Source organism: Candidatus Cloacimonadota bacterium (assembly GCA_019429305.1).
Taxonomy (GTDB): domain Bacteria; phylum Cloacimonadota; class Cloacimonadia; order Cloacimonadales; family JAJBBL01; genus JAHYIR01.
Genome location: JAHYIR010000001.1, coordinates 230,685 through 346,027 on the forward strand (window position 1 = coordinate 230,685; position 115,343 = coordinate 346,027).

69 protein-coding genes and 1 tRNA gene (2 of these 70 cut by a window edge) are annotated in these 115,343 nt (G+C 38.6%); 28 read left to right on the forward strand and 42 right to left on the reverse strand.

What is annotated here, in order from left to right:
- Nucleotides 1–445 carry the beginning of a hypothetical protein gene (locus K0B81_01015; protein MBW6515180.1) on the reverse strand. It extends 1,286 nt beyond the left edge of the window, so 445 of the gene's 1,731 nt are visible here — the first part of the coding sequence; the start codon lies at nucleotides 443–445; the stop codon falls past the left edge of the window.
- 662 nt (nucleotides 446–1,107) lie between these two features.
- Between K0B81_01015 and K0B81_01020 the strand changes: the two genes are divergently transcribed.
- A complete protein-coding gene (locus K0B81_01020; GenBank protein ID MBW6515181.1) occupies nucleotides 1,108–1,410 on the forward strand; it encodes an antibiotic biosynthesis monooxygenase in 303 nt (100 codons plus the stop codon).
- Nucleotides 1,411–1,420: 10 nt separating this feature from the next.
- Here the strand turns inward: K0B81_01020 and K0B81_01025 are convergent, their stop codons facing one another.
- Genes K0B81_01025 through amrS form a run of 3 tightly spaced genes read right to left on the reverse strand, consistent with a single transcriptional unit; the run spans nucleotide 1,421 to nucleotide 3,377 of the window.
- Nucleotides 1,421–2,008, reverse strand: a complete 588-nt coding sequence (locus K0B81_01025) for a DUF192 domain-containing protein (GenBank protein ID MBW6515182.1) — start codon at nucleotides 2,006–2,008, stop codon at nucleotides 1,421–1,423.
- A 17-nt stretch (nucleotides 2,009–2,025) separates the two neighbouring features.
- Nucleotides 2,026–2,391 carry a NusG domain II-containing protein gene (locus tag K0B81_01030; protein MBW6515183.1) on the reverse strand — a complete coding sequence of 122 codons (366 nt, stop codon included), beginning with the start codon at nucleotides 2,389–2,391 and terminating at the stop codon, nucleotides 2,026–2,028.
- Nucleotides 2,391–3,377: an AmmeMemoRadiSam system radical SAM enzyme gene (gene amrS, locus K0B81_01035; protein MBW6515184.1), complete on the reverse strand. Its 987-nt coding sequence runs from the start codon at nucleotides 3,375–3,377 to the stop codon at nucleotides 2,391–2,393. The genes K0B81_01030 and amrS overlap by 1 nt, the downstream gene beginning before the upstream one ends.
- Before the next feature lie 762 nt (nucleotides 3,378–4,139).
- Between amrS and K0B81_01040 the strand changes: the two genes are divergently transcribed.
- Nucleotides 4,140–5,762 (forward strand): T9SS type A sorting domain-containing protein, encoded by a 1,623-nt coding sequence (locus tag K0B81_01040; protein ID MBW6515185.1) that lies wholly within the window; start codon nucleotides 4,140–4,142, stop codon nucleotides 5,760–5,762.
- Between the two features lie 484 nt (nucleotides 5,763–6,246).
- Here the strand turns inward: K0B81_01040 and K0B81_01045 are convergent, their stop codons facing one another.
- From K0B81_01045 to gltX, 9 genes are all read right to left on the reverse strand, one after another.
- Nucleotides 6,247–7,479: a 3-deoxy-D-manno-octulosonic acid transferase gene (locus K0B81_01045; protein ID MBW6515186.1), complete on the reverse strand. Its 1,233-nt coding sequence runs from the start codon at nucleotides 7,477–7,479 to the stop codon at nucleotides 6,247–6,249.
- Between the two features lie 40 nt (nucleotides 7,480–7,519).
- Complete coding sequence (locus K0B81_01050; protein ID MBW6515187.1) at nucleotides 7,520–8,983, reverse strand: T9SS type A sorting domain-containing protein; 1,464 nt, start codon at nucleotides 8,981–8,983, stop codon at nucleotides 7,520–7,522.
- A gap of 627 nt (nucleotides 8,984–9,610) precedes the next feature.
- Nucleotides 9,611–10,309: a PorT family protein gene (locus K0B81_01055; GenBank protein ID MBW6515188.1), complete on the reverse strand. Its 699-nt coding sequence runs from the start codon at nucleotides 10,307–10,309 to the stop codon at nucleotides 9,611–9,613.
- A gap of 274 nt (nucleotides 10,310–10,583) precedes the next feature.
- Nucleotides 10,584–10,883, reverse strand: a complete 300-nt coding sequence (locus K0B81_01060) for an integration host factor subunit beta (GenBank protein ID MBW6515189.1) — start codon at nucleotides 10,881–10,883, stop codon at nucleotides 10,584–10,586.
- Nucleotides 10,884–11,006: 123 nt separating this feature from the next.
- Nucleotides 11,007–12,263, reverse strand: coding sequence for a Zn-dependent exopeptidase M28 (locus K0B81_01065; GenBank protein ID MBW6515190.1), 1,257 nt, complete (start codon nucleotides 12,261–12,263; stop codon nucleotides 11,007–11,009).
- A 6-nt stretch (nucleotides 12,264–12,269) separates the two neighbouring features.
- Complete coding sequence (locus K0B81_01070; GenBank protein ID MBW6515191.1) at nucleotides 12,270–14,438, reverse strand: insulinase family protein; 2,169 nt, start codon at nucleotides 14,436–14,438, stop codon at nucleotides 12,270–12,272.
- Between the two features lie 2 nt (nucleotides 14,439–14,440).
- The gene (locus K0B81_01075; protein MBW6515192.1) at nucleotides 14,441–15,928 is read right to left on the reverse strand and encodes an insulinase family protein; all 1,488 of its coding nucleotides are present in this window, start codon (nucleotides 15,926–15,928) and stop codon (nucleotides 14,441–14,443) included.
- Between the two features lie 129 nt (nucleotides 15,929–16,057).
- Nucleotides 16,058–17,812, reverse strand: a complete 1,755-nt coding sequence (locus K0B81_01080; protein ID MBW6515193.1) for a glutamine--tRNA ligase/YqeY domain fusion protein — start codon at nucleotides 17,810–17,812, stop codon at nucleotides 16,058–16,060.
- 46 nt (nucleotides 17,813–17,858) lie between these two features.
- A complete protein-coding gene (gltX, locus tag K0B81_01085; GenBank protein ID MBW6515194.1) occupies nucleotides 17,859–19,313 on the reverse strand; it encodes a glutamate--tRNA ligase in 1,455 nt (484 codons plus the stop codon).
- A 254-nt stretch (nucleotides 19,314–19,567) separates the two neighbouring features.
- On the opposite strand from gltX, the gene K0B81_01090 reads away from it, so the two are divergent.
- Together K0B81_01090 and K0B81_01095 are read left to right on the forward strand one after the other, a co-directional pair.
- Nucleotides 19,568–22,204 carry a chitobiase/beta-hexosaminidase C-terminal domain-containing protein gene (locus tag K0B81_01090; protein MBW6515195.1) on the forward strand — a complete coding sequence of 879 codons (2,637 nt, stop codon included), beginning with the start codon at nucleotides 19,568–19,570 and terminating at the stop codon, nucleotides 22,202–22,204.
- Nucleotides 22,205–22,256: 52 nt separating this feature from the next.
- Nucleotides 22,257–25,643 (forward strand): choice-of-anchor D domain-containing protein, encoded by a 3,387-nt coding sequence (locus K0B81_01095; protein MBW6515196.1) that lies wholly within the window; start codon nucleotides 22,257–22,259, stop codon nucleotides 25,641–25,643.
- A 379-nt stretch (nucleotides 25,644–26,022) separates the two neighbouring features.
- Here the strand turns inward: K0B81_01095 and K0B81_01100 are convergent, their stop codons facing one another.
- The 9 genes from K0B81_01100 to K0B81_01140 all read right to left on the reverse strand — a co-directional run bounded on the left by K0B81_01100 (nucleotide 26,023) and on the right by K0B81_01140 (nucleotide 38,415).
- On the reverse strand, nucleotides 26,023–28,044 hold the full coding sequence (locus tag K0B81_01100) for a T9SS type A sorting domain-containing protein (GenBank protein ID MBW6515197.1): 2,022 nt from the start codon (nucleotides 28,042–28,044) through the stop codon (nucleotides 26,023–26,025).
- Between the two features lie 599 nt (nucleotides 28,045–28,643).
- On the reverse strand, nucleotides 28,644–30,536 hold the full coding sequence (alr, locus tag K0B81_01105; GenBank protein MBW6515198.1) for an alanine racemase: 1,893 nt from the start codon (nucleotides 30,534–30,536) through the stop codon (nucleotides 28,644–28,646).
- A 113-nt stretch (nucleotides 30,537–30,649) separates the two neighbouring features.
- On the reverse strand, nucleotides 30,650–31,996 hold the full coding sequence (locus K0B81_01110; GenBank protein MBW6515199.1) for a PhoH family protein: 1,347 nt from the start codon (nucleotides 31,994–31,996) through the stop codon (nucleotides 30,650–30,652).
- A gap of 122 nt (nucleotides 31,997–32,118) precedes the next feature.
- Entirely contained in the window at nucleotides 32,119–34,419 is a 2,301-nt protein-coding gene (locus K0B81_01115; GenBank protein MBW6515200.1) for a T9SS type A sorting domain-containing protein, read from the reverse strand.
- A gap of 70 nt (nucleotides 34,420–34,489) precedes the next feature.
- Nucleotides 34,490–34,873: a hypothetical protein gene (locus K0B81_01120; protein MBW6515201.1), complete on the reverse strand. Its 384-nt coding sequence runs from the start codon at nucleotides 34,871–34,873 to the stop codon at nucleotides 34,490–34,492.
- 40 nt (nucleotides 34,874–34,913) lie between these two features.
- Nucleotides 34,914–35,165 carry a hypothetical protein gene (locus K0B81_01125; GenBank protein MBW6515202.1) on the reverse strand — a complete coding sequence of 84 codons (252 nt, stop codon included), beginning with the start codon at nucleotides 35,163–35,165 and terminating at the stop codon, nucleotides 34,914–34,916.
- 217 nt (nucleotides 35,166–35,382) lie between these two features.
- Nucleotides 35,383–37,689, reverse strand: coding sequence for a T9SS type A sorting domain-containing protein (locus K0B81_01130; protein ID MBW6515203.1), 2,307 nt, complete (start codon nucleotides 37,687–37,689; stop codon nucleotides 35,383–35,385).
- A 61-nt stretch (nucleotides 37,690–37,750) separates the two neighbouring features.
- Nucleotides 37,751–38,152: a hypothetical protein gene (locus K0B81_01135; protein MBW6515204.1), complete on the reverse strand. Its 402-nt coding sequence runs from the start codon at nucleotides 38,150–38,152 to the stop codon at nucleotides 37,751–37,753.
- 41 nt (nucleotides 38,153–38,193) lie between these two features.
- Nucleotides 38,194–38,415 (reverse strand): hypothetical protein, encoded by a 222-nt coding sequence (locus tag K0B81_01140; protein MBW6515205.1) that lies wholly within the window; start codon nucleotides 38,413–38,415, stop codon nucleotides 38,194–38,196.
- A 450-nt stretch (nucleotides 38,416–38,865) separates the two neighbouring features.
- Here K0B81_01140 and rpsO point away from each other — a divergent pair, with 450 nt between their 5' ends.
- The 11 genes from rpsO (at nucleotide 38,866) to K0B81_01195 (ending at nucleotide 49,733) form a co-directional block, all read left to right on the forward strand.
- Nucleotides 38,866–39,135: a 30S ribosomal protein S15 gene (rpsO, locus tag K0B81_01145; protein ID MBW6515206.1), complete on the forward strand. Its 270-nt coding sequence runs from the start codon at nucleotides 38,866–38,868 to the stop codon at nucleotides 39,133–39,135.
- Nucleotides 39,136–39,271: 136 nt separating this feature from the next.
- Entirely contained in the window at nucleotides 39,272–41,554 is a 2,283-nt protein-coding gene (gene pnp / locus K0B81_01150) for a polyribonucleotide nucleotidyltransferase (protein MBW6515207.1), read from the forward strand.
- Between the two features lie 124 nt (nucleotides 41,555–41,678).
- Nucleotides 41,679–43,085 (forward strand): adenosylhomocysteinase, encoded by a 1,407-nt coding sequence (ahcY, locus tag K0B81_01155; protein ID MBW6515208.1) that lies wholly within the window; start codon nucleotides 41,679–41,681, stop codon nucleotides 43,083–43,085.
- Nucleotides 43,086–43,403: 318 nt separating this feature from the next.
- On the forward strand, nucleotides 43,404–44,702 hold the full coding sequence (locus K0B81_01160) for a nucleotide sugar dehydrogenase (GenBank protein MBW6515209.1): 1,299 nt from the start codon (nucleotides 43,404–43,406) through the stop codon (nucleotides 44,700–44,702).
- 47 nt (nucleotides 44,703–44,749) lie between these two features.
- Nucleotides 44,750–45,325 (forward strand): hypothetical protein, encoded by a 576-nt coding sequence (locus tag K0B81_01165; protein ID MBW6515210.1) that lies wholly within the window; start codon nucleotides 44,750–44,752, stop codon nucleotides 45,323–45,325.
- 64 nt (nucleotides 45,326–45,389) lie between these two features.
- The gene (gene hflK / locus K0B81_01170; protein MBW6515211.1) at nucleotides 45,390–46,364 is read left to right on the forward strand and encodes an FtsH protease activity modulator HflK; all 975 of its coding nucleotides are present in this window, start codon (nucleotides 45,390–45,392) and stop codon (nucleotides 46,362–46,364) included.
- A complete protein-coding gene (hflC, locus tag K0B81_01175) occupies nucleotides 46,364–47,293 on the forward strand; it encodes a protease modulator HflC (protein MBW6515212.1) in 930 nt (309 codons plus the stop codon). The genes hflK and hflC overlap by 1 nt, the downstream gene beginning before the upstream one ends.
- A gap of 67 nt (nucleotides 47,294–47,360) precedes the next feature.
- Complete coding sequence (locus K0B81_01180) at nucleotides 47,361–48,692, forward strand: UDP-glucose/GDP-mannose dehydrogenase family protein (GenBank protein ID MBW6515213.1); 1,332 nt, start codon at nucleotides 47,361–47,363, stop codon at nucleotides 48,690–48,692.
- 119 nt (nucleotides 48,693–48,811) lie between these two features.
- Nucleotides 48,812–49,198 carry a hypothetical protein gene (locus tag K0B81_01185; GenBank protein MBW6515214.1) on the forward strand — a complete coding sequence of 129 codons (387 nt, stop codon included), beginning with the start codon at nucleotides 48,812–48,814 and terminating at the stop codon, nucleotides 49,196–49,198.
- On the forward strand, nucleotides 49,179–49,640 hold the full coding sequence (locus K0B81_01190) for a nucleoside deaminase (GenBank protein MBW6515215.1): 462 nt from the start codon (nucleotides 49,179–49,181) through the stop codon (nucleotides 49,638–49,640). Before K0B81_01185 ends, K0B81_01190 begins: the two co-directional genes overlap by 20 nt.
- Before the next feature lies 1 nt (nucleotide 49,641).
- A tRNA-Ser gene (locus K0B81_01195) sits at nucleotides 49,642–49,733 on the forward strand.
- Between the two features lie 16 nt (nucleotides 49,734–49,749).
- On the opposite strand, the gene K0B81_01200 is transcribed toward K0B81_01195, so the two are convergent.
- The 6 genes from K0B81_01200 to K0B81_01225 form a co-directional block, all read right to left on the reverse strand.
- A complete protein-coding gene (locus K0B81_01200) occupies nucleotides 49,750–50,805 on the reverse strand; it encodes a hypothetical protein (GenBank protein MBW6515216.1) in 1,056 nt (351 codons plus the stop codon).
- Between the two features lie 179 nt (nucleotides 50,806–50,984).
- On the reverse strand, nucleotides 50,985–51,728 hold the full coding sequence (locus tag K0B81_01205; protein MBW6515217.1) for a slipin family protein: 744 nt from the start codon (nucleotides 51,726–51,728) through the stop codon (nucleotides 50,985–50,987).
- Between the two features lie 15 nt (nucleotides 51,729–51,743).
- Entirely contained in the window at nucleotides 51,744–53,006 is a 1,263-nt protein-coding gene (locus tag K0B81_01210; protein ID MBW6515218.1) for a nodulation protein NfeD, read from the reverse strand.
- A 251-nt stretch (nucleotides 53,007–53,257) separates the two neighbouring features.
- Nucleotides 53,258–55,198: a hypothetical protein gene (locus K0B81_01215; protein MBW6515219.1), complete on the reverse strand. Its 1,941-nt coding sequence runs from the start codon at nucleotides 55,196–55,198 to the stop codon at nucleotides 53,258–53,260.
- A gap of 225 nt (nucleotides 55,199–55,423) precedes the next feature.
- On the reverse strand, nucleotides 55,424–57,223 hold the full coding sequence (gene lepA / locus K0B81_01220; GenBank protein MBW6515220.1) for a translation elongation factor 4: 1,800 nt from the start codon (nucleotides 57,221–57,223) through the stop codon (nucleotides 55,424–55,426).
- Nucleotides 57,224–57,294: 71 nt separating this feature from the next.
- Entirely contained in the window at nucleotides 57,295–60,930 is a 3,636-nt protein-coding gene (locus K0B81_01225) for a T9SS type A sorting domain-containing protein (GenBank protein MBW6515221.1), read from the reverse strand.
- Between the two features lie 195 nt (nucleotides 60,931–61,125).
- On the opposite strand from K0B81_01225, the gene K0B81_01230 reads away from it, so the two are divergent.
- Nucleotides 61,126–61,929, forward strand: coding sequence for a phosphohydrolase (locus tag K0B81_01230; protein ID MBW6515222.1), 804 nt, complete (start codon nucleotides 61,126–61,128; stop codon nucleotides 61,927–61,929).
- Here K0B81_01230 and K0B81_01235 read toward each other — a convergent pair.
- The 14 genes from K0B81_01235 to K0B81_01300 form a co-directional block, all read right to left on the reverse strand.
- Nucleotides 61,924–63,765 (reverse strand): hypothetical protein, encoded by a 1,842-nt coding sequence (locus K0B81_01235; GenBank protein MBW6515223.1) that lies wholly within the window; start codon nucleotides 63,763–63,765, stop codon nucleotides 61,924–61,926. The genes K0B81_01230 and K0B81_01235 overlap by 6 nt on opposite strands.
- Nucleotides 63,749–64,495: a hypothetical protein gene (locus K0B81_01240; protein ID MBW6515224.1), complete on the reverse strand. Its 747-nt coding sequence runs from the start codon at nucleotides 64,493–64,495 to the stop codon at nucleotides 63,749–63,751. The genes K0B81_01235 and K0B81_01240 overlap by 17 nt, the downstream gene beginning before the upstream one ends.
- Nucleotides 64,496–64,779: 284 nt before the next feature.
- A complete protein-coding gene (ugpC, locus tag K0B81_01245; GenBank protein ID MBW6515225.1) occupies nucleotides 64,780–65,883 on the reverse strand; it encodes a sn-glycerol-3-phosphate ABC transporter ATP-binding protein UgpC in 1,104 nt (367 codons plus the stop codon).
- A 542-nt stretch (nucleotides 65,884–66,425) separates the two neighbouring features.
- Complete coding sequence (locus K0B81_01250; GenBank protein ID MBW6515226.1) at nucleotides 66,426–74,924, reverse strand: choice-of-anchor D domain-containing protein; 8,499 nt, start codon at nucleotides 74,922–74,924, stop codon at nucleotides 66,426–66,428.
- A gap of 470 nt (nucleotides 74,925–75,394) precedes the next feature.
- Nucleotides 75,395–75,568: a hypothetical protein gene (locus tag K0B81_01255; protein MBW6515227.1), complete on the reverse strand. Its 174-nt coding sequence runs from the start codon at nucleotides 75,566–75,568 to the stop codon at nucleotides 75,395–75,397.
- 911 nt (nucleotides 75,569–76,479) lie between these two features.
- The gene (locus tag K0B81_01260) at nucleotides 76,480–80,679 is read right to left on the reverse strand and encodes a choice-of-anchor J domain-containing protein (GenBank protein MBW6515228.1); all 4,200 of its coding nucleotides are present in this window, start codon (nucleotides 80,677–80,679) and stop codon (nucleotides 76,480–76,482) included.
- Between the two features lie 1,542 nt (nucleotides 80,680–82,221).
- Nucleotides 82,222–83,499, reverse strand: coding sequence for an ABC transporter permease (locus K0B81_01265; GenBank protein MBW6515229.1), 1,278 nt, complete (start codon nucleotides 83,497–83,499; stop codon nucleotides 82,222–82,224).
- Between the two features lie 2 nt (nucleotides 83,500–83,501).
- On the reverse strand, nucleotides 83,502–85,718 hold the full coding sequence (gene topA, locus K0B81_01270; GenBank protein ID MBW6515230.1) for a type I DNA topoisomerase: 2,217 nt from the start codon (nucleotides 85,716–85,718) through the stop codon (nucleotides 83,502–83,504).
- A 21-nt stretch (nucleotides 85,719–85,739) separates the two neighbouring features.
- Nucleotides 85,740–86,129, reverse strand: a complete 390-nt coding sequence (locus K0B81_01275) for a DUF494 family protein (GenBank protein MBW6515231.1) — start codon at nucleotides 86,127–86,129, stop codon at nucleotides 85,740–85,742.
- A 483-nt stretch (nucleotides 86,130–86,612) separates the two neighbouring features.
- Nucleotides 86,613–86,999, reverse strand: a complete 387-nt coding sequence (locus K0B81_01280) for a GxxExxY protein (protein MBW6515232.1) — start codon at nucleotides 86,997–86,999, stop codon at nucleotides 86,613–86,615.
- Nucleotides 87,000–87,218: 219 nt separating this feature from the next.
- Nucleotides 87,219–90,362, reverse strand: coding sequence for a preprotein translocase subunit SecA (gene secA / locus K0B81_01285; protein ID MBW6515233.1), 3,144 nt, complete (start codon nucleotides 90,360–90,362; stop codon nucleotides 87,219–87,221).
- A gap of 924 nt (nucleotides 90,363–91,286) precedes the next feature.
- Nucleotides 91,287–92,441, reverse strand: a complete 1,155-nt coding sequence (locus K0B81_01290) for a fused response regulator/phosphatase (GenBank protein ID MBW6515234.1) — start codon at nucleotides 92,439–92,441, stop codon at nucleotides 91,287–91,289.
- A gap of 178 nt (nucleotides 92,442–92,619) precedes the next feature.
- The gene (locus K0B81_01295; GenBank protein MBW6515235.1) at nucleotides 92,620–94,059 is read right to left on the reverse strand and encodes a TldD/PmbA family protein; all 1,440 of its coding nucleotides are present in this window, start codon (nucleotides 94,057–94,059) and stop codon (nucleotides 92,620–92,622) included.
- Nucleotides 94,060–94,069: 10 nt separating this feature from the next.
- The gene (locus tag K0B81_01300; protein ID MBW6515236.1) at nucleotides 94,070–95,404 is read right to left on the reverse strand and encodes a TldD/PmbA family protein; all 1,335 of its coding nucleotides are present in this window, start codon (nucleotides 95,402–95,404) and stop codon (nucleotides 94,070–94,072) included.
- A gap of 152 nt (nucleotides 95,405–95,556) precedes the next feature.
- Between K0B81_01300 and K0B81_01305 the strand changes: the two genes are divergently transcribed.
- The 12 genes from K0B81_01305 to K0B81_01360 all read left to right on the forward strand — a co-directional run.
- Nucleotides 95,557–95,733 carry a hypothetical protein gene (locus tag K0B81_01305; GenBank protein ID MBW6515237.1) on the forward strand — a complete coding sequence of 59 codons (177 nt, stop codon included), beginning with the start codon at nucleotides 95,557–95,559 and terminating at the stop codon, nucleotides 95,731–95,733.
- On the forward strand, nucleotides 95,718–96,182 hold the full coding sequence (locus K0B81_01310; GenBank protein MBW6515238.1) for a hypothetical protein: 465 nt from the start codon (nucleotides 95,718–95,720) through the stop codon (nucleotides 96,180–96,182). The genes K0B81_01305 and K0B81_01310 overlap by 16 nt, the downstream gene beginning before the upstream one ends.
- A gap of 1,013 nt (nucleotides 96,183–97,195) precedes the next feature.
- Entirely contained in the window at nucleotides 97,196–102,682 is a 5,487-nt protein-coding gene (locus tag K0B81_01315) for a protein kinase (GenBank protein ID MBW6515239.1), read from the forward strand.
- A 327-nt stretch (nucleotides 102,683–103,009) separates the two neighbouring features.
- The gene (locus tag K0B81_01320) at nucleotides 103,010–103,846 is read left to right on the forward strand and encodes a hypothetical protein (protein ID MBW6515240.1); all 837 of its coding nucleotides are present in this window, start codon (nucleotides 103,010–103,012) and stop codon (nucleotides 103,844–103,846) included.
- Between the two features lie 70 nt (nucleotides 103,847–103,916).
- On the forward strand, nucleotides 103,917–106,787 hold the full coding sequence (locus tag K0B81_01325) for a tetratricopeptide repeat protein (GenBank protein ID MBW6515241.1): 2,871 nt from the start codon (nucleotides 103,917–103,919) through the stop codon (nucleotides 106,785–106,787).
- Between the two features lie 3 nt (nucleotides 106,788–106,790).
- Nucleotides 106,791–108,347, forward strand: a complete 1,557-nt coding sequence (locus tag K0B81_01330; protein MBW6515242.1) for a TonB-dependent receptor — start codon at nucleotides 106,791–106,793, stop codon at nucleotides 108,345–108,347.
- A gap of 774 nt (nucleotides 108,348–109,121) precedes the next feature.
- On the forward strand, nucleotides 109,122–109,700 hold the full coding sequence (locus K0B81_01335; GenBank protein MBW6515243.1) for a nitroreductase family protein: 579 nt from the start codon (nucleotides 109,122–109,124) through the stop codon (nucleotides 109,698–109,700).
- 28 nt (nucleotides 109,701–109,728) lie between these two features.
- The gene (gene cls, locus K0B81_01340) at nucleotides 109,729–111,255 is read left to right on the forward strand and encodes a cardiolipin synthase (protein MBW6515244.1); all 1,527 of its coding nucleotides are present in this window, start codon (nucleotides 109,729–109,731) and stop codon (nucleotides 111,253–111,255) included.
- Nucleotides 111,256–111,281: 26 nt separating this feature from the next.
- Nucleotides 111,282–112,361, forward strand: a complete 1,080-nt coding sequence (locus K0B81_01345; GenBank protein MBW6515245.1) for a histidinol-phosphate aminotransferase family protein — start codon at nucleotides 111,282–111,284, stop codon at nucleotides 112,359–112,361.
- On the forward strand, nucleotides 112,358–113,203 hold the full coding sequence (locus K0B81_01350; protein ID MBW6515246.1) for a deoxyribonuclease IV: 846 nt from the start codon (nucleotides 112,358–112,360) through the stop codon (nucleotides 113,201–113,203). The genes K0B81_01345 and K0B81_01350 overlap by 4 nt, the downstream gene beginning before the upstream one ends.
- Nucleotides 113,145–113,999, forward strand: a complete 855-nt coding sequence (locus tag K0B81_01355) for an inositol monophosphatase (GenBank protein ID MBW6515247.1) — start codon at nucleotides 113,145–113,147, stop codon at nucleotides 113,997–113,999. The genes K0B81_01350 and K0B81_01355 overlap by 59 nt, the downstream gene beginning before the upstream one ends.
- 91 nt (nucleotides 114,000–114,090) lie before the next feature.
- Nucleotides 114,091–115,343: the start of a DEAD/DEAH box helicase gene (locus K0B81_01360; GenBank protein ID MBW6515248.1), read on the forward strand. The gene runs 2,047 nt beyond the window's last position; only the first 1,253 of its 3,300 coding nucleotides appear in the window; the start codon lies at nucleotides 114,091–114,093; the stop codon falls past the right edge of the window.

Genomic DNA, 115,343 nt, shown 5'->3' on the forward strand with positions numbered 1-115,343 from the left:
CATACTGCTCACAATCCCAATCGTTGTATAAGTCGGATTGAAACTGAAATTTTTCCCATAACTGAAACTTGAAGCTATTGAGTTTTTCGATCTTCAATCTTTTAACACCAACCAAAATCACCTCAACTTCTGTGCTCTGTGTTGGGTGTATTTCATCAAAGATCTTTTTTGTGCCATACACGATATCAATATTAGCATGATAACAGATATCATGTAACTGTGGATATTTTTCGTTTATCCCGTCTAATGAAGAAAAGAGGACATTTGCCTCTTTGCCTAACCTTTCCGGATGTAAACTGCTCTGATCATCGAAGAGAGGTCCGTAGAATATCGTTCTGGAAAAAAACTGCTGATATGATTCGGTATTACATATTCCGCTAAGAACTGAACCGATACCACCGATCTTTTTGGCAGCTTCATGACTTATATGAATTCCTATTTGCATCTATTATGACCAATTCTATTAATTTATTTCACTTTTCGGACGATAAATCTCCAGTCAATAAAAATCTTTCCTCTTAACGTGAATTAAGATAATCTCTATCAGAATTATTAGTAAAACTAGTTCATTTAGCGAAAATTTATCAGTAATGTATCAATGGGGAGTACACGAGTCGGCTAAAGCCGACTCGTAGAGTCCCTAAAGGTTGAAGTGAGGGAATCATACCCCGAAGGGGTATGTAGTAAAATAGCCAGACTCTTTAGTGTCTGGTATTGAAAGGAACTGAACCACCCGCCACCCAATGGATCTCCGAACCATACCTGAGGTTAAAAACTCAGGCTATAATATATCACCCCTTCACGGTGTATTCTAAGAAAAAAGCAAGAAATCATCATACCACTCGATATAATACCTACCAATGTCATCCTGAGTGATTGGCATAGCCAGTTGTATCGAAGGATGCAATATTCAGAGATTAGTATTGAATTGTCGCCCTGCGATACAATTCTTGGGTAGAGGTAGCAAGAAGCCATTCCAAGAATCACTCAGGGTGACAACTTATATTAAGAAAAAACATGAAAAAATTACTGCTTATATAACAGATATGTAACAGGTTAATAAGAAGTTAGTTAGATAGTTAACTATAAGTTGTTGGAGAATAGGATATGATAGTTAATGTTGTCACAATTTATGTGCTGAGCGAGTATTTGGAAGATTTTATCAGAGCAACGGCAAAGAATCATTACAATTCGGTGGAAGAGCCGGGCAATGTCAGATTCGATGTTTTACAGGGTGAAGATGATCCGACCAGATTTCTCTTAATTGAAGTTTTTAAAAGCGAAGAGGCGGTCATTGCTCATAAAAAGACAGAGCATTATCTGGAATGGCGTGAGACGGTAAAGGACTGGATGGCTAAGCCGAGAATGGGCTTAACCTACAAGATGCTCTATCCCGAGAGCAGTGAATAGATAAAAACTGCTAATACCAATCGATCATTTGACCAGGTTCAATACCATATCTTTCAGTGAAACCGGCATTGACCTCGATAACATATTTGACCGGTACCGGACAGTAGATAGTTTCTTCAAGAAAGGGGACTGTATTAGTTTCGATGTGAGCGATGGTCTTATCTTCTCTGACAAAGATCATGTCGAGTGGGATATAGGTATTTCTCATCCACATTTCGATATTGTGTGAAAATTCAAAGATAAAGAGCATCCCTCTATTCATCGCCATTGATTGGCGAAACATTAACCCTTGCATTCGAGAAGCAGTAGTATTAGCGATCTCAATTTCGATAGTAGTAATGAGAGTGCCGTCAAGTTTAAGAAAACTCAGTTCACTATCTTTGCGAAATACCGGTTCTCGGTCAGGTCGTTCGATAAAAGAATCCAATCTCGTTCTGTCAGTGCTTGTGTCCTGCATTCTGCCGACATTCGCCAGATAGAGATAGATGGCAATGATCACAGCGAGTGCAAAGATATAGATAATGATCTTTTTAAAATCTAAAGAAGCGGAACCTCTTTTAGTTACTACTTTTTTTCTGCTTTGTTTTTTCTGTTTCATTTTTTATCCTTCCTGAATTATCTTGTTATCATTATATCCGGTTTTTTCTTGTGTTTGATGATCAGGGCTATCCTTTCCGGTGCACAGATGACAGGGATAGTTTTACTATGACCCTGTTTAACACAGATCTGGTTTTTACAGACAGATTCTAACATACGAACCCGTCCATCTGAGATCTCTGCCGTGATACCATCTTTGATTGGTATGATCTGATCCTGTTGCAAGTTGTAAGAACCTATTAGTTCGTTATCGACATAGATCTCAAGCTGGGCATTATTAATTGATCCTCTTAGATAAAAGACAGAAGAAATGGAGAGAATGAGTAATAAGGCAATGAGGATCTTGTCGGGGATGGTGATTATCTGGAAAATCGAACGGATCATTAGGAGAATTTCCCATAGAGTGGGGTGGAGCAAATTTTGCAGCTATCGCCCTGCAGGTTATGGATGACAATATTATAATTCCTTCTCTCGATCAGGAGAGCTTGACAATTCGCACAATAGGTGTTTCCTTCCTTGTCTGTATAAACATTCCCCAGATAAACATGATGCAATTTCTCTTTTGCTAATTGATAAGCAGTTTCCAAAGATTTACCCGGTGTTGGTTGCGTATGTCGCTTAAAATGAGGGAAATATCTTGAGAAATGGAGCGGAATTTCGGGACTTATATCTGAAACAAAATTTATCAGATCCTGAATCATCTCTTTGCTATCATTCTCACCGGGGATAAGCAAGTTAGTGATCTCGATATGACAACTTTTAAAGGATGTCTTGATCGTATCCAAAACGGGTTGTAAGGTACCGGCACAGAGAGAGCGGTAGAAATCGTCCGACATCCCTTTCAGATCAATATTCATGGCATCAATGAAAGGGAGCAATTCAGTCAAGGGTTCCGGATTGATATAACCGTTAGTTACCAGTACGGATTTAATGTTATTCTGCTGCAGGAGCCGGGAAGCATCGAGAACATATTCGAACCAAGTCATCGGTTCGGTGTAGGTAAAGGCGACGAATGGAACATTATGCTTGATACATAATTTGTGAAGGTCTTGCGGGCTCAAATGGACAGTGCTGCTGTTCATCTGGCTTATGGCGTAATTCTGACAGAAATCACATCGTAAGTTACAGGAGTTGCTGCCAATAGAGAGAATATCTTTGCCGGGATAATAATGATAAAGTGGTTTCTTCTCCATAGGGTCAAGACTAATAGTAACGGTTTCACCATAGTTAAGGGTATAAAGGATACCATCAACATTTTTACGGACACGGCAGATACCTGTTCCTTCCGGAGAAATCAGGCAATGATGAGGGCAGAGAAGGCATTTGACCTTCTTGTTCTGTAACTTCGAATAATATTTGGCTTCAGTCATAACAAACTCCTACAAGAAAGCATCTCATGACTCGATAGTATAAGTCAAGGGAAAAGTGAGAAATGCGAGGGAGCGAGTGGGGGAGAGGGAGCGATGCCGGAGGGAGGAATAGCAGGTTTTTTCAAAGGAAAACAAAAAAGAAATATAACCACGGAGACACAGAGCACACAGAGTAAAAAAAGAGGACAAAAAGGAATTTTTTGACGCTCCAGCGGAAGGAACAGCTGGTGATGATCTAAAGAAAGACACTAATGATACCACAGATAGACACGAATAAAAAAAGTTGAAAAGAAGAATTGTGAGCATGAAATTAACATGCGTAAGAAAGTAGGAAGTAAGAGGCATTAACAGTATTAGATAAAGATTTGTCATCCTGATTGTTATACCGCTTGATTCTTGGTACTCTATTCGACTTACAACAACTCTGTCATCCTGAGTATTTTGCTGTTTACTTCATGCTTTTCTTTACAGCGAAATGTATCGAAGGAAGACCTCTTCTGATACGGTTTTGGTTTTCTATACCCTTCGATACAATTCTTTCTTATTTATTGATATAAGGTAGTCAGGTTGTTTGGAGTCCAAATACAAAAAATGGTAGAAATGTTGCATCGGGGATTTATTTCTACAAGCTTGAAGCTGGTAATCATTCACAAGTGAGAAAGATGCTCATTTTAAAATAATGGTCACAAGATTAAGTATTGACAAAAAGGGGTTACCTGTATAGTTAAAGTGTGGTGGTAATCCGATAATAAGGAGGAGAATATGTATAGATATTATATTGTAACTATCCTGCTGTTTTTAATCACCAATGTTTTTTCCCAGACCGCTGTTCCACCAATTGGAGACGGAACAGAGACCGACCCATATCAGATTGCCTCTTTGGAAAACCTTTATTGGTTAGCTCTGTTCCAAGATGAAAACTATACAGATAATCTATATTTTATCCAAACAGCGGATATTGATGCCTCGGAAACAGTGAACTGGTTTGACGGTCAGGGATGGGATCCTATCGGTGAGAACTATGACTTTCCAATGCCGTTAAATAATAAGGGAATCATACCAAGAAATGAACGCGATGCACCTTATAGTTTTAAAGGACATTATGACGGACAGGGGCATAAGATTGACGGTCTCTATATCAACCGACCCGACGGATGGGGGGTTGGTCTTTTTGCCAGTGTTAGTATTGGTTACACATATAGCTCCACAATAAGAAACTTAGGTCTAACCAATATTACGGTTTTTGGTGATGAACATGTTGGCGGTATTGCCGGTCAAGCTCATGATATGGATATTATAGATTGTTATGTGGAAGGTTATATAGAAGGTAACATCAGCGTTGGTGGTCTTGTGGGCTACAGTCTTGGATTGTTTTCGGGTTCATATACTAAAGGAATAGTTACAGGAGATTTGGATGTTGGTGGACTGTTTGGCACAAGTCGTCATTCTTATGTATCCAATTGTTACACTAAAGCTGAAGTAACAGGAACTAATTATGTCGGTGGATTATCCGGGTACTTAGCCTTTGTCAGTTTTAGCAGATGTTACAGTACAGGTCTAATCCAAGGTACAGGTGATTATGTTCACGCCTTCTACGGAGTTAGTTATTATAGTTCTTTTTTATTATGTTACTATGATTCTGAAACTAGTGGTTTCCCCACTGGATCTTGGGGCAGAACAACAGAAGAGATGACCTATCCTTATGCGGAGAATACATATATTAACTGGGATTTCGAGAACACCTGGGTGGAAGACATCTATATGTTCCATAACAATGGCTACCCTTATCTGAGCTGGCAGACTTTTCATTTCGAGTTCATTCCCCCTGCCTCTCTCTCTGCAATTGCCGGGGATGAGATAGTGAGTCTTTTCTGGAATGAACCTCCCGACAGTCTGCGAACTGTTTTGGGGTACAATGTCTATCGTGACGAACTACAGATCAACCCGGAATTGTTAGATATAACGGAATACATTGATACGGATGTTGTTAACGATGTAACCTACAGCTACTATGTAACAGCAGTATATGATGACGGAGAGTCCGGACCGTCCAATGTAGTACGGGCTACACCTTCCGTAAGTTCTTGTGAGCAAGAAATTGTTTCTTCTGCGACGGTTCTTAAAGAGAATTATCCGAACCCTTTCAATCCGGAGACTAATATTGAATTCTTTCTGGTAAAACCGGCTCAGGTCAGGATAACGGTTTATAATGTCAGAGGTCAGATGGTACGAGTTCTGACAGAGGGTTATTATGAACAGGGTGTTCATAATGTGCTCTGGGACGGAAAGACAGAGAGCGGCTCGAGAGCAGGAAGCGGAATGTACTTTTATAGTATGAAGAGCGGAGATTATACTTCTACAAAGAAGATGATTCTGTTGAAATAAACCCGTTGTCTTGTTAGACCTTGGTCAAAGGCAAGATGGGAGAGAGAGCGACTGAGAGATGGAGTGAGGGAGAGATGCCAAAGGGGGGAATATCAGGTTTTTTAACGGAAAACAAAAAAGAGATATAACCACGGAGGCACAGAGAACACAGAGTAAAGAAAATGACACAGAGGAATTATTTGACGCTCTGGCGGAAGGATCAGCAGGTGATGATCTAAAGAAAGACACTAATGATACCACAGATAGACACGAATAAAAAAATGGACTGAGACACACACATAGCGAAGAAAAAAGAGTGATTTCAGATGAAATGTGGGAACGATCACCTATCGTCATTACTATTAAATGATGTTTTTTTACTAAAAGAGGTATCAACTCTGTTCATCAATTTATTAATGTTAGCTATTTCTTCCTTAAGATTGTTATAAGTTTTTCTTTTCTCAGTGTACTCTGTGTCTCCGTGGTTATAAATTTAAAAACTGAGTTAAGGTTTGTTTAAGATCGAATTGAGGTGGTGTAAGTTCTCTTGGACACTATCAGCGTTTTCATCAATTGTTTTACGGGCATTTTTCCCGAGAGTTATACGTAACTCTTTCTGATCATAGAGTTGCAGGATATCATTTAGTAGCTTATCCCTTGAAGAGATAAGAATAGCACTGTTTTCCATTAGTGTTTTAACAATATGTTTACATGAGCTGTGGAAATTGCCGATAATGGTTGGTTTGGAATAATAAGCCGGTTCCAAGGGATTATGCCCGCCGAAGTCACAGAAACTACCACCTACGATAGCGAGATCAGCTATAGCATAAGCTTTGGTGAGAATGTTCATCTCATCTATGAGCAGGATATCATAGTCGGAGGTTATCTGGGATAGCAGGGCATAGGATGTTTTATTGAGGATGGAGGTAACCTGCTGTAACCTTTTAAGATGGCGGGGAGCAATGATTATTTTCAGAGAGGGGATATTTTTTTTTAATTCCGGTAAGATAGAGAGCAATAGTTCCTCTTCTCCCGGTCTGGAACTACCCCAGACAAGCACAAAGTCTTCTTCCTTAAGATGCCATTGATCTCTTATCTCTTGAGGGTTGTATTCAGGGAGTTGCAGGCAAAACTTGAGATTGTGGGTGTTGATGACATTGCGGAAGCCGAGAGCGGTAAATCTCTGTCTATCCAGATCTGATTGAGTACCGACAAAAGCAATGCTCTTGTTAATACCACGGAACAAGAAAGATAATAAGCGATACTTTTTATAGGAATAGTCGGAAATTCTGCCGTTAACGATAGAAACCGGAATGGATCTTAATTTTGCCAGATAGAGGAGAGAAGGCCATAATTCTGTCTCGATAAGGATTATCATCTTTGGTTGAAGTTTACGTAAAAAGTTATTGATCAGAGGCAGAAAATCGAGAGGGATCAGGTTAACTATATCAATCTCAGAGATAATTTTAGCAGTATTCAACCCATTTGTAGTCATTGTTGTTAAGAGGATCTTCTCAGTTGGATGACTCTTTTTGAATTCGATCAATAAAGGTTTAAGAGCATTGACCTCACCAACCGAGGCACAATGAAACCAGATGAACCCACTATGTTCGGATTTAACGAAACCTAACCGCTGTTTTAGTTCTCTAAATGGCAGAAAGATCAAGAGAAAGGGTAATGCTAATAGGAGTCCGATTCCGGTTAGCAGAGTGTAGAGATAAATAATGAAGTGGATCATTAAAAAATTTACCTGCCGGTTAATCTTTCATAATATCTCATTAACGGAGGTATAAAAATTTATCTATGATGATCTCTTTAGATTCTAACTGCTCATTCTTAACATCGAGTTTGATGAAATAGATGCCACTCGATGTCAGGGAGTTTTCGAACACATGATAAGGCAGGATGATACTACCGTCAATCACCGGACAATCTCTCTGGGAAAAGAGTTGCTGTCCTTTGAGGTTGTAGATCTTGATATCGGCGGATTTACTATCACCTACTTGCAGAAACAGGTTCTTTTCTTGATGAACCGAAGGGGCAAAGGGATTGGGATAGATCTTCATGGCGTGGGGAAGTGGTAATTCAGCATCAACACTACTGACATTGGAAATAGGCACTTCAACAAGATCAAACCCATTGTCACTAAAGATGATAGTACCTGTACTCCAGAAGTCGGTGAAAAGTGAACTAAAGATGACTGTGTCGGTATAATCAAAGGAATGAGGTATAAAATAAAAGGTATTACCTGAGTCTAACTGCACTTCACTGATCAAGGGAAAGTGACGGTCCGGGTCATAATAGTCTAAAGTGATCAGAAAACTACCTTGGTCTTCCTCTATCAATACATTATTTATTTGAGGTAGATTATTGACAAACGGTTCCAGCACTAGCTTCTGGAGATACACATGGTGGTCTTTTCCCTCATCCATAATGGTTATGGTTGCACCAAAATCCTCAATCTGCTGAGTCAAAGAACCAATGATCAGAACTTCATTGATGGCAAAGGCAGCGGCAAAATCGGGATCATTGATCAGATCGTCAATCAGACAGGAGATAAAGAGTGTATTGATATCAGGAACTGTTTGAGTGGAAACAGAGCCGATCTGAGTCATATCTTCCGTAGCAACATCGATTTTATATAGCCCGGAGTTTATGTATGGTGCTAAATTGATCGTATAAAGAAGAATATATACATAGTCTGGTGCTCCTGTAACTTGTGGCCAAATTGTAATGGCATAAGTGTAAAATGGTCCATATGTACCACCACTGACCGGAAAACCACCACCGAAATTAGTAAAAGCGAAAAAGAGCTGGTCATCCGAGAAGAGCATCTTTTCACCGGCTATATTGAGATGATCAGGAATATCATTGTTCCTGGGATATTCGGAGAGTGTAGTCATTTCCTGTAAAGTAAGCGGTTGTTGAGAACTGAAACCGGGAATGAGATAAGTTTCTTCTTCAATATCTATGCGGAAACTTAAGGGAAGGGAGGCATTATTATTGAAAGGTATAGTGCCTTGATAAGTGTTATTGTTGAGATTATTGGCGCTGTTGAAATGCCATTCATCGTCAAGATAATAGAAAATCCGGTGCTCTGAGTTTCCGGTTAAAGAACTCTCATATTGGATAAAGATCTCTTCTTCGGCAGTAAAAGAACTGTTTCTGATATCTGTCCATACAGAGTGCAGACTCAATGATGAGAAGAGAATAGCGACTAATAACCATGTTACTTTTTTCATACTATGTCCTCTTAGGGTCATTTATCAGAGTTTTTTATGCTGTATGATTTAGTCAATAAAATAATACTTGAGATATCGAGTGAGTGAGGGAGCGAGTGGGAGAGGGAGCGAAGAGGCAAGGGAGAGAGGAGTCGCAGGGGGGTAAAGAATAAGTATTAAGTAGAAGGTAGTAAAAACCGGAGGAAGGGATAGCAAGTCCATTGGAAGCTTAACAAGAAGTAAAATAGTTTCACCACGGAGGGCACAGAGGACACGGAGAAAAGATCATGATGCTCCAGTGGTAGCATAGAATAGTTATGATCATGCCCTAGATATATTTCATACCATTGTCATCCTGAGTGTTCTACCGCTAGCTACTTGCTATTCTTAACGGTAGAAAGTATCGAAGGAGAGAGATTTCGGAAATTAGTATGGTTTTGTCGCCTTTTGTTGACTTCGCCGAACTCGGAAGCAGCCACGAAGAAGCAAGTTCCTCGGTTCGATACAATTCTTGGGTAGAGTTAACAAGAAGCCATTCCAAGAATCACTCAGGGTGACATTGTTTGTTGTATCCAGCAGTAAATAAATGCCCCGCAGGGGTATGAAATATGATAGCCAGACACTTCAGTGTCTGGAATTAAATAAGATTTAGAAAAAGAGTCCTAAGGAGATAGAATAGGATTGGTTTCTCAGTTTTACTCTGCTCCCTTCCGGATCCTCTTCGAATATATCTTCAGTAGTGGGCAATTCAATGAAGGGAATACCAAAGTTGATGCGATAGTCGAGAGAGAAATGCTTATTGATAAGTGAAAATTCAACACCACCGCCCGTTATGATGCCAAAATCGAATTGATCGATATTGGTCATTCTTTTATCAATATTTAGTTCATAAGGATCATCACCAGCCATTATGTTGCCTTCCAGTTTATACCTGCCATAGATAAGATAGGACATACTGAAGCCGGATTGATAAAAGAGAGCAAAACTATTTCTGCGGTAATAGTGGAGAAGAAAAATGGTCGGGAATTCTAAATAATCAGTTTGATAAGAAACATCTAATTTGATCTGATCATCAGCGATCTTGATCTTCTGTTTAGATCCTTTGGTTACATAGATAAATTCCTGACTGATAGAGAAAACATCTGTCACGGGAAAATCAAAAGCTACACCACCAGTTAAGCCGATTCGGAACCCTGTTTCTACTTCATACTCTTCATAACCATAATCAATGCCGTAGTGTTGTGAAATATTCAAGACGGTTTTAACTCTCGGATTGAGTGTTAAAGCTGAAATAGGCATGAAGAAAGCCAGTAACAGCGATATGATAAGAATCAGACGTATGATCATGGTTTCACGAAAGTTATAATTGTGAGTTCAGCTTAATCAAAAAGTACGGTTCTGATCTTGCTATCTGACAAAATGTTACCAGCAATATCAGAACCGGATCTATTAGTATCTCAGACTATGATTAGAAATCGCCTTGAAATCAGAGATGAGTATTAAACTCGATCTTTTATCTCAGCTTCTTCTTATGACGGTTTTTTCTTAGTCTTTTCTTTCTTTTGTGCTTTGATATTTTATGTCTCTTTCTTTTACGTCCGCAGGGCATCAACTCTCCTTGTTATTTTTTTATTTTCTTAGGATCGAGATTAAAGATCTCTTCCTTTACTGCTCTTGTATATTTAAAGGTTGGAACTACTCTTTCCGGAACAGGGACATTGACCCCAGTCTTGGGATTTCTTCCGTTCCTCGGCTTTCTGACTTTCAGATTAAAAGTTCCGAAACCTCTTAATTCTATATGATTTCCGTTTTTAAGACTCTCTTTAACTGCTTCTAAAAAAGAATCTACAACAATAGCTGTATCCTTTCTCAGTATGCCGGTCTCCTCAGAGATCATTTTAACTAATTCTGCCTTAGTCATTATGAACACACTCCTTGAGTATTTATGCTACACAATTTTTAACTGATTATTTGTCAAGCATATTGTAGTTTGAAGTAATAATCCACTATAATACATAGAACCGCTATTTGTAAGCCGGAATCTTTACTGCTTGTATTTCGGTGTCCATTTCAAGGTTGGTTCTTCATAGGTCAGGTTCCAGAAGTACTTTTCTATCTTTTCTCTGAGAGAAGAATCGATCTCTCTGTTCACCGGATAAATATAAGCATTAAGAATTCTGCTGAGTAAAAGGATAGCAGCATCTATCGGTGTTTTCAAACCTGCAGCAGAGATATTTTTATGATTATCTTCGGGAGTATGTATATTGAAAGAACCTTTACCGGCAAAACGGGCAATACTTAAACCGGGTAGTTCAAAACGGGTAAAGGGCATCTGATCACTGCTATAGATATCTAAAGAATGACCTATACAGTGATTTACTTCCTTTAAAATCCCTTCCGAATAACCTAATAGTTCTTTTGATCCGGTCACGACTACTCTATTGGAACCCATCGGGTCTCCTGAAACATCAACATTAATGACCAAAGAACCTTTTTTCATAACCTCTTCTTCATTTTTTGCCACATAATGCTGACTACCTAACAGACCAAGTTCTTCACCGGAAAAGAAGATCAATCTCAAATTACGTTTAGGTTGCTTTTTAACGAAATATTCAGCGATCTTGATCAATGAAACTGTGCCGCCGGCATTATCAGAGGCACCGGGAGAGCGTGCTACACTATCGTAATGAGCTACCAGATAAGTGAGATTATCATCAGGTTCAGAACCTTTAATGTCAACGATTAGATTTCTGGCTTTTCTGGTGGTCACTTTCTGCTTGATCTCCAACAGAACCTCTTGTCCGGAAAATTTTGACAATTTAATTCCATCTTCGTGAGAGATGGTTGCTGAATGAATGATACCATCAGTATAAGTCTTTTGACGATGTGATCTGCTTGGAGCTAAACGAAATGGTGGACCAATAGCTATAAAGGCGGCTAATTTCTGCTCCTGTATATATTCCTGAATATTTCTGCTGTACCCGTAGGTCAGAACAATTTTGCCTTTGTACTTACCTTTGTTATATTTCAATATCTCAGGATTTTCCAGAAATAATAGTTCTGCTTTAACATTGCAATCGGTATTCAATCCATAAGGGATAACCTCAAAACTCTTCTTTCCTGCTTTGATTGCTCCTGTTCCTGTGTCGAAGGTCTTAATCTCGAACTCATCAGGTTGGACTTTTAATCCTAAAGACTCGATATAATTGCTGATAATAGCAGCAGCTTTCTTCTCATTTTTACTACCGGCAAGACGTTCAAATGCCAGTTCTTTTATGATAAGGTAAGGTTCAATTTTCATAATCGGTTACTCCATTATTTCTTCTACTTTAAAGATATCTTCCGGTAGTTCAACATTGAAAAGGATCTCTGTAAAATCTACTTCAGATAAGATGTTGCCCCTTTCATCTCTTGTGACTATTCTGACAGGATATTTAATGCCGTCTATCTCATCATATATTTCATATATCTTGTAAACAGTTATCAGACCTTGCCAGCTCATTGTTTCCTGAACTGTTTGATATGGAAGCATCGTCTCTTTGTCTATGAACAGGAGAAACTGGTTAACTTCATCACTGAATGATAAGATGTAAAAAGTCTTGTCTGACATTTGTTTTTCTTCGACCAGATAGACAACAAATTCCTCTTTATAATTTTTTGCTAAAGAAATCGGATTAGAACGGAGATTGTACCGCAGATCTTCTGCCAATTCGGGAGGAAGATGCATCTTACGACCGGGAAATGTCATCATCGAGTTACCCTGATTATAGACCATCGATAGAAAGCCACGAGGAGTTGATATCAACTGTGTGATCTTATCGGGAAACTCGATATAGGCAGTCACTTCAACGGTTGATCTTTCTTCTCCTCGGTACTCAGTTGTTATCCCTCTCATTTTCATGTTATGAACATGATCGACATTGCCCATGCCTTCAAGATATTGATCGAATAAAGCTTCACCGATCTCTTTTTTCAAATTAGTCGGTTGAGTAATATCATGTCTGGGACGCCTGATACTGATATCAAGGAGATTGACTTCACCTAAAGTGCTGAGTGGCTGTTCAAATTCATTCTCGTTGCCCACTGCCAGAATTATAAAGTGTTCTGGGAATAGGTATTCATTAGCAACTCGATGGATATCTTCTACCGTAACGTCGTTAACTCTGTCTCTTACCTGTTCCAGAAAATCTAAGGGATAATCCCAAAATGTGTAATTAAGCTGACGTCGAACAATTTGTTCCGGAGTATCGTAATTAAAAACAAAGGAATTCAGAAAGCTCTCTTTGGCAAAAGAGAGTTCATCTTCTGTGATATACTCATTCTGGAGTTTGATCACTTCATCTATTAAGGCGTCTATCGCAGTTATCGTCTTATCAGAGACAGTTTGAGACATCAGGTAAAACACACCCGGGAAGTCGTAATAAACAGAATAATATGCCATTGGTGCATAAGCAAGGCCTAATTGGTTACGGATGCGCTGATAGATCCTGCCGGTAAAAGAACCACCTAAAACAGTGTTAAGAACTAACATAGGTACATAATCAGGATGCCTTTGAGTCATTTCAGTAACGTGTCCAATAGCTATCCAAGTTTGCTGAGCATCATCACGCTGGATGAGATTCACTGACGATTCATATTTAACGGGGTATCTTTTCAATTCGGGGAAAGTAACTTTCTCTTTTTTCCAGTTTCCGAATACTCTGTTGAGAAGTCGCTGCATATCTCTTGTGTGAAAATCTCCGGTAACTGATATAAGTGTATTTTGCGGATGAAAGAATGTCTGGTGATAATCGAGCAAATCTTGTTGGGTAATGTTGGCTATTGTTTCATATTCATAAGTTCTGGCATATGGATTATCTTTTCCAAAAACGAGTTTTACAAACTCACGACCTGTTATCTCTGAGATATCATCATTCCTGCGGGCTATTTGAGTGTTCATGTTTAGCTTCATCCTGTGGATACTATCTTCATTGAATGTCGGGTAACGAAGTACATCGTTAAGCACATTAAATGCTACCTCTACATCTTCGGAGAGGAAGCTCATATTGACAGCGAATGTATGAACACGACCACTGCTCGATAAAGATATTGCCATATCATCCAGCAGCATATCAATTTCTTCAGGGGTGTAATTCTTAGTACCACCGGTTCTCAAGAGTTCACCTAAAAGCTCTGCTAAACCGATCATTTCTAATTCCTCAAAGTAAGAACCTCCATTAACCAGCACAGAGACCGAAATAGTAGGGAAATCATGATTTTCAGAAAGCAAAAAGGTTAGTTCGTTTCTTAAACTGTACTCAGTTATTTCGGGCGTTCTAATGGGAGACAGTTGGGGAAACTCTATTCCAAAACGTGTTTCTGTATCTACGTTAGCAAATGATAAATTAACTATAGAAATGCTCAACAGTATTGTAACCAAGGTAAGTATCCAGGGCGAGTTTATTTTTTGTATCAATTTTTTGCTCTTACTTATCATCTTTACCTCTCTTTATTCTCTAATATTCCGATGATTCTATTCTCAGGAACGAAAGTCTCATTCATAACTCTTTTAATATCTTCCCTGGTTATTTGCTCAATCTTCTCCAAATCACGAAATAGTTCATTATAATCACCATATAGCGACTCGTTCATAGCAAGTTGAATAGATAATCCTAAACCCGATCTCAATCTATCGATAGAGCGTTTTAGAGTCCTTCTTTTTACACCAGCTAATTCATCAGCGGTAACTAAATCATTTTTCATAAGTTCGATTTGCAAATCTATTTCAAGTAAACAATTTTCGGTGTCTATACCTTGCAGAGGAAGAGCTGCTATAATAAAAAGATTGTCATAAATCCTGCCGGGAGCTCCTGCATAACTGTAGGAATAAGCAGCTAAGTTATTGTCTTCTACTAATGCTCTGTGTAGTCTTGATGTGCGTCCTTGTCCAAGAATATCAGCAATGACATTAAAAACAGGAAAATCGGGATGTGCTGCATGTGGGATATGATATCCTATCATAATGAACGGTTGACCTATGTCTTCATGAATATAAAGTCTTTCTGCTGTCTGGTCTGGTTCATTAAAAACGACCGGTTCATTCTTTGTTCCTTCAGGTATTGTGACCAGATAATCATTAGCCAAAGATAAGGCGACATCGGGGTCTACATCTCCTACAACAGTAAAGACAAGATTTTGGGCTCCGTAATATCTGTTAAAATAATCCCTTAATTTCTTTTCTGTTAGATTTCTGATATCTTCTTCAGTGCCAATTAAAACATTGCGGTAAGGGTTGGCAACAAAGGCATTTTGCATGAACTCTCTGGAGAACCTACCAATTGGAGTGCTTTCTCCCATTCTCTTCTCTTCCAGAATAACATCACGTTCCTGATAAAATTGACGAAAAACGGGATTAGTAAAACGATCTGCTTCCATTAACATCCAAAGTTCAAGTTTATTAGATGGCAAACTAACTGTATACATTGTCAGATCATAAGATGTACCGGCATTGAGATAATTACTACCATTAAGATCCATTATGCGACTGAATTCATTGTCAATAACGTATTCATTGGCAACATCAATAGCTTTGGCTAACTCTGCTTCTAATGATGATAATCTTTCGGGATCAGCTGCTGATCCTTTAGCTCTTTCTGCTAAGATCTCATCAAAAATGCGGTGACATTCTTTCAATGCTAATTTCTCAGCTTCGAAGTCATTAGTTCCAATAGTCTCTGTACCTTTAAATGCCATGTGCTCAAGATAATGAGAGATGCCCGTAATACCGGGCACTTCTCTAACAGCACCGACATCAACCAGAGTAACACAGTGAATGATTGGTGAAGTTGTACGAGGTAAAACAAGAAGTGTTGCTCCATTACTTAAGGTGAATTTTTGCACATCTTGCTGAATAGTGCTAAAACTCTGACTAAACAGCAGAAACACAATAGTTGTTAATACAATTGTTAAGAAAGTTCTTTTGAACATCCTTTTACTCCTTTGATTTTCTATATTTTGATCTTATATTTTGCAATAGTAAAGCTCTGCTTTATTTATCTATGATTTAGCGAAGAAACTTATTGTTCAGGATTTGAATATTGATCCTATGTAGTACTATCATGAAGTCGTTTCGGTTCCTCTTTTTAGTATTCTTGACCAAGTATCCTTTAAAGATACAATGCGGTTAAATACGGGATTACCCGGCTTGGAATCTTTGGGATCAACAAAGAAGTATCCCTGTCTTTCAAACTGATATCTGCTACCCGGTACTGCTTCTTTCAACATTGGTTCTAAACGACAGTCTTTAAGAATCTTTAATGAATCAGGATTGATCTGTTTTCTGAAATCTATGTTCTCATCCATGCCTGGATTGGGGACTGTGAAGAGATGTTCGTAAAGCCGAACTGGAGCAGAAAAACTCTCTTTGGTAGATACCCAGTGCAAAGTTGCCTTGACTTTGCGATTATCAGGAGCAGAACCACCTCTTGTTGCCGGATCATAAGTACAGTGTAACTCCTTTATCTCACCGGTTTGCTCATCTTTAATAACTTCTTCACAACGAATAAAATAGGCATATCGTAAACGAACCTCACTACCCGGAGATAAACGATAGAACTTCTTCGGTGGATTTTCCATAAAATCTTCTTGTTCGATATAGAGTTCTCTTGAGAATGGCACTTGACGTGAACCGGCATTAGGGTTTTCGGGATTGTTTAGAGCTTCTAAATATTCTGTTTCATTCACCGGATAGTTTGTGACAACAACTTTCAAGGGATTTAAGACAGCCATAGCTCTGGGGGCATTAGCGTTTAACTCTTCTCGCAGACAGTGCTCTAAGAGAGCTATATCCACGACGCTATCGCTTTTTGCTACCCCGACTTTCTCAGCAAATTGTCTGATAGAAGAAGGGGTATAACCACGGCGTCTAAAGCCAGCAATAGATGGCATTCTTGGATCATCCCATCCCTCTACATGTTTCTCTTCAACAAGTGTAAGGAGTTTTCTTTTGCTCATAACAGTATAATTGAGATTTAATCTGGCAAATTCTATCTGTTGTGGGTGATGTTTCACGGGAAGTTGATCTAGAAACCAGTCATAGAGTTCCCTGTTGTTATCAAATTCCAGTGTACAGAGTGAATGTGTTATCCCTTCAATTGAATCTGAAAGGCAATGAGCAAAGTCATACATCGGATAGATAGGCCATTTGTCTCCGGTCCTGTAATGATGTGCTTTTCTGATCCTATAAACCAAAGGATCACGCATTTTCATGTTAGGAGATGCCATATCGATCTTAGCTCGGAGAGTTAAACTACCATCGGGAAACTCGCCTGCTCGCATTCTGCGGAAGAGATCCAGACTCTCTTCCATTGGTCGGTTTCTATAAGGGCTCTCCTTTCCCGGCTCCTTGACAGTTCCTCTATATTTTCTTATCTCATCTTCATTCAGCTCACAAACGTAAGCTTTCCCTGTTTTGATAAGATGTTCGGCGTATTCATAAAATTGCTCGAAGTAATCAGAAGCATAATAGAGACGATCTTCCCAATCGAAACCAAGCCAACGAATATCTTCCTGAATTGAATCAACATATTCAGGACTTTCTGTTTGAGGATTAGTATCATCAAAACGAAGATTACAGAGTCCATTGTATTCTTTAGCTACACCGAAGTTGAGACAGATGGATTTGGCATGACCTATATGAAGATAGCCATTTGGTTCTGGCGGGAAACGAGTATGTACTCTGCCATCATTTTTGTTGTTTTTGAGATCCTCTTCAATGATATTCTTGATAAAATTCGAGGTTTTTTTGTTGTCTTTTATTGATTCTCTCTTCTCTGACTCATCTTTGGGGTTTAGATCATAAATCTCACTCATTCTTTCTCCTGTCATTTTAAAACCTGATATTGTTTCTTATATTTCATCAAAATCTTTTAGTATTGGAATTTATCAAAACTTTTTGGAATCTTGAGACGAAATCGTCTTTACCCAATAAACGATATAAAGTCGGTATGTTTGGTCCGTGAGCTTTTCCATAGAGTGCCAATCTCAACGGAAAATACAATTCCTTACCTTTTAAATTAAGCTCATTACTAGATTTCTTCGTTATTTCTTCAATCGTTTCTTCTGTTATGTTATCAAGCTTCGATAATTCTATGAGCCAATAAGAATATAGTTTTTGAGCATTCTCACTATCTATGATCAAATGATCTTCGTCGGTAAAACTCAGATCTTCATAGAACATTCTGGTTTGCTCAATGATCTCCGGCAGCAGAGTAATTCTCTCTTTAGCGAAGTCTATTACATTCAGGTACTTATCTTGATCGCTTATGTCGATACTCTCTAATTTGAAGTAAGTTTTCAATCGCGTTGCGAGATCTTCTAATTTCATATTTCTTAAATAGAAACCATTCATCCACTGTAATTTCTCCAGATCGAAAACAGCACCTGATTTTGTTATCCGATCTATGCTAAAGGTCTCTTCTAATTCCATCAGTGAGAAAATTTCACGATCTGTTTCATTATGCCAACCCAATAGGGCAACAAAATTGATCAATGCTTCCGGTAGATAACCTTTAGCAAGAAAATCTTCTACTGCCACATCACCTTGTCTTTTACTAAGCTTGCTTTTATCAGGATTAAGTAACAAAGGTAGATGAGCAAATTTAGGTTTTTCCCAACCGAAAGCATCATAAAGAAAAATATGTTTTGGAGTACTGCTTAACCATTCTTCACCTCTGATGACATGAGAGATCTTCATTAGATGATCATCGACTACATTGGCTAAATGATAGGTTGGATACCCGTCAGACTTAATCAAGACCTGATCATCTATCATATCCCAAGGAAATGTAACCTGTCCCCGAACCAAATCTTCAAACTCTAATGATCCTGACTCAGGGATTTTTGCCCTGATGACATGACTCTCTTTAGCTGCTAACCTCTTTTCAACCTCTCGGTATTCTAATAAACGACATCTACCATCGTAACGGATCATCTCCTTAGCTAATCTCTGTTTTTCTCGCATTTCAGCAAGAGTTTCAGGAGAGCAGAAACAATGATATGCTGCACCTTTGTCGAGTAGTTTTTTAACATGATCGAGATAGATATCAGTTCTCTGTGATTGATAATAGGGACCGAAACCACCATCTTTGTCGGGTCCTTCATCATAAGGGAGTCCGATCATTTCCATGGTTTTAAGCAGATTCTCAACTGCTCCTTCTATATAACGGGTACGATCTGTATCTTCAATTCTTAAGATAAATGTGCCCTTATTCTTTCTGGCAAAGAGGTAATTGTAAAGGGCTGTTCTCAACCCCCCGACATGCAGATATCCAGTTGGACTTGGAGCAAACCTTACCCTAATTGAGTTATTCATTGTAACCTCACCTCACTAAAAAAGTGTTCTCAATTTTTTGGTATTGTTCGTAATGTCAATGATTTAGTTCGATATCTTTGATGTCATGAGTCTGTACAGTTCCTAATGCTGCTATTTGTCCCAAAGATATTGCTTGTAAGTAGTTAGTTTTTTTCTGAAAATATTGATTGACTAAAGTAACAAGCTCTTCAGATTTAACTAAAGTTAGAGTATTGAATTAATGAACCAATAAATCATTAAAAGGGAGAATCACTATGAGAGTCAGAAGTATTTTATGCGTTTGTATTGTGTTATTTATTACCTTTTTTACCTTAATTACAGAAGCTTTCGCTAATGACTTACAATCAAGCGAGATTAATAATTGGTCGGTAGTTTATCAGCGAACAGAGTATTTTGTAGACTTTGAAGGACCGGGTGAAGTAAAAACGAGTTATGCTTCAGGAAATGTTATGCTAAGCGGTAAAGACTGGAATCTGGACAATGTTTTAATTGGTACGGCTGATGGTGACAGAAAATTTGGAGAGAGATCAGCCAGATTAAGACATCAGACAGCTTTAGCAGCTACTATGACGATGTTAGAAGACAAAGATAATGGTCTTGGAACTTTATCATTTTATTATGCCAGATCAGGTTTTTCTCAAGATAATCAACCAACAGCTCCAGTTTTTTTAGTTGAGTATAGCATCGATCAAGGAAGTAGTTGGATACAGATAGGTAACGATATTAATCTCGATGGGATAGATCAATTAACTCTTTTCTCACAGACAGTAAATATTGAAGGTAATGTAAGGATTAGATTCCGTTCTTTATCAGGAAGTGATGGGAGAAGATTCAATATTGATGATATACTGCTAACAGACTTTGGTGATCCTGATGCAGTGGCACCTCCTACTTTTAGCCCCCCCGGCGGTACTTATTATGGAGCAGTCTCAGTTACTATATCAACTACAACCCCCGATGCCACCATTCATTATACTACCGATGGTACTGATCCTACACAAAGTTCACCCATTTTCTCCGATCCGATAGATGTTGATGAATCAATGACTATAAAAGCTCGTGGCTATGCTGATGATCTGGAACCGAGCATAATCTCGACTGCCGTTTATACAATTAATTATCCCGTCGAAGTTTTTGATGTTGCTACATTGAAATCATCCCCTCAAGATGGAACGGTTTATACGTTGTCCAACGAAGTTATTCTGACTTTCCAACAGACGTTTAGAAATCAGAAGTTCATACAGGATAATACTGCAGGTATTCTAATAGACGATCTATCAGGAGTAATTACGACTACCTACCAAGTTGGTGATGGGATTTCAGGATTAACCGGAACACTGAATACTTATGGTAATATGATACAGTTAACCCCAATCCAGAACCCTGATCCGGCAACATCTAATAACAATCCGATCATACCCATAACTATCACTATGGCAGATTTTATTGATGATATAATGGATTATCAATCAAGAGTTGTGAAGATCAATAATGTTCATTTCACTACTGCAGATGGTAGTGCAACATTTGCCAACGGACAGGTTTATCCTATAAGTGATGGTATAGAAACGATCAATTTTCGAACTACCTTCTATGATGTGGATTACATTACTACTATTATTCCAACTGAAGTCATATCACTCCGTGGGATTCCTAACTCCAGAGCAGAAGGTCATTTCTTCACTGCCAGGAGTTTAGCTGATTTCTTGCCCGCAACAGGTGACATAGAACTTCTCATTCAACCTGAGTATGCAAATTTCGGAGATGTAATTGTAAATGAAGCTTCTACACCGGTCAATTTTACTGTAACAAATGATGGGACAGTAAATGTTACCATTGAGAGTTTAAGCTTAGTAGGGAACAATATTCAAGATTTCCTATTAGATGATCAAAATCAGTATCCTTTAGTCCTTCTGCCAGATGATACTTTTAGTTTTGCTGCTGTTTTTGCACCTCTTAGTACAGGTGCTAAACAAGCGATCATTGAAATAGAAGCGACTGATAATGTTACCTCTGTTTCTTATGAGATAATGCTTACCGGAACCGGAGTATTACTACTACCACCCACTCATCTAACTGCCGGAATAATCTATTGGCATGACGTGGAGTTGACCTGGTATGTTCCATTTCTTAGAGCTAATGATGGTAATAGAAATTTACTTGGGTTTGATGTTTATCGTAACGGAGTGCTGATCAGTCCAGAAACACCTCTACCTCCCACAGTTACATCATATATAGATGGTAACGTTTCTGCAGGGGAGTATGATTATTATGTCTCTGCTATATATTCAGTGGGCTCAGCGCCATCAGAATCTGTTGATATGGAGATTTTTGGGCCGATAGATCCGGTTGTGATGACACCTGAACCTGGCGAATATGTTGGACAGGTGGAAGTAACATTAACTCTTGATCCCTGGTCAGATGAGATCTTTTATTACACTCTGGATGGAACAGATCCAACTGATGAATCCTTATTATATGACTCACCGATATTGATCACTGAAGATACAATGATTAAAGCAAAAGCTTTCAAAGTAGGTTGGGAGTCGAGTGTTGTTACTACCGGTGAGTATACTATACTTGTTTCTGCTGATGATAATACTCTACAACCTCTAACTACAATGCTCAAACAAAACCGACCTAATCCCTTTAATCCGGATACTGTTATAGGATTCACTCTTAAAGAATCCGATAGAGTAAGAATAGATATCTATAACATCAAAGGGGAACTAATTAATACTCCTGTTGATGGTTATCTATCAAGCGGAGAATATAACATTGTTTGGGAAGGATTAGATAAGAGTGGTAAACAGATGCCGAGTGGTGTCTATTTCTATCGAATGAGTACAGACAGTTATGATCAGATACGTAAGATGTTATTGTTAAAATAGCTCAGATTATTATGATCTGAAGATACATGATTAAATAACATAGGAGGTTATTATGAAAGGTGTATTAATCACTATAATACTGTTATTTATAGCGTGTTCAGTATATGCTGAATGGACTATAGTAGCGACTTATACCATTACCGGAAAAGCTTCAGGATTAGCATATGATGGTACATATCTCTATTATGGTATCTACGGAGCTGATGGAGGACGTGTCTTTAGATTTGACCCCTCTACCGGGCAAGAAATACTACTCTTTAATAATCCCACGATAAATGACAGTTATGGTATGACCTATGATGGTCAATATCTCTGGATCACAGACCATACTTCACCAAGCTCGACCCCTGCTTATGCTATGCAGCTCGATTTTCAGGGCAATGTTATCTCTCAGTTTGATCTACCGGATCATTATATGTCTGGTATAGCATATGACGATGGCGATTTCTGGGTTATGACCTATTATCCTGATCCCGGAGTAGTTTATAAAGTTTCAAATACAGGTCAGATTTTACAACAATTTGTACCACCGAATGACCAACCATGGGATATTTGTCTGGAAGGTGATGATCTTTGGACCGTTGATTATTGGGCATATACAATCCATAAAGTGACTCAAACAGGCACAATATTAGAGAGTCAAATGTCCGAAATCCAAAGGCCTGCAGGCATTGTCTATGATGGGCAGTATCTCTGGTATCTAGCAGGTGCTGTCGGAGCACCTAGTACTCTCTATAAAGTCGATTTAGGGGGTACGGGAACACCAGTAATAAACGTCTCTTTTAATACGTATGATTTTGGAAATGTAATCATTGATGAAACTGCTTCAACAAATCTAACAATATCGAATAATGGTACTGGAGACCTGGTAATTAATGATATCACTTTTTTATCTGATGTCTTTGAGACTGATGCCATATTACCTATTACATTAGAGCAAAATGAAAATACATCTATTGAAATATCCTTCACTCCTGATAATTGGGGCGAGTTTATTGATACTATGACGATTCACTCCAATGATCCCATCACACCAGCAAAACAGATAAGTTTGTCGGGTTATGGCCTCTTTCCGGAAGCACATTTTGTAGCTACACCTGACAATCTTGATTATGGTTTAGTAAGAGTTGGTGCTGATACTGGAAGATTCTTCACTATCAGTAATCAGGGTATGACCAATCTGCAAATCAGCAATATTGGATTCTCGGATCAGAGTTTTTTCATTGATGATACAGTTCAATTGCCGATCAATTTAGCAGTCAGGGAAGAATATAACTTAAGAATATGGTTTAATCCAAGCACAACAGGACAAATAGTTGCCAATGCAACTTTCAGTACAAATGATCCGGATAACCCACAACCCAGCATAACAATTGTCGGCTCGGGTCAAACAGTTGATCTTTCATTGGGTGCAGTACTTTGGAGTTACCAGATTCAAGGTGGTGCTTCTAGTAATATTCGGGCGATTCAAGCCATACCCGATATTTGGGGTAATGGGTTAGATGATGTTATCGTCTGCGGCGAAGACAATTATGTCAGGGCATATAACGGGAACTCTAGTGGCACTGCAGATGTCATTTGGGAGCAGTTTATATATTCGGGTAATGTATATTCCTTCAGAGGTCTCTCCATAAGTGGAGACTTGAATGGAGATGATTATCACGATGTCGTAGTAGGCACTACAGGGGGAGATCGTTCTGTAAGAGCTTATTCTGGCAAAACGGGAGAACTCCTATGGCAATTCAATACCAATATCTACGGTAATGGTGGTTGGGTATATCAGGTAGATGCCCGTTTCGATTTCAATAGTGACGGAGTACCTGATGTTTTAGCTTCTACAGGTGACGATAATAACAATCAAGGTCCCAAAAGGATCTTTCTAATCAATGGAGCAACAGGTTCTATGATCTGGGAAAGATATGCTCAGGGTCCTGCCTTTTCTGTTATTGGTGTTCAGGATTTCACTGGAAACGGAATACCAGATGTTATTGCCGGAGCTTCTAACGAAGCAGAGTCTCAAGCTTTTGTTCACGGTATTAATGGTGCCACAGGAGCTATAGAATGGACTATGCAACCGGCTGGTACTTCAGTATGGGCTTTGAGCCAAATAGATGATGTCAATGGAGACGGAATTCCTGACGTGCTGATAGGATCATTTATGGGTGGTGGCAACTATTATGCTTTAGATGCAACAGATGGCAGCATCATCTGGTCCGGTTCAACCGGTGCCTCACTCATTATGCAATTTGAAGTGTTGGGTGATGTTAATGGTGACGGATACAATGACATAGCTATTGGGCATGTTTCTTCGCATGCAGCAGTTTTTAGCGGAGAAGACGGTCAATATATCTGGTCACAAAATGTTGCCGATAATGCCTGGTATATTGCCAATGGGGGAGATCTTACCGGAAATGGTATTAATGATCTATTTGTTGGAACGCTCTATCAAAGTAATTATGCCTATTTCATCGACAGCACGGATGGAGAGATACTTTTGTCTATAGCTACGGGAACTCCTGTTGATGCTATTGGCTCTATACCGGATGTAACCGGAGATAATTCAAGAGAGATGATAGTTGGAGGTAGAAATGGATCTATTCGTTGTTTTTCCGGAGGACCTGTAACTCTACCCGATCCGGGATATATCTCCGGTAATGTTGAGATAGCTGAAGGACCTGGGGTTGTAACCGAAGTTGTAATCTCAGCTAACGGTGAGAGTGTTAATCCAGATGAGAACGGAGATTACATTATTGCTGTACAACCTGGCACCTATACCGTAACTGCTTCATTACTTGGATACATATCACCATCTGTCAGTGGAGTTGTTGTACATGTTGGTGAAACTACTTCCGGAGTTGATTTCATCATGATGATGCTCCCTCTATTACCGCCCGTTGCTTTAGAGGTTGATGACTATACTGGTCTATTTACTTGGGAAGAACCTCAATCTCCGGATCAGTATTTTCCTGAGAGCTACAATGTCTATCTCGATAATGTTCTGATAGAGAATACTACTGATCTGGAATGGACGTATGAAGATTTGGTGTATAATACTACATATCTTGCTGGTGTTTCTGCTGTTTATTATACAGGAGAATCAGAAATTGTTACTATTGAGTTCACTTATACTGGTGTAGGGGTAGATGAAGAACCTCTTCCTATTGTCACTAAACTGCATGGTAATTATCCGAATCCCTTTAATCCAGATACAACAATACATTTCTCTCTCGAGACCTCTTCACATGTAATAATAGATATTTTCAATATCAAGGGTGAACGGGTAAAGCGGTTAGTAAACGAAGATTTAGAAAGAGGTAATCATCATAAGATCTGGGATGGTAAGAAAGAGTCCGGGAAGCAACTGGCTAGTGGGATATATTTCTATAGTTTCATTGCCGGAGAATACCGAGAAACAGGAAAAATGCTAATGCTCAAGTAGATGCTTTACATGATAAATTGACTTCTTACAAGAAGTGATAATACATATATAGAAAGGCGGGATCATTACCCGCCTTTCTTGTTTGTTGTATGATTACAGGATAATATTACATTGAGTAACTTATGTTTCTTTGTCATCTCGACTGGAGCGAAGCGAAATGGAGAGATCTTATTACTGACTATTTTTAAAAAAAGCAAGAAAAAATGAGATATCTCATTTTCTTGCAGATGACACAGAAATAAGATTAGCAAGTAAATTTGAGATATCTAGACTAAGTACTAACCGAGGGAGTTGCTTCTTCCTGGCTGCTCCCGAGCTCGAGGAAGTGCTCTGATAGAATATTAATAAGAGCGTCACTTAATTAGAAACTAATTTATAGTTATTTCAAGAGCAGCATCTTTCTAGTTTCTATGTGGGTGTCGGTAGTAAGTTTATAGAAATAGATCCCACTGCTGACCTCATGGTTGTTATGATCTCTACAGTTCCAGACAACAAAATTATTGCCGGCTGGTTGGTAACCATCAACTAAGGTCTTGATCAGCTGACCTTTAATATTGAATATTTCCAATGTGATCTTCATCTCAGCTGGAAGATAAAATTCTATGATGGTCTCCGGATTAAAAGGGTTAGGATAGTTTTGCAAAAGCATCTTTTCTGGGACGACAACTATATGACCTTCATCTACAGAGGTAGGAGTAAAATCTATATCAAGAGAAGTGTACATGATATTACCACCATAACCCGGGTCAATAATAGTATAAGCATCTTTATCTAAAAACATCAGATGTATTCTGTACCAGTTATCATACAGATGTTCCATGTGATCTGCTAAATACCAATAAGTAGGTATCATATTTGCTAATTCAGGAGTATTTTCGGAATCAAGAATTATTGGGTCCGACCAATTGACACCATAGTCATTTGATATCATTATATGGGTCTTTGGTATCATGTCAAAGGGCCAAAACATTTGTAATTCGCTACTTTGAAAGAGGGCTATAAGTCTATTTTCATCCTGAATTATACGGTGATAATTCTCGAAAAAGATATCGCCAGATTGATGCCACCAACAGGGCCAACTTTGGTTCAAGATTAGAAATCCATAATCATCATATTCTGGTGGAATATTCCAAGGTAGGTAAAATGTACCATCTTCATTGCGGGGATATAGATCTGTAACAATAAACTCTTCAGTGTTCCTCAAGAATTTTACATGTTTCTCTGTACTCATACTTGGGAACCAGGTCCAGTCTTCAGCAAATAAAGTATAGAATCCTACAAAATGAAAATTACCTTCCCTATCTATTACAGTATTATGACGATTACGATAAATTATATAACGCATGTCTTGAAACGGTTGATTTCCGTAGCCAGTAAAATAGCCATCGGGATTATCAACTTGTATTGATGAAGTTCCAGTGAAAAGTGTCCAATCCCCTTCACCGTAGCTATCATTTTCCAATAAAAAAAGAAAGTTATTGGTGTGATAGGGATCTACAGGACCGCATTGTTCAGTATGACCGAAGAGTGCAATTCTTCCTGAATTTTTCGAAACAATCGGTGCAAAAAATGGTCTGATATTTTCCTGCCGCCACTGGTCCATCTGCGGTATAGTAGTGTAAGTCCATTGATCAGGGTCATAGCTTTCCAAGTCTGATGGTTCTGAGAAGTCAGCGAAAGCGAGCAAGACATTCTCACAAGGATACCCGGAAGCGTTGAGTATATTATTATTAGCAGTTATATAGATCCTTCTCTGATCGGGATTGGGGGATGGACCTATAAAAACCAAAGGCCAGATAAACTCCTGAGCTTGTTCAGGACCAACATCATAAGGGTTAAGAATTACACCATAGGGTGTTTCCCAAAATCCCGGAATACCCAACATGTGATAAGCATCGAAAGTCAATGGACAGTAATAAAAATTCGGATTGTTCGGATTTGTTGCATGCCAAGATACAAAGGGATCACCGGTTTCCCAATCGATATCGATCCCCGGAAATCCTTCTGCTAAAGTAGCATTTCCGTCAATCAAGCCAGGTCCGCTTGTAATACTACCATCTTGAATGTAAACATAGTAAACTCGTCTGGTACCACCACCAGCCGGGGTAGCTTGAAAAGCGATATAAATTCCACCACCGGGATGCATGCCGGCTGGTGAAGGTTGAACTCGGATAGGGATAGAATGATAGTTTCCCGGAAAATAGTTATACCAAGAATGCATTATACTCATTGGTGCTATATTAAAAGAATAATTAGGATTGTTTTGCCTGTTTATCTCTCTACTAATTAAATAATTCTCATCAGTCTTTTCTGTCTGGATAGTAAGAGTTTCCGGGATTCGTCCGATTAAAGCACTAATAGCTAAAGTTATAGCACATAAGACTAATAGTAAGCTTCTCATAATTGTTCTCCCCTAGGGCGGTAGAAACCACACACTAAATCTGTACCAATTATAGATAATAAGTTTATTTGTCAAGATTTATATTCTATTTTCACATCCTTATGTTACTTAAACGGCAACTAAATATTGTCATCTCGACTGTTCAGTGAAGGTATAATACTTTCCTTGATAATCTCTTTACTTTGTCATCCTGAGTGTTCTGTCCTGTTCTTAATTGCTAAACTTCGGACAGAATGTATCGAAGGATAAACTGAAAAGACTCAGTATTAGATTTGCTTCTCCTTCGATACAACCCTTCACCAAATCTGATAGCAATATTGAAAGATGCTCTCAGCTTTGATGAAGGGTCACTCAGGGTGACACTTATAGGTATCATTAGCTATTGTTATTTCAACTGAACGATATAACTCTCACATAGTTGATCTCTCTGGAAACTAAAAGTTAATCTTACTCCTATTTCTAAAAAAACTTGTTTTCTGAGAGGGGGGGGGATTCTTTTAAAAGATCTTCATAACTAAACACCGTCATACCAACTAACGATAAAGCCATTCTGATACTATGTAAATAGATTATCGGGGAATGTGAAGTTGAATTAGTAATTATTTTTTATAGACGAAAACTACTCCGCTGTTCGGGTAAATCCATTCTTCTTCTCCCGTTTTGACCTCTAAAGTATCTTTCTGTTTATCAATAATCGGATATTTGCTCTGTCCTGATACAATACTGACTACTTCGATGTCTTCAAACTCTTTATCGGGATAGGAAAAACAGATTTTAACTCCGCGAGTGATCTCTGTAATATAGACAGTTAATTGCTGCGATTTTTTGGGATAATAGGTCTTAGTGGAGATAGAGAACCTGACCTCATTTCCAACCAAACCGGATAGCTCTGGATGGGAGCATTTGATTTCCATACATCCATCCCGCATCTCTTTTTGGAAAGATAAAGGGAAATCATTGATAGAGACATTTGTTACCTCAAAGAAATCTTCAGTAAGAGAGAACTTATCATCGAGTAGCCATCTATACTCTACATCACGTCGCCGGAAGTACTTTTCCAGATCTTCGTATCTGTTGGCGCAGGCAACATAAAAATATTCCTGTTGCAAGATCTTGGTAAAAGTCAGTTCTGTTGTTACCTCATAGTAATTCTCCAAGTTTTTCTCTCGAGGGATCGAAAACACAATACTATGCTGAAAATTCTTACGATAGTGGATATTCTGGTCTTTATCAACAAAGAAGCGGCGCAATATTTCACTGTATATGAGAGAGGCAATTTCTTTACTCTGCAATCTTTGACTGATGGCTGATTCGATGATCAGATTGAGTTTCTTATCGGAAAAGTCGTGAGAAACGAATTCTCTTCGGGAAAGTGGGGAAGTAGCAACGATTTTCCCATCTTGACGATAATACCGTCTGGCTCTTCTTCCGATTTGACAGAGCAGTTCATAAGAGAGACCTTCGTATAAGGCAACGATTTTTTCGGAACGTAAATCTCCGCTGTTCAACAGAGTTACCTCGTCACCACATTCGATCTCTTGTCCATCGGTAACATCCACTGTGATCATATCCATACTGATCCTGCCAAGCAGAGGATATAAATTACCGTTGATGATCACTTTTCCTCTGTTAGAAAGGAGAAAATCATATCCGTCTGCATACCCGACAGGGATGATGGCATATCTTATATCTCTTACGGCAGTGAAAGTCCTGTTATATCCGATAGTTTCGCCCTTTTTTGCCTCTTTTATCTGGCAAATTGCCGATTTGAAGGACATTACCGGTAGCAAATCTATCTTATCACACAGATCGTCATCAGTATAGACACCATAGGATAAGAGACCTATCCTCACTAAATTAGCAAATTCAGGGGAGCAGGTGATCACAGCAGTACTATTGGCGATGTGGATATATTTGATTGGAAGATCGAGTTGTTCGATGATCTTTTTAAATCTCTCGTTCTGCAAATTAGTGAAGCCAATATCCGATTCACTACTGCTGAAATGGCTGAAGATCCCTTCTATTTCGAGGTTAGGCAGCATCTTTATCTGATTTATCATAGAGAGAGCATTATCATATCTAATGCCGCTACGACCCATACCGGTATCTATTTCCAGATGTACTTTGATCTTTTGCATAGTGGATTTACTGTTCAGAGCTTCAGCAAAATCTAAAGTGGTTACTGTAGGAGTTAATTTGTTTTCTAAGATAAGCTCGATCTCTTCCTGAAAACTCGGTGATAGAATAAGGATAGGTGCTTCGATGTTCTGGTAGCGTAACAATGCTCCCTCTTCGGCATTGGCTACCCCTAAACTAACAGCCCCGAGCTGCAAGCTTTGCAAAGCAATTTCATAAGCTCCATGTCCGTAAGCGTCTGCTTTAACGATCTGCATGAATCCTGTATTGGCAGATAACCTGTTTTTCATTTGCTGCAAATTATGAGCAAAACTATCTAAATCTATCTCGACCCAACTTCTTTCGAATCCCTTCATTTCATACTATCTCATGATTGAATTGTTTTTATTAGTGTTTATACTTTTATTCGTGCTCATTAGTGCTCTTTTTTCGTGCCTATTCGTGGTCCCAATTCGTGTTCATTTCTTTTTCAAAAGTAACGTGCTGCTATATCTGCCAGTCGGGAGCGTTCTCCCTTTTCGAGAGTAATATGACCAACTATTTCTTCTTTCTTTAATTTTTCTACCGACATACTCAAGCCATTACTTTCCGAGTCTAAATAGGGAATATCAATTTGATAAGGGTCTCCGGTCAGGACAATTTTTGTCCCTTCACCTGCTCTGGTGATGATCGTTTTCATCTCATGAGGTGTCAGGTTCTGTGCTTCATCGATTATGATATACTGATCAGGCAAACTACGTCCTCTGATGTAGGTCAGAGGTTCAAGTTCGATAAAACCGTGATCGAGATAGTCGTTTATCGACGGTCTTTTCTTACTGAATATTTTACCGTTACGACTCTCTTCCTGTTCTCCGTGGCTATGAATCAGGATTTCCATATTATCATAGATCGGTTGCATCCAAGGGTCGAATTTCTCTCCTTTAGTTCCCGGTAGATAGCCCAGATCTTTGCCTAAGGGAGATATAGGACGGGAGATAACTAATCTGCTGTAACGATTTTCTTCTACTACTTTCTGTAAACCGGCAGCAATAGCTATCAGTGTCTTGCCTGTTCCTGCCTTACCGATCAAACTTACCATCTGCACCTTATCGTCTAAGAGCAGATCTATTGCCATTGTCTGCTCATCGTTTCTTGCTTTGATGCCAAAAACGATGCCTCCGGTATAATGTGTCAATTCGTTAAGAGTATTATCTTCGTGATTGAAACGAGTAATGATCGTTATTTCCGGATTATCTTTGTTGATCAGTTTCACAAACTGATTAGGAAAGAAACCCTCTTCAGGACTGGTGATCTTTTTTGTCTCTTGGAATGACTTGACTACAGATGAATCTACCTCTAAATCAGAATAACCGGTAAAGAGCTCTTCGAATTTCACTCTATCAGCTTCAAAGTCATTTGCTTCCAAACCTACAGCATCTGCCTTGATCCTGATATTGGCATCTTTGGAGACCATTATGACCCGGTCTTTCGGATTATTCTTCTGCATGTAGAGTGCAGTACCAATGATCAGATTATCATTCTCATCGGATATCATCAGATCGCTGGTTATACTTTCTATCTTTTTACTCATTACCACCTGAATGATGGTATCGTTTTCGATCTCTACTCCATTCTGCAAAGAACCATCTTTCCGCAATTTATCTAAATAGCGGGAGATCTGTCGGGCATTGCGTCCTATCTCATCAACACCCTTTTTAAAGTTGTCTATTTCTTCAATTACTGTCATCGGGATGACAATACGATCCCCCTTAAAGCTAAATAAGGCATTGGGATCATGAAGCAAGACATTAGTATCTAATACAATAATATTTGCCATCAATTATACTCCATCATTTGTAACTAATAAAAAAGTTAGTTGCTGCTGATGTCAATAGATTTGTTGGTGGCAGTCAAGATACTATCAGCAGGAAATTAAATCTTGATGACAAATCTTGAATACTATTTCAAAAATAACATCTTTCTCGTTCTTTCGTATCCATCAGTTCTTAAGCGGTAGAGATATACCCCGCTTGGTAAATCCTTCCCTTTGGCAGTCAGAGGATTCCAAACTATAGAATGTTCTCCTTGAGGTAATTTTTCATTAATTAGCTCAGTAATTCTCTGTCCTTTGATATTGTAGATTTCTAATAATACTACCCCCTCTCTCTCTAAGATGAATTTTATAGTAGTTTCGGGATTGAAGGGATTGGGATAGTTCTGCAATAATCTTGGACTTTTGGGTACTACGACAAGATCATCACCAACACTTAAATCATGACTATATTCGAAAACCCCTATACTTGTTGCGTATGAACATGCGAAAAGATACTTGAGATCATTCGACTCACGGAAAAATATCCAGTTACTGCGAACATTATGAAGGAAATAGGTGAATGGTGCGATTATTCCGTTAGGTTCGTTACTCAGATCGAACACAAAAATTGCTGAACCGGGACTTTGATACAAAAGATCATCTTTAATATAGGGAACACCGGGCATAGGGATTTGAAAGACTAATTCCGGATTTACCGGATCGGATAGGGAATAGAAATCTGTATTAGAATATCCACTACTGGAAGGATCATAGATAGTGAGATAATCACCCGTCATCTTAATCAGCGGATCTGGGTGAAACACGAAGTAATCAATCGTATTTTGCAGCAGAGGGGCATTATCATTCATTCCCGAAAATATACTTAGTCTATGCCAATTCAAGTTACCCCTTCTTGTTAGGCAGTACATATAGTCATTATCAATAACATAATATACATCGTTTTCTAAATAAGAGAGATCCATCTCAAAGAGTAACTCGTATTGACCCTCCTCACTGATATCATACTTACGCAGTATATTTTGATACCAGGGCTTGATGTATAATGCATCAGGATCTGACTCGTAACGGTTAACTAAAACATTTTGCCCCGACCAAAAACTAATATCTATACTATTTCTCAGATGAGGATTGAAAGGGTCCGAGACATCATATACCTCTATATCCCCGAACTCGTAATTGCTGCAATCTCTTAAGATCAAGAGATTATTTACAAGATAGTCCCGAAGTGAGACTGCTAACTTTGGTACACCCTCGAAAATTCTGGTGATCTCTATTATATTCAAGGGATTTGAGATATCGTGAACTCTGAAACCTGAGGTGACTTTATCACTTCTTACAAATACATGATTATCATTAAGATAGATGTAAGCATTCATACGGTGGTCGGATGTCGTATCGATATAATGAAATTCACTGTCTTCATAGCGAAATCTCTGAATCCCCTCACGCAGAACCGTAAAATATACATTATCTTCCCAATCGGCAGCATCTATCCCTTCACAGAAAAAGAAATCATCTTCAGAAATTTGCTGAATCGTATAATCGTTCATATCAATTGCTACTAAATTAAAAGGATTTAAATAGAGCAGATAATTGTTCATAATGTAAAAAGTGTCACCGAAGATAATCATCTCATTTTCGAGCCAGGGTATGTTATATAATAATTGCCAGTCGTTCAGATCAGTCACATCCCAAAAAGAGATTTCACGTGTATTATTGAAAATCAATGTTGAGTCCTCATAAGAACCTTGATGGTAAATACCGTAGTTATGTGCTTCTGATATGTTGCCCGAACCGACTACACTTACATTGTCAATATCGCTGATATCGTATATCAGATGATCAAAATGATCCACTCTCGATAAGATAAGAGTATCACTGAAAAGAAGGTGCGGGTATGTTGGTATCGGATTAGGATGTATTATCTCCAAAGCGGTGTTGATAAGAGGATTAAAGGGAGGCCACGCTACTGTGTTTACGATAAAATGGTCATTTAAAACGTTCAGATAGGGAACCCACGGTACATTATCATCAAATTCCAATGATTGGACAACAAAGGGTTCGGAAGGGTTGGTAACGTCGATCTTGTGGATCATAGCGTTGAAGGGATCATACTGTCTCGATGATGTTCCAATAAACAAATGGTTCCCTATCTTTTCCATTGTCCAGGGTTCAATGATAAGTTTTCTGGTCAGCAGCGTCAGACTTCCGTCAACTTCCATAGAATATACCTCCAATCCATATCGAGTCAGAGTGTATAGATAAGGATATTCGATGATAATGTTGTTGACTCGATTGGTTCCTATTCGTCTGTTCGCTATGGAAAACTCATTTACCTTCTCTATCTGAAAATCTACTGAAATTAGATCAAAGGTTATTAAGTATAACATGACCATTATTATCGGTACATATCTTGATTTATCCATAACCTTCTCCTTTTAATGTATCCCCTGAAGAGTAAAAAACTCTTCAGGGGATATTGGTAATCGATTATTATCATTCATCCCCGCCACAGGGAGGGTCTGAAGTTGGATTAACAGGTGGGCTCAAATCTATGAAGAAATAGTTATTATAACCCAAGTTAGTCCTGATTTCTCTAAATGATGCTCCGTGTGGAAAAGTACCGGCAGTCACTCTAACCGCATGTAATTGATTTCCGAAATCTAAAATCATAGAATGATAGCGTGTGTCCGGAAGAACTATGACTGTCCATTCTCTTTCTAGTTCCCATTGGCTCTGGTATGTTTCTTTAATTTCAAGTTTTAGCCAAGCTACTCCGACTCCAACCATATCAAATTCGAAGTTATACTGGATTTGGGCAAAGAGTTCAACACTACCTAATAGTATCAACACCACTACTAACATTATTAGACATTTCATTTCACACCTCCATTTATTTGATTTCCTCAATTGTCAGGTCTTACTCTCGAGTTGTAGTAAGACCGGTCTGCCTGATGAATTTGTTTCTCGGATTGGGAAAGAATCTCTGAAGGCAATTATTGTTAGAAATGTGATGTTTAGTGATACGATGAACATAGTTGTTAACACTCCTTGTATTTGTTGAGAAAATAACGTTGGCAGCTTTTATCCCGGAAATATAAAAAGAGTATACAGGATTATCTTTAGGTGTCTTTCTCTTATGTAATAAAGCGGTAAAAGATGTCGATAACATTTTTACACTCCAACCATTCATTACTGTCGTAATAAGAGAGATAGGTTTAAATTCTCTAAAGCAGGTACATTGTGACGACATGATATATCCCTTTTATCTTCTCGGTGTTGACTTCGTCGAGCTCGGAAGCAGCCACGAAGAAGTGATTTCCTCGGTTGGCATTTTTGTTTATCTCAAATCTCCATTAGTTTTATATATAGAATGAATAAGAAAGAACCTATTTTATGAGAGCGATTTTTCTAACTTCCCGATAGCCGCAATCTGTAATCATTTGATAGAAATAGATACCTGAAGGCATCTGCCTGTTCCTGTCATCGAGACCATTCCAGATTACTTGATGTTCACCGGCATCTCTTTGTTCATCAACAAGTGTTTTAACACGCTGCCCTTTGATATTGTAGATTTCTAATAATACTTCCCCCTCTCTCTCTAAGATGAATTTTATAGTAGTTTCGGGATTGAACGGATTGGGATAGTTTTGAGCCAGGGAAGTTTTTAATGGGATTTGAATGACATTTTCATCTGTTGATGAAGTAAACTCAAGGTTATATCGCCTAATATAGCTACTTGCAGCGTCTGCATCAGAAACATATAGTTTCGATAATTCAGGTATAAAATCGATATAATAGGCATATGTTGTATCAAATTGATAACTACCCAGATAGTGCATACCTGAATAATCGAAGGAATAAAAATCCCTCGATGTAAAAAGAAAATTAGCCATATAGAAGATATTCAAGTTGGTAAATTGATGGATAAATACCGGAGGAAAACTCAAGAATTCTATTTCCTCTATAAAATCCGGGAAGGAATGATGATACAGACCAACACTAACTGACATATCATGCCCAGTAGGTTGTTTATAGAGAACCAATAGATCTTCATGAAACATCAAGGAGTTATTATAATTGCCATAAAGGGAGATGTTGAACTCATGTAACAAATGATATGGAGCTTGATAGTCGAAAATTAGAATTCTGTTAGTAGTGAAACAATAAACATAGAGATAATCAGGAGGACCGACGTCTTTATGATTAAGAATTTTTGAAATGCTGCTGTTAGGTATGTATATTGTAGCTTCATCGATAAGTTCATATTCATCATTAATCGAAAGAACCCAGTATGATTCTTCCATATCTTTCCTTACCAACAAATAAGGATCTTTCCAATAAATCCATGGTATTGTTGGATGGATGTTTTCCAGAGAGTAATCCGAAATGTATTCTATACTATCATCATCATAACGATAAATCCTCAGGTTATAATTCTCCTCTGTTGATTCGATGTTCATTAGAACATTAAAAAACAGAGAATCATTTGCAGCATAGAATCTGTGGTGAAAAAGATCGTCACTGAGTTGGATTATTTCTGATTCCTCATTGATATCAAAATAGTACAGATCTCCATTAACGGTGAATAAAAAGTATTTATCCAGAAGAAATCTAGTGCCTATATGTTTATTCTTTAAAATGTCGTTTACAGTTATTGTATCGGGAAAATGATTCAAGTCTATTTTAGCTATTCCTTTCTTCTGACGTCCGAAATAGAGGTAGTTGTTATTTACTATTAGTGGCTTTTTTATACATTGAAGACTATCATCATCTATATATGTATTCAGCAGAACAGGAGAATAAGGGTTGTTGAGATCAAATACATAGAGCATGGAACTATCATTCATTATAATCAAATAGTCTTCGTAGATAAGAGCATTGTTAAAAGCATTGTGAGAAGGAAGATGCGGAAAATCTTCTATGATCGACAATATTACCGGATTGTCATGATCAGATATATCAACTAAAATAACTCTGGTGTTTTTCAGGATGATCAAGAGATCATCAACAAACTCATATCTGTTCAATTCGGTATCATTTGAGTATATACGACTCAATTCTACCGGATTGTTAACATCGCTGATATCTTGGATGGATACATAAGTAGAATCCGGATAGTTTATCATTTGCATAAAAAGCAGATCGTTGTTTACCGCGAAATAACCACCGGTTAGTAGATTATTGGTGATCGGTTCAAAGGTTTCTCGATCAATTACATGTGTATGAATTGAACCTGTCATATTATAGAAGATGTAATCGTCATTTAACTGTAGATTGAATATACAATGCCACGGATCGATGATTTCAAGAGAATTAGTTTCTATAATACTGTCGCCGGTTATCTCTAATGCTCTGATTATGCTTTTTAACGTAGAGCTAAGATCTTCAACATTTACCAGCACCTGATATATCGTATTTCCATAAGCAACGAGAGGAGTTACGGAGTAATTATAGTTATATATTTCGTAAGAAAGCAATTCCAATTCACCGTTATCATGTATCGAATATTCTTCAAATGCGTACTTACTGTCGATAAAGAGCCGATCATCTATTATTACGATAGATGATTCGTAATAAGAATTAACTCTGTATATATCACTGTGATACTCGATGGTGCTGATATCTGGTATGTCGTAAGTTAGCAAAGTTACCGCCAGATATAGCAGATAGATTACTAATAGTGTTTTTTTCATTATCTTCCTCCAATGAAATATTGCGGGTATCTTAAGATACCCGCAATATTTAACTATGTAATCAATAAGCTTGAACCCACCAGATGTCTATCCATGCGGCTCCGTCAAAATCAGCATAATAATCAGTACCTCTGAATTTTACTATTACCTCGCAATAGTCATCAATAGTGAAAGGATCTGGAATTGTGGTAAAATTATAATAGTATCCTCCAGTATATTGGCTGTAAACATTAAACTGATAAATCTGGGGAGCTCCTGATCCTGGAATAGGATTCAAAACAAATCCCAAATTTTGACCGGGAGGGGCAGGCTGCCAAATATTGAGGAAATGATTATAAAGCCATATTTCTCCTTGTACATGATTTGTTTTGGATCCCTGTTGTTCTTCAAAAGTTATGATGTCCGAGTTTAATAAAACACTAAACATGAGTAGTGTTAATGTAAGTAAAAGTACGCGTTTCATAACAGACCTCCTATTTATTTGATTTCCTCGATTGTTAGGTCTTACTCTCGAGTTGTAGTAAGACCGGTCTGCCGAATGAATTTGTTTTTGGGGTTTGGAAAAAACCTGTGCAATAGCAGTGGGAGAGTATCGGACTCAGAAGAGATGATATGATCATTTGAAACCAATACATATCTATAGGAGTGCAGACATCTTCTGACTATATCTATCAACAATAGTATAGATAGATAGATATCTTTCTTATTGGTTCTTTTGACTTCCATACGATATCCCCACACTGCAGTTCTTTGATATTACTTTCACATCCAACTAACCTTTATATAAAGTAGAGAGGTCTATTTGTCAATAAAAAATTATAGCGGATAAATATCTTTTCAATAATAGCATTGAAGCGGTATTTTTTTATAATGTAAAACTACGATGAGTTTCTTATAATCATTATTTATTGATTTTGCTCGATGTTATTCCAAGATAAATTTATTGCCAACCTATTGTGAGCACACGAGTCGGCTAAGGCCGACTCGTAGGGTCCCTAATGGAAAGATTAAGGAAATCCTAATCCCAATCCAATCATTTAATATGGTATTTAGTTAGTTTTATTGATTCTATAAGAATCTGAGTTATTTTCAAATTGAGAGAAGATACTGAAAAAAACACTTTACAAAATACTGGTAGTAAAAAAGATAAGCCGATATAGAAAAGAAGGAGGAAAAATGTCTTTAACTAGCGAAGCCAAAGAGGCTATCATGGCAGAGTTTAAACTCCATGATTCAGATACCGGATCACCGGAAGTACAGGTTGCTCTATTAACCCAACGGATAAAGCAGATAACCGAGCACCTGAAAATATATAAAAAAGATTTTCATACGCGCAGGAGTCTGTTGATTTTAATCGGACAGCGTAAGAGACTTTTAAATTATTTAGCCAAGAAAGATATCGAAAGGTATCGAACCCTGATAAAGAGATTGGGCTTAAGAAGATAAAGGGAAGCAAACTTCCCTTTTTTTATGTTTTAAAATTACATACGGGCAACAATAAATGACAATCCTCAAGCGATGTTATTAATACTATATATGTTGCTCTGAAGAAGAAGAAGATAGGAGAAAGAAGAAGAGAATTATGGAAGAACAGAAAATAATCAAGAAATCCACTATGTTAGCGGGTAGAGAATTAACCATCGAGACCGGGAAAATGGCGCGACAAGCGAACGGTTCGATATTTATGACGTATGGCGATACATCGTTATTAGTTACTGCCACAATGGCACCAACGGCAACTGAGGGAATCGATTTCTTTCCCTTAACAGTTGATTATGTAGAAAAGATGTTCGCTGCCGGTAAGATACCGGGTGGGTTCTTTAAGAGAGAGGCGAAACCATCGACTCAGGCAACCCTGTTATCCCGTTTAATTGATAGATCAATTCGACCACTGTTTCCGGAAGGTTTTCGTAATCCGGTGCATGTCGTCTTGACTACTTTATCATACGATGAGATGAATGATCCGGGTGTTTTAGGTATCTTAGGGGCATCTTTAGCATTGGGAATTTCCGATATCCCCTTTAGCGGACCTTTAGCCGGTGTCGGTGTTGGTTTGGTTGATGATCAGTTTGTTATCAATCCCTCAATGGATCAATTAAAAGAGAGCAAACTCGATCTGAGTGTTGCCGGAACAGGCACATCTGTTGTCATGATAGAAGCTGGTGCCTCGGAAATATCAGAAGAAAAAATGATGGAAGCGATTTATTATGGTCATGATGCGATCAAAGAATTGGTCGAATTCCAGAAAGAGTTTATTGCCGAATGTGGAAAATCCAAAATGGAAGTAACATTGAAAGTGATCCCCCAAGAATTGACTGATGAATTGAATAGTGAATTCGGGCAGGCGATAAATGAAGCAACAAAGATCGCCGGTAAACAGGAACGCAACGATCGGTTCGACGAATTACGCAATACCATGATCGAGAAGTATGTGGCAAAATACGATGAAAAGGAATTTGCCGAGAAAGAGCCACAGCTGAAAGAGGCATTAGAAAGTCTGATCTATAAATACTTCCGAGATGCGGTTCTAAATGAAAGCAGACGTGTTGATGGTCGTAGAGTAGATGAAATCAGAGATATTCGTTGTGAGATCGATGTCCTACCGCGAGTACACGGTTCTGCTCTATTTACAAGAGGTGAAACACAATCTATCGGAACAGTGACTCTGGGAACGGCTACTGACGAACAGATCATAGACGGTTTGGAAGAAGAGTATAAAAAGCCCTACTTCCTGCATTATAACTTTCCACCCTTCAGTGTTGGCGAAGCCGGTTTCTTAAGACCTCCGGGCAGAAGAGAACTGGGTCATGGTGCCTTGGCAGAAAGAGCTCTCAGCGCTGTTATGCCGACCCGCGAGGAGTTTCCTTATACTATTAGAATGGTTTCCGATATCTTGGAATCCAACGGTTCATCTTCGATGGCAACTGTATGTAGCGGTTGTCTGGCTTTGATGGCTGCCGGTGTTCCTGTTAAAAAGATCGTTGCCGGTATCGCTAATGGTTTGGTGATGGAAGGCGACAAATCGATCGTCTTGACCGATATTATCGGAATGGAAGATCATCTCGGTGATATGGACTTTAAAGTAACCGGTACAGTAGATGGGATCACAGCTATGCAAATGGACATCAAGATCGAAGGCATTACGAAAGAGGTTATGGCAGAAGCTCTGGAGCAAGCGAGAAAATCGCGACTGCACATCATCGAGATCATGAGAAACACTATTTCGGAATCGCGTAAAGAACTCTCTAAATATGCACCTCGTATTGAATCATTCAAGGTCGATGTTGATAAGATCGGAACAATTATCGGTCCCGGTGGTAAGACAATCAAAGCGATCATCGAAGAGACCAAAGTCGCAATTGACATTTCCGACGATGGTACAGTCAATATCAGTTCTGCAGACGGTTTTGCTATTGAGAAAGCTAAGCAAAAGATCAAGGAATTGACCGATGAGCCGGAGATGGGTGAGATCTATGAAGGTGTAGTTAGCAGAGTGGAACCTTTTGGAGCTTTTGTGAAGTTCATGGGTGGTTTCAAAGAGGGTCTGGTTCATGTTTCTCAACTACATTATTCGCGTGTGGAAAGTGCTCACGATTTTGTTAAGATCGGTGACGTAGTAAGAGTAAAATATACTGGCTCCGATAGAGGCAAGGTCCAGCTTACTATGAAAGGGGTTCCGGGTAATGAAGCTTACGGAACAAACCTTCCTCCAGCTGATGAAAGCAGATCACGTAGTTATGATCAAAACCGCTCGGGAGATAGACCTCGTTATGATCGAGATAGAAGAGACAGAAGCAGTTCATCAGGAAATCGACACAGAAGTGATAGACGCGATAACTACAGGAAAGATCGCGGAGATAGATAACATATTGATTTATGGGGGCAATTCATTCGATTGCCCCTTTTTTTCGCGAAAGATTTATTGACCTATTGATACCGATAGGTTTTTGTTTGCTTAAAATCAATCTCAATTAATAAAGGTTAGTATCATGGATTATAAGATCAAAGATATTCAATTAGCTAAATTTGGTAGGCAGGAGATACTGTTAGCCGAAGCAGAAATGCCCGGGTTGATAGCTCTTCGTGATAAATACCGAGCTACTAAACCACTTGCTGGTGCCAGAATCAGCGGAAGTTTACACATGACGATCCAGACAGCAGTTTTGATCGAAACTCTCAGGCAGTTAGGAGCTGAAGTACGCTGGGCAAGCTGTAACATTTATTCTACACAGGATCATGCAGCTGCAGCTATGGCAGAGTGTGGAGTTCCCGTCTTTGCCTGGAAGGGGGAGAATCTAGAAGAATATTGGTGGTGCACTCTTCAGGCACTCATTTTTCCCGATGGGGGCGGACCTGATCTCATTGTTGATGATGGGGGAGATGCCACTTTAGCAGTACATTTAGGATATGAACTGGAAGAAGAGCTTCATAAAACCGGAAAAATTCCTGCTCTTGAAATCAATGATAAAGAACGAACGATCCTTACTAAACTCTTGATCGAAGGTCTGGAGAAAGATCCTGATCGCTGGCATAATGTCGTTGCAAAAATGAAGGGTGTCAGTGAAGAGACTACAACAGGGGTTAATCGACTGTATCAGATGTTCAAAGAGAAAAAGCTTTTATTTCCAGCTATCAATGTCAATGACTCAGTGACAAAATCGAAATTTGATAATCTCTATGGTTGCCGAGAGTCGTTAGCAGATGGAATCAAGCGGGGAACCGATATCATGGTTGCCGGTAAGGTTGTTGTTATCTGTGGTTACGGAGATGTTGGCAAGGGTTGTGCTCAATCTATGCGAGGATTTGGTGCCCGAGTTATCATTACGGAAATCGATCCGATCTGTGCTCTGCAAGCTGCAATGGAAGGATATGAAGTTAGAGTATTGGATGATGTCGTCTCCGAAGCAGATATTGTGGTTACAGCAACCGGAAATTGTGATGTGGTAACTGTCGAACATGTTTTGAAGATGAAAAATAACACAATTCTCTGTAATATCGGACATTTTGATAATGAGATACAGGTGGATGAACTATATAATCTGGCTGGTGTGCGTAAAGAGAATATTAAACCTCAAGTAGATTTGATACATTTACCGAATGGGAGAGCGATCATCCTCTTGTCGGAAGGCAGATTGGTTAATCTCGGTAATGCTACCGGACACCCTTCCTTCGTGATGAGTAATTCCTTTACCAATCAAGTACTGGCTCAAATTGACCTTTGGCAGCATGATCATCAGATAGGTGTCTATACGCTGCCTAAGTTTTTAGATGAGGAAGTAGCCCGGCTTCATTTAGAGAAGATAGGGGTGAATTTAACTAAACTAACGCCAAAACAGGCAAAGTATATTGGTGTACCTGAGAATGGACCGTATAAACCCGATCATTACAGGTATTGATGAGTAATGAGATAAATTGTATTGTCGACCCTTTGTTGGCTTCACCAACCCTGTCCTGAGCTTGACGAAGGATCGGAAGCAGCCACGGAGAAGCGTTCCCTCGGTTCGATACAATCCGCAAAAGAGCGGATCACTCAGGGTGACAATAGTTGGTAGGACATAGTTGATAATACATACTAATGTCATCCTGAGTGTTCTACCGTATTCTGCTTGCTATTCTTAACGGTAGAATGTATCGAAGGATAAATTTTCAAACACTTAGTATGATATTCTATAAGATAGAAAATGAAATTGATTTGATAAAAGGAGAAATATTTAATGGCATTGTTAGAAAAGATTCAGAGTAAAGAGGCAAAAGTAGCAGTTGTAGGTTTAGGTTACGTTGGTCTGCCGATGGCAGTAACTGTAGCACGTAACGGTTATAATGTATTAGGTTTTGATATCCTGCAAAAGAGGGCAGATCAGATCAAAAGGGGAGAGAACTACATTGGTGATGTTGATTCGGAAGAATTAAAAGAGCTGGTAGAAAAAGGATTGATCTCAGCTACCACAGACTATTCACTAATAAAAGATATGGATGTTATCATGGTTGCAGTACCAACACCTCTCGATAAATACAAACAACCGGATTCATCTTACGTTATATCCTCAACAAAATCTATTGCAGAACATATTAAGAAAGACACACTTCTCGTTTTAGAAAGTACAACCTATCCCGGGACAACAAGAGAAATTGTTGCTCCTGAGATCGAGAAACGGGGTTTTGTAGTGGGAAGAGATATCTTTGTTGCCTTTTCACCGGAAAGGGTCGATCCGGGGAATAAAGATTATAAAACCGATAATACACCAAAAGTAGTTGGTGGGATGACAGAAGAATGTAATCGGATTTCTGGGGTTTTCTATAAAACCATATTAACAGCACCGGTATTTCTTGTCTCTTCACCGGAAGTTGCCGAGATGGAGAAAATCTATGAGAACACGTTTAGAAATATCAACATCGCTCTGGCAAACGAGATGACTATTTTATGCGAGAAGATGGGAATAGATATCTGGGAAGTTATTGAAGCTGCGAGCACTAAACCGTATGGGTTTATGCCATTCTATCCTGGTCCGGGGATCGGGGGTCATTGTATTCCGTTAGATCCTTTCTACCTGACTTGGAAAGCGAGAGAGTTCAATTATCATACGAGATTGATCGAGCTGGCAGGAGAGATTAACAATTCCATGCCCGATTTTGTTGTTGGTAAAGCTGCCTCTATTCTCAATAAAAGGGGTATCGCTCTTTCAAAGGCGAAGATATTACTCATCGGAGCTGCCTATAAAAAAGATATCGATGATATAAGAGAATCTCCGGTTCAGATGGTGATCCATCTCTTTGAGAAGCAAGGCTGTTACCCAGATTATAATGATCCCTTTATTCCTAGTTTTGTTAATGAGATTAATCATAAGCATTATCAGTCTGTTGATCTCGATAAAATTGGTGAATATGATCTAGTTGTTATTACAACAAATCATGCAATCTATGATTATAATGACATTGTCAACAGAGCAAAACTGATCCTCGATACAAGATTAGCAACTAACGGGATGAAATTGGAGAAGATCATCCGGCTCTGATTGCTAAGGGCTGAGGGCTAAGAGCATAGAGGTGAGAGTTTAGAGCTATGGGGATATTTGGATTGGCTGAAATAGAGAACGGTTTTCTTGAGTTATTTGGAGAGCTTGCTCCCTCAACTGATATGGATCATTGGTTTGTTATTTATACTAAGCCGCGCCGAGAAAAAAAATTAGCCGAATACGCCTATAAAAACAATATCGCTTACTATCTCCCTTTGATTGAGAGTGTTAAGTATTACGAGAGGAAAAAGGTTGTCTACACCAAACCGATGTTTACCAGTTATTTATTCGTCAGAGCTACTTTTGAAGAGAAAAAGCAATTGACTGTTTCCGGGCATACGGTCTCGTTTATCTTAGTCAAGGATGAAGATATTTTTTTGGAAGAGTTGAGATATATTCAACAGGTAAGAACGAAAAAGGTTGACATAGCAACTCATCAGTATTTAGAAAAAGGAACATGGGTGAGATTCAAAGAAGGTCCTCTGAAGGGGGTCACTGGTTTGGTGGCAGATGTAAAGAATATCAAGAAAGTTGTTCTACAAGTCAATATTCTTCGTAGAGCTATATCAGTTACAGCAGAGAGCAACATATTAGAGGTTCTTGCTGATTGCGAGGGAGAATAGTGGGATTTCTTAAGTAGTTAATCAATTTTTACTGTGTTCAAACATTGAACAAGGAGTGTCAAATATGACTGTTATCGAGTTTGATAAAAAAGTTAAAGGATTTTTAGGGAATCAGAAGAAGTTGATCGTTTGGATCATAATCCTGATCGGTATTTTGATCATTCTCAGCACTGGTCTCTATACGGTCAATCCAGAAGAGGTAGGGGTTATCCAGAGGTTTGGAAAGTATATTCAAACAACAGATCCGGGATTACGATTTAAGATACCATTTGGGATTGATAAACTGACCAAAGTAAGAGTGCGTTATGTTTTTAAAGAGGAGTTCGGTTTCCGGACTTTGGAAGTAGGGGCGCGAACCCGTTACTCGCAGCAGGATTTTTCTGATGAATCTCTAATGTTAACGGGAGATCTAAACATAGCAGATGTGGAATGGATCATCCAGTATCAGATAAAAGATCCGATAAAATACCTCTTTAATGTTCGCGATGTTACTGGTACTTTGCGTAATCTTACAGAATCTTCCATGCGTCAGGTAGTAGGTGATCATAGTGTAGATGAAGTTATCGTTCTGAGTCGTCAAGAGGTAGCATATCAAACAAGAATGATTTTACAACAGCATCTCGATGATTATGAAACGGGGCTGGAAATTCGGACAGTAAATTTGCAGAATGTGACACCACCACTACCGGTTCAGCCGGCGTTTAATGAAGTCAATGCGGCTCTACAGGAGGAAGAGAGAATAGTTAATGAAGCCCGACAGAGATATAATCAGGTTATTCCGGAAGCGAGAGGAAAAGCAAGACAGGTTATCGAGCAGGCAGAGGGTTATGCTGTCAATAGAGTCAATAGAGCAACCGGAGATGCCAATCGTTTTATCGATGTTTGGCGAGAATACAATCGAGCTCAGACAGTAACCCAGAAGAGACTGTATTTGGAAACAATGGAAGAGATCCTGCAGAAAGCTAATAAGATCTATATAGTAGATGAAGATCAATCAGGACTGCTGCCATTGTTGAACTTGGAAAGAGGAGGTAATTAATGAAAGCGACAACTCTTATTATACTGGGAATAATCCTTCTGATAGTTATTGTAAATGCATTATATATTGTTGATGAGACACAGCAGGCAATTATAACACAATTTGGTGAGCCGATAGGTGAAGCTAAACAAGAAGCTGGTCTTTACATTAAGACACCCTTTATCCAAAAAGTACACTATTTTGAAAAGAGAATACTCCAATGGGATGGTGAGCAGAATCAGATTCCGACTCAAGATAAGAAATTTATCTGGGTTGATACTTTTGCTCGCTGGCGTATTATTGATCCTTTACTGTTTTATCAATCCGTTCGTTCGGAAATATTTGCTCAAAGTCGGTTAGATGACATAATCGATGGTGTGACCCGTGATATCATTACTCTCAATCCTTTGATTGAGATAGTGAGGGATACTGATCGAGAGATGTCATTTGCCATCGATTTTGATGCCGATTATTATGAAGAAATTCAAGCTGATATTATGGTTGGTAGAAGAACCATTGCCGACTCTATCTATGCAATAGCCCATCCATTAATAGATCAGTTCGGAATAGAGTTGATTGATGTTCAGATAAAGCGGGTAAATTACATTGAAGATGTTCGCAAGCAGGTCTATGAAAGAATGAGTTCCGAAAGAAAGAAGATAGCTGACCGTTATCGTTCCAGTGGACAGGGTAGGGCGGCTGAAATTATCGGACGCATGGAAAGAGAGCTGCAACAAATAGAATCGGAAGCATATCGTACATCACAAGAAATCAGCGGTCGAGCAGATGCTGAGGCTACAACGATATATGCAGGAGCTTATAATCGAGATCCACAATTCTTTGAATTTTTGAGAACAATGGATGCGTATAAAAAGACCATGAATGAAAAAAATACTCTGATTATGACGACTGACAGCGATTTCTATAAATTCATGAAGAAGGGGAATTGATGTAAGTTTAAGTAGTATCTAAGAAGTTATAAGTTAGATATAAATAAAGTATGGTTTCGGAGGTTAGATGAATTTGACTGTCATTGGTAGCGGGTATGTTGGATTAGTAACCGGTACTTGTTTTGCTGAAATGGGAAATAGAGTGATCTGCGTTGATAACAACGAAGAGAAGATTAACATGCTTAATCAAGGAAAGATCCCCATCTATGAACCGGGGTTGGAAGAGATGTTGATGCGCAACAGTAAAGAGGGACGATTGAGCTTTACGACAGATTTACCAGATGCTGTTAAAAAATCTCTTGTCTGTTTCATTGCTGTTGGAACACCTCCTGATGAAGACGGGTCGGCAGATCTTTCCCACGTGCTTACTGTAGCCAGAGACATCGCCCAATATATGGATGAGTATAAAATCATAGTCGATAAATCTACTGTTCCTGTTGGCACTGCTGATCTGGTTGCGGGGGAAATGAAAAAGATCCTCTCACAAAGAAATATTGATGTGGAGTTTGATGTCGTTTCTAATCCGGAGTTTTTGAAAGAAGGTAATGCTATCGAAGATTTTATGAAACCGGATAGGGTGGTTATTGGGACAGATAGTATCAAAGTAGCTGAGTTGATGAATATTCTCTACTCGCCCTTTAACAGAACGAATGATCGGGTTATCACTATGTCAATTCGTTCGGCAGAAATGACCAAATATGCAGCAAATGCTATGTTGGCAACCAAGATATCCTTTATGAATGAGATCGCCCGGCTCTGTGAACTGACTGGAGCTGATATAGCGGAAGTTAGACATGGGATCGGTTCGGATACACGAATTGGGTATAAATTCATCTATCCCGGTGTTGGTTACGGAGGGAGTTGTTTCCCAAAAGATGTTAAAGCTCTGATCAATATGGGAAAGCAACAACAGCTTGACTTGCAGATATTGCAGGCAGTGGAAGATGTGAATGAGCGACAAAAAAGGGTTCTGGCAAAAAAAGTTAAGAAACATTTCGGAGAAAACCTCTCCGGGAAGACTTTCGCTATCTGGGGATTAGCTTTTAAACCACAAACCGACGATATGAGAGAGGCACCATCTATTGTAATAATTAATATGTTACTAGATGCAGGTGCAACAATCAGAGCTTATGACCCTGTTGCTTTGGAAGAGGCAAAAAAGGTATTTCATGAACGAGAAGGGATCAGTTTCTTTGCAGATGAATATCAAGTCTTAGATGGAGCTGATGCACTTTTACTGATTACTGAGTGGCATCAATTCCGTTATCCTGATTTTGAAAAGATCAAGAAATTGCTCAAGAATCCGGTAATATTTGATGGTAGGAATCAGTATAACCATCAAAAAATGAAAGAAATGGGCTTTATCCATTATTCGATAGGACGAACTGATAAAACCTAACAAAGATAGATTTTTCAGTTGGATATGCTACAGATTAAGCTTGACATTTTAAATGGAGAATCTAACTAGTTTGTTAGTATATAATTAAGGGTTAGTAAGGAAACTAGGGGAGAGAAAAAATGACTGTAATTCTATCAATGAAGACTTTTCAAAGATTGGAAGAAAAGCTTGGTGCTGAATCGGCAAAAGAGGTTTATGGTTTAGCAGAGGCAATTTACGAAGAGGTTGAAAAAAAGTTTGAATCAAAATTAGACCATTTTGAACTGTTGCTGCAAGATACAGAAAAAGAAGATTATACAACTAAAACAGATCTAATTGCTTTTCGAAGAGATATCACTAGTTTGATTAACAGCAACAAAGAAGAGATCATGAACTCATTACAGTTAAATATTGGGAGTATTCGAAGATCTCTGGGTAGATTAAGAGTTTTCCTGCTGATCAACTTTGTTTTGATCCTTCTGATAATAGGTTATCTCGTTAAACCCTTTGTTTTTAGTGGTGTATAAAGACTACTCTTATTGGATAGAATTTGCCCTTCAAGAGGCAGAAATAGCACTATCTGAAGATGAAATCCCTGTTGGTGCTGTATTAATAAAAGATAATAAACTAATACTCCGCAATCATAATCGAACTCGACAATTAAACGATCCTACAGCTCATGCTGAAAAACTAATTATCACTGAGATTATCTCCCAAGGTGAGAAATACCTAAACGACTATACTCTATTTGTCACATTAGAACCCTGCACTATGTGTGCTGGAATGCTAATCTTGGCAAAATTAGGAGTTTTGGTCTTTGGAGCTTATGATCCAAAGTCGGGTGCTGCAGGTTCTCTTTATAACATTCCTTTAGATCGCCAGTTAAATCATAATCCCCAAGTTATAGGTGGAATTCTTGACGAAAAATGTGGTGAGTTGTTAAAGGAATTCTTCCAAGCAAAACGATGAAGGAGAGTTGCCGGAGCGGTTGAACGGGGCGGTCTCGAAAACCGTTGAAGATGGTGACATCTTCCCAGGGTTCAAATCCCTGACTCTCCGCCATTTTCAAAGTAGCTGCTTACGGAAAATAGATACTGAACAATCCGATTAATATAACTACTAAGGGTACACAGAGAAGAGTTGACCAAGTTATTGCATGAGCAGTTGTTTTCTGATCCAAACCGTATGGAACAATAAAGATATTCGTACTTGTTATCGGTAGAGCAGCATTGATGACAATTACGGAGAACCAAGAAGCCGGAATAATATTAAAATGTAGTAGAATTCCCAGAATAATCGCTATTATTAATGGTGTAATAACTGTAGTTAAGACGATGATCTGCCTAACCCATGACCAATGTTCACTTGAATCTGTCTTTATCATGCCGACTAGTTTTTTTAACTCTGTAGTTTTTAAATCGTTGGGGTGAATTACTGCTCCGACGTAATATAGAGCTATCGGAATAGTTAGGGCAGTATAGAATCTGATCAATATCCCTAGATCTCCCAGATCCCTGGAAGTAATTCCGGTACTCTTTTGTAGCAATATAGCAGCAACAACGAAACATATAAAATACCAAGGGTAAATATTTAGGAACCAAGGAAGTTTGACACCTTCCTCCTTTGCTTTTCTCTCTTTGTTGTTGATATGGTAAAGTATGTAGGGTATCACAGCAAAGAGAGTTATACCGACTAAAGCCATAAATATCGCTGCCTGAACACCCCAACCCGGGATAGCTAACATCGCTCCACCAACAAAAGCTGAACTTCTCCCTTGATTAGTAATAATTGTCTTAAGGAAGATAGTTCTTTTCTCTCCGGATAACTGCTGTTTTTTTATCTGATAACGAGCATAAAAATAGGCAAGCAGATACATAAAAAGTATTGATAAGACAACAACAATAACAAAAACCAATTCTTTTGTACCGATTGGTGTATCCAGGAAGATCCTGAAGACTAAAGGTGGTATAAAGAAGTAGAGTATGATCAGTCCAATTCTTTTCATCATTCTATCGATCCTTTCTTGAGAAAAGAAGTGAACTAAAATGATCGTAAATATGAAACCAATAACTATCCAAGGCAAAGTGTATAAACCAGAAATGTAGGGAATAACATTCTGCATGAAATTAAACATGACTATGCTCCTATGTGGTAATTAGTTTTATGATCGATGATAATCAAGATAAAAAGGGGTTCGAATCAGATAGTTGATTCGAACCCTTGATTTTGTCGATATTAGTTAAATTAAACATCAGTTTTCGACAGCTGACTTTATCGCTACTCTAAAGTTAAGATACCATATACTGATAATAATTAGTCTTTTTTCTTAGTAGGGTCAGGGAAAAGATTCTTCAGTTCTACCGGGAAGGGGAAGGCAAAGATAGAACCTTTTTGACTGGCTATTTCAGTCAAAGTTCTCAATGTTCGTACAAAGAGAGCACCTTCTTCAGCAGACAAAATTTTTGCTGCTTCAGCTAACTTTTCGGCTGCTTGCATTTCACCTTCTGCTTGAACTATTATCGCTCTTCTCTCTCTTTCTGCTGTAGCTTGCCGTGAGATCGCTTTCTGTAACCCTTCGGGAATACCAACATCCTTGATCTCAACCGCAGTAACTTTTATACCCCAAGGATCTGTTGCCTCATCAAGTATTTTTTGGATCTGGACATTTAGTTTATCTCGAGCGGAAAGCAACTCATCCAAATCTGCTTGTCCAGCTACACTTCTAAGTGTAGTCTGTGCCAGCTGGGCAGTAGCATAACGATAATCCTCTACATTGACCACTGCTTTACTTGGATCAACTACACGATAATAAACTACTGCATTAACACTTCCGGTCACATTATCTTTGGTGATCACTTCTTGGGTAGGTACATCTAAGGTAACTATTCGGAGTGGAATGCGGATAACTCGGTCAACTATTGGGATTATTAAAACAATACCGGGTCCTTTCTCTTTTGTTAAACGACCGAGTCTAAAAACAACCAATCTTTCATATTCACGAACGATCTTTATTGCCGACATTATAAAAATAACGACAATAACAATAATTGGATACATAAATGTTTCCATAGTCTATTCTCCTTCTTTTTCTTTAAGCTTAACTATTAAGGTAAAAGATTCTTCTTTAACAACTTCAACTACTTCTCCAAACGATATAGGAGAACCATCTATACTACGTGCTTTCCACAATTCTCCTTTAGCTTTGATCATTCCTTCAGGAGCCAAAGCTTCAACTACTGTACCGGATTGCGGCAAAGCGAGGTTTAATCTATCAGTGGGTAGATGTCTACGAGAATAAATAATCTTCTGTATGACAAAAATGAGAATTATTGCCAGACCAATAATAACTCCTATTACTGTTCTGATGAATGTCCCATACCAATCAAAACCCATCAAAGGTTCATGAGGTAAGATGAGAGCTCCAATCAACAGCGAAATTATTCCCCCAATGCCCAAAATACCAAAACCACTGGTAAAAATTTCGGCTATTATTAGTCCAAAACCGGCAATTAAAAAGATTATACCCGCTGTATTAGTTCCAAACAATCCAATGCCATATATACCAGCAATTAGTAGAAGAGCCCCCAGAACCTCAGGAACATAAGTTCCAGGTGTACTAAGACCAAAGTATATACCCATTAAACCAAGCATTAAAAATAGAAAAGCAACTTGAGGATTGCTGATCCATTGTTGTATCTGTTCGGAAAATTTCATCTCTTGGTATACGATGTCTGCATCTAAAGTATTTAAAACGAAAACTTGTTCATTTTTCTCTATTGTGATCCCGTCCATTTGGTTCAATAGATTTGTTAATGAAGGAGCTATGTAGTCAATCAATCCTTCTTCCAGGGCTTCTGTAGCTGTTAAGGTTAGATTGTCTTCCACAAAGCCGGCTGCAATGTGTTCGGGACGATTATTTTGCTCTGCTAAACTTCTGGCATGGTTAGCTAAGAATTTAGAGGTCTTTTCTCCCGCTTCTTGTACACCTTCGGGAGTTATCGAAAGAGGTTGAGCTGCTCCAATTGTTGTTCCTGGAGCCATTGCTGCAATATCTCCTGCTAAAACTATGAAAGCTCCGGCAGAAGCTGCTATCGCTCCTGATGGTGAAACATATACTGCTACGGGCAGTTGGGCATTTAATATGGTCTCATTGATTTTGAATGTCACATCAACCAAACCACCCTGAGTGTTTAATCTGATAATGAAAAGTTCACTACCGTTTTGGTATGCTTTATCTAATTCACGTTCTAAAAAAGATAGTTGCCCTGCTGTGATCATCCCTTCCATATCAATGACAGATATTATGTTTGCGTTCAGAGAGAATATGCTTAACATTAAGATTAGTAAAACTATTGTACTCTTGGTCATATCAAATCCCTACCCTTATGTCTTTAATATGATTGTTAAAGCGCTTAATAACCTATCCACTTTGGATATCGTCTTGTTTATTTATAGTATAACACTTTCTAGTTGTATAGCAACTTTTAGTTTATCTGTATTGATGAGATGTGTTTAATTTTTCTTGATGTTATGTAATCTGATAGTCAGAAACTCTCTTTTCTGTTGAGTTAGTCAACCTCTGTATTTTAGCGATTTTCTTGTTCCAAAATCCTTTTGATTTCGTAAGATTCTACTCCCATCTCTTCTGCTATTGCTTCTACACTCCAGCCTAATCTAAATAGTTGGACGACTAGTTTTAGTTTTAGATCTTCAAAAATAACATTAGATGGTTCCAGATCAGGTTGAGTGATCGAAGGGGTTTCCTTCTCTTCTTCTTCAGTTTTGTGTTCTTCAACTGCAGTTATAACGTCTGTGGGAACTACTGGTTCTGCTATATCTTCAGTAACTTTCTTTAATTCATCTGGGATTTCCGTAATAGCTTCTTCTGGTGGTTGTTCACTCATTTCCGGTTCTTCACCAATAGGTTGCTGATCCGAAATACTCTCTTCTTGTTGTGGCTCTTCTACTGGTTCCTGTTTTTCATCCAAACTATACCTTTCTTCCTCGTTTGTTTCTGGCTCACTATAAGCTTTTTCTTCTATCTCTGGTTCATATTCTCTTGTGGGTTCTTCTTCTAATGATTCCTCATCTTGAAGAACTGCTTCCTGTTTCGGTTCCTCTTCAACGTATGATTCTTCAACTGTGGGAGGAATTTCATGTTGCGATGACTCTTGGTCCTTAAAAGGATTTTTCTCCAGATCTGTGTCAATTTCATTGGGTGGTTCTTGTTCTATGACTTGTTCTTCCTCGATTACTTCTTCTTTTTCTTCATTTTCTGGTTCTACATATAATAGCGAACGAGAAAGGTTCTTGTATTCTTTTTCGAATCCCGGAGCAACCTTGAGTCCTGTTTTTTCTTCTTGAGTTAGCTGTTCTTCTTCTTGACCAATAGTATCTTCAAGATCATTTAGCTCTTCCTCTACTAAGGATTCTTCCTTCTGAGGTTTTTTCACAGGTTGTTGAGCTAAGACCCGTTTTGTTCTTGTCAGTCTCTTCAGTCGGCTGCTCCATATTGCATTGTTAAATACAATAACAATTATAGCAGTAATGATTGCTGTTAATAATACTATTAGATACCAAGGAATAGGTAATGATCTTGCGGTAGTGGTTGTTGCAAGCAATGGTATAGATTGTTGTAATTCTCTATCTAACTGGAGATCTTGGTATACTTGATTTAAATTATTCAACATCTGGGTTAGTATGGGGTCATTATGATTCAATTGTAAAAGTAATTGTTTAGTTCTATCTATCTCACCAAATAGTGAACTTGATAAAGCAAGGAGTAGCTTCTGGCGGTTAAGGTCTTCAGCACGTAAGAAATAATCGCGATATTCAGAAAAAGTTTCCTCTGTCTCATCTGAAAATTCTGTTCTTATAATACCCAGATTGAATAGTTGGGCTTGTGCTCGCAAATACTCTTCTGCAAGGTAATTGACTTGGGAAAATCTTTCTATCGCAGCCTCTCTGTTGCTACGATTAAGCATCAATTCACCTAAGTAATAATTGGCTCCTGTAATTTCAGGACTTGATGCCAGTACCTCTCTGAAAAGATTCTCTGCACGCCGAAAGTTGCTAGTTGCATAATAGAACTTGGCAAAGATAAATTTCTCTGAATTATTCTCCGGATTCTGTTTGTTATAAATATCCAACACCAACTTGTATTCATTAGTAGCAATATCAAAAGAGCGGTGATAATAGCGTTGTTTGGTAGTTATTGTTATCAATAGATCATTTGTCCCCTCAGTTATACGGATTGATTCTAATACCGGACTGACAAAATTCTGATTATTAGGTACTAACTCGTTCTTAGAAGCATTGTCTATGTAGATCAAAATACGCTGTTCATTTCTTTGTGGATCTATCCTATAAGTTGTCCTTTCATTAAAAGTCAAGACAGTTCTGTTAATCATCTCATAATCTATTTGATATACTTCTTTTAAGATAATAGGGCTAGCTAATAGTCCTTGTGTTAATGAAAAAGCATATAATATAAGCAGTAAAACTAGTAAATTATTTCTAAGATTCATTTAAGATACTCCCTTATAATACTGCGAAATTTGTGTATAGAAATGGATTATTGACTATATTGTCATTCTTTTTTATCATACTTAAACTCTTCATATCTTGCTTGCCAAAACAATATCCAAGCATCTTATTTGTCAATAAATAGTTTGGAGAGCTGATCATTTCAATAGCAAAGAAAAGATGACAATTATACATATATACAATTATCTTTATTCAACAGATCAATATCAACTCTTATCTGCTTTCAGAACTGCTAGGAATGCCTCTTGAGGAACTGCGACCGAACCGATCTCTCTCATCTTCTTCTTACCCTCTTTTTGCTTTTCAAGAAGTTTTCTTTTTCTTGTTATATCTCCGCCATAGCATTTCGCAGTTACATTTTTCCGCATAGCAGTGATAGTACTACGGGCTATGATCTTAGAGCCGATAGATGCTTGCAAAGCGATCTTAAAGAGATGTTTGGGTATAACTTCAGAAAGTGTCTCAGTGATACTTTTACCCCAGCTATATGCTTTATCTGTGTGACAGATAAAGGACATCGCATCCACCTTTTCACCATTTATCAATACATCTACTTTGACGATACTGGCTTTGCGGAATTCTTTAAAACTATAGTCCAAAGAGGCATAGCCCCTGCTCACAGATTTCAATTTATCATAGAAATCAAATATGATCTCGATTAAAGGCATCTCATAGGAAAGTTCTACCCTTTTCGCATCTATATATTGTAAATTCTTCTGAATTCCTCTTCTATCCAGAGCAAGTTTCATCACATTGCCGATAAATTCTTCAGGCACAATAATCTCAACATCCATAATTGGTTCAAATATGCTTTCTATTGTTGCAGGATCTGGCATATCAGCAGGATTGTAAATAGTTACTGATGAACCCTTGGTCAGATTAACAACAAATTTTACACTTGGAGTAGTAGAGATGATAGGAACGTCGAATTCTCGTAACAATCTTTCTTTTACAATTTCCAGATGCAGCATCCCTAAAAAGCCACAACGAAAACCAAACCCAAGAGCTAAAGAGTTTTCGGGTTCATAAACAAGAGCGGCATCGTTTAACTTGTATTTGGCTATACTATCCCGTAGGTTTTCATAGTCATCGTTATTGATAGGGAATATACCGCTATATACCATCGGTTTTGGTTCTCTATAACCAGCTAATGCTTTTGAACAAGGTTTTATGGCACTTGTAATAGTATCTCCTACACGAGCATCAGCGACCTCTTTGATGTTTGCAATAATGTATCCTACTTCTCCGGCACTGAGTTGTGGACATTTCATCTTATCTAATGCCAGATATCCTAATTCTTCGATCTCGAATTCTCTTCCTGTGGACATTAGTCTGATCCGATCACCTCGTTTTAGCACTCCATCATATAGTCTGACATAGACAACAACCCCTCTGTAGCGATCAAATTGGGAATCAAATATCAGAGCTTGAACCGGTTCGTTCGTATCTCCTTCAGGAGCTGGGAAATGATCAATAATACCATCTATCAGTTCTTTGATGCCAATCCCCATTTTGGCACTAACTTTGAAAATGTTTTCTGAAGGGACTCCCAATATTTCAACAAGATCAGCTTCTGTTGTTTCGATTTCAGCATTGGGAATGTCTATTTTGTTAATTACCGGAATAATTTCAAGGTTGTTATCCAAAGCCATATAGAGATTACTCATCGTTTGTGCTTCAATCCCTTGAGATGCATCTACAAGCAGAAGTGCTCCTTCGCAAGAAGCCAAACTCCGAGAAACCTCATAAGAGAAATCTACATGACCGGGGGTATCTATTAAATTTAAGATATAAGTTTTACCACCTCTATTATAGGTCATTCTTACCGCATGGGACTTGATAGTTATACCTTTCTCTCTTTCCAAGTCCATATCATCGAGAATTTGGACAGCCCGTAAACTACGATCTATTGTGCCCGTTTCCTCAAGTAATCTATCGGCTAAGGTAGATTTGCCATGATCAATATGGGCAATAATACAGAAATTTCTTATCAGTTCTTGCTGCATCCTTTAGCGCTCCTTTCAATAACCCAATTTCTCTAGTCCCTAAACTTGTCCAGTATCTTCTTTGCTATAGTCTATTTGAGCAGCAGCATCTTTCTTACTTGTGTTGTTTTTCCAATGGTCATTTTAGTAAAATATATTCCGGAAGCAACGATCTTCCCCTCATCATTTCTTCCATTCCAGATTACCTCTCCATATCCTCGTTCAGCATGAGCATTATGTAGTTGTCTGATTTTCTGTCCCTTGATATTGTAAATACTTATGTTCAGAGTACCAGGACTTTTTATATGATAAGGAATAGTTGTTGAAATGTTAAAGGGATTAGGATAGTTTTGCATCAGTTCAGTATTTGGGGGTTCAGGAAGGTATTTGTTCTCACGGAAAATATTGTTGTCATTGTAGTAACCTGTTCTCATAGTATTTCCACGATATATTGACCAAGGTGTATCCTCTCCGGCATAAAATTTATAATCGAGCACACTAATCCCTAAATTGGTTCCAAATCCTATCTCAAAATCACCATCTCTGTCAATGTCAGCTATAAATAAGGGTGAAGTTGGTTGTAATCCTAAGGGAGCTGGAAGCATATCAATAATAGTAGCATCTGGATTAAGCCCGTAAATAAGACCACTATAGGATGCTACAATTAGGTTGATATGTCCGTCATTATTTACATCAACCGCTAAAGGTGGCTGATTAAATGCTTCAGATATTGAAAACGGATAACCAGCAAGTGTCTCTCCCTCCTGATTTATTATGTAAACTTTTCCGTCTGAAGTATTAAAAGCTATTTCTAATACATCATCTCCGGTGAAATCAGCTGCAATGGGCTCGGTTATTATTCTGTTAGGTAGTTGTTTTTCCCATAGCACCACACCGGTTGGGCTGATCATTTTTAATCTATTATTTTGAGTGCCAGTTACAATGTTTTTATTAACTAAAACTATTGGTGATAGATTTATCGGAGATTGCAGATCTACAGGAAAACCATCCAAGCTGTTTCCAGCCAGATCTATGACATCAAGTATGCCAGAAACATAGCCGATTATTAACTCAACTGAACCATTATCATTTATATCTGCAGCAGCTAACTCAACTAATACATTATAGTCCAGTTGTTTAGGATAATCGGGCAACAAATCTCCAGTTGCCGAGATAACAAAGAGCTTTCTATCTATACTATGGGTGACTATTTCCAGCAAACCATCACCTGTCATATCAGCTAATATTGGAGTATTGATAAACTGACTATCAGAATTGTAGGAAAATACTTCATTACCTTGCAGATCAATACCTGAAATCAATCCGCTTCTATTATTAAAGACAACTATAGGATTTCCGTTATTGAACAAGTCACCCATCGCAGCACTTTTCATCATATTGCCATCATAGCTGAAAGATGGAATTACATTTTCAGCCCTAAAGTCGAGATAATCAATATTATTGATGGCATCAATAGCGATAATCTTCGTAAAAAAAGGATCTTCCTCATGTATGAGTGGTGCACCTTGAATAGTAGTATTGGATTGCCAAGGCCAATATTGCTGCTTTATAGTTACAGGTAACAAAAAGTTGTAATCTTTGACAAACTCATGTTCGTCATTACCAAGAGCAGATACACGAATAGTAAATTCGTAATCACCATAGGGAACATCATGAGAAAGACTAATAACAAAGGGTGTTGAATTGAAAGCTTTATCACCTGCCGGAATACAAGGATATTCAGACTCACCGGTTATTACTTCGATTTCTTGGTCACTACCGGTAAAGGAAGCTCTTACTGCAAAAGCATCCGACCAATCTTCCCTGTTGGCTAATTCAAGATAAATTCTGATAGTCTCTCCCGGATTAACCATACCATCACCATCACCAAGATAATCATCATAACTCATACTAATAGGTTCTAAATATGGGAATTGACCACTTGCTGGTCGTAAATAAGCTGAAGGGTCTCCCAAGAGGATCTGATTATAGAAAGTCCATAACATGAAGCCATTCTGCCAAAGATGGTGCTGGAAATTGTTATCTATTGCTTCGTTAACTAACGTTTCTTTAGAATAGTTTAGTGTCTTCCCTATATGTCTGATGTCCTGTTCAAAAAGTCCTTTAAAAAAAGTTAAATCAAATAATTGAGAGGCACCCTCAGTACTTCCCGGCCAATACCAGCCATAGCGTGTATTTCCGATAAAAGCAAAAAACCCACCTTCTGCATTAACCATTCTCTGTCCTATAGCATCGGAATCCGGATTAGTTGCATTGTCAAAGGCAGCTGTATAACAACCTTGAGAATATGCTAGTCCATACTCACTATTTTGTAGCTGATTTACTTGATAGTTATTCATACCAAACACGGTGTTCTCATTAGAATGACCTAAGTGGTTAAGAATACCTAAACCATTTCTTACTGCTTCTCTAATTCCTTCACCACTATAACTGCCATCCTTCTCATAGAAAGTTGTAATATGATAATCATCCGGTAGAATAGGAATTATCTCATCTTTATAATCCCCACCCCAAGTAATGGCATCTAAATTCTGTCCGATCATTATTGCAATATCGTTGCTATAGGATGGAGAAGAACCGTAATGAATATTTTTCTGAAAGAAATTGTTAAAATCCTGTTCCGAAACAGCAGGGATTCTGCCTATTGCTATCTCAGCAAACCAGTCAATCCCATCGTCTAACTCACCGTAGATCCCGTTTCCATTAGCATCCCAATTACCATCCAAGTTACTATAGTAAACATCTGAGGGGATGTTATAATCCTCATAATCAGTCCAAAGACCACTAACAAAACAGTACATTCCTCTCACAGGAACAATAACGTCATCTCCGCCAAGTAACACGTATTCGAGAGGGGTTTCGGAAAGTGAGTAAGTTTCATAAGCATCAATGATAAAGTTGCGTATCTTCTCTTGATTATCAACCCCGGAATATGAGCTGTAAATATCTTCCAAAAGAAAGACCTTACTGGAGATATTATTATCGGTTTTCCAGCTTATGTAATTATCGAAGTAGGGAGCCCGAATTGCATCAGTTATAACAATCATTGAATAAGGGTCATTTTCGTTAGGGAGAATGCTGTTCCGATAAATCGGTGTTTTCACATAAGTATCGATAATTTCGGGATTGATGACCAATCTTCTAATTTCTTCTCGAGCAGATTGGTTATTTAGAAGAAACGTATTTTGCTGTGCAGCCAATTGACTATCATATTCTGTTATTATCTGCAAGTTAAAGCTGTCTTTTTTGTGTAACACTCTGTTATCAATATCATATAGATAGGGATATAGGTTCACAATTAAGATTTCATAACCCATTTTACGGTGCGTTCCGAACTCATTGTATAGATCAGATGGATAGATACCACTACTGTGATTTTCATCTTTCGAGAGTGCATCCAATATCGATTTTGATCTTGAGATTGGTGTCTGTTTACCGAAAAAGGGTATGTCGATATTGGAAATATTTTTGCCAGAATCACGAACTTCAATCTCTAAATCAATAAATCTTTCTCCTTGCGGTAATAATATTCGGAGAGGAATATGGGGTAGCATAGGTTCATCAGGTTTTTGCATGACCGGTAGATCAGTATCAAATCTACCTCGGGAATGGTCTATAATCGGTACTTCAATGAAGTAGCTCAAGTTCGACCATAAACTACTGATTAAAACTAACAATATCAAGCTAATAAGTAGTGTTCTGAACATTCTGTCTCCTCAAATTTGTATCTCAATTTTCTTCAACTAAAAGATTTACTCTGTCAGGTCAAGTATTTTCAATAAATTCTTTTAGGGATTTTAAGAGTTAAAAACAATCTTTTGAAGAGAATTTTACCTAAATTTAAGAAGTAGTTTGACAATAAAGTCGAATAGAATTACTAAAATTGTATCAACGAGGTGTATATGAAAAAGTCAACAAAACAGATTAGTCTTGAAAAATTGATCTATAAAAATGTAGAGGGAAAATCAGCGAAAGCTGCCGATTTGCTCTTTCATGACAAGGAATTGCAGGCATTACAAGATTATGCGAATATTGTATCGATAAAACGATTAGGGTTTAATGACCATGGTCCGGTTCATATGAGAAAAGCAGCCCTAAATGCCATTATTATGCTTGATTTGCTAACGAAAGCCAATATTAAACTTAATATGGAAAAAGAGAGATTAGGTACTGCTGATGACAGCAAAGTAGCTGTTCTTTTGGCTTCTTTACTGCATGATATTGGGATGACAGTTTCACGGGACAAGCACGAATTTATCAGTATCTCTTTAGCATTACCGATTATTGAGAGAATTCTTAAAGCGATATATAGAGATGATATCTCAAAGATAGTAATAGTTCGTTCGCTGACTATCGAAGGGATTTACGGTCATATGGCAACACAAACGATCAATACTTTAGAAGCTGGATTAGTACTTATCGGAGATGGTTGCGACATGGAAAATGGAAGAGCCAGAATACCACAACTTTTATCAGATAAACCAAAGGTTGGTGATATTCATCGCTATTCTTCGATGTCAATCCAGAGCGTCTCTTTTACTCCAGGTAGTGATAAACCGATCAGGATCCAAATAGATATGAGCCAGTCTGTAGGAATTTTTCAAGTCGAAGAAGTGCTCTTTCCCAAAATCCTCTCCAGCCCAGTAAAAAGATATATAGAGTTATATGCCGGAATAAAAGGAAAAGAGCTTTTAAGGTATCTATAATCGGTAGATGAACTGAGTGATCAAACTTTTCCCTTTACCTGAAAAGAAATAAGCTAATTTCCCCTGCAGTCTGATATCTTCTGTTATGTTAGTTCTGATTATCAGATAAGTATAAATATCGTCACCAACTAACGGACGGCTTTCCCACATACCATCGAGCGAATATTCGTATATATAATGGCTAATATCAGAACGAAAGACATTTATCTGATATAGAATCCTTAGTTGTCTATACCGCCAGTTGATGTTTTCAAAGAGGAGTATTCCCTTTTTGAAATCCTTAACTTCAGGGATATAGCGGCTAATATATTCGATACCACTTTTCTTTGATAGACTATTTGACAATTCATGTGTCCAATCTATCGCTAAAACAGTCTTTTTTTCTTCTCTGATTTTTGGAAGATTATCGAGTACTCGATATTTATCGCAAGTTTTATGATGCAGTTTTAATCGGACAACATCTCTTTGTCTTTTATGTATGAATTGTATATACTGTTCAGTTCTGGTAGTAGGCATTTTCTCGAAATAGCGGGTATCAGGATGTCTCCAGACATCGAAGAATACATTAATTGTCCAACGTCTGCTTGGTCTAATTCTCAGTCCATAATAGAGACCCTCTTCGTTAGCGAAATTTGCCTGAGAAGAAAAGGGGCTACCATGCCAATAAGGAAAATCTTTTTCATAATAACGATACAATAATAACTGCTGGAAAAGACCACGTCCCCATCTGATTCCACTCACTATACCTTTTTTATCACCAAGATACGCAAATTCTCCAAAAAGGTCAAAATCGCCTTCTCTATGATAAAAGAAAGTGCCGAGGCAGTCATACCTTTTGGAGAATGCTGTATTGACGAATTCTTTATCAAATCTGTTGTGAGAGTAATAGAGACCATAAGAGCTGTTCTTATGCCTGTACCTAAGGGCTACCCCGCCTATTCTCTCCTTAGCACTATTTCTTCGATCTTTATTGGTCGTGCCGTAAGGGTATATAGTAGAGATCTGATCGTCAATTAGAGAGGCATCAATTTTGGTCTGGGAGTAAAATGGTATCAAATCAAATGCACCGGTATTGATTATGGCTGCAAATCCTTCCAAAGACCAGTTTTTATATGGATTGGAGTGAGGTCTGAGGGGTGAGTAGTTCTTCACAGGATAGGTAGTAGCGGCGGAGCTTTTGGAAAACCCCGACTTCGGAGCGAATGCTACTCCCTGACCTAAAGATAACCTGTATTTCCCTAAAACTATTTGCTCAAAAACAGTCTCTGATTGTTGTGAAAAGTAATATGAATGATAACGGGTTAGATCCTTACTTCCATAGTCGTTCAGAGAAACAAAACCTAATTTGGTTCTTTTCCTTTGTAACTCTGTTTTCTGATAGAAACGGCTGACAATTTCTGAATCAGCAGAGCGCAGAAAATGTCTCTGACTATGGTAGAATGAGATCGGTTCTATTACTCTGAAAGATATGTAGGGGAGAATACTAAAGATCTTATCATCTGAAAAACCAACATTTCTCAAACTACTGATGTTAGTGATCTCTCTACTTCTTCTGAATTGTAGAATTTTCGTCACCTCTTCTTCCGTTAAACCTGGAATTCTTCTTAAATCATTTATTGTAGCACTATTTATGTAGATCGGATAGTCAGTAGAGCTTATAAGATCAATATCTACCTCAGCTTGCCAATTATCCTCATCGATTAGTAGATCTAAATCAACATTATCAGCAGACATCAGGGTAGTTTGAAAAGATAAAAAGAAAACCAAAATTAATAGCGAAATCAATGATAAGTAAGATATTCCTACAGTAAATTTCTTTTCAATTACTGAATTCATAAGCAAGAGAAAAATAGTGAGTTGGGCTAAGATAGCGGTGAGTTAATATGCTGTATGTTATTCTCAAGGGAGAGGGGAGAAGCTTGACACCAGCTCCGATTCTATCAGGTTCATATTGGTAACTGCTTAAGATAGCTATATAAGGGTGAAGACGATAATAAGCTGCTGTCTTAAAGGAGAAATCATAATTTCTCTCCTTTTCCAGTCCTAAAGAGAGGGAACTATTATTCGAGAGTGAGTAGTTTATCTCCCAGATAACAACAACGGGTAATGTATGCCCTTGAAATCTGGTTTGGGTTAAGTTCTTAATTGAAAACCCTGATGTGATCTTATCATAATAGATTATTAAACCTGCATCTCCAATAAATGCATGTGCATTATGATAGTCACTCACCCTGTTATGCATCAACCTTAGAGAAGATCCTACTGCATAGAAGTTTTTTCGGTAATTTATAGTAAGATTGAGACTTGATTCTTTGTATAGAGGATGAGCAAGATGACAGCCACCAAGATAAAAGCCCCAATTGTTGCGGTTAGAGGAGAGGTGCAGCGTATAATAGGGAAGATCAGTGAAACTAAACAGATAAGTAACTCCCGACTCTAACCCTTGATGTAAGTAAGCGGGATTGAGAATTGTACCAGAAGGAGATTGAGCAAGAAATATCAGCCCATTAGTAGCATTCTGTATTGCTGAAGTGTTGAGTGTGAGATCAACAGCTGGCAAATTCATAACAAGTATTATGAACACTAATAATAAAATCCCCTTCCTCATAACTGTTTTTTAAAAAATATATGTCTCAGAGTCAAGGGAAAAGATATATTATTTGCCAAAAGTTATTAACAAGTTAACGGATTTAATCTTCTATAATGGATGAAGATATAGATCTTTTTTCGGGTAGTAATGAAATGATTAGGATCATCAACTGACAGTTTTTACGTTTATAAAAAAACAAGGCAACTCTCTATACAGATTGCTGCCTAATTATTAGAAAATAACCAGGTTGTGTAAATTTTTTAAATCAGATACTTTTCGGTTTCCGGATCGAAATAATGTCCTTTTGCCATATCAAAAGTAATTTTCATTTTTTTGCCCATCTCCGGCATTTTTTTGGGGTCGAAGCGGGCAGTGATCTTATTGTTATCTGTTTTTAAGAATACTATATATTCATTTCCCATCGGTTCGACTATTTCGCATACTGCTTCCAGACTCTGAGGTGATTCAGCCATAGAATCAAATTTACTGTCATAGACATCTTCCGGTCTGATTCCAAAGATAATTTCCTTATCTTCATAATCCTTTAAGATCTTCTTATGATCTTCAAACAGAGCAAGTTTGAAGTTATCACACATAAAATAGATTTCATTATCCTCTTTGATCAGTTTACCATTGAACTGATTGATAGCTGGACTACCGATAAATCCTGCAACAAAGAGATTTTCAGGAGTGTTATAAACACTTAAGGGGTCATTAACCTGTTGCACTAAGCCATCTTTCATTACCACTATTTTATCAGCCATTGTCATGGCTTCTACTTGATCATGTGTAACATAGATCATCGTAGTTTCCAATTTTTTATGCAGTTTGATGATTTCTGCCCGCATTTGAACACGTAGTTTAGCGTCTAGATTCGATAATGGCTCATCAAAGAGAAAAACCTGCGGTTTACGAACAATGGCTCTTCCTAAGGCGACTCTTTGCCGTTGACCACCTGATAACGCTTTCGGTTTACGCTCCAATAGATGTTCTATCTCCAGCAATTTCGCTGCCTCTTTGACTTCTTGATCTATTACTGATTTCTTTGTTTTGCGAATTTTCAAAGCAAATGCCATATTGTCATAGACTGTCATGTGAGGATAAAGGGCATAATTCTGGAAAACCATAGCAATATCACGATTTTTGGGAAGAACATTATTGATTAATTTATTTCCGATATAGATCTCACCTGAAGTAATAGTCTCCAGACCGGCTATCATTCTTAATACTGTCGTTTTACCACACCCTGAAGGACCTACTAAAATTGAAAATTCTTTGTCCTCTATTTTGACATCCATGTCAATCACTGCTTTTACACCACCATCATAGACCTTATTAAGGTTTTTCATTGTTACTTCTGCCATAACTATTCGTCCCTGCTTTTTATTTAAGTGAAATGAAATGATAGCAAACGACTCTGTCAAGGAATAACTCATTTAATCATATCCCTCATTTTTTTTATTGCAACTAATCATTGTCATCTCGTCTGAACCCCCTTCCTCTGTCATCTCGACTGAAGCGAAGCGTAATGGAGAGATCTCAACACCGACTCAAATTAATAAAGCAAAATTATGTATGCTTAGCTAAAATCAGTGATGAGATGCCTCGACTTCGCTCAGCATGACAAAGAGAGGAGAAAGTTTCTCTGGGAGAGAATGTACTACTGCTACTCAAAAAGGAAACTAGTTTTCTAAATGGGATGTCTTCTTAAGAATTTCACATCTATAAATCGTCATAAACATTACTGGTAAAGCCATTCCGACATTATGTAAATGAATTTTTGGGGTGATGCTTGATAACTCATTTAATCAGATCATGATTGTCTAATTGAGTTAAGGTGTCTCTTATAAAAAAAGCCCCCTTCTTAGAGAAGAGGGCTTATATTGGTTATATGGTTAATAGAACTTTATCTTCTTACATCTCGTGGAGATATTGTAGGAGTAATTCCTCTGACGGGGGGTGCATCACTGGAAGCAACAACTTTGTAGAACTTCATACCATCAGCAATTTCGCTATATCCCGGAAGACCGACCTGAGCGATTGGGTCACCCCAATCTTCAGCATAAGGATCTTCAGATGCATAGATATAGTAAGAGTTAGCACCTTCAACATCATCCCAATCAAGGATGACATTCCCGGAAACTATCTCTATACTTACAATCGGAGCATCAAGCTCCATGATACCGGCTTGAATGATGATATTATCAATATTCCAGTTATTAATATTCCATGAATATCCACCTTCAGCACGGAACCTGATCTTGAATTCTCGATTTCCGGCATGTTCGCTGATATCAAAATCGACGGTAGTCCATGGTATGCTTCCACCTTGATTATTCATGGTCATTACATGCTGCCATGTTGTTCCATCAAATACCTCAAAAGACATCTGCTCAATTGTTGCAGTGCTGTAACTACTGAAATAGATGTCAAACTGGGCAGTAACATTATCAATACCTACGGCATCAAGATTCCAGCTAATCAAGCTGATATCATAATCATATACCGAAGGTGAATAATAGAACCTGGCTGAAGGTTGTGGATTACCAAATGTCGCAAACACAGACCAATGAGTACTTTCAGCAAACCAGTTGTTGGTAGTAAGGTCACCGGAATCCCAGGTTTCAGTAAATGGAAGCTCCATCGGACCGGGCATGGCAATTTCTATTTCAACGGTGTTGGACGGCATGGAAACCTGACTGTAGTAAACCGCTACCACATAGTAGCTGTATATTCCATTCGGCAGGTTCATGTCCAGATATGGTGGCATAACCGGATCTACATTGATCTGGCTACCGTTACGATAGACATTGTAACCACGAAGAGCTCTGTCGGTACGAACTGTATTAACAATAGGTTCATCATTCTGAAGTGACATCAGAGTAGCAGGATGTACCATTCCGGGACTACGATCAATTTGATGCGAAGTTTCCGGAACAGAGATAGAAAGAAGTTCTCTTTCACCTCTGCCGCTACCCAGTTCAACGTAAGCTTCTATATTCCAATTGTAATTGAAATATACTGCTCCATCTTCCCACGGCTCTGTTCCAATTTTTAACAGCATTCCTTTACCCAGAACATTCGGACCATCATCAACTCCTAATGGATATTCTCCAAGTGGATGTGTTATCTCCAGTCCAACCCAAATAGGTTGTGTACCAGTTATTGGGACCGGATTATTTAGTTCGATTTCATACCATTGATTCAAAGCCGTCGGAGCTGCTACTGCTTGTTGAGCAAGTATTGTTGTAGGTCCTAAATTAGCATCGTCACCTGTCCAAACATAAATAGTATAAGTAGTGGCATCACCTAAATAGTTCGGTTCAAATCTGACGTTGGTCAGTTCGAAACCTTCATCAATGTAAGCAGCTAAATCTGAAGAAGCAAATTTGATTGCTCCAGCAAAAGTGCCACCATTTGTCAGTCCTATAGCATTAAAATCTAATGTTCTATTTGTCCAGCCAAACCAGCCCTCAACTGCTCCATAAGATATGTTCCAGTTAAGTTCTACATTATTGAAGTTAAATACGTTAGCGGTCAAGCCAACCGGCAGTCCGATCAACTCTTCAACACCGACACCCTGTAGAGGTACTACAATGGAAGGTGTGAAGTCACCGGTATAGATCTCAAGGTTAGCTGCTCTGGCACCTAAGACCTGAGGTGTGAAGGTAACTACTACTTCCTGTGTGGCATGATCGACTATATCGAATGGGAAGTCGGGTGCTGTGTAAGCGAAATCTGCGAAATCACCGGCTATATTGAAACCGGTAACCGTAACTGTTCCGACACCACCCGCATTGCTAAGGACAAAGGTCTTGTTAGCCGGGTTCATCAGTTCTATACTGCCGTAATCCCAAGCTAACGGATCAAGTGCCAATTCAGGAACACCGACATAAAGCTCGACCGGAATGATTATGGTATCACCCTGAGCATTATGAACGATCTCGATATTGGTATTATATGTTCCGGGTGCCAGCTCTGCAGCATCGAAAGTTACTTCGATGGTATTGCTGTCAAACGGTAAGACCAGACCTGCTGAAGGTTCAAAACTTAACCAGTCAGCTAAGGAAGTTATGGTATAACTGAGGTTAGCAGCACCAAGGTTATTAATGAACAGGTCTTCCGTCTCCGACATGCCCTGAACTATTTCGACGTAATATGAATCCGGACTGTAGGTTATATAAGGACCGGCACTATACCAGAGCATATCTACAGGTACTACTACATCGGGAACCGGAGCATTATGAGAAACTGTTATCTGAGCACTGTATGAACCGAACTCAAGCTCTAAAGGATCGAATGTAACATCGAGTATTGAGTTCATTCCGGCAGGTACTGTTCCGGACATCGGTTCAACCGATAACCAGAGTGGGAAGTCTGCTGTATATTCCATGACCCACATAATATCGTTCTGTGACATGCCGATAAATGTCCACATACCGGGTACTAACTGATTAGTAAGATTGAAACCACCGGAAATAGAGTCTATTCCCCAGATAGCTAACGGCATCAGATCTAACGACTGTACCGTTGAACCGTTTGTTAGGTCAATCTGAACTAAGTAATGGCTTGTTGGTGCTTGACAATAACCCCAAATATAGGGACCACCGTCAGTAACGCCATCCCAGGCAATACCGGAATAGCTGCCGGCAGTTGTTGTTACTGACTGCATTGTAACACCTGTTCGGTCAACTAATACCAGCGGAGAATTCCATCCGGTAGTTACCCAGAAACCGTCATTATCGGCATCGTAAGCAATACCACGAATGTTAGATACAGTAGTAGTAAAGGAACCGATGAGGGTCTCATTTGCCAGATCGAGTATATAGATAGTGTTGCTGTTTGGTGAACCGTAGAAATACTGACCGTCATAGGTCATATCTCTCAGGTTACCGGCAAAACCAGCGATAGTGAAGGAACCAATATAAGTTCCGTCAAGTTCATATTTATAGAAGTTTGCGCTATTCCACATAGCTGAATAGATATAGTTACCGTCAGTTGCTACTGAATAACCGGCTCCATCGCCTACAGGGAAGTAGTAGAGCAGATCGAACATCTCTCTGTTGAATGTATTGTAATCGGGAACTCGGGCAGCTATAGGAGCTCTTTCAGCATTTTGCGGATTATAATTAGCCAATTGTTCATCTGTCTTCTCGATTGATTGGAATACCTGGGCACTTCTTTCGGGCCAGATATATTGGATCGAGATCTGATAATCGAGATCCCCGGCACCACTACTAGTAATAGTCAAGGGCTGAATTGCCGGTGCATCATCGTATTCGATCTCTTCATCGAAGAAGGTCGGGCTAACCATGATATCAATGTTACCAAGAGTAAAGTCGATATCTGTAGTAGCCATTTCTTCCAATACTTCTACATCGAGAATCGTTTCTGTCTGATATCCGTAGAGGGAAGCAGTTACATTATAAGTTCCGGGGTATATTTCCAGTACATAGGTTCCGTCAATTAACGGATTAACTGTAATTCCACCGGCTGTAACTTCAACATCAGTAACAACACCGGTCCCACCAACGAGAGTAACGGTACCTTCGATAGTACCTGGTTCCGGTCCGGGGATAAACTGCATAATTGCCTGCGGTTTATCTGTAGATATAGTTGTTGTTGCTACTTCACCCTGATTTGCTCCGTCTGAACGAGCAAAACGGAAACCGTTAGTTACATTATAGACCCTTTGCTGACCGGAAGAGTTCCATGCCTCAACCATATCAAAGGCAGTATCAACTAAAATATTGCTGACGCCGTCCCAGACGAATGGTGTGTCGAGTGCTAAAATATCCCAATCACCAACTACGGGTGCATAAAGTGCATTGAAATATACGTTATATTCTGATGATATATCTATATGTGCTGAGGCATCAGTTGCTGTTGTGTTCATCATTCTGATACGGAAGTTGGGAAGGTTATATAGGGGTGCTGCAGTTGGATAGAAACCGAAATGACTTAACCATGAACCTGGTGTGATCCCGGCTGCTTGTAATTCAGCAGCAGAATAAACCATCTGACCGCGTAAACTGCGATAATAGATGTTGATCGGGGCTGCTCCGGTTGTTGTATTTACAGCGGTTCCTGTACCGAAGATCACTAAACCTTGCGGATAAGCGAATCCTGTCAGTGGCACGTCAGTAGGTGAATTGGATCCATTGTGAGTGATCACCATCGTTGCTTCTTTGGCACCTTCTGTAGTAGGAGCAAAGAGCACGCCAAATTGAGCACTACCACCTACCGGAACTTGAATAGGATATGTTACAGCATCAAGATAGAAGTCAGCAGCATCAATTCCGGTGAAGATTATGTCACCATCATTAATGGTTAAGATCCCGGCACCGGTATTAAAGAGAGTAAACATAGCCGGCAGTGAAACTGCGCCGACAGTACCGGTTAAATGAGCAGATGTTGGGGCAATGACCAAGAATGGATCTTCCGGTGGTACTCTAACTTGAACATTATCTATATGCAGATCATTATCAGCGTTGGATACAGTAGATTCGCCATAGAAGCCGATCCAGACTGTTCCGTCATAAGCCGATAGATCAAGGACTATTTGTTCACCTGTTAAGGATATATCGTTGTAAACATAGGGTGAGCCCTGGTTGTCCCAGATAGCCAGAGCATTAGCTGATGACCAGGTTACACCGTCGGTGGAAATTACAACTGCAAATCTGTCATCAATACCTGTTAGGTTTGGCGGATTGGGGTTGAAATAAGCGGTTAGAGCCAGATCAAAGACCAGCTGATAATCGTTATCAACTCCCAGATCGATTGGTGGTGTAACCAGCCAATGTCTTACAGTTGTACTCCAGATGTTTATTCTGGCACCTTTACCACTGGGATTGTCCGGTATATGAGCAAACCAAGTAGACTGCAACCAACCAGCGGTATAAGGAGTTACTATTGAGTTTTCTTCCAGTAAACCGGTTAAACGAGTCCAATCTGTTGGTGGGAATTCCGCAGCTTCAAAATCCTCAATAAATGGAGGATAGAGAGTTGCGTCATAACCTTCACCAGTAAGTGGAACTTCATTAACTACTCTGGTCAAACCGTCCTCAATAAATAAGGTTGCATTATAGACTATATCATCAGAAGGAGCAAAAGCAACCTGGATCATTGCCGATTGACCCATTTCTAGATCTACGGCTTCTTCAAGGTTAGTCAGAATGAAGTTAACATCGTCGCTTAGCCAGATATTTTCCGGTGCTATCTGTATAATCCCGCCACCTGTGTTTGATATGGTAAATGTCTGAGGAATACTGGTAGCACCTAAATAAACAATACCGAAATTGTGTGATTCGGGAGAAATACTGAATACCGGATCTTCTGCTAATTCGAACTCATAAGCACCGATAGAGGGTGGATCAGGACGAGGATTACCTAAGATATCATCATCGATACCAGCAATAGCGACACCTGCCTGATAAAGCTGTGGTCCGAATGGTAACAGATTCGTTGGTGATGTATACAACGGATCACCTTGCAGTGAGTTCTGAGCATGACCATAAGCTAAGCCGGCTGCCTGATAAGCAGCTAAATCGGCTTGAGCAGCACCATCGTAATATACGAAAGTAGTACCGTCAGCTACATAGTAGTTGTTATAATCATTAGCTGCGAAATTCACCGGAGTTGTCAGATAATAGGCGGCATAGCCGTTTCCGATACCTGTATAGGCAAAGGAGTTGTTTTGAACATCTAACTGTACAGCCGTTGCTGTCGTATTGATAGCTCGTCCGGTATTACCAATTACGTTGATACTATTGAAATAGATCTTGATACGACCGGAAGATGTTATATAAATACCGTTTGATGAGACACTGGCATAGTTGAAACCGGCAAATGAATTATTAGCGATCATTGACCAAGCTTCTGGGTCTGCCGGAGTACAACCGGACATATCTATCCCTCGGTACAAAGTATTAATTACTCTATTATAGCTGATATTGAATGCCTCTGAGAAATTATAGGCATAGATAGCGCGAGCAAAGTTGGTCGTTGTTCCGGTTGAACGTCCATCAATAAAGTTGTGAGTTATTGCCGGATTGGCTAAGTTATTAGTATAAACGCTATAGTAATAAGCGTCTATAACTTCATTACCGATGATCTGAATATCGGTCAATTTGGTAGCTGTTGCGCCGACAACTGAGATCCCGTAATAACCGCCGAGAATAGTATTACCTTCTAGAAGCAGACCATTAACGGGGTTACCGGCTGTTGTAGCACCGGTAGCAGAACCGGAAGCAACTATACCTGCCCAGAATGTTGAGGTAGAAGTTAACAGCATATTAGTATTAACAATGTTATTGGTAATCTCAATATCTTCTGACTGATTCATTATCAGAATGGGCCAACCATAAGTTGCACCCGCAGCTGATTCGATCGTTAGATTATTCAATCGAACGTGTTTTGCTCCGTTCAGATATACAGTATATCTGAAGTTGGTGTCAGTCGGAGAATAGGTGATTATCGCATCCTGACGTGATGTCATACCGTTTATAGTAATGGTATTGACTTCAGAAGCACCCAAGATATCAGGAATTACTACCTGTTCATTGTATGTCCCGGGAGCTACATTGAAGATAACAGGACCGTTAATACCGGTTAGCGAGATATAATCAAGTGCATCGGCAATAGAAACGAAATCTCCCGATCCGGCCCAATCGACTAAGAAAGTACCGCTGACAGGAGCTCCGACAACAGTAATATTAAGTGGCGCGGTCTCGTCATTATTCGGATTTTCATCACCGACTAAGGCAACTTTTCCGTAAACATAGGTGTTACCCTCAACCATCGGAGACCAATCCAGATCTACATCTACTGATTCCCAGGTCTCTAAGCTTACTGTTACAACCACAGAATCTATGACAGCATCAAATTCGTCCATTAGGTAAACTGTGTAATTGTTCTGGGTGTTCTCACCAACATTACGAACTGTTACTGTGTAAGTATAAGGAGAACCAACATTGACTACATCGGGTCCGGAAATAGCAACTGCAGCCATATCATTAAGAAAATCGGGCTCCATTAACTGAACCATAAATTGCATGTTGGTTCTGTTAACAGATGTTGTACCGGTTAAAGCTGCATCTGCTGGTAAGGTGTCATTCTGATAGCGAAGTGATGAGTTGAATCCATAAGCTGCATTTAAGACCGAGGCGTTTTGTGTATAACTACCCGGTATAAGATCTGTGAGTATATCTACCAGAATATTGGAAACTCCGTCCCATTCGAACGGGGTCGTGAAAGTATGATTGTTTAAGCCATTTACAGGCAGGAAGTTAGGATGATACCAAACATGGGTGTATTCGCCAACCTCAAAAGTGGTCGTCAAGGAAGTCTGTTCGGTCATTTTCATCCTGATGCGATAGTTAGGCATCGCTGAACAGGTGTTAACATTAACCACATCGAAGATCAAAGAGTTAAAGAAATGTGGTGCCGCCGGCATTCCTGCTGCTACTAACTCACTCGCTAAGATCAGATACTGCTGACGGAAATTCTTATAAAATGTACCGTAAGGTGTCGGTACACCTGACGTCCCGCTATTTATCGTTCCGTCACCGATAACAACCAAACCTGACGGTGGTACTGTCGTGAAACTCCATACAGGGCTATGAACAGAACCACTAGTTGTATTGGTTGATATTACTCGCCAATAATAGTTAGTTAACTCATCAAGCGGACCACCGATCTGAAGATTGGTCAAACTTTCGATTGCCACACCATCATAAGCTACTGCAACCGGAGGATTGACTGTATCAAACAGAACCTGAACGTCATCAGTATCCACTCCGTTAGTCCAGCTAATTCCGGTATCCAAAGGAACCAGAGTTGCCAAATGTTCCGGATTGGGATTAGTAGCTACGCCGGGAAAACCAACAGCCGGTGTGATATCAATGCCGAAGTCCATCTTTGAACCCCAGGTGAATCCTGCATCGGGATTCAGTGGCAGTACACCACCCTCTTGCTGCATTACACGCATTCTGGTAACTCCACCCAAAGCTGATGGAGGTACGGTGAAGTTGTATGATTCTGTTACGGTCGGTGTGCCGGACCAACTACCAATCAACTCGGCAGTTTCAAATGACTCACTTTGGTCATAATCGATCCAGATTGAGCCGGCATTACCATAATTACCGCCGAATGTACCCCAGGTTACACTGACTGTGTACGATGAACCTGCATTCAGATCGGCTACTAGACCTGTTAACAACTCTAAACCTATAACACCAGCTGTAGGAGTATAGTTAATTGTTTGTGTTTCTCCTACCAGGGTTACATTTGTGACGTTCGAATCAGCTGTTGAACTTGGACCAGTAGTTGAATATTGAGCCCAAATAGTAGTGAACATCCCTAACATTAAGATTAGGTACATGATTAGAAATAAACTTTTTTTCATAAGTTCTCTCCTTAATTAAAAATTTGATTACTAATTAATTTGGTTAACTTCGAACTGTCGGACCCTAATATATTCCGATAGTTCTTCGAAGTTAGTGTAAATGAAAAACCTAATGCCGTTGGAAACGGCTCTTTTCTTGTGAAATGAAGTTGATTGCTTTGTTTGACATAACCTTGCTTGCGAAATTTACTTACTCTCATATTAAACCTTCATAATAAAAAACAATAAGCTATAATTCTCCACCAATAAAAAACCTCGACTTGTTATGCTTAATCTCCGTAGTAAATAGTTTGCTTGCGAAATTAAAACTCTCATTAATCTCTAAGCTCCTTAAATGACATATCTATTATCTTTTTCATATAGCGTCATTTACCTAAAATACTATATATATTCATATACCTTGTTTACCATAGCTTTATATTGTGTCAAGCTCTTTCTTAACTTTTTGCTCTTTTTTTCAGACTGCATCTTTATTCAGTCCCCAAGCTTGTCGGAACGAATTTGGGAAAAAGTTTGTTGGTGAAGATAATAACACTCTTAGAAGAAGCTGATATTGAGGATAATGATGCGAATTGCAGAGACTCTTCAACAGGAGAAATTTTTAAACCGCTATTAGCATTTTGAAAATAAACAAACTTTTTCATTAAATTACCTCAAAGTTATTTCTTGCATTAAGCAAAAACCCTGATTCTAATTCCAACTTTCAGTAATCTCTAAGCAAGCTAACTATTGACTTCTACTAATCTTAGAAACAGTCACAAACAAATACTACATCTATCTCTATGTCTTGTTTACAACAAGAGAGAAATATGTCAAGCTTTTTCTTAAAAAAATGATAACCACGGAGACACAGAGTGCACAGAGGGGAAAAAAAGGACACAGAGGAAAAGAGAAAAAGGAGTTAAGATATTGATGCACCAGCGGAAGGAAAAGCAAGGATTTAACCACGAAGACACACGAATGAAAAAGAATTACACTGAAAAAGAGAAAAAGGAGTTAAGATATTGACGCACCAGCGGAAGGAAAAGCAAGGATTTAACCACGAAGACACACGAATGAAAAAGAATTACACTGAAAAAGAGAAAAAGGAGTTAAGATATTGATGCACCAGCGGAAGGAAAAGCAAGGATTTAACCACGAAGACACACGAATGAAAAAGAATTACACTAATAAAAACTTGAAAAATATTGATGCACCAGCGGAAGGAAAAGCAAGTATTTAACCACGAAGGCACACGAATGAAAAAGAATTACACTAATAAAAACTTGAAAAATATTGATGCACCAGCGGAAGGAAAAGCAAGAAGATACAGGCAAGATGCCTGTGTTATATGTTTTTTGAATCCGGTTGATCATTTATTTCCGTCAAATCCGTGTTCTATTCTTTTTACAAAAAGGGCGACCACCGGTCGCCCCTACAACATTTTTTAACTACATCTCCAATCACTAATCACTTTTTTTTTCATCTCCGTGATCTGCGTGAAACCTCTTTTAATGAAAAAAGCCCCCTCCGTAATGGAGAGGGCTTTGGTTTATAAATGATTGTTAACGGTTAATTATCTGCTTGAACCGGTCTCTTCCTGTGGAGTCATTATGGACGTAGGAAGAGCATCTCTTACAGGTTGATCAGTAGCAAAGACTTTATAGAATCTCATGCCATGAACATCAGTATCCAGATCTTCAAATATTACTCCTGTGATATGACCAATTTGCATCCAATTCAAGCCGGGGTATGCTGCATAAGGATCGGCAGATGCATAGATCTTATAAGAAACAGCACCGGCAACTGGTTCCCATTCCAGGACCGCATTACCTGCTGTATTGATCGTGATCTCAACTATCGGAGCTTCCAGATCGGGCAGTACATCTACAACATTCATCGTTACGGGAACGATTACCGGTAACTGTTGAGCGTTACTGGAAATAACGATATTTCTGTTATAGACACCCATATCATATCCGGTAGGATCAAATTCAACTTCTACGTTAAAGCTTTGTCCTTGCGGAACTGTGCCGCTCGTAGGTGTTACATGTAACCAGGGATCGAGTGCTTCTTCAACAAAAGCTCCGATCACCCAGCTGTAATTAAGTCCGTAACCTGCCAGAGTAGCCCAAGTTCCGAAGGCATCATCACCGATAATGATCTTACCAGCATTGTCAACATGCGGAGCTATGGCACCAAACGGGTAGAATCCTGCACCAAGGTCATTGACTCTCAGGATGATCCAATAAATACCGTCACCACTAATAGTTACCGGTTCCAATAATTCCAGTTCTACATAAGCATCGAGACCGGGGGATACGAAAGGAGCTGACTGACCGACAAGAGCAGTCGGAACGGTATAATTCCCTGTATATACTTCAGCAGTGATGCTTGCCGATGCATCCCAATCAAAATAACCGACCTTGGTTATCTTCAAACCGATATCTCCACTGAGATCGAGTATTGCGCCACCTAACCAGTATCCGGCTCCACCCAATCCAATAGCAGTTTGTGCCAGATCGCCCCATAGTCCCGGGAAGAGCCAGTTCCAGCCAAGATCTCTTGTCCAAGACATCGTCGGTCTGGATGCATCAATGCTTCGGCGAGTTACTTCCGGGAAAACACCATCAACATCATATCTATGAGATGTAACAGAGGTAGAACTTGAAATACGGGAAAGATCATGCGGATGATAATCTATGTCAAATGGTATATTGAACCTGTAGTTCTCTAAATTATACCTGTCGAGATATCTCATCACTCTGCCTAATTCAGGAGTAACATGCATTGAAAACTCAAGATCTCCGGCACCGGCATTGATAATTGCTAAGTTTTCGGTTACAGGATCAGATCCATAGAGTACATACTTATCAAACTCAGTCGGATTAACAGCTATCTCTATAGAATACAGATCGAAGTCAACTCCGTAAGTTGTCATACTTTCTTGGATAACAATACCGGAGAGTGTTTGTGGAGCATAACCAAATACTGAAGCTGTCATATCATAGGTTCCCGGAGGGAAGTTAAGGAAGTAGTATCCTGTATCGTCAGGATAGACTGTTTTCCAGCCGATCTGAACAGCAACATTTTCTACATCACCTGCCGGATGAAGTGTAACAAAACCTTCGACGAAACCGTCATTGAGCCCTTCACCCCACATCTCCAACATCAGGTCGTGAGGAACTGAGCTTCGTGAACCCTTTTGATAGGCAAAATCATCGCCCATACCCTCTACTGCAGAGAGGAGTAAGATCCAGCCACCGGCACCACTGATACCATCTATTTGAGCTGATACCCAGCCCTCTTGGAGAGTAACCGGAGCTGGTAAGTCTATCTCAAATTTGTAGCCGGGCCAAGCACCCCAAACCAAACCATAATAGTAGGACTTAGCATTGACGTTGAATACATGAACAGGGTTGAGCCAATCAGGTTCTGTAGCAATATCTTCATCATAAAAACGAACGATAAACGGTTCGGTTTCATTCGGTGTCCAAGGTACCCATGCTCCTTCTATATTTGTCATAGTAAGAGCATGAATAACAACTTTATCAATCTCTACGATACCTTGATTTGAATAATTATCGGCGACTTCATAATCTACTTCACTATCTAAAGCTGATGTATAGGCATTACCGCCGATTTCGTATTGGTTCCATAACAGGTCAAGGTTATAGTCGGCAAATGTTGCCTGAACCGTATAATCGTTATTCATAGTAATTGTAGTTCTGGGATTTGTAGGTTCAGCAACGTTAGTAGTCCAGGTATCGAATGTATAGCCGGCATGCGGATAAGCATTTAGATTTATTACCGTATTACCTTCGATCTCTGTATAAACACCGGGTGCCGGGTTTACAGTACCTGATCCTAATGGATTAGGTTCTAACATAGTCAGATCATAATATTCTAAAGGTACTGCTCTAACCGTTACATCATCAATCTTCAGATAGAACCAGTCGTAACTATTATAATGACGAAAGGCGATCCAGATGGTTTGACCGGCATAAGCTGCCAGGTTGTAGCTCCTATAATACCAATTACCATCAACCATAGTTTCGGAAAAGACAGGATCTACGGGGAAATCAGCAATATTATTGCCGACGGTGGATATAAATACTCCGTAATGGTCTTCTGGATAAGCAGGATCCTGAGCACCGGCATACCACTCAACCATGTATTCGCCTTCTACAAGAGCCGGTAATTGAATTGCTGGTGTAATCAGCCAGTTATCCGGATTGAGTGGACCGGTTGTACCTGTCCAAGATGCCGAAGCAGCACAGGCAACTCCTGTATGGGGAGCACCATCAGCTATGTAACGGAACCAACTCTGACCATCACCATTATAATCAACATTTAGCCAGCCGGCAGGTGGGAAAAATTCGTCTTCAAATCCTTCAGTCCAGGGGAAAGTATCAATAAGAACTTCCGGAGTAGTTGTAAATGTCCAAACAGGACCAACGGTGTCACCAATAACGTTATAAGATACAACTTGCCAGCGATAAGGAGTATCATAATCAAGACCGGTATAAGCGTAACTGGTCTGATTACCAAGGTCCATATTATTAACAATATCCCATGCAGGAGCAGCGGCGACTGTACCGAAGTACAATCTATATCCAGTAGCTAAAGCGCTTCCTGTCCAAGAAAGATTACCATCTAAAGGAACATAAGTAGCACCATCAGAGGGAGAAGGATTGGTTGCTGCCGGTGGTGGATCTGTCAATGCTCCACCCCAGAGTTGCATACCCATATCATAAGTTAGAATGCTACGATTGGCACTTCTTTGGGTAGATCTAACAGCATCTCTTGCCATTAAAGAACCTAACTCTCCAAACGTTGATGCTAAACCAAGAGTATGGTTATCAACATTAGCTCTGGCAGGTACTCTTTGCCAGGCAAAAAGATCACCGGCTAAGGAATTTACCCATAAGAACCAGCATCCAGATCCCAGATCGGCATTGATCTGAGCTGATATCCAAGCTTCATCTAATACAACAGCAGAGGGGAATACAACAGTGAATTTATACAAATTATAACTACCCCAAGCACCAATACTTTCGACAGTTGCATTGAGATTAGAGAAGCTTTCTAAAGGATTTGTCCATTCTGGTTCTAAGACAACAAATTCTCCAGGTGGCTCTATTCCCATGGGTCCCATATCTGCAATAACTATCCCGTTGGGGTCTTTTATTGTATAAGAACACTCATCAGAATACAATCCGTCAATAGTAAAGGTTGTATGGATTACATCCCCTATGTTTGCTGTAAAATAATATGGAGGATCTGATACTGTACCATCATCTAAATAGATTTCATTAAGTACGACAACACCATTTACGAAAACAGAAAGTGTGTGGAAATGATCACCGCTGACCGGCCAATCACCAGCCCATCCGTCTCCATAAGAGTCGTATAATGTAACAGTATAGGTTCCATCCATTTCAGCTATAAGACCACCTGATGGCTCTTCTGCATACTCATAAAACTTGATGTTAAATGGTTCAATAGGATCGGGTGTTAATTGAACCCAACCTGTTCCATCAACATATGTTAGAGTCAATCCGTAGAAGATAAACTGATTAATTGGATCAACTACTCCCCAGAAGTTATCAGCAACCTCATAATCTACAGCTTCTGCTGAATCATAAGCACTTGTGGCGGCGGTACCAGTAGTAGAATAAGGCTGATCGTAAATTAGGTTATACTGGGCTGAAAGAGTTGTAAACATTCCTAACAGTAAAGTCAGGAATAAGATAAGAAATAAGTTTCTTTTCATAATTCTCTCCTTAATTTATCAAATTTGATAAGAAAGTGAAACTATTTAATTGATATATCATTGATAATTTTTCGCTAATATACCTCATCTTTGGAAGTTATAGAATAGTCTAATACCGCTGTAAGCGGTAGTTTCCTTACGACATTACAACATGTAATTGGAAAAACAAGGTTCTCATAACTATGACGATCTTCTCGCATAATCACCTAACAATAAAAAAAATCACTTTACCTTAAAACCCATTTTTTAAGTCAAATCAACCAGAAGTAAATAAACCTGCTTTTGAAATTCAGTACACTCAAAACTAAATCTCCTCACAAAGATCTATCCTATCTCTCGGTTCCTGGGAGAGATGTTACTTTAATTTATACCTCTTGAAACAAACCCTTTTTATGACGTCTTTGATATATGTCAAGCTTTTTCTGGCAAATCTCTTAAAAGAGAGGTTCTCGCTGATCACGCAGATGAAAAAAAGTTATTAGTTAAAAGCCTACGGAAGAGAAGCAAGCATTAACCACGAATACACACGAATTATACCACTGATGGACACAGAGAAAAAAAAGATAAATATGATGCTCCAGCGGAAGGAATAGCAAGGGAAGAAAAAAAGTTATTAGATATTAGATATTAGTGATTAGTGAAAAACCGGAGGAAGCTATAGCAAGTCCATTGGAAGTAAAGCAAGCATTAACCACGAAACACACTAATTATACCACTGATGGACACAGATAAAAAAAACATACAGTGATGCTCCAGCGGAAGGAAAAGCAGGAAGAAAAAGTTAAAAGATATTAAAAAACAATGTCATCCTGAGTGTTCTGCTGTATTCTTCATGCTAATGTTAGCAGCAGAATGTATCGAAGGAGGAAGGATTAGCAAGGGAAGAAAAAAAGTGATTAGATATTAGCTATTAGTGATTAGTGAAAAACCGGAGGAAGCTATAGCAAGTCCATTGGAAGTAAAGCAAGCATTAACCACGAAACACACGAATTATACCACTGATGGACACAGATAAAAAAAAAATATACAGTGATGCTCCAGCGGGAGGTATAGCAATCAAGAATGAGTTTTTTATTGTAACATGGACTTCAGTCTGTGACTCTTCTCGTTCCCAGACGGCTAAAGCCAGTATTCCAGCTTGCTATTCCTTACTTCTGGTTTTTAACTAGTAACTAGTAGCTGGTAACTATTAACTTTCTTTTTGCTACTCTTCTAAAGTTCTTCCCTTTACTCACAACTCATCACTCATAACTCTTTCCCCATTTCACCTAGCCCCTCAAACCTAACACCTAACACCTATTTTTCCTCCGTGGTTATTTATCTCTTCGAAGCTATCCTCCCGTAGGTTTTTAACTAGTCACTACATCTCTAATCCCTAATCACTTTTTTTCATCTGCGCGATCTGCGTGATTTTTTTTCCTGATCACTGATTACTGATAACTGATCACTTTTCTCATTTTTCTTGCTATTTCTTCCTATGGCTTTTCTCATCACACGTAACCCATCACACGTAACCCTTTTCCCCTATGACCTAAAACCTAATTATTCATTATAATAGATCGCTTCGATGGGATTGATCTCAGAAGCTTTCAGTGCCGGGTATAAACCGGAAAGAAAACCGATCACCAGAGCAAATCCAATGCCGAGAAGTATTCCTTCCGGGACAGCGGGAAAAGTGAATTTTAGAGCCATGGATACTGCCGTCAATCCTAAGAGAGCGAGTGAGATACCAATTACAGCAGCGATAAGGGCTAATATGAGAGATTCGAGAATAAAGTGGATAAAGATATCTCGGGATGTAGCACCAACACTTTTACGAATACCGATCTCCAGCATCCTCTCACTGATCGAGATGAGCATCGTACTAAAAAGCCCTAAACCACCGACAATTAAGGAGATGGAAGCGATCGTTGTTAGAGTAATATTCCATTTTTCCATGAAGTTATCCAGTTCTTCAGTTATCGTTACCATCTGGGCACCTACATCCTGAAAGCTAAAATTATGACCCATTTTATGATTAGCCAGCAAGATTTGCCGGGTACGGTTCTTCATATGATTATAGGACTCGGTATCATGGCTCTGGATATAGATATAATCAATGGCATTATCCTGTCTCAGATAGAGTGCTCCCGTTGAAAGGGGGATATAGACAGCTTCCAGATCCTGTCGTCTCTCCCATTCATTGAAATTCATCCCGGGACCAAGATTAAGTACATCATCAGCCAGAACTCCGATTATTTTGTATCTGTTGGCACCGAGAGTAATAATTTCTCCCATAGGCTCACTATCAGGAAAGTACTTTTGGGCAAAATTATGACCGACAACCGCTACTTTAGAGGCAGATCTTTGCTCAAAATGATTGAAAAACCTACCTTTAGCGATTGGATAGGTCTTAGTAATAAAATAATCGAGATTAGTCGCTCTCAATCTAACCCAATCCTGCCTGTTATCAAGATTTATTCGAGACCAACTGTCGATCATAGCATAGAGATGCTTATACTCCACGTTACTTCTCAGGACCTGCATATCACTCAGATCGAGTGGTTTAACCTGCCGTCGCATATACATGAACCTTCTGCCAACTCCTAATCTGCTGCTAACTGTCGTCTGATGCCCTTCAGAAGGATAGATAATTATGGAATTATTCCAACCCATTTGTTCTACATTCTGCGTAATGAACTTTTTAATCCCATAAACCGAAGAAAACATCACCACAACCGAGAATATCCCGATAATAATGGCGATCAGGGTAAGAAAAGAACGGAGTTTATGGGCAAAGATGTTGATAAAACTACTCTTGAAAGAGTCCACCAAAAACATAATTAACTCATTTCCTGTTTACATTTCGGACACTTAAGCTTTCTTTCGTTGTTATTTGACGAGATCTCTTCAAGATGATCATTACCGCACTCCGGACATTTTGTAGCTTGAGGTTTATTATACGAGCGATATTTACAATTGGGATAATCAGAACAGCTATAATAAATCCTCCCTTTCTTACTCTTATGCTCTACCACTTCGCCTATCTTGCAGAGCGGACAGTTGATCCCGAGAGTTATCTTCTTGGTAAACTTGCATTTCGGATAGTTGGAGCAACCGAGAAATTTACCGTATCTCCCCTGCTTAACAACTAAAGGGGCTCCATCTTCGGGACATTTCTCATCTGTTACTTGTTGTTCGGCGATTTTTATTTTACCCTCTTCTGTTCGTTGAAAATTGCTGGTATTCTTGCATTTCGGAAATCCGGAACAGGCAAGGAACTGACCTTTAGGACCCCACTTGATGACCATGGGACTATTGCATTTATCACAACGAATATCGGTCTCTTCTTGCATTGACTTTTTCGATTCACGAACATCGATCTTACCGATCAATTCTGTGATCTTGTCATAATAAGTAGCGAGGAGCTTCTGCCAATCCATCTCACCTTCGGCAATGCTATCCAAACCATCTTCCAAGATCTTGGTAAATTCGACGTTAAAGAGTTCAGTAAACTTTTCTACCAGAAACTTGTTCACATTCATACCGAGTTCTGTCGGATGAAATCTTTTTTCCTTTAAATCAGCATATTTCCTTTCTAAGATCGTACTGGTAATGGATGCATAGGTTGATGGTCTGCCAATCCCTTTAGATTCTAATTCTTTAATAAGAGCTGCTTCAGTGTATCTTGAGGGTGGTTTGGTAAAATGCTGCAGACCTTTTAAATCCTTGCTCTGCAGGATGTCCTGCTCAAGGTATCGAGGATGAATATCTTCTCCCAGATTGAGATTTATATGCTTATATACTTCCAGAAAACCGCGGTTCTGAATGATACTACCAGAGGTTTTGAAGATACCTTCTCCTGCTTGGATAGACAAGGAAACTGTCTCGATCTCTGCCGGGACCATCTGGGTTGCTGTAGTTCGTTCCCAGATCAATGTGTAGAGCTTCAACTGCTCTGGTTTAAGATAATCTCTGAGAGATTCCGGAGTATTCATGATATCAGTGGGACGGATAGCTTCGTGTGCATCCTGAGCTGAACTCTTGTTTTTGTAGGTTCTGACAGCCGGATTTAATTTATCTTTGCCGAAACGTTCTTTAATCAGGTCCCTTGTTTTATTGATCGATTCCTGAGATAATCTTAAAGAGTCGGTACGCATATAGGAGATCAAAGCAATTGATTCCCCTTTAATATCTACACCTTCATAGAGCTGTTGTGCTATGATCATCGTTCTTTTGGACGAGAAGTTAAAGATGCGGGATGCTTCCTGCTGCAGAGTGCTGGTTATAAAGGGTGGTAAGGGATGTACCTTACGGGAGGATGTTTTTCTCTCTACGATCTGATAGCCGGCTTTTTGAAGAGCTTTTAATATCGGCTCTGTAGCTTGTTTATCGGGAAGTTCAACTTTCTTACCCTGCCATTTCTGGAGAACCGAATGGAAGGGGGGAAGATCATCCTTAAAGAGATCAACTTCGATCGTCCAGTACTCTCTCTCTCGGAAGACGGATATCTCCTCTTCTCTCTCACAGATCAGTCGTAAGGCAACCGACTGAACTCTACCGGCACTTAATCCGGTGGTGATCACTCGCCAGAGCAGAGGGCTGATCTGATAACCGACCAATCTGTCCAGCAATCTGCGGGCTTGCTGAGCATCTACTTTATTGATATCAATATCTCCCGGGTGCTCAATTGCTTCTAAAACAGCTTTTTTGGTAATTTCATTAAAAGTTATCCGGTATATTGGTTTATCACCGGTAACATCTTTCAAGACATAGACCAGATGCCAGGCGATAGCTTCCCCTTCCCTATCGTGGTCGGAGGCAAGATAAATCGCATCACTGGAAGCAGCTGAGTTCTTAAGATCTTTAATTACTTTTTGTTTAGAGCGGTCAATTACATAAACGGGCTGGAAATCCTTGTCTATCTTGATCCCGAGATTGTTCTTGGGAAGGTCACGGATGTGTCCCATAGATGCTTTGATACTGAAATCCTTTCCTAAAAACTTGCTCAGTGTTTTTGCTTTAGTTGGTGATTCTACTATTACTAATCCTTTTCCCATTATTCGTCCTATCACTTTATTTTAATGCATTTTGTCATCATCAATGATCTCTTGCTCAAATTCTTTGAAGAAATCTGCAAATTCTCTGTTCATCACAAACATATTATCGCAAAAGAGGAGCATACTAACTATCTTCTTAGTTCGTTCGAGAGATAATTTTTCTTTTTCATAATAAGCAATTGTCAGGCAATAATCAATATATTGCTCCAATTTGATAGTATCTATAGTTCCTATTTGATACAGACTCAAGAGATAACCGAAAGAGTCAGTATCCAAGAGTTTTCTCTCTTCGGGCGTGAGGATACGGTTATAGGTCTTGCTGACAATAGCTATATCGGCTGTTAATCCTTTCAAACCCAGCCGTTCGAGGATCTTCTGCAAACCCTGTTCTTTTCTTTTTAAACGTTTCATTTATATATCCTTATTGTTATAAATTATTAACCACGGAGGCACGGAGTACACAGAGACAAAGAGGAGAAAAAAGAGAGATAAAATTGTGACGCACCAGCGGGAAAAAAGCAAGTCCACTGGGAGCATAGCTGCGAAGATATGATAACCACAAAGGCAGAGAGTACACAGAGTTAAAAAAGGACACAGAGAAAGCTTTTAACGCTCCAGCGGAAGAATAGCAAGAAACTAAGCAGTAACTTTTGAGATACGATGGAAATGAAGTACACTGAGAAAAAAGAAAATTGTGACGCACCAGCGGGAAAAAAGCAAGTCCACTGGAAGCATAGCTGCGAAGAAAGAAAGACCACAAAAACACAGAGAATAATATGAGACGCTCTAGCAGTGAGATAGCAAGAAGATATGAATTCGATAGTAATAAGAAAAGGTTCTTCTTTATAAATGAGCCCGACAAAAAGTTAAATACAGATTGAATTTTAACTAATGTCATAATACCATTCTCTTAATACCCTTTTTCAAAGTAGGAGCATTGAAGTTTATTATCAAGCCTACCTTGATGTTAGATAACTTTAAGTAAGTTAATAATTGTGCCTCGTGTAAAGATGATATAGTTTCTACACTTTTCAATTCTACTAAAATTTCCTCTTCTATTACTATATCCATACGATACCCACAAGTCAGATTATGTTCTTTATATTTAATATCCAACGGTCTTTGTCTCTCATATTTCAATCCTATCTGATCCAATTCATAACACAAACATTCTTCATAGATCGATTCTAATAAACCGGGACCTAAATTCTTATGAACTTCGATCGCTGCTCCTATCACTTTCCCAGATAATTCTTCACCTTTTAATGCTATGTTATCCATCTTGTCATACCGTAAATTCCAAATTCACTCTGTGAAACAATAGTTTTTGTTTCAACTAAAGCCCTTTTTCTTTTCTTCATGCTAGCTTTCCTCTGGGGAACCATTAATACTTTTCCTTTGTTCCATGCTATCTTTCCGCTGGGGCATCTTATACTCTTTTTTTCTCTTTTTCCTCATTTTTTTGTCTCCGTGTACTCTGTGCCTCTGTGGTTAATTATATCAATTTTCGATTGCTCCGCAGCATTTCTTGTATTTTTTGCCGCTACCGCAAGGACAGGGATCATTCCTCCCTACCTTGGCTTCCACTCTCCGGGGTTGAATCTTCTGTGGTCGGGATGGAGGTGCTGACGAATAACTGTCTCCCTGTGGTTCCACATCAGCACTCTGATAATGGAATGCCGAGATGTCAGAATGGGTAGTACGGGCAACTCTCAGCAGATCTTCCAACTGCTCGCGAGATGTTATAAACTGAACGGTGAAAACCCGTTTCGTTACACTGTCCTGGATATTGGCGATCAAACTCTGAAAGAGGATAAAGCTCTCTTTCTTATATTCTATCAGCGGGTCTTTGTTAGCATACGCCCTAAAACTAACCCCCTCTTTTAAGAGATCCATTTCGTGAAGATGATCTCGCCAATGGGTATCAACTACTTGCAAGAGCGATAATCGCTCTACTTTACGAAGCTGTTCTTCACCAATGTCTTCTTCCCTTTTTTGATATGCTTTAAAGACCAACTCTTCAATATTTACCTTGAGAATATCAAGTGTCAAATAATCACTGATCAGATCTTCCTGTTTAACTACTATAGCGAGATTTAGTTTCAGCCATTGGACGATCTTATCAAAAGCCCAATTCTCCTGATATTCACCCTCCATGATAAAGCTATCAACCATCCGCTCAATACTTTCACTGATCATCTCCATGATCTCATATTTCAGATCATATCCTTTGAGAACGGAGCGACGGTATTTGTAAATAACCTCCCGCTGCTGATTCATCACTTCATCATATTTAAGGAGCTGTTTACGGATCTCAAAGTTATGTCCTTCGACCCGTTTCTGGGCTTTTTCGACTGCATTGGTCATCCAAGGATGGGTGATGGCATCTCCCTCCTTGAGCCCGAATTTGGTCATCATGGGCGCTATTCTATCCGACCCGAAAAGACGCATCAAATCATCTTCCAAAGAGAGATAAAACCTGGAAGAGCCGGGATCTCCCTGTCTTCCGCTACGTCCTCTGAGCTGCCTGTCTATTCTTCTGCTTTCGTGTCGTTCAGTGCCTATGACATGTAAACCGTCTTCAGGAATACCGTAAGGATAATGATCAGAAACTGTCGGGCTCATCTTGCGATATTCCTCTTTGAGTTGAGTTATTACACCTTTTCCAAGCTTGATATCGGTGCCACGACCTGCCATATTTGTTGCAATAGTCACTGCTCCCGGTTCACCGGCATCGATGATGATCTCTGCCTCTTGCTCGTGGTTCTTGGCATTAAGAACATTGTGTTTGATACCACGTCTGGTCAATAATCTACTCAAAGTTTCCGAAACTTCTACAGATACTGTGCCAACTAAAACAGGTTTACCTTTATCGTGCCAGTAGGAGATCTCATTCATTATAGCATCATATTTATGCTTCTTGGTCAGATAGATCATATCATCATAATCAATACGGGTAACAGGTAAATTTGTCGGAATAACCATGACCGGCAGCTTGTAGATCTCCATGAACTCTGCCTCTTCGGTGACTGCCGTTCCTGTCATACCGGCAATTTTATCGTACATACGGAAGTAATTCTGGAGAGTGATCGTTGCCAGAGTTTGGGTCGCTCCCTCGATCTTGACCCCTTCCTTAGCTTCCAATGCCTGATGCAAGCCGTCACTGAATCTTCTGCCGGGCATCATTCTGCCGGTAAATTCATCTACTATCACGACCTGATTGTTGACCACGACATAATCGACATCTTTTTCAAAGAGAGAATAGCTCTTGATCAGTTGAGCAATGTTATGCAGTCTTTCATTCTTATCAAGGAACTGAGTAGTGATCTCCTCTTTCTTCTGCATCTTTTGCTCTAAGCTCAAATTCTCCTGCTGGTCAAGTTCATCAAGCAGATCATCGAGCTGTTCCATGACAAAGAGCTGAGGATCATTTTTGGAGAGTTCATCACGCCCTTTGTCGCACAGATCTGCACTATTACTCTTCTCGTCTATGACATAAAAGAGATCTTCGTCGAGTATGTGCATCTTCTTGTCGCGAAGGTAGATACCCTCCATATCATTAACCAGCTTCTTTAACTCACCATCTTTCATTAATTTCTGATATGCTTTATTTCTGGGAGCTGCTCGTTTTACGAGTAAGAGTTTGCGACCTACCTCTTCCCAGTTGGGATTATCAGTATCAAGCATCTGCCTGACTTCGGACATATAGCGATTAACCAAAGCGGTCTGAGCGGTAGCAAGCCGAACTATTTGCGGCTTCAGTTCAGCATAGAAATTCTTGCTTTCCGCGACTGGTCCACTAATTATAAGAGGGGTTCTCGCTTCATCTATTAAAACACTATCAACCTCGTCTATGATAGCATAGTAGAGATAACCCTGTACTAACTGCTCGGCATTTGTAGCCATATTATCTCTCAGGTAGTCAAAACCGAATTCGCTGTTGGTACCATAAGTTATATCACAGCTGTAGGCAGCTTTTCTCTCCATGAAATCCATACCGGTGGTAATAACACCTACGGAAAGATTATGAAATTCGAATATTGGGCGCATCCATTCCGAGTCACGTTGAGCAAGATAATCATTCACCGTGATCAGATGTACTCCTAATCCGGTCAAAGCGTTGAGGAATAAAGGCATTGTAGCAACCAAGGTTTTACCTTCACCGGTAGCCATCTCTGTTATCATGCCCTGATGAAGCGCTATAGCTCCAACTAATTGTACATCAAAAGGCACCATGAACCAGGTCTCTTGATGACCGCGGACTTCATATTCGGTTCCGATCAGACGACAACAAGTCTCTTTAACAATAGCAAAAACTTCCGGTAGATACTGGTTAAGTATAGATTCGCGTAACTCCCTGATCTCTTTATTCTGACGATCTATCTCAATCTCCAGTCGTTCTTTTTCCCCCTCTTCATGTTCCTGCTGAAAAGTTTTTTGCATTTCATCTAATTCATTGATAGAGGGATTTAGATAATCTTTTATCTCTGCTCTAATCTCGGATATCCTGCTCCGGAGTTCTTCATCCGTTTGCTTTTCCATGAGAAGAGATTTTTCTTTTATCCGTTCCAAATATGGTTCTATTTTTTTATAATCACGGATATTCTTATCACCGAAAAGCTTTTTGAGTACTTTATCAAACATCTCTTTATATAACCTCTGCCTGTCATTCTTTTTCAGTCAATGCTAGTGTCAAACTTTTTTGAGATTATTCGCTACTCTCCAGCGGAAATGGAAAAAGGATTTAACCACAGATGAACACGAATAAAAAAAAGATGAACACAGATGCACCAGAGGAAGGAATAGCAAGGAGAAAAATAAACCACAGAGAGAATAGAAGAAATAAGTTTTTTAGTGCTCCAGTATTAGATAAGAAAGTAAAGATGGTATATCTCTTCTAGACTGCCTAACACTACTTTGTCATCTCGACTGAAGATAGGATCACCATAGTGAGCCTATCGTAATGGAGAGATCTCATTACTGCAAAAAGTTAAAAATATAATAACCACGGAGGCACAGAGAACACAGAGTAAAAAGAGGACACGGAGAAAAAAAAGAGTTATTGACCCTCCAGCGGAAGTAAAGCAAGGATTTAACCATGGAACCGAGGAAATCACCTCTTCGTGGCTGCTTCCGATCCTTTGACCAGCTCAGGACAGGGTTGACGAAGTCATCTACACAGATAAAAAAAAGATGAACACAGAGTAAAAAGAGGACACGAAGAAAAAAAAGAGTTATTGTCGCTCCAGCGGAAGTAAAGCAAGGATTTGACCACGGATGAACACGAATGAAAAAAAAGATAAACACAGATGCACCAGTGGAAGAAAAACAGTCGAGGGAGAGAGGGAGCAAAAAAAGTAAGTAGTATGTAGTAAGTAGAAAAAGACCGGAGGAAGGATAGCAAGTCCATTGGAAGCAAAGCATGCTTCAGAACGGTGGGAAAGGCAGAGAATCAAAGTCTATATTTATAAAAAATGGCGGTTCGTGAATCGAGGAAAATGCTTCTTCAGTTCAGGGATGATATTAGTTTTGTCATATTAATAAACAAAATTGTCATTAAAAAAGATATTAAACGGACTTTTTCATTAATAAGAACGAAATATCATCCGGTATCTCTTTTTTGTATTGGTTGGCAATGAGTTCTTTGATCTTATCAAGGATCGTATCAGCATCATCTTTAGGATCCTGAATAAACTTTAACAATTCAAGTTTTTGTGAATCAGGGTTAATAGCAGGCATGATCTCCAGAATACCGTCCGATAGAAAGAGCATGGAAAATGTAGCAGGAAGCACTTTAGTAGAGTATTCATAGTCTGTTTTTTCCACAAATCCGAGAGGCAAACCTTTCTGTTCAATAAAATAGCTATTTCTACCATCAAAAATGATCGGAAAGGGATAAAGACCGGCATTGGCAAAGGTCATATAATTTTCCCGCATGTTTACAATGCCATAGAAAATGGTAATATGCCTCATATAGTTCTCTTGTAGTAATTCGGCATTCAATAACTCTAATATCTTAGCGGGGTTCAATATTGTATCATCATTCATCTGGCTATACTTTTTCAGATAGAGAGTAATAGAACTTTTGAGAATGATCGTAAGAAAAGCTGCTGCTACTCCATGTCCAGCCACATCAGCCAAATAAAAGCCAAAATGATCATTATCTATCATAAAGTAATCAATAAAGTCACCGCTGGTATCTATAGAAGGTATAATATGGCGGTTCAAAGAATAATTATTCCAGACAACCTTTTCATCCGGGAAAAGTCGTTCCTGCATTTTTTTTGCAGCCAGAGAATGCCTTTCCAGTCTCTCTAAATAGACCTTCTCCTTCTTCTGAAAATAAGCTTTCTCTAACGCCTTGAAGATTGTGTTATCGAAAATCTGGAAATTTGTTACCGGCTTAAGGATATAATCCCAGGCACCACGTCTCACCGCTTCTATAGCTACATTAATATCATCAGTACCTGATACCACTATAATCGGAATATTATCAGAAAGCGCCCTAATTTTTTCAATAACCTCTAATCCATTGATATCAGGAAGAGATATATCAACCAAAACGATATCCGGTTTGTATTCTTCAAAAAGTTTAATTCCACCTTGTCCAGTCTCGGAAATTACTGATTCATACCCCTTTTCAGCCAGATAGTTTTTTAGTATATCGGCAAATAGACGATAGTCTTCAACTATTAAAACCTTATGACCATTCTCGATTTTCATATATAAAAATCCCTAACCTCAAACCAACTTTAAACGGGTATTACCCAATCTTCTACCATTAACGACACTACCTCAAGAAAATTATCCTAAATTTACAGAAAAATCAACCACATCATCCCCTAAAAAAGTCAAGAGAAATCATTGATAAAATTAATTCTAAGTTAATTTCCCATCATTGCTATGCCTTAACATTGACCACAACATCCTTAAAACGAGCAGGTGCTACACCATGAGATAGATGCATTGCCTGACCCGGTTCACCTTTACCACAATGGAAAGTACTAAAGTATCCCCACTCTTCAAGTCCACAGATACGATCACAAGCATTCCAAAATTCAGGAGTAATGCCATAATAAGTCGGTTCTTTAACGATCCCGATTATTTTTCCATCTTTTATTTTCCACCCTATCTCCGTTGTAAACTGGAAATTATTACGGTTGTCATCTATTGACCAAGTCTTTGTGTAATCAACCAGATATCCGTTTTCAGTGTCTTTGATCATTTCGTCTAAAGAACCTTTACCCGGTGCCAAACAGAAATTAGTCATTCTGATCAATGGGAAGTCATCTGCGAAGGATGCCTTCATATTAGAACTCGGCTCTAAACCTAATTTGTGAGCTACTTCACGAGAAGTTTGCTGATTTACGAGAATACCATCTTTGATTATATTTACTCTCCGACCTGGTACTCCATCATCATCCACTGGATGATATCCAATACCTTTAGGGTCTGTACTATCACTATATATATTTACATGTTCAGAACCATAACGAAATTTACCGAGCATCTCCGGTTTAATGAATGTTTTCCCGGCATAGGAGATCTCCATCCCAAAAATTCTATCTGCCTCAGTAGCATGACCTACCGACTCATGAAGTTGCAGGGCAAGGTGACCACCTTTGATGATTAAATCTGCTCTCTCTTCTGTTATCGTTGATGCAGATAACAGATCTATCGCCTCTTGAACTATCTCTTCCGCATGAGCAGGAAAATCATAATCTCTAACAACTTCAAAACCACCGCGTCTTGCAGACATGTGCCCCGGATAGGTACGATTCATTACCTGTTCTCCGTCAGATGCTGTAACCTCCATAACCGGAAGAGTATCATAAACAAGCATATCGGTAAAAGTACCTTCTGAATTGATGTAAACCTTATACTGTTTATGGAAACTGCAATAGAGATTTGAATGGACGATTTTTTCATTACCAGTAAGCATTTTGGCTATTTTACCAAGATAATCTAACTTCTCTTCGTCAGATAACAAGAAAGGATCTTCCAGCGGTTTGAATTGATAACTACCGACAGTTGGTTTAATTGCCGGGAAAGTAATTTTCTCCTTCTTGAACAAACTGCCGGCTCTGGCATTATTCAAGGCACGATTAATCATCTTATCTATTCCTGCCGGATTGAGATTATTGATCCCAGCAAAACCCCAGCAACCATTGATGAGTACTCTGACACCTAAAGCTATAGAATCATGTTCTGTGCTAATGTTTTTTAGAGCACCTTTTTCAAAATATATGCTCTGATAGTCGGTTGAGGTCAATCTTACATCTGCAAATGTGATCTCTGCTGATTCGAGTTTCTTCATTATATCATATACTATATTCTTCATATCATTTATCCTATATTGTTTTTGTGGATGAGGTTATTTTGAATGCCGATACTTTGACATGAGGCATTGCATAACTGTTGATACCGAATTCACCATAATTCTCAGAAGCCGGCACGAGTGATAATTTATCTTCTATTTCTGTGATCTTGTTTATTACATCTACGATTTTGACAGTATACCGGAGATTGTTAACCACATTCTTTAGTTCCCCGTTTTCGATGAGGAAAGTGCCGTCACGCGTCAAACCTGTTACCGATGTCTCTTTTCTATTGATGAAATTCATGTAATGCAGATTAGAAATATAGAGTCCTTTCTTGACACCTTTGATCATATCAGACAGTTTTTTATCGCCTTCTCTCATGACAAGACAGTTAGCCTCTGCCCCATTCTTTGCTAAACCGGTTTTATGGCTATAATAATTATCTACTAAAAAGTTTTTGAAAACACCATTCTCAATCACATCTAGTCTACGATAAATATGACCTTCCGAATTGTATTCATAATTTATTATTCCTGGATAATCAGGGTCATCTGCTACATTTATATTATCCGGAAAAACTCTCTGATTAAGCTTGTCTTCGAAATAACTCACTTTCCTGTCATAGGCATACGCAGACATGCAAGCTCCGACAAGATAAGCCTGAAATTCCCCAATACAACGAGGTGCCAAAATTACTTCGTAATGATCCGGTTCTACATCAATAATATCTTTTGTGGCTCGTTCTACTTTAGCAGAAAGCTGTGATATAAATAGATCCAGATCAAAAGCTGTTATATCTTCACTACCAAAAGACTCGATGACTGTTACTTCATTCTTTTCTGAGACAGCTTTCAGATCAAGCATGATCGGACTGTTGCACATCTTTTTGTTTACACCGTTACTGTTAACTATATAGTCAGTTTGATAGTTGCAGATAAAAGTCCCATAGATCTTAAAACCATAAGGTGCAATGGTTTGGGATATCTTCTCCAATATTTCTATCTTTTTCGCTAACGGCACTTTTTCTATATTACTGACCTTCTCTCTCTCTTGAGCTTTATCAAGGTTATCTTCAATATCGACAAAATCAGGATCCTCCGGCAATCTGTCAATTACAGAGAGAGCTTTTCCGATATTGGCCTGCAACTTGCTCTCATCGGGATCAGTCAAATCAAATGAGTAGTTCTTTTTCCCTTTATAGACCGTAGCCGACAAAGACCTTGCCTGCTTTGAAATATTGTAATTGATCTCGCTCTTAAAAAAACGAAGGAAATCGGTTTCCCAGATCTTATAACTGAAGCTGAATTTGACATCATCATACTTTTGTACTGTTTTCTCAAGCAATTCAATGAAATTATTCACCATACCTTCTCCCATGTCTATTTTCTCTAAGTATTAATGCAATTTTTGTTCCATAATCCTATATGCGATTTACATATTATTAAAGCGTAATTTTTCTCCCTTTTTTTTGTTGTATCTATAGAGAGCATATTGGATGAATAAAAAAGGAGGTAATCATGTACAAGATAATACTCTTAACCCTCTTACTTTTAGCTTCGACAACTCTTACTGCCAGAACTTTCAATGTTGGTTTACGAACAGGTATGATAATGGCTGAGCATGAACTCGAGCCAGGAATTATTAACGGTCTGACAATTGGCTACTATCTGACCCCTTTATGGAAGCTCAATTAAGTATAGACTATCTTAAGCAGAGTTTAACAGCACCACGTAAGATAATTCAGACAACAACACCTTATGAACAGAGAGATGAACTAAGCGAAGTAGAAACCACATTTATTCCTCTTACGTTTAATCTTCAATACAATATTCCGCTGAGCCAGAAAATTACTACTATTGTTGGTAGTGGTTTCGGGCTTGGCTTCCTCAATGAAAAGGTTACACCAATTAATCCTGACTATTCTCATAGTTATGATACTTTTGATTCTTATGCCGGTTTGAGTACAGCTGCATGGACTGGCTTTAAATACACTATTACTTCGAACTTTCAGTTATTAAGTAAGTTGATTTATCGATATAGTAAGATGAAAAGTGAAATAAATCTGCAACCTCATGGTTTTATAGATAGCATTAGGGAAATTAATGGTTTCTTGATGAATATAGGTATCGAATACAGTTTTTGAAATGACTCTCTCATAGCAACCCCAAAGAGAGAAGAAGAAATTCTTCTCTCTTTATTTTCTCCGTGTCATCTTTTACTCTGTGTTCTCTATGGTTTATTTTTTCCCGTGCTATTTCTTCCGCTGGAGCGTCGTTAACTCTTTTTTTCTCCGTGTCCTCTTTTACTCTGTGTTCTCTGTGTCTCAGTGGTTGTATTTTTTTGAACTTTAGCAGTAATGAGATCTCTCCATTACGGAAGGCTCACTATGGTGATCCTTTCTCCAGTCGAGATGACACCCTCCCTCCTTGTCATGCCGAGCGAAGTCGAGGCATCTCATCACAGATGTTGGTATAGCAATTATGATTTTGTGTTTAAAGTGATCTGGTGTTGAGATATCTCCGTTGCGCTTCGCTCCAGTCGAGATGACAAAGAAAAGGTGTTCAGTCGAGATGACAAAAAAGTGGGAGACGCTTTAGTCTCGATGAAAAATAGTGGGATGCAATCCTGTCGAGATGGCTGATTTTGGTAAATTAAGAGAACGTTGATTAGTCCCCCCATATTATAAATCTTATCACTATCACCTTGTAACCATTTTAACACATCAACTCTGTTCAACCTTTTTATCTTTTGTTACAAGTACTATTCAGGTTTCTATACTCTTGAAAAATACCTCTACCTTTAGAGAATTATATAGTCGGATCTATCCGACTATATAGTTACCTAAGGGTAGATAAGTTGTATATTACTGATATTTAATGATTTATAGTAGGCAAAGACGAAGGGGATGAATATACTTCCTACTTCGATACATCCTGTCGTTGAGAACAGCAAGTAGATGCCGACAGGACACTCAGGATGACAATTGTTTTGAAGATTATAACGTTGATTAACGCCATCAAAACTAGATTATTATGATATCTAGTTAGATGCTGTTATGCTCTTTAAAAAGTTGGGTAGAAAGCATATAAGATGAAATCTTGACAAACAAATGTATTAAAGATTCTTAGAATAGGTTTGAGTGGAGGAAGTTCAAGAATGATCATTGATTCTCGATACAAGGTAATAGAACGGCTCGGGATGGGTGCTTGGGCAATTGTCTATCAAGTCAAAGATCTGCGCACAGATAAGATATATGCCCTGAAAGTCTTCCAGAAATTAGATTCCCAGAGTATCTATGAGAAGTTCTCTGCCGAAGATATGTTCCTGATAACACAAATCGAACACCCAAATTTGATCAAAGTTTTGAATTTCGGCAATAGTGATAAACATATCTACTATTTAAGCGAATATTACGAAGGCAAGACCTTATCGCAGTTTAACTTTAACTCCAGTAGTATCTCAGATTTATATAAGATAATTGTGCAGACTTGTTATGGATTAGATGAGCTTCATCGGCTAAATATTGTTCATAAAGACCTCAAGCCAGATAATATCATGTACTCTCTGGAAGAAGGAGGTATCAAGGTCAAAATCCTTGATTTTGGCTTTACTAAAGTAGATTTGCAAAAGAATCAACAACACGTATCTGGTACTCTACCATATATTGCACCGGAGATCTATAGAGGCAAAAAAGGTGTTCCGGGAAGTGACTTCTATGCTTTAGGAGTAACTTTGTACAAGGTAACAACCGGCACACTGCCCTATACATTAGAGCAGTTATCAGACATGATCACCGGTAGCAGAAGTAGCTTATTCCCGAAATTTCCCAGAGAGATCAATCCTGCCATACCACCCAGATTAGAAAAATTGATCCTTAAACTGATGGAAAAGAATATAGAAGACAGATTTCCTGATGCGAGAAGTATTATTGGCTATATAAACCGTATCCAGACTAATCAATATCCCTATTCTCTCAAGTTTTCTTTGGTGAATTCAATTCAAAACAGCTCCTATCTATTGCGCGAAGATTATACACATGATCTACTCGATTATATACCGCTGGTTAAAACACAGAACGGAAAAGTTGTAGTACTTTCCGGTGAAGAAGGACTCGGCAAGGATAATATACTTACGTTGTTTCGTTACCACTTGTTAACTAACGAATATTTTGTCTTTGACTACACCTGTTCGACGAATTTGAAAGACCCATTCTTTGCTTTAATCAAGGAGTATCATTCTTCGTTAGCCAATAATCAGAAAATTTCTAAGAATTTAGTTAACATCTCAGCGAAATTAAAGAAATTCCTTTATGAATCAGAGGAATTAGCCAGTACTCTTAAAGAGAACCGAAAGGATCTAGCTCGTGATTTTACTTTCTCCAAAAATTTTATTGAAGCTCTCTCAGAAGAACGTCCACTTATTTTTATCATTAGAGCCGGTCATTTTCTCACACAAGAGACAATCGATTTTATCAATCATATCTCCAAGGTCATTCGTTTAAATAAGATACTGATTATACTAAGTGTCGACAATCCTGGTAGTGTCAGCGGCTTGATCCATCCAATTCACATTGAAGTTGAACCTTTTGATTTCCAGAAAACTAAGTCATATATAGAGCAATTGTTAAATACTGAAATTCCAAGCAATTTTACTAAGCATATGCATCAGAAGACAAACGGTAATCCCTCTTATATAAGGGAACTCTTGATTGATCTGATAAACAAAAAAATGCTTTGGAAGAGAAATCATTTTAGTTTTGATATTGATTGGGAGAAATATCCACTTCCTGAGCGAATAATTCATAATATATATAACAATCTTAGTCATGTCTCAGATAGCAGCTATAACGCCTTACAAATATTATCAGTGACGCATACCCCTTTATCAGCGAATTTGATAAAATATCTCCTTAATATCAAGAACAAAGAACTCTTCTTTTTACTAAAAGACTGTATTAATAACCATATTCTTGAAAAAAAGGGTGATTATTACTACTTTACATTCCAAGAGGCAAGAGAACGCTTGTTTTCAGAAACAGACAAAAAAACTAAAGTCGCTATCGCTAAAAAAACATTAGCATATTTCGAACTCCATCCAATAACTGAGATATCGATCTGTGAAGGAATAATTAAAAATGCTAAATTGGCAGGTGATCATGATCAAATCAGAAAATACACTCTGCATTTAGCAAAACTCTATTCGAATTCGGGTAATCAAGAGAAGTCTTTTGAGTTGGTTAGCGATATCATTGCGCAGAATTTTTCTGGTGATTATGAATTACCGCAAAAAGATATCTTAAATGACTTACTCTTATTTCAAGAATTATCTGAGTTGACTGGTAGGGCTAGTTCTGCCTTAAAACTCTTTAACTCGATCAGCAAAATGCCTAATATATTTGAAAAATATTATATCAGAGGTATCTTGAACAATGCTTGTGAAAATTACCCGGAAGGTGTAAAGGATTTTGAGAAAGCAGTCAAACTGGCAATAACGGGAAGACAACAGATCATCGTAATGATCAATCTTGCTTGGACTTATTTAGTGTTAAACAAACTGGATAAATCTGCTGAATATCTAAATAAACTTGATTTGTTAGATATGTCACATGATCTAAAAGTTGCTTATATAGACCGAAAGGCACTCTATGCGGCAAGGACAGGTAACAGAAAAGAAGCCATTCAGTTATTAGAAGATTTTAAGCAGAATCTGGAACCTATGGAGACGCCCGGTTATTTTGCAAAATTAGGGAGTTTTTATAATAATTTAGCGATTTATTACAGCCAAGAAAAGGCGTTTGATGAAGCCCTTTATCACTTCAACATGGCGAAAAAGGTTTGGGAACGAATAAATTATACCCGAATGCTGGGGATGGTCTATAACAATATAGGTGATCTGGCATTAAGGCAGGGAAATACAAACGATGCTCTGACTAATTTTGAAAATGCCTTAAAGATCTGTACATCAATTGAACATCTCCGCTGTGAAGTTCTAACCTATCTCAATTTTGGAGAAGCATATATCAAACTCGGCAGATACGAAGAGGCTGAGAATAGTTTACTGAGAGCTAAATCTAAGATTGCCAAATGTCGAGATAAATCATTTTATGGGGCTATCATTCATAATCTGGCTATAGTTAAAGTCAAGATAGAGGGTTTCAAAGATTACTATCAATTCATAAAAGAAAACAACCCGGAACTGCTTAACAATGTAATAACCGAAGTAAATCCACTGGTAAAAACATATATTAACTTCTTGATCGATCTTGGTCAATATGATCTGGTCTCAAATATTTTGATCAAAAGCACTAAACTAGATTACTTGAGCAGCCAGGAAGAAGAATTTTATTATCAAGCTTTAGGACTTCTTGATTTTAATAAGAGAGAATATAATTCAGCTTTAGAGAATTTAAATACATCTTTTGACTATGCTGAGAGAAACCGTAGTTATTATGCTCAGAGTATTCTTTATACTAAGATGATAGAATGTCATCTCGCTCTGGCTAACACTCCCAAAGCAAGAGAGCTTTCGGATAAGGCACAAAAATTAACTAAACTATATAATTATTCTTATTGGAATCTTGTCTTGAAAATCCTTAATGCTCAGATCGATCTACAGGATGAGAATATTAATTTACGTATTGTCCTCCGCTCTCTCTTTTCAGTTCTTGAAAAGATACAGAAAGAAAAACTCTTCCATCTGGAAATCAAGGTCTATAAACTTCTGACTATTATTTATTGGGATCTGAATGCCAGACGACAAGCCAATAAATACTATAAACTTTATGTATTGGCAGTCAGATCAGCAGTTCAGGGTCTTCCCCGACAATATCAAACCAGCTACAAAAAGAAGACTCTTGTAGATATGAATAGCCCCCTTGAGCTGATTCAGGAACCAATTGTCAAACGGCAATTCTTCACTTTCGAACCATGGCAAGAACAATTATATGAATTACTCAAGCTTGATGAAGTAGAGAGATTTAAGTTTTTTATCGGTAAGATGCTCAATAAACTATTTGCTCCTCAATCATACTCACTCGTCTTACTTGATGATTACAATAAAGGGCATCGTCCATTCTTGAATCATAACTTCCGAGAAAAACTCCTCTTTACAGCAAAAATTGACAGATTGATCAGAGAATGTATCCGTAACAATGAAATTTTTCAGGAAGAGATTGAAAATAACCACTTACTTTTCATACCTTTACGATTTAAGAGCATTATAGTAGGTTGTTTGATAATTGGTGATCTGGGAGAATTGGCTTTTACCCGACAAGAACTGAAGGCAGCACGAGAACTTCGTCTTCATCTAACTTCACTGTTGATCAGAATCCGTGATATTTCTGCGATTAATAAGAGCATCAACCAGATGAAGCAACTAATGACCTCTACCAATGAAATCTTTTCTCTGTTAGACTTAGAGAAAATAGAGCATGCCATAATATCATTCTGTATTGACTTCGTTCAATGCAGCAGAGCATTTCTGATCAAGAAAGATATTTACGGAAACTTCGTGTATCAGATCGCTATGGATAGTTACCATAATATCCTGCAAGACCATACTTATATCAGCAAGACAGTGCTAAGTGAAGTTTACAATACACGAAATTCTGTCTATACTATCAATGCTATGGAAGATAATACTTTCAAGAACTCTATTAGTGTTCAGGATTATCAATTGCACTCAATCTATTGTGCTCCCTTGGTGGTAGCAGATAAGATCCATGGTTTACTCTATTTGGATAATTATGGAGAACCTGAAAGAGAATTGATTATCAACCATGATTTGATGCAGATAATGCTCCTACAATATTCAGTAGCTCTAAAAAATTCACAACAGTATTTTAGTCTCATGAAGAGCATTCAAGAGCTTAAATCTTTAGATATAGCTAAGAACGAATTTATGGGGCTCATTTCACATGAACTCAACACTCCGCTAATGGTATTAAGGAGCTATATGAACAAATTAAAAAAAGAAGAGGCAGCATCTCCCGAAGAGAAAAAAGAAGTTATTACCAAAGCAGATGAATTCCTCAGAAAGATCTCTGATAAGATCAATGATATCTTTAGTTTTACAAAATACAGTATTCTTTCTTCTATCCCTAAAGTCAGAATTAACATCAGAAACATGTTACAGGTCATTGTTGATGAAGCAGAGACGATAGCAAAAGAAAGAAACATGATTTTCTCTCTGGAAGTGAAAGATGATATACCGGATATAGATGCAAACTGGGAAGCCATATATCTGATGATTTATCAGATCGTGATTAATGCAATCCGCTATACTAAAGATTTTGGTACTATCAAGATAGGTGCCAGAAAATCCTCATTCCACAATGAGGAGATTGATAATAAAGAAACCTTAGTGATTTATGTTCAAGATAATGGAATCGGTATCCCCGCTAATGAACTGGAGAATATTTTTATCCCATTTCATGAACTTACAGATATTCTAACCCATCATTCAGGTACAATAGAATATAAATCGAGCGGATTAGGACTGGGATTGTCTACTGCTAAAAGAATAGCTGAGCTTCATTCCGGTAAGATTAACGTTAAGAGTAAAGAAGGAGAAGGAACAACCGTCTTTATTATGATCCCCTATTCGAAAATTGATGGTTCGGTCTCTCATGATAAAGTAAAATAAGATGAGATAATTGGTATTATAATTAATGATTAACACCGCCTTTAATCATGTTTTGTGACTTCGTCGAGCTCGCATGCAACCACGAAGAAGTGTCTTCCTCAGTGCGAGCGAAGTCGAGACGCCTTAAGTTTATGATAGATAACAGTGTCACCCTGAGTGATTCCCGGTATGCTTCTTGCTTACCCGTTCGGGAATTGTATCGAAGGGGGAGGAAGATGCAAAATCAAGTATGTATAGTTTATCCTTCGATAAATTCTGCTGTCAAGGATAGCAAGAAGCAAACAGCAGAACACTCAGGATGACAAAGATAGGAGGAAATCTGTTGATATGATTAAGCATACCATCTCCGGAAATGGTATTTCCTTCTCTAAAATCTTCAACGACAAAAAGAGCATTGCCCTCTATTTTCCGAAAGACTTCGGAATGAACTATGAGATAGTCAAAGAGACCATTCGGTGGACACCCTGCTTCCAAACAATGCTTCTTGTTCTACCAGAATACCAGCGTAATTTTTTTAATGCATTAATTGACGAACCGTCAGTAAACATTGAAGCATTAGAAGAACATAGTCCCAGTGGTAAAGATAATCTTGTTTTAATTCTCTCCCGTAACAAACAAACACAAAAAAAAGCAGAAGGCAACTCTTCTTCCGCTACTTTCGGTTTTGGAAAGAGCGTCAATGTTCGCTTCAATCCTCCAGTAGAGAGTCCTCTTGAACTATGCAGAAATATGGCAGAATTACTACAAATAAAGCCCTCTAAAGAAGCTAAAGGAAAGAAATTCCCCGGCACACCGCAGGAACTATTTGATAATGTTTTTCAAGAACGAAAATTTGTTTTTGATATTAATAATCCAATCACTAGGATTGGAATTAGGTTATTGATGAAGAAGTATTCTTCACCTTATGAATATCTCTTTGTTAAGACGAAATTTCCCAAAAGTAAGAGTCATTTGGTCAAGCTTTTACCAGAAACCAAATCCCCCAAGCATTACCCTTTGAGATACGACCTTTATGAAATAGTAAAACATTGCAATCAGTCAAAGATAGTTATCACCGATAACAAATCTTTCTTTGATCTTCTCACTAATTTTCCGCTTCAGAACAGACTTTTGTTCTGCAAGGGTCTGTTTTTAAACCACAAAGTAAGTGATTACCTGAAATAAAGGTAACAAAAGATGTTCATAATAGTTAACATTATGTATAAAAACTAAGTATTTAATAGATGAGGATTCTATGAAGAAATTGTTTTTGATCGCAATCTTGATTTTAGGAATAGCAGTTATATACTCCGGTGAGCTTGACGATTTTCGCTTTGCTTTAGGTTTATATTCTGATCAGAACTACTCACTGGCAAAGGTTGAGCTCCAAAAATTCCTTAATCAATATCCGGATAGTAATTTTATTGAAAATGCTCGTTTCCTGTTGGCTAACATCTATCTCAAAGAACGGAGTTACCAGCAAGCAAAGGAGCTTTTTGAACAACTTCATGCAACCACTACTGACCCGGTTATCAGACCGGATATAGTTTTAGGTTTAGCCCAAACTTATTTCTTTACTAACCAGACAGATAAGTCACATAGTACTTTTTTGCGTTTCACCAGGGAATTCAGGCAACACAGGTCTATCTGGAAAGCACATTATTTTCTAGGACGCATTGAATATCAAAGAGGGAATCTGCAAGCTTCTCTTAATCACCTTAATACTGCTGAGCAGCATTCTACTGATTGGCAGATCAAGATCGCCAAAGTTGAAACAGAGCTTGCCTTGGGAGATAATGAATCTGTAGCGAGATTATTGGATCATTATCTCTCAGGGGAAACGAGAAATGAGTATTTCTATCAAATGATAGTACTCTATCTCAACCAGATGCTAAAACTTGGCGATTATGACACTGTTATTGCCTATGCTTATGACTATATTCCGAAATCATCGCAATACCATGACGATTACCTGCTTGTTTTAGGAGAAGCAAAGTATGAGTTGGGATATTATGATAGTGCTATAGATAGGTTAACAACAATAAAGAGACCTATTGAAAGAGCAAAATATCTCATTGCACTCTGTAATATGAGTATGGATAATCTCTCTATAGCCGAGCATCTCTTCACTGAATTGAGCAATGAAGCAGCAAATTTGGAAATTCGTACCAATAGTTTCTTCTTCTTAGCGAGCTTGCGAGGAAGAGAAAATATTGAAAATGCAAATACTATGCTACACCAATTTATCGAACAGAACCCTCAGCATCCCTTTATTGGAACTGCTTATTATCAGATCGCTCTCAATAATTTCCGGCGAGATCACTTCAATGAAGCAATTACAGGATTTCAGAGAGCAAAAGAACTCGGTATTGTGCCTGAATTTGAAGAAAGAACTCTTTATCTGACAGCCGAATCTAATTTCCAGTTGCGGAATAATCAACTGGCAAGAGATGGATTCGATGAATATCTGACAAAATATCCTGAAGGTAGTTTTGTTGATGAAGCACTGTTTAAGACCGGTCTATTTTATTATGAAAGAAATGACTATCCGAGAGCACTCGTCCAATTCGAGAGGTTGGTTAATGAACATCCTGATTCAACCCGCTTGAGCATGGCTCTTTTCTATCAGGGTGAAATATTTTCAGAAAGCCGCCAGTATGATATTGCCATGAACAAATATCAGGCAGCAATGCCCGGTTTTGATGATCGTAACCTGCTTTGGATTAGATTAGCACAGGTCAATTTCTTGCAGGGTAATTATGATAGAGCTTTGACTAACTTAAGTAATGTACCCGATACACCAGATTTTCTCTATGAAAAGAACATCATTACCGGTAACATTCATTTCGCCAGAGGCAATTATCTAAGCGCTCTGAGGAGTTTCGATAACGCATCAAGCCATAGCACTACCGACAAACAATGGGTAGATGCTGTTTTGAGACAGGCTAGAACTCTCTACCAACTTAAAGAATACCGTGAAGCTACAAATCTTTATCGTCGTCTCCACGACAGAGCTCCTGATGAACAGTATATATTGATGGCTGCTGCTGCTGCTTTTACTGCTGAAGATTATCGAGGTGCTATTGAACAATATCAAAGGTATATTGACGAATATCCTTACGGTCGGGATTTTTATCAGGCAAAACTTCATATCGCCGATTCTTACTACAACTTGAAGGATTACGTTACTGCTGCAGATAAATATCAGGAGTTAATCTCTCCCGAGAGAGAAAGAGCTATTCTGATCAACAGTCTGAATGGCTTAGAATGGTCAGCACTGCAAAGTGAACGTGTAGATTTTGTTGCTCTGATAAATGAATCAATCAGACCCGATAGTCCGACTGATTTTGTGCTACTCCTCTATGACCGTAAAATAAAATACTACTACTCCCAGAGACAATGGAATGAAGTGATCAATACTGCCCGTTTTATTGAACAACTGTCTCCTGCAGCCCCGAACATTTATGAATATCGTCGCTTGATGGCTATAGCCCATACCAATCTAAATCAATTTAATGACGCAGAAAGAATTTTCAGTGCTTTACACAGAGAAAAAACAGATCCACAGGTACTATATGCCTGGTCACGGTTAGATTTAGCACAACAAGATAGCACCTCAGCCCTGCAGAAGTTGCAACAGGCAACACAATTGACCAACGAAAGCCAGATCTGGTTAGATATTTTGACACTCTCCGTAAAACTCAACGACCAACAATTCCGTAGAGATTATGACCGGTATCTCAGTTTTGCCAGAGGAGCTGAAAGAGAACAGGCAATGCTGCTCTTCATTGAATGGAATATGCAGAATAACCGTTATCAGGAAGCTCGCCAAACCATAGATACTCTCCTGCAAAGCAGCTTTGAACCCATTAAGGCAAAAGCTCAGTATTACAAAGGGGTTCATCTTTATAAAACTGGAAATATTAACGAAGCTATCCCGGAACTATTGAGAGTTAGATACCTCTTCCCCAGAATCGAAGATGTACGATTGGAAGCTGAAATTCTGGCTATTCAAGCTTATATGGAAATCAACGATAAAGATAATGCACAAAAGCTTTTTGACGCTATAAGAAACAGTCTTGATCCTGAAAAGCGAGAAGAACTCAGAAAATTGGTGGAGGGTTGATAAATGAGACTGCTGATCACAATAGTTATTATGTTCTTTTTATTACCTTTAAGTCAGATTTTTGCTCAGGCACCGGAAGATGAAATTAAACTGCCCGATATTATAATCCTCGGTGAAACGGAAAAATTGCTTGATACTATCTCACTTGAGGAGCGACTGAGACCATTCTGGAACCTGCATTCCCTGAAAAGATTCGAATATGAACCCTTTCTTACCCCCGAATCAATGATCCCTTATCAGGAGAAGATCAAACGTTACGATGGACTGATCTCCTTACACGGTGGAAATACCTATTATCTTAACTTCCTTGGATTGTATGACAATCCCCGTAACAACTGGTTATCTTTCTACGCAGGATTTCAAAATCGCCAAAATGACAAAAACAGGATCAGACGCTCTTTCTTTGCCGGTTGGTCACCATCCTATAAAAGTATAGCATTTGATCTTGAGACCTCATATTACTTATTTGAACAGCAAACTGATTTACAAACAGAATCTATTAACAGAACAGAAGAATTAGGTTTTTCTCTCACATTGGAGACAGATCGAGCCGTTATAAATCCTATCGATATTAGGAATGTTTATTTAAACATCTCCTATAAGGACTATAAACAAGTTCTGCCTTATTATAATGGCGAAAATGATCTACCTGGAATTACTACTAAGATTACTGATATCGATCTTCATACCAGAATGACTTTTCCTCTGGAAGAAGCAGAATTATCGATACCAATAGAGATAATTCTGGTAAAGCAAACTTCACCGGGTCTTAATGCCGGCGTGAGAATAGAGGATTTTTTCCTGCTCGACAATATTAGTCTGCATTTAATCGCTGACAGATATGCCCTCTTCCCCTCAATCGGGTTTCAATTCAAGTACGACTTAAACTCATATTCCCGCATATTCCTCGCTAATGAACCGCAAATAGATACAAGAAACCGCTCTGATTTCCTGCTCGATAACCCAGATCAGGAATTGAAGGTTAATAAACGGATCGTAAAAAATCCTCTTAATGCTTCTCTGACTTTTGAAAATGATCGCTGGCTTCCCCTCTCTCTGGCTTATAAGATCAGATGGCATAAAGATTATCTCTATTATTCGGAATCAACAGAGCAATACCTTTTCGCTCAGAATAACACAGATCTCATGGAACAGCAATTATCGCTAGTTCTGGCATATCATATAAAAGATATTCTGCTCAGAAACAGCTTCGAGTATTTCAGTTATAATGAAGATATCCCATTTATCCCTCAATGGCAGAATAAGACTACTATTGGCTGGTATGCCGTTGATTGGCAAATTTGGAGTGATCTTATCTATATCGGAAAAAGGAAGAACCTGATTGACGTAGCTATGAAAGACGCTCTGTTACTTTCTTTCACGGCACGTAAGAAAATAATAGATAACCTAACTGCTGAAGTGAGTGTCAATAATCTTTTAGATCAATCATATAGAAAATACGAGCTTACCGATCCTCAGTATTTCGATAATCCGGTTGTAACTAATCAGATACCAACAGAACCCTTATTCTTCAAGGGTGGACTGATCTGGAGATTCTGATCATGAGAGGGTGAGATAGCTCGAAAGAGGACAAATCCGGTGGAAGGAATAGCAAGAATTTAACCACGGAGACACAGAGACACAGAGAAAAAAAGAGAAAAATGAGAAAAAAAGGATAAATATGACGCTCCAGCGGAAGGACAGGCAGGAAGAAAAAGTTAATTGTTATTAAGAAACAATGTCATCCTGAGTGTTCTGCTGATTACTTCTTGCTAATGTTAGCAGCAGAATGTATCAAAGGATTAAATTATAGCAAATCCATTGGAAGCAAAGCAAGCATTAACCACAGATAAACACAGATTAAAAAAAGATTAACACAGAAGCTCCAGCGGTTGAAATAGCAATGGGAAAAATCAACAACAGATGATACAAAGCTGTTTAGTGCACCCACGGTTGAGAAGCAAGAAGACTACCACAAGAATGCCTGTGTTACATATATCGTAACATAGGATTCACAATGTATTGTATCTTCTATCCTTTTTTCCTCTGTGTACTCCGTGCCTCCGTGTTTCTCATTTCTTCGCAGCTATTCTCCCAGTAGCCTTGCTTATTCTTCCGCTGGGGCGTTCAAAGCTTTCTCCGTGTCTCTTTTTCCTCTGTGTACTCTGTGTCTCAGTGGTTAATTATTTTTAAGCTTGCTATACTTCCTTAGAGTATCTACAAATAATCGCTTGTAAATCTTCTGAAGATACTCGTCAAAATCGAAATGGTTTGACAGAATTAGCTTAAAAGCGTGGAATTGATTTTAATTAAGTAACTTATAAAGGAAAGGTAATGTTTAAGGATCTCGTTATAGCGAACCGTAGTTATCGTCGTTTTTATCAAGATTACAATATATCTGCAGATCTATTAATCGAATTGATTGATAATGCCAGATTGTCTGCATCTGCCGCCAATTTACAACCTTTGAGATATATCATCGTTAGTGAGAAGGAGGCAAATGAGCGGATCTTTTCCTGTTTACGTTGGGCAGGATATTTGCCAGATTGGGAAGGTCCGGAAGAGGGTGAAAAGCCATCTGCCTATATTGTTATGCTCGGTGACAAGGAATTTCCCAAATTTCATCATTTTGACGGTGGAATAGCAGCTCAAACTATACTTTTAGGTGCTGTTGATAAGGGTTTAGGTGGTTGTATTTTTGCCTCAGTCGATAAGGAGAGGTTACAGCAGGAGATCAATATTCCGTCAAACATGGAAATAATAGTTGTTATTGCTTTAGGCAAACCAAAAGAACACATAATAATAGAAACAGCAGAAACTTCGGGAAATATCAAGTATTGGCGTGATAAGGATCAGATCCATCATGTCCCGAAACGTAAATTAGCTGATATCCTAATAGAAGTTATCTCGTAGAAAATAGTTTAAGGTTTTACCGATGCGAATGCCGATCAAGAAAATAGTAATACTCTTTATCATCATAGTTTTACTTGTTTTCTACTATCTCTATTTAGAAGAAAATCTGGGGAAAAAAGAGCTCATCGCCTCGATAATCAATGTCATCTGGGGTATAACGATCTTCACAGTCATCATCGTCTTGATCATGGAGAACCGTAGTCCTTCCAAGACCCTCGCCTGGATATTACTGCTCGTCTTCTTACCGATAGTAGGGTTTATAATGTATCTGATCTTTGGAAGAAACTTCCGCAAGAAAAAGATCTATGCTCATAAAGAATATAGTGATTATGAAAAGTTAAGAAAGATAGACGAAATTAATCTCGATCATCCTTATAACACAACTGCAGAAAGTATGAAAGAACCTGCAATAGCTCTGATCACAAAGCTATTGGAGAATAATAATAAGGCATTTCTAACTTATAAGAACAGATTAGATGTCTATACTGACGGTGAACAGGCAATCAATGCTATTTTCGAGGCAATAGAGGGAGCAAAAGAGAGTGTTCATTTGGAATTTTTCATCATTAAAAGTGACGAAACCGGAGAAAAACTAAAAGACTTGCTCTTAAAAAAAGCTGCTGAAAAAGTTCAGGTTCGTTTGCTTTATGATTCTGTCGGGAGCTGGAATATCAGTGGTAAATATATTCGCCTCTTAGAGAAAGGTGGTATAAAAACAGCTGGCTTCACCCCTGTTGATTTCCCCTTTATTAGCAGTAAATGGAACTACCGAAACCACAGGAAAATTACAATCGTTGATGGTAAGACAGGTTTTCTCGGGGGGATTAATATTGCAGACAGATATATGCATAAAGACAAATATTACGGCTTCTGGCGCGATACACAGTTGAAGATAGAAGGAGAAGCAGTTCATTCTCTCCAGGCGATATTTAACAATGACTGGTCGTTCACTACCGGTGAAAATCTCTTGAATGACAATTATTTCCGAGAACAACATATCGATGACACCAATCCCGTGCAGATTATAACAAGTGGTCCTGACTCCGACTGGGAAAGCATTATGCAAGGTTATTTTGCTATGATTACCTTAGCTACTACAGAGATAAATATTGTCACTCCCTATCTGATACTCAATGAAAGTATGTTAACCGCGATCAAGGTATCTGCTCTCAGTGGTGTCAGAGTACGGCTCATTGTCCCCTGTAAGCCAGATCATCATCTGGTTTTTTGGGCTGCCCGTTCTTATTTCCAAGAACTGATGGAAACTGGAGTAGAGATCTATGAATACCAAAATGGGTTTATTCACTCTAAATATATCACAGTTGACGGTATCTTTTCATCTATCGGTTCAGCCAATATGGATATACGCAGTTTTTTACATAACCTGGAGGTTAATGCCTTCTTGTTCAGCAAAGAGCTAACTAATAGATTAAACTATGTTTTTGAAGAAGACCTGCAAAACAGTACCAAAATAAAATTAGAAGAATATATGAAGAGAAACTATCTTAATCGCGCTAAAGAATCATTTAACCGCCTATTTTCACCATTATTATAGAATGAATTAGAACAAGGAGTAGAGTAATGTATCTATACCGTAAAGATCTGGAAGAGAAAGAAGCGGTAAAAGTAGAAGTTCCTCGCAAAAGAATAATGATGTCTCTCAACGAGAGTTCACTCAATCCGCTCGGAGTCATCAAAGAGGCTTTTATCAGCAATCTTGGTTCGGTCTCTCTTAACCGCTACCTCAGTGATATAAGCAATAAGCTGTCCGAAATGCTGCTCGAATATATCGGATATAATATTGATGCGGATCAGATCTTGATGGGTAATGGTGCTGATCAGATGTTGTATTATCTATTTCTGGCAGTACGAGACAATGCCGATAATTTTGCTCTCTCTTTAGCCCCCTCATATTTCGATTATAAAAGCTATTGCTCTGCTGTCGGACTCGGTTTTAAAACCCACGAACTCAACAGGGATTTTGATTTCTCGCCGGATGAATATCTAAAAAGTGCCGATGACCCTAATTGCCGTCTGATCATTATCTGCTATCCCAATAATCCAACAGGTAATCTCTTCGACGAGAAGAAAATTATCCATATCCTGAAAAAAGCCAAGGTCCCAGTATTGATCGATGAGACCTACTTCGAATTCAGCGGTAAGACATTTGTCAATCATCTATCTGACTTTAAGAATCTGATCATAGTCCGTTCTTTTTCTAAGTCATTCTCTGTTGCCGGTTTAAGATTCGGCTATATGATCTCCTCAGCAAAAAACATTAAAGAAATAGGCAAGGTATTCACAGCTTTTAACTTGAGTTTACTCATTCAAACATTCGCCTATACACTACTGGAAAACAAGGATAAATTTCTCGAACATACTAAACGTGTGATCAAGTTAAGACAAATTCTCTATAACAACCTGGCATCAATTAAAGGAATTACTGTCTATCCTTCAGAGACAAATTTCCTGATCTTTACTATGGGCATAGATACCATGGAATTGTTTGACTATCTAAGCAAGCAGGATGTCTCAGTACGCAGCATGCATAAACTCCCCTTATTAGCGAATCATCTGCGGGTTTCTATCAGTTCTGAATCCGATAATCAGTATTTTGTCGATGCAGTAAAAGAATTCATGAGATCAAGGAGCAAAGAATGAATTTAGGTGCCCATATCTCGATCGCCAATGGTATTGAATTGATCTTTGAAAGAGCCAAGCAGGTAACTGCCAATGCTATTCAGATCTTCGTTACCAACCAGAACCAATGGTCAACGAGACAACCCAAACCACAAGAGTTAGAGAGTTTTTTTCAATTAAGAGAAGAATATAAACCATTCAGCATTATGGCTCATAGCCGATATTTGATCAATCTCTGCAGCAATGACCCGGAGAAGGAAGAGAAATCGATCAGAGCTTTTTATGAAGAACTGCAGTTATGCGAGCTTTTTAAAATACCTTATCTGGTCATCCACCCCGGTTCATATCTTGATCAAACAGAAGAATGGGGGTTAAACAGGATCATCTCCAACATTGATCTGACAATAGACAGGTTTAAAGACCTGAAAACAGTCATACTTCTCGAAACAACCGCGGGACAGGGAACCAACCTCGGATACAAATTCGAGCAGCTGGCCTATCTGATGAAGAATTCCAGGTTTCAAGAAAATCTGGCTGTCTGCTTCGATACCTGTCATACCTTTGCAGCAGGTTATGATTTAAAAGACAAATATGACGTAGTATTCACTGAATTTGAAAATGCTATCGGTATAGATAAACTAAAGGCATTCCATCTCAATGATACCAAAAAAGGATTAGCAGCAAGAGTTGACCGTCATGAGCATATTGGAAAAGGGGAGTTGGGTTTGGAACCGTTCAGAAAATTGATGAATGACAATAGATTCAAGAAAATACCAATGATCCTGGAGACTCCCAAAGGTGATAATGACGAGATGGATATTGTTAATCTGCAAACACTCAGATCTCTTAGAACAGGGGTATAGTCCATTGTCAGAACTCCATCTTAAAACCCGAAAGATTATCCTTACAGCCGGCAAAATGCTCAAAGAGACGATTGGCGACAGTGATAAAATCTCTGTCCGGACTAAATCTACCGATTCTGATCTGGTCACTCAACTCGATACAGAAATAGAAAATTTTTTAAAGGAAGAGCTTAGTCGTATCTTACCGGGCTCTGTTTTTTTAGCTGAAGAGACCGATCCGAAACTTAAAGATACCGAGAAACTATGGATTATTGATCCGATAGACGGCACGACCAATTTTGTACACGGTTTCCCTTTTGTTGCCATTTCTGTTGCTTTACAGATCTCAGGAGAGTTAACCCACGGCTTTGTCTATAACCCCTTTATGAATGAATTCTTCGCAGCAACAAGAAATGAAGGTTCTTTCTTAAACGGTAAATGCATAAGGGTTTCAAAAGTTCAAAGACTCTCCGAAGCTCTTTTGGCTACCGGTTTTGCCTATAACTTCAAGACTGCTTCCGAAAACAACATCCGATTTTTTGAACATTTCCAGAGCAAATGCCATGGCATTAGGAGACCCGGTAGTGCCGCTCTTGATCTCTGCTACGTAGCTAAAGGTGTCTTCGATGGTTTCTGGGAATGGTATCTTAACCCCTGGGATGTTGCTGCCGGTATATTGATAGTCGAGGAGGCTGGTGGTAAAATTACCGATTTGTACGGAATAGATCACCTATTTACTTCTGACAACATTCTGGTCACTAATTCAGCCCTGCACAATCAAATGCTTCAGGAATTTAATGAACTTTTGATCAAATAACAGCGAAACTTTCTCATAGTTCAGAAATCATTTGACATCTTTCGGCTTATCATTTAAAAATACCTGTTTAATTATTATTAGGTCGTGATCTATGGCGAAGTTGTTCAGTAAAGAATATCATGAGTTATCTAATACTTGGTATTTCAAGAGTAAGCTCTTACCATTATTGGAAGGTGATCTACATTATCAAGCTGTAAAGAATGAACAAGGTCAACTAATTATAAGGTTTTATGCAGATCCGGAAAAGAAGAAGTATATGCCGGAAGAGCTGGTACTAAAATATGATCCTGCCAAGGAAGAGATCGTTGAACATGCCTGCCTCAGTTGTCCTGATAATGAAAGCTGTAATCATTATTTGACGATTCTAGATTATGCTTATCGATACCTTACAACTTCGGCAAAAACCAAAGATCAAAGCGCAAAAAATTCTGTAGGTACTCTTCAGATCGATAATGAATTAGTTGTTTACAGCAACAGATTTCTAGCTTACAATACTTATTGGCAATTAAAGACACTAAATGGTAAGATACTGATCGAAGATATCTATAATGAAGAATCGGATAAGATCAGATTTCATTTCTCCGGGTACGAAGATGTTGATCTCCGATTGATCGCTCTTTTCAGCACTAATAAGTTGCTCTTCGATACAATTAAGAAAAGGCAGAAAACAGCTGGTATTAAGTCCAGGCAAGCTGACAAAATGGATAACAAGTTGCTTAAAGAACAAACATCTGCTTTTAATGACAGCGAATTGGCTCTTCTGCATCTACTCCAAAATATCAAATGCTCTTACAGCAACAAATACAAATACTTTACTATCTATAAAGAGGACTTTATCAAGGTGTTCCCTTTTCTGAAAGATCTGCAGTCTAAGGTAATGATCAAAGAGACTGGAGAACAATTAATCTTTTCTGATGAAGTACTCCCTCTGACTTTACGGATCAATAAAAGCCGGGATTCATTTTATACGATCAAAGTAGCTCCTGGTATCTTTTACTCGAATTTCTATATGGGTAACGAGATCTACATTTTTGTCGAAAATGTTGTCTATAAAGTGCAACTCCCTTTTTATAAGGAGATCTCCTATCAGATTTTCAGAGGTGGTTATCAGTTTCCCGAACAGGATCTGGTTTACTTCGCTTCTATAGTCGCTAAACAGACCGGGTTGAGCAAATGCTATCTAGATATAGCTGAAGATATTGATATCCCACCATATAATTCCACTTCACCACAGGTAAACCTAAAACTGATCAAGGATAAAAATGATATAGTCCTGAGTGGGTATCTCCTCTATTCAAACGTTAAGAAACTCCCCTTTAGATCGATACTATATAGTTCTGAATT

What these genes read in the sequence shown, in the direction of transcription:
- K0B81_01280 (MBW6515232.1), bottom strand. Translation starts at nt 86,999, where the DNA reads ATGGATAACATAGCATTAAAAGGTGAAGAATTATCTGGGAAAGTGATA.
- K0B81_01135 (MBW6515204.1), bottom strand. Translation starts at nt 38,152, where the DNA reads ATGAAACGCGTACTTTTACTTACATTAACACTACTCATGTTTAGTGTT.
- topA (MBW6515230.1), bottom strand. Translation starts at nt 85,718, where the DNA reads ATGGGAAAAGGATTAGTAATAGTAGAATCACCAACTAAAGCAAAAACA.
- K0B81_01350 (MBW6515246.1), top strand. Translation starts at nt 112,358, where the DNA reads ATGAATTTAGGTGCCCATATCTCGATCGCCAATGGTATTGAATTGATC.
- K0B81_01160 (MBW6515209.1), top strand. Translation starts at nt 43,404, where the DNA reads ATGGCATTGTTAGAAAAGATTCAGAGTAAAGAGGCAAAAGTAGCAGTT.
- K0B81_01120 (MBW6515201.1), bottom strand. Translation starts at nt 34,873, where the DNA reads ATGAAATGTCTAATAATGTTAGTAGTGGTGTTGATACTATTAGGTAGT.
- K0B81_01090 (MBW6515195.1), top strand. Translation starts at nt 19,568, where the DNA reads ATGAGAGTCAGAAGTATTTTATGCGTTTGTATTGTGTTATTTATTACC.
- K0B81_01330 (MBW6515242.1), top strand. Translation starts at nt 106,791, where the DNA reads ATGAGACTGCTGATCACAATAGTTATTATGTTCTTTTTATTACCTTTA.
- K0B81_01040 (MBW6515185.1), top strand. Translation starts at nt 4,140, where the DNA reads ATGTATAGATATTATATTGTAACTATCCTGCTGTTTTTAATCACCAAT.
- K0B81_01305 (MBW6515237.1), top strand. Translation starts at nt 95,557, where the DNA reads ATGTACAAGATAATACTCTTAACCCTCTTACTTTTAGCTTCGACAACT.
- K0B81_01290 (MBW6515234.1), bottom strand. Translation starts at nt 92,441, where the DNA reads ATGAAAATCGAGAATGGTCATAAGGTTTTAATAGTTGAAGACTATCGT.
- K0B81_01050 (MBW6515187.1), bottom strand. Translation starts at nt 8,983, where the DNA reads ATGAAAAAAGTAACATGGTTATTAGTCGCTATTCTCTTCTCATCATTG.
- K0B81_01345 (MBW6515245.1), top strand. Translation starts at nt 111,282, where the DNA reads ATGTATCTATACCGTAAAGATCTGGAAGAGAAAGAAGCGGTAAAAGTA.
- K0B81_01205 (MBW6515217.1), bottom strand. Translation starts at nt 51,728, where the DNA reads ATGTATCCAATTATTGTTATTGTCGTTATTTTTATAATGTCGGCAATA.
- ahcY (MBW6515208.1), top strand. Translation starts at nt 41,679, where the DNA reads ATGGATTATAAGATCAAAGATATTCAATTAGCTAAATTTGGTAGGCAG.
- K0B81_01250 (MBW6515226.1), bottom strand. Translation starts at nt 74,924, where the DNA reads ATGAAAAAAAGTTTATTTCTAATCATGTACCTAATCTTAATGTTAGGG.
- K0B81_01325 (MBW6515241.1), top strand. Translation starts at nt 103,917, where the DNA reads ATGAAGAAATTGTTTTTGATCGCAATCTTGATTTTAGGAATAGCAGTT.
- K0B81_01055 (MBW6515188.1), bottom strand. Translation starts at nt 10,309, where the DNA reads ATGATCATACGTCTGATTCTTATCATATCGCTGTTACTGGCTTTCTTC.
- K0B81_01215 (MBW6515219.1), bottom strand. Translation starts at nt 55,198, where the DNA reads ATGAATCTTAGAAATAATTTACTAGTTTTACTGCTTATATTATATGCT.
- K0B81_01255 (MBW6515227.1), bottom strand. Translation starts at nt 75,568, where the DNA reads ATGAAAAAGTTTGTTTATTTTCAAAATGCTAATAGCGGTTTAAAAATT.
- K0B81_01115 (MBW6515200.1), bottom strand. Translation starts at nt 34,419, where the DNA reads ATGGATAAATCAAGATATGTACCGATAATAATGGTCATGTTATACTTA.
- K0B81_01310 (MBW6515238.1), top strand. Translation starts at nt 95,718, where the DNA reads ATGGAAGCTCAATTAAGTATAGACTATCTTAAGCAGAGTTTAACAGCA.
- K0B81_01315 (MBW6515239.1), top strand. Translation starts at nt 97,196, where the DNA reads ATGATCATTGATTCTCGATACAAGGTAATAGAACGGCTCGGGATGGGT.
- K0B81_01300 (MBW6515236.1), bottom strand. Translation starts at nt 95,404, where the DNA reads ATGGTGAATAATTTCATTGAATTGCTTGAGAAAACAGTACAAAAGTAT.
- K0B81_01165 (MBW6515210.1), top strand. Translation starts at nt 44,750, where the DNA reads ATGGGGATATTTGGATTGGCTGAAATAGAGAACGGTTTTCTTGAGTTA.
- K0B81_01030 (MBW6515183.1), bottom strand. Translation starts at nt 2,391, where the DNA reads ATGATCCGTTCGATTTTCCAGATAATCACCATCCCCGACAAGATCCTC.
- hflC (MBW6515212.1), top strand. Translation starts at nt 46,364, where the DNA reads ATGAAAGCGACAACTCTTATTATACTGGGAATAATCCTTCTGATAGTT.
- K0B81_01355 (MBW6515247.1), top strand. Translation starts at nt 113,145, where the DNA reads ATGACGAGATGGATATTGTTAATCTGCAAACACTCAGATCTCTTAGAA.
- K0B81_01210 (MBW6515218.1), bottom strand. Translation starts at nt 53,006, where the DNA reads ATGTTAAGCATATTCTCTCTGAACGCAAACATAATATCTGTCATTGAT.
- K0B81_01070 (MBW6515191.1), bottom strand. Translation starts at nt 14,438, where the DNA reads ATGATAAGTAAGAGCAAAAAATTGATACAAAAAATAAACTCGCCCTGG.
- K0B81_01260 (MBW6515228.1), bottom strand. Translation starts at nt 80,679, where the DNA reads ATGAAAAGAAACTTATTTCTTATCTTATTCCTGACTTTACTGTTAGGA.
- K0B81_01080 (MBW6515193.1), bottom strand. Translation starts at nt 17,812, where the DNA reads ATGAGTGAGATTTATGATCTAAACCCCAAAGATGAGTCAGAGAAGAGA.
- rpsO (MBW6515206.1), top strand. Translation starts at nt 38,866, where the DNA reads ATGTCTTTAACTAGCGAAGCCAAAGAGGCTATCATGGCAGAGTTTAAA.
- K0B81_01240 (MBW6515224.1), bottom strand. Translation starts at nt 64,495, where the DNA reads ATGAATTTGCCAGCTGTTGATCTCACACTCAACACTTCAGCAATACAG.
- K0B81_01130 (MBW6515203.1), bottom strand. Translation starts at nt 37,689, where the DNA reads ATGAAAAAAACACTATTAGTAATCTATCTGCTATATCTGGCGGTAACT.
- K0B81_01025 (MBW6515182.1), bottom strand. Translation starts at nt 2,008, where the DNA reads ATGAAACAGAAAAAACAAAGCAGAAAAAAAGTAGTAACTAAAAGAGGT.
- K0B81_01100 (MBW6515197.1), bottom strand. Translation starts at nt 28,044, where the DNA reads ATGAGAAGCTTACTATTAGTCTTATGTGCTATAACTTTAGCTATTAGT.
- K0B81_01095 (MBW6515196.1), top strand. Translation starts at nt 22,257, where the DNA reads ATGAAAGGTGTATTAATCACTATAATACTGTTATTTATAGCGTGTTCA.
- K0B81_01275 (MBW6515231.1), bottom strand. Translation starts at nt 86,129, where the DNA reads ATGAAACGTTTAAAAAGAAAAGAACAGGGTTTGCAGAAGATCCTCGAA.
- ugpC (MBW6515225.1), bottom strand. Translation starts at nt 65,883, where the DNA reads ATGGCAGAAGTAACAATGAAAAACCTTAATAAGGTCTATGATGGTGGT.
- cls (MBW6515244.1), top strand. Translation starts at nt 109,729, where the DNA reads ATGCCGATCAAGAAAATAGTAATACTCTTTATCATCATAGTTTTACTT.
- K0B81_01335 (MBW6515243.1), top strand. Translation starts at nt 109,122, where the DNA reads ATGTTTAAGGATCTCGTTATAGCGAACCGTAGTTATCGTCGTTTTTAT.
- K0B81_01110 (MBW6515199.1), bottom strand. Translation starts at nt 31,996, where the DNA reads ATGGCAAATATTATTGTATTAGATACTAATGTCTTGCTTCATGATCCC.
- K0B81_01060 (MBW6515189.1), bottom strand. Translation starts at nt 10,883, where the DNA reads ATGACTAAGGCAGAATTAGTTAAAATGATCTCTGAGGAGACCGGCATA.
- gltX (MBW6515194.1), bottom strand. Translation starts at nt 19,313, where the DNA reads ATGAATAACTCAATTAGGGTAAGGTTTGCTCCAAGTCCAACTGGATAT.
- hflK (MBW6515211.1), top strand. Translation starts at nt 45,390, where the DNA reads ATGACTGTTATCGAGTTTGATAAAAAAGTTAAAGGATTTTTAGGGAAT.
- alr (MBW6515198.1), bottom strand. Translation starts at nt 30,536, where the DNA reads ATGAAGGGATTCGAAAGAAGTTGGGTCGAGATAGATTTAGATAGTTTT.
- pnp (MBW6515207.1), top strand. Translation starts at nt 39,272, where the DNA reads ATGGAAGAACAGAAAATAATCAAGAAATCCACTATGTTAGCGGGTAGA.
- K0B81_01320 (MBW6515240.1), top strand. Translation starts at nt 103,010, where the DNA reads ATGATTAAGCATACCATCTCCGGAAATGGTATTTCCTTCTCTAAAATC.
- lepA (MBW6515220.1), bottom strand. Translation starts at nt 57,223, where the DNA reads ATGCAGCAAGAACTGATAAGAAATTTCTGTATTATTGCCCATATTGAT.
- amrS (MBW6515184.1), bottom strand. Translation starts at nt 3,377, where the DNA reads ATGACTGAAGCCAAATATTATTCGAAGTTACAGAACAAGAAGGTCAAA.
- K0B81_01235 (MBW6515223.1), bottom strand. Translation starts at nt 63,765, where the DNA reads ATGAATTCAGTAATTGAAAAGAAATTTACTGTAGGAATATCTTACTTA.
- K0B81_01225 (MBW6515221.1), bottom strand. Translation starts at nt 60,930, where the DNA reads ATGTTCAGAACACTACTTATTAGCTTGATATTGTTAGTTTTAATCAGT.
- K0B81_01020 (MBW6515181.1), top strand. Translation starts at nt 1,108, where the DNA reads ATGATAGTTAATGTTGTCACAATTTATGTGCTGAGCGAGTATTTGGAA.
- K0B81_01065 (MBW6515190.1), bottom strand. Translation starts at nt 12,263, where the DNA reads ATGAAAATTGAACCTTACCTTATCATAAAAGAACTGGCATTTGAACGT.
- K0B81_01295 (MBW6515235.1), bottom strand. Translation starts at nt 94,059, where the DNA reads ATGAAGAATATAGTATATGATATAATGAAGAAACTCGAATCAGCAGAG.
- K0B81_01185 (MBW6515214.1), top strand. Translation starts at nt 48,812, where the DNA reads ATGACTGTAATTCTATCAATGAAGACTTTTCAAAGATTGGAAGAAAAG.
- K0B81_01045 (MBW6515186.1), bottom strand. Translation starts at nt 7,479, where the DNA reads ATGATCCACTTCATTATTTATCTCTACACTCTGCTAACCGGAATCGGA.
- K0B81_01180 (MBW6515213.1), top strand. Translation starts at nt 47,361, where the DNA reads ATGAATTTGACTGTCATTGGTAGCGGGTATGTTGGATTAGTAACCGGT.
- secA (MBW6515233.1), bottom strand. Translation starts at nt 90,362, where the DNA reads ATGTTTGATAAAGTACTCAAAAAGCTTTTCGGTGATAAGAATATCCGT.
- K0B81_01125 (MBW6515202.1), bottom strand. Translation starts at nt 35,165, where the DNA reads ATGTTATCGACATCTTTTACCGCTTTATTACATAAGAGAAAGACACCT.
- K0B81_01075 (MBW6515192.1), bottom strand. Translation starts at nt 15,928, where the DNA reads ATGTTCAAAAGAACTTTCTTAACAATTGTATTAACAACTATTGTGTTT.
- K0B81_01265 (MBW6515229.1), bottom strand. Translation starts at nt 83,499, where the DNA reads ATGTTTTTGGTGGACTCTTTCAAGAGTAGTTTTATCAACATCTTTGCC.
- K0B81_01200 (MBW6515216.1), bottom strand. Translation starts at nt 50,805, where the DNA reads ATGTTTAATTTCATGCAGAATGTTATTCCCTACATTTCTGGTTTATAC.
- K0B81_01140 (MBW6515205.1), bottom strand. Translation starts at nt 38,415, where the DNA reads ATGGAAGTCAAAAGAACCAATAAGAAAGATATCTATCTATCTATACTA.
- K0B81_01230 (MBW6515222.1), top strand. Translation starts at nt 61,126, where the DNA reads ATGAAAAAGTCAACAAAACAGATTAGTCTTGAAAAATTGATCTATAAA.